This window comes from Streptomyces sp. NBC_01116 (assembly GCF_041435495.1).
In the GTDB taxonomy this organism is placed as follows: domain Bacteria; phylum Actinomycetota; class Actinomycetes; order Streptomycetales; family Streptomycetaceae; genus Streptomyces.
The window spans coordinates 5,774,026-5,887,881 of the sequence record NZ_CP108644.1 but is presented as its reverse complement, the minus strand read 5'-3'; the positions used below and the strand labels follow the sequence as shown (position 1 = coordinate 5,887,881).

Sequence of the window (113,856 nt, the reverse complement as noted above, 5' to 3'; positions counted from 1 at the left end):
GTCCGCTGCTGCGGGATGGAGAGCACACCGGCGAGATGGTTCTGCAGGGGTGCGGCGCGCTCCGCGAGGTTGTACACATCGGCACGGCTGAGGGTGAGGAGCGTGCACGGGGTGACCGCGCGGGCCGTGTACTCCCAGACGGCGTCGCCGTCGATCAGGCTCTGGTCGCCGAAGTACGCGCCGTCGGCGAGCACCCCGAGCTCCGTCTCGTCCCCGTAGGGGCCCGATCCGACCTTCGCCACCCTGCCGTGCGCCAGCAGGAAGACCCGGTCCGCCGCGTCCCCCGAGGCGGCGAGCACCTCCCCCGCGGCCACGTCCCGCTGCTCGCACCTGCGGGCGAGCTCGGCGAGCACCTCCTGGTCCCCGAACTCCCGCAGGGCGGGCAGCTCCCCCAGCTCCGCGGGGATCACGGACACCCGGTCCCCGGTCTGGACGAAGGTCACCCGGCCGTCGCCGACCGCATAGCTGAGCCGACGGTTCACCCGGTACGTACCGCCCTGTACCTGCACCCACGGCATCATCTTCAGCAGCCACCGTGAGGTGATCTCCTGCATCTGCGGCGCGGACTTGGTGGTCGTCGCGAGGTTCCGCGCAGCTGCCGTCCCCAGACTCTGCTGCGGCGGCGCCTGCGTGTCGCGAACCTCTTCACCAACGGACATCTGACGTCCTTTCGATCATGGGCTGACCTGCGTGCAAAAGCCTTTCAGCAGGAGGACCGGGTCGCCATTACACAAAAGAGTGCGACTAATACGCCTTCGGTCGGGGCACGTTGGTCCTCGTCGCCCGGCGGACCTTTTAATTTGCATCCAGCGTGCAACTTATCTACGGTGAGCCCATGCGGTTGACGAGATTCACCGACGTGGCGCTCCGCGTCCTCATGCGACTGGCCGTCGCCGAGGGCCGGGAACCGCCGACCACCCGCGAGGTGGCGGCCACCATGCGGGTCCCGTACACGCACACCGCGAAGGTCGTCGCCAGGCTCCAGCACCTCGGCCTCCTCGACGCCCGTCGCGGCCGGGGCGGCGGGCTCGCCCTGACCTCCGCCGGCCGCTCCGCTTCGATCGGATCGCTGGTGCGGGAGCTGGAGGGCCCGGAGGAGGTCGTCGAGTGCGAGGGCGACACCCCCTGCCCGCTCCGCTCCGCCTGCCGGCTGCGCGGGGCCCTGCGCGGGGCCCAGGAGGCCTTCTACGCCGCACTGGACCCGATCACCGTCACCGATCTCGTCGCCTCCCCCACCGGCCCCCTGCTCCTGGGCATCGGCAGCGGCCCACCGCCCGACTGAACCCCGCCCCGGCAAACGCGAGCGCGTCCACGCGCCGACCGGGCCGTCCTCCGCCCATAAATATGCATCCCACATTCCAATAAGGAGTTCCGCCATGCTCTCCGACCGGTCCACCGCCACCGTCCGCGCCACCCTTCCCGCCGTCGGCGCGGCCATCGGGGACATCGCCGACCTCTTCTACGAAAAGCTCTTCGCCGCCCACCCCGAGCTGCTGCGGGACCTGTTCAACCGGGGCAACCAGGCCTCCGGGGACCAGCGCAGGGCCCTGGCCGGGTCCATCGCCGCGTTCGCGACCGCGCTGGTCGAGCACCCCGGCACCCGGCCCGACGTGATGCTGGACCGCATCGCCCACAAACACGCCTCGCTCGGGGTGACCCCGGAGCAGTACGACGTGGTGCACACCCATCTGTTCGCGGCCATCGCCGACGTCCTGGGCGACGCCGTCACCCCGGAGGTCGCCGCCGCCTGGGACGAGGTCTACTGGCTGATGGCGGGCTCCCTGATCGCCGTCGAGGAGCGCCTCTACGCGCAGCAGGGCGTCCTGGCGGGCGATGTGTGGCACACCTGGGAGGTGGCCGCCCGGGTCGAGGAGACCGAGGACGTCGCCACCTTCCTGCTGCGCCCCGCCGAGGACACGCCGCCGCCCGCCTTCCGGCCCGGCCAGTACGTCTCCGTACAGGTCGAACTCCCGGACGGAGCCCGCCAGATACGCCAGTACAGCCTCTCCAGCGCCCCCGGCTCCCGGCTGCGGTCGATCGCCGTGAAGCGGGTGCGCGGCCAGGACTCGCCCGACGGCGAGGTCTCCCGGCACCTGCACGAGCACACCCGCCCGGGCGACCTGCTGCGCGTCTCCGTCCCCTACGGGGACCTGGTGCTCGACCGGCTGGACACGCCCCTGCTGCTGGCCTCGGCGGGCATCGGCTGCACCCCCATGCTGTCGATGCTCGAACACCTCGCCCAGGAGGGCCACAGCGGCCCGGTCACCGTCGTGCACGGCGACCGCTCACCGGCCGACCACGCCCTGCGCGCCGACCACGTCCGGCTGACGGAGAAGCTCCCGGGCGCAGAGGCGCACTTCTGGTACGAGACCCCGGAGGCCGGGCGGCCGGCGAACCGCACCGGACTCGTCGACCTGGAAGGCATCACCGTACGCCCGGGGACGCACGCCTATCTGTGCGGCCCGCTCCCCTTCATGCGGGCCGTCAGGGCCCAGCTGCTGGAGGCGGGCGTCCGGCCCGCCGACGTCCACTACGAGGTGTTCGGCCCGGACCTCTGGCTGGCCTCCTCCTGACCCGGCGGAGAGGCGACAATGGGCGGGTGAACAGCCCGCCCCGCCTCGACGCCCTCCTGCGGCCCCGGGTGCCCTCCCCGCTGCGGGAGGTCCGCGACGAGCGCTTCGCGCGCCACGGGGTGCGACTGCTCCTCAAGCGGGACGACCTGATCCACCCCGACCTGCCGGGCAACAAGTGGCGCAAACTGGCCCTCAACCTGGAGGCCGCCGCCGGGCGCACCGTGCTGACGTTCGGCGGCGCGTACTCCAACCACCTCCGGGCGACCGCGGCGGCCGGGCGGCTGCTGGGCTTCGCCACCGTCGGCGTCGTCCGCGGCGACGAGCTGGCGCACCGGCCGCTCAACCCGTCGCTCGCCCGGTGCGCGGCCGACGGCATGCGCCTGCACTTCGTGGACCGTACGACGTACCGGGCGAAGGCCTCTTCCGAGGTCCTGGAGGGGCTGCTGAGCCTGTTCGGGGACGTGGAGGTCATCCCGGAGGGCGGCAGCAACGCGCTGGCCGCACAGGGCTGCGGGGCGCTGGGGCGCGAGCTGGCCGGTGCGTGCGAGGTGGCGGCCGTGGCCTGCGGGACCGGCGGCACCCTGGCCGGGCTCGCCGCCGGCCTGGGCGCCGGGCAGCGGGCCCTGGGCGTCCCGGTCCTGCGCGGCGGCTTCCTCGGGCGGGAGGTGGAGCGGCTCCAGCACGAGGCGTTCGGCGGCCCGTCCGGGAACTGGTCGCTGGACGAGCGCTTCGCCTTCGGCGGCTACGCCCGCACCACCCCGGAACTGGAGACCTTCGCCGCGGACTTCGAGGACCGGCACGGGCTGCCCGTGGAACGCGTCTACGTCGCCAAGCTGCTGTTCGCGCTGACCACGCTGGCCGAGGAGGGGGCGTTCGCGCCGGGCGAGCGGGTGGCCGCCGTGATCACCGGCACCCCCGACGCACGGCCCCCTCAGGAGTCGTCCGTCTCCCGGTAGGCCGCCGCCTCCTCCAGATCCAGCCGGCGCAGCAGGGTGCGCATCATCTCGTCGTCGATCCGCCGCTCGTCCCGGAGCCGGACGAAGACCTCGCGCTCGGCCTCGATCATCTCCCTCGACAGCCGCCGGTAGGTGTCGTCCGCCGACTCCCCGGTGACCGGGTCGGCGGCGCCCAGCCGCTCCCACACGGCGTTGCGGCGGCGCTCCAGCACACTGCGCAGCCGGTCCGCCAACGGTGGCGGCAGACTGCTGTGCGGGTCGGCGAGCAGCCGGTCCAGGCGGGCCTCGGCGGCCTCGGACGCCTCGTTCTGGGCCTGCGCCTCGATGAGGGTGACGGTCTGCGGGTCGGGGCCGGGCAGCTTCAGTACGCGGACGAGCACGGGCAGCGTCAGTCCCTGGATCACCAGGGTCCCGATGACGGTGGTGAAGGTCAGGAACAGCACCAGGCTGCGGGCCGGGAAGGGTTCGCCGTCGTGGGTGACCAGCGGCACGGAGAACGCGACGGCGAGCGAGACGACCCCGCGCATCCCGGCCCAGCCCACGATCAGCGGCGCGGTCCAGTCGGTGCCCGGCTCGCGTTCCCGGACGCGGCGCGAGAGCCACCGGGGCACATAGGCGGCCGGGTAGACCCAGACGAAGCGGACCACGACGACGGCCAGGAACACGATGGCCGCGTAACCGAGCGCCTCCGCCACACCGAACGAGCCGAGCCCCTTCAGGACGAACGGCAGCTGGAGCCCGATCAGGGCGAACACCGCGGACTCCAGGACGAACGCCACCATCTTCCAGACGGCCGCCTCCTGAAGACGGGTCGCGAAGTCGACCTGCCAGGAGCGGTGGCCCAGGTAGAGGGCGACGACGACCACGGCGAGCACACCGGAGGCGTGCACCCGTTCGGCCGCCGCGTACGCCACGAAAGGGATCAGGAGGGAGAGCGTGTTCTGGAGGAGGGCTTCCTTCAGGTGGGTGCGCAGCCAGTGGAGCGGCACCATCAGCAGGAGCCCGACGCCGACCCCGCCGACCGCGGCCAGCAGGAACTCGCCGATCCCGGCGCCCCAGCTCATCCCCTCCCCCACCGCCGCGGCCAGCACCACCTTGAACGCGGTGATCGCGGTGGCGTCGTTCACCAGGGACTCGCCCTGGAGGATCGTGGTCACCCGGGAGGGCAGCCCGACCCGGCGGGCGACGGCGGCGGCCGTCACGGCGTCCGGCGGGGCGATGACCGCCCCCAGGACCAGCGCGGCGGTCAGCGGCAGATCCGGGATGATCAGGTGGGCCAGCCAGCCCACGGCGACGGTCGCGAAGAGCGTGTACCCCACGGAGAGCAGGGCGACCGGCCGGACGTTGGCCCGCAGATCCAGGTAGGAGCTGTCCAGGGCCGCGGTGTGGAGCAAGGGCGGAAGCAGCAGCGGGAGCACCACGTGCGCGTCCAGGTGGTACGTCGGAACACCCGGCAGATAGCCGGCCACGAGCCCGACGGCGACCAGGACGAGCGGGGCGGGCACCGGGGTGCGGCGGGCCGCGCCGGCCACCGCCGCGCTCACGGCGACCAGGGCGATCAGCGGCAGCACGTCCATCCCACCGTCCTCGGATCCGTCGTAATCTGCCCATCATGAGCGAGTGTGCGCATGTAGCGGATCTGCCACGCCCCGAGCCCTTGCCGCTCGGCGAGACGTGTCCCGAGTGCCTGGAGGCGGGCAGTCACCCCGTGCAACTGCGGCTCTGCCTGACCTGTGGGCACGTCGGCTGCTGCGATTCGTCGCCGCTGCGGCACGCCACCGGACACTTCCGGGCGACCGGTCACCCGGTGATGCGGAGCTTCGAGACGGGCGAGAGCTGGCGCTGGTGCTTCGAGGACGGTTCGATCGTCTGACGCCTGGGTACGTCAATGCGGCGCTGGTTCTTCGCAATTGGACGCCGCAGACCCCTAGCCACTGTGTGTACGCATGGGCTTACCATGAGTGACCGCCGGGGTACGGGGTCCGTACGACACGGCATCATGGATCCGATAACGTCGCCGAGCCGAAGAACCGTCGACGGACCGCATGGCTCCGGGCCACCCTTCCCGGAACCTCGAAAGAGTTTGTGCCACCTTGGAGGTGAGGGTGTCCCAGATCGCAGGCGAGCCCGGGAATCAGGACTTCGTGGAAGTCCGGCTGCCCGCTGCGGGTGCCTACCTGTCGGTGCTGCGAACGGCCACGGCCGGCCTCGCAGCGCGTTTGGACTTCACTCTCGACGAGATCGAGGATCTTCGTATCGCGGTCGACGAGGCCTGCGCGATCCTGCTTCAGCAGGCCGTGCCGGGCTCCGTCCTCAGCTGCGTCTTCCGTCTCGTCGACGACTCCCTCGAAGTGACGGTGTCGGCGCCCACCACGGACGGCCGGGCGCCCGAGCGCGACACCTTCGCCTGGACGGTGCTCTCCGCACTGGCCGGCAAGGTCGACTCCACGGTCGCCGATGACCGTACGGTCAGCATCAGCCTCTACAAACAGCGCGGCGCGGGCCCCGGGCCGGCGTGAGCGACGGGAACGGGGACGGTCCTGTGCGGGACGAGACGATCCGATCCGGGGTGGTGCGGCCGGCAGGCATCCCGGAGCAGCAGGCCCGGCCGCATCCGGTGGACGGAGCGGACGGGCCCGAGAGCATCGACGTCGCGGTGGAGCAGCAGTCGCAGGCAGGGCGGGCGGGCCAGATGAGCGAGCACGGGCACCACGATCCACACGACCGCAGCGGGGCCCGGGCCCTCTTCTTCGAGCTGCGGGAGCTGCCCGACGGTTCGACGGAGAAGGCCGAGCTGCGCAACCGGCTGGTGCGGATGCACCTGCCGCTCGTGGAGCACCTGGCGCGCCGCTTCCGCAACCGCGGGGAGCCGCTGGACGACCTGACCCAGGTGGCCACGATCGGGCTGATCAAGTCCGTGGACCGGTTCGACCCGGACCGGGGCGTGGAGTTCTCGACGTACGCCACTCCCACGGTGGTCGGCGAGATCAAGCGCCACTTCCGGGACAAGGGCTGGGCGGTGCGGGTGCCGCGCCGCCTCCAGGAGCTGCGGCTGTCGCTGACCACGGCCACCGCGGAGCTCTCCCAGCAGCACGGCCGCTCGCCGACGGTGCACGAGCTGGCCGAGCGGCTGGGCATCTCCGAGGAGGAGGTGCTGGAGGGCCTGGAGTCGGCCAACGCGTACAGCACGCTCTCGCTGGACGTGCCGGACACGGACGACGAGTCGCCGGCGGTCGCGGACACGCTGGGCTCGGAGGACGAGGCGCTGGAGGGCGTGGAGTACCGGGAGTCGCTCAAGCCGCTCCTGGAGGACCTGCCGCCGCGCGAGAAGCGCATCCTGCTGCTGCGCTTCTTCGGGAACATGACCCAGTCGCAGATCGCCCAGGAGGTCGGCATCTCGCAGATGCACGTCTCCCGGCTGCTGGCCCGCACCCTGGCACAGCTGCGCGAGCGGCTGCTCGTCGAGGAGTAGGGCGAGGAGGACGTCCGCCGGTTCAGGCCTCGGGGGTCGCCCCGGCGCCCCGGCGGATGCCCAGGTCCTGCGTGGTCGCCGGCTTGAGGACGAGCACGAGGCCGGTGACGGCGACCACCGCCAGGACGATCCCGGTGGGGATCAGCGCGCCCTGCGAGCGCAGCAGCGTCCAGGCCACCGGCAGCGCCATGATCTGGGTGATCAGCGCGGGACCCCGGCTCCAGCTGCGCAGCAGCAGCAGCCCGCGGGCGGCGATCAGCGGGATCGCGCCGAGCGCGACCAGCGTGATCCCGACCGTCTCCGCCTGCTGTGTGCTCTCCAGCTTCCCGAGCAGCCCCATGACCAGCATGTAGACCCCGCCGACGGCGAGCGCCAGGCCTTCGAGGGCGTTGACCCCGGCGAGGACGGTGATCCTGGTCGGGCGCTCCGCCGCGGAGGGCGACGGCGTGGAGGGGGTCGCTTGTGTACTCACGCCTTTCAGGTTGGCATCCCGGGGGCCCGGAAGTGAAGCCGGGGTGCGGAGGAGCCTCCCCCGTCCGGGCGCACGGCGGGGCGGCCGGTCACTCTGCGTCACCGGTCTGGAGCGCAGCGAACCGGGACTACAGCACCGAACCGCCCGGTAGGTAGGCTGGCCGTCATGCGCGCACTCCTCGTGGTCAACCCAGCTGCTACCACCACCAGTGCCCGCACCCGCGACGTGCTCATCCACGCGCTGGCCAGCGAGATGAAGCTGGAGGCGGTGACCACCGAGTACCGGGGGCACGCACGGGACCTGGGACGACGGGCCGCGGACAGCGACGACATCGACCTGGTGGTCGCCCTCGGCGGCGACGGCACGGTGAACGAGGTCGTGAACGGGCTGCTGCACCGGGGCCCGGACGTGGACAGCCTTCCGAAGCTCGCCGTGGTCCCCGGCGGGTCCACCAACGTCTTCGCGCGCGCCCTGGGGCTGCCGAACGACGCGGTGGAGGCGACCGGCGCGATCCTGGACGCCCTGGAGAACCGGACCGAACGCACGGTCGGGCTCGGACTGGCGGCCGGCACCCCGGGAACCGAGGACGAATCCGTTCCCGAACGCTGGTTCACTTTCTGCGCCGGTCTCGGATTCGACGCCGGAGTCATCGGCCGGGTCGAACAGAAACGCGAGCACGGGAAGCGTTCGACCCACGCGCTGTATGTGCGCCAAGTGGTGCGGCAGTTCCTCAACGAGGCCCACCGCAGACACGGGCAGATCACGCTCGACGTGCCCGGGCAGGACCCGGTCACCGACCTCGCGCTCTCCATAATCTGCAACACCGCCCCCTGGACCTACCTGGGCAATCGCCCGATGTACGCCTCGCCGAAGGCCTCCTTCGACACCGCGCTGGACGTCCTCGGGCTGAAGCGTCTGTCCACCCCTGCGGTGGCCCTCTACGGCACCCAGCTGCTCACTTCGAGCCCCGAGAAGGGGCCGCGCGGCAAGCACGCAGTTTCACGGCATGACCTCACGGACTTCACCTTGCATTCAAAGGTTCCCCTGCCCTTCCAGATGGACGGCGACCACCTGGGACTACGTACGAGCGTGACGTTCACAGGCGTACGCCGTGCACTGCGTGTGATTGTGTGAGTGGAAGGGCCTAAAGTCCTTTAACTCGAACGTTTGGACTGGCCCCCACCCCTAAGAAGTGCGGCTGTGACCTAGTCGACACCGAGGAATCAAAAAAAACTTTCCAGAAGGGGTTGTATCCGTCGCCGAGGTTTGGGAATCTCTTCATGGCGATCGGGACGGCCCGCAACACCGGCCTCCACTGAGAGCCAGAACCCCTCCTCACCATCACAGACCACACCCAGTCCATCTGGGAGTCGGCCCGTCATCTACGGGGGGATTCGTGAAAGCGTTCACATTCACAAGCAACAAGCGTGTAATACCAAGGAGAGGTAGCAGCCATGGACTGGCGTCACAACGCCGTTTGTCGTGAGGAAGACCCTGAGCTTTTCTTCCCCATCGGCAACACCGGTCCTGCGCTGCTGCAGATCGAGGAAGCCAAGGCTGTCTGCCGCCGCTGCCCCGTCATGGAGCAGTGCCTGCAGTGGGCGCTCGAGTCCGGCCAGGACTCCGGCGTCTGGGGTGGCCTCAGCGAGGACGAGCGCCGCGCGATGAAGCGCCGCGCCGCTCGCAACCGGGCGCGCAACGCAAGCGCCTGAGCGAGAACCGCACCAAGCCTCAGCCCGGCGGCGCGTACAGAGCGTACGCACAGCCCCGCCTTCGAGTCGCAGCGCGCAGTACCCCGAAGCGCATCGCAACGTGAGCATCACGGAGCGGGCCCGGACCGTCACCACGGTCCGGGCCCGCTCTGCTGTGTGCTCCCGCTCTTCCTGCCGGTCGGCGCGGATTCCTGCCGGCCGGCAGGGGATGTCCTACTTGTCGGCGCGGACCGGGAGGTCCAGCACCACCTGGGTGCCGCGTCCGGGCGCCGGGACCATGCCGAACGTGCCGCCCAACTCCCCCTCCACCAGCGTCCGTACGATCTGGAGCCCGAGGTTGCCGGCCCGCTTCGGGTCGAACCCCTCGGGCAGCCCGCGCCCGTCGTCGGTGACGGTGATCAGCAGCCGTCCGTCGGTGGGCGATCCGCCGCGCACGGCGGAGACCTCCACCGTCCCGTGGTCGGCCACGGCGAAGGCGTGCTCCAGGGCGTTCTGCAGAACCTCGGTCAGCACCATGGAGAGCGGGGTGGCGACCTCGGCGTCGAGGATGCCGAAGCGTCCGGTGCGCCGGCAGGTCACCTTTCCCGGGGAGATCTCCGAGACCATCGCGATGACCCGGTCGGCGATCTCGTCGAACTCGACCCGCTCGTCCAGATTCTGGGACAGCGTCTCATGGACGATGGCGATCGAACCGACGCGCCGGACCGCCTCGTTGAGCGCCTCGCGGCCCTGCTCGGAGTCCATCCGTCGGGCCTGGAGGCGCAACAGGGCGGCCACCGTCTGGAGGTTGTTCTTCACCCGGTGGTGGATCTCCCGGATGGTCGCGTCCTTGGTGATCAACTCGCGCTCGCGGCGGCGCAGTTCTGTGACGTCCCGGAGCAGGACCAGGGAGCCGATGCGGACGCCCTTGGGCTTGAGCGGGATCGCCCGCAGCTGGATCACGCCGCCCGCGCACTCGACCTCGAACTCACGGGGCGCGTAACCGCTGGCCACCTTGACCAGGGCCTCGTCGACCGGTCCCCGGGACGGGGCCAGTTCGGCGGTGGTGGTGCCGAGGTGGTGGCCGACCAGGTCGGAGGCGAGGCCGAGGCGGTGGTAGGCGGAGAGGCCGTTGGGGCTCGCGTACTGGACGATCCCGTCGGCGTCGAGCCGGATCAGGCCGTCGCCCACGCGCGGGGAGGCGTCCATGTCGACCTGCTGGCCGGGGAAGGGGAACGCCCCGGCGGCGATCATCTGGGCCAGGTCGGAGGCGGACTGGAGGTAGGTGAGCTCCAGCCGGGAGGGGGTGCGCACGGTGAGCAGGTTGGTGTTGCGGGCGATGACGCCGAGCACCCGGCCCTCACGGCGTACCGGGATGGACTCGACCCGTACGGGGACCTCCTCGCGCCACTCCGGGTCGCCCTCGCGCACGATCCGGCCCTCGTCCAGGGCGGCGTCCAGCAGCGGGCGGCGGCCGCGCGGCACCAGGTGGCCGACCATGTCGTCCTGGTAGGAGGTGGGCCCGGTGTTGGGGCGCATCTGGGCGACGGAGACATACCGCGTGCCGTCGCGGGTGGGGACCCACAGCACGAGGTCGGCGAAGGACAGATCGGAGAGCAGCTGCCACTCCGAGACCAGCAGATGGAGCCACTCGAGGTCGGTGTCGCTCAGAGCGGTGTGCTGGTGGACGAGGTCGTTCATGGAGGGCACGTGTGGAGCGTACCTGGGGTTGCCTCGGGCGTTCGAACCGATCGGCCCGCCGGGCCGTGCCATGGAGGTACGACGATGGACAGGCGCGGACTCCCGCCCGAGAATGTCGTGCACATGGATGGACACGGGCAATTGGTCTAGTCCACAATGAACACATCACGACCTCCGCTCTCCCCGCACAGGAGAGCGGACCGAGGCTCCGGCACTCTCTGCCCTGACTGCGCCGGTGCCTCCAGTGGCCGGGGGCACCGCACACCGCCGGCCAGGTAGCTCCGGGCTGCGGTGCCGGGTGGGCTGAGGGTCCCGCTCTGGCGCCGCGGCCCGCGGGTGTTTCCGGGCCGCGTCACCGCCTCCGTGACCTCAGCGGGTCTCGGTGACCTTGGCCAGGGCGCGGGGCGCGTCCGGATCCTGGCCCCGGGCGATCGTCACCTCGTACGCCAGCAGTTGCAGCGGCAGGATCTCCAGGATCGGCTGCAACTCCTCCGGGACGCCCGCCGTGGGCAGCGCGAAGCCGGCCGAGGCCGCCTCCACCTGGGCCTTGGGGCCGACCACGAAGAGGTCCGCACCGCGTCCGCGCAGCCGGTCCAGCACCGGCTGGAGGGCCTCGCCGCCCCGGCCGTCGGTGACCACGGCGATCACCGGGGAGATGTTGTCGACCATCGCCAGCGGTCCGTGCAGGAGATCCGCGCCGGAGTAGGAGAGAGCGGGGATGTAGCTGGTCTCCATCAGCTTCAGGGCCGCTTCCTTGGCCGTCGGGTAGCCGTAGCCGCGCGAGGTGATCACCATGCGCTCGGCGAAGCGGTACCGCGAGGCCAGCGCCTTGACCTCGGCCCGGCGGCCCAGGATCGCGCCCGCGAGGTCGGGCAGCCCCGCGGCGGCCTCCGTTCCGTCGTGGCCGCCCAGCCCCGCCACGAAGAGGTAGAGGGAGAGGAGCGAGGCGGTGTACGTCTTGGTGGCCGGGAGCGCCTTCTCCGGGCCCGCCAGGATGTCGATGTGGTACTCGGAGACCGCCGCCAGCGCTGAGTCCGGGTTGTTGGTGACGGCGAGGGTGACCGCCCCGGCCTCCCTGGCGGCTCTCGTGGAGGCCACCAGGTCCGGCGAGCCGCCCGACTGGCTGACGGTGACCACCAGGACGTCCCGCAGGTCCGGCCGGGCCCCGTAGGCCGTCGTGGTGGACATCGAGGCCAGTCCGCAGGGCAGCCCGAGGCGGATCTCCAGCAGGTACTTCGCGTACAGCGCCGCGTTGTCCGACGTGCCCCGGGCGGTGAGCAGCACGAACCGGGGCTTCCGGGCGGCGATCTCGGCGGCGACCTCGCGGATGCGCGGCGCGCCCTGTTCGAGGATGCGGCGCAGCATCGCGGGCTGCTCGGCCATCTCGCCGGACATGATGCGGCCGGGCTCGTCGCCCTGGCCGCCCGGGTCGGCCGGAGGGGTGGCGGACATGTGGGGGCCTCCCTGCGCTGGCGGCAAACGGCGTACGGGACGGCGCGTGCGCGAGGTGCGCGATCCGCGAGGAGCGCGATCCGCGAGGAGCGCGATCCGCACCGTGCGCGATCCGCGCCGTACCGGTCCAAGTCGACCAGGCAATGCGGTGGCCCGCCAGCGGGCCGGGGCGTGCGGGGGCCCGGCTGCGTACGGGGCGGCCGATGGGCGGACTGTTCACCGTACGGCTGCTCGATTCTGCTAAATTGGGAACTTGATTGGTCTATACCACCGGCTCCCCTAGTCAGATCGGCAGGCACAGCGTGGAAGTTGTCATCGTCCCGGACGCCGCGGCAGGCGGCGAACTGATCGCGGAGGCCATCGCCACGCTGATCGCCCGCAAGCCCGACGCCCTGCTCGGCGTTGCGACCGGCTCGACCCCGCTGCCCATCTACCGCGCGCTCGCGGCGAAGGTCGCCTCCGGGGCGGTCGACGCGTCGCGCGCCCGGATCTGCCAGCTCGACGAGTACGTCGGGCTGCCCGCGGGCCACCCGGAGTCGTACCGCTCCGTGGTGCTGCGCGAGGTCATCGAGCCGCTCGGGCTCTCCGAGTCCTCCTTCATGGGCCCCGACGGGTCGGCCGAGGACGTCCAGGCGGCCTGCGAGGCCTACGACCGGGCGCTGGCCGAGGCCGGCGGGGTCGACCTCCAGCTCCTGGGCATCGGCACGGACGGGCACATCGGCTTCAACGAGCCGTGCTCCTCGCTCGCCTCCCGCACCCGGATCAAGACGCTGACGCAGCAGACCCGGGTCGACAACGCGCGCTTCTTCGACGACGACATCGAGCAGGTGCCCCACCACGTGATCACGCAGGGCATCGGGACGATCCTGGACTCGCGTCACCCGATCCTGCTGGCCACCGGTGAGGGCAAGGCGGAGGCCGTCGCCCAGACGGTGGAGGGACCCATCGCCTCGATCGTGCCGGCCTCCGCGCTCCAGCTGCATCCACACGCGACGGTGGTCGTGGACGAGGCGGCGGCGTCGAAGCTGAAGCTGGCGGACTACTTCCGCGCCACGTATGCGGCGAAGCCGGGGTGGCAGGGGCTGTAGGGCTCGGGCCCTGCCCCTCGTACGGCCGAGGGCCGGGACGCCTTTACGGTGTCCCGGCCCTTTGCCGTGCGGTGTCGTGCTTGGTGCGGCCCGTCCGGCGTGAGGCCTTGTCCTCTCGCCGGACGGGCTCGAAAATCGCCGGACGGGCTCGAAAGCGCGTCAGGCGTTCGTGCCGGTGATCGCTTCCGCCGCTGCCAGGCCGCAGACCCGGGCAGCGCCGTGGGTCGCGATGTGCAGCGAACCGCGCGGGGTCGACTGGGGCAGGCCCATCTCGACCACGATCGTGTCCGGGCGGGCCGCGAGCAGGACGTCGAGCGCGGCGCCCATCCAGGCGTGCCGGTGCTCGTCGCGGACCACGGCGACGATGCGCCGCTCCCCCGCCGCCGCCAGGATCTCGTCCGCCGGAGCGGCGGCCTGGTCGGTGTAGGTGTCCGCGCCGGTGCCGGGCAGGATCCTGCCCAGCTCGGCGGCGATGCCCCACGGGGTCTCGTCGCCGACCGCGATGTTCGCCACCGCGCTGAACGAGGCGACGTACGCCGCACCGGTCAGCCGGTCGCCGGCCCCGGTCACCCGGACCGCGCGGCGGGCGGCGACCAGACCGATGTCGGAGCTGACTCCGGTGCCGGGCGCGGTCCCCTCCTGCACTGCCGCGCCCGGCTCCGGGACATCCCCCCGGGCCCTCTGCGTCCAGGACGCCAGGGCTCGTACACGGGCGGCCGCGTCGGCGAGCCGCTCCTCGGTCAGGTCCCCGCTGCGCACGGCCGCGACGAGGGCGTCGCGCAGCCGCAGCACCGTCTCCTCGTCGGCCAGGCCGCCGCCCACACAGATGGCGTCGGCGCCCGCCGCGAGGGCGAGGACGGACCCGCGCTCGATGCCGTACGTACCGGCGATGGCGTCCATCTCCACGGCGTCGGTGACGATCAGGCCGTCGTAACCCAGCTCCTGGCGCAGCAGACCGGTGAGGATCTGCGGGCTCAGGGTCGCCGGGCGGTCCGGGTCGAGTGCGGGAAGCAGGATATGCGCGCTCATCACCGATTTGGAACCCGCGGCGATGGCCGCCCGGAAGGGCACCAGTTCACGGGCGTGCAGGGTGTCGAGGTCCACGTCGATGCGGGGCAGCGCCAGGTGCGAGTCGACCGCGGTGTCGCCGTGCCCGGGGAAGTGCTTGGTGCAGGCGGCGACGCCGGCGGCCTGGAGCCCCTCGATGTACGCGGCGGTGTGCCGGGCGGCCAGGCGGGTGTCGGCGCCGAAGGAGCGCACGCCGATGACCGGGTTGCCCGGGTTGGAATTGACGTCGGCGGACGGCGCCCAGTTGAGGTTGACGCCGCACTCGGCGAGCCGGCGGCCGAGCTCCTGGGCGACGGCCCGGGTGAGGTGGACGTCGTCCACCGAGCCGAGGGCGAAGTTGCCGGGGAAGGAGGAGCCGTGCGTGACCTCCAGGCGGGTCACGTCGCCGCCCTCCTCGTCGATGGCGACGAGGACGTCGTCCCGCTCGGAGCGGAGCCGCTCGGTGAGGGCGGTCAGCTGTTCGGGCGAGGTGATGTTGCGGCCGAACAGCCCGACGGAGGCGAGGCCTTCACCGACGCGGCGCAGCAGCCAGTCCGGTGCGGTGGTGCCGGTGAACCCGGGCTGGAGCACGGCGAGCGCGTCGCGCGTCACGGTGTCCGTGGTGGAAACGAGGGTGGTCATGGGCCCGCACTATCCCTTCACGGCGCCGGAAGTGAGGCCTGCGGCCATCTTCTTCTGGATGATCATGAAGAACACGACGACGGGGAGGGCGATCATGGTCGACGCCGCCATGAGGGCGCCGTAGTCCGTTCCGCGCTCGGTCGTGAACGTCATCAGCCAAACGTTCAGCGTGTACTTGGAGTTGTCGTTGATCAGGATGTACGCGAAGAGGTATTCGTTCCACGCGTTCACCAGGGCGAAGATCGAAGCGGCGGCGAGCCCGGGGGCCAGCAGCGGGAAGATCACGCGGCGGAAGGCCTGGAAGCGGGTGCACCCGTCCACCATCGCCGACTCCTCCAGCTCCACCGGGATGTTCACGACGAAGCCGCGGATCATGATGGTGGCGAAGGGCAGTGTGGAGACCAGGTAGACGACGATCAGGCCCCAGTACTCGTCGATCCCACCCATCGCGTTGAGCTGGGCGTAGATCGGGATGAGCATCGCCGTCGGCGGCAGCATCTGGACCAGGATCATGATCAGGACCAGGGCCTTGCGGCCGAAGAACCGGAACCGGCCGATGGCCAGGGCCGCCAGGGTCGCGATGATCATGCCGCCGACCACCGCGGTGACCGCGACGATCAGGCTGGACTGGATGGCGGTGGCGAAGTTCTGCTGCTCGGTCGCCCGGACGAAGTTGTCGAAGGTGATCGACGTGGGCCACAGGGTCTGGTCGTAGCTGCGGATCTCGTGGTTGGGCCGCAGGGCGCTGATGATCAGCCAGTAGACCGGGAAGACCATGACCAGGGCGATGCCGAGGCCGATCAGGTCGAAGTGCAGCCGGCTCTTCTTGCGGTCGGGCCGCAGCGCCTGTGTCGTCTGGGTCGAGCTGCTCATTCGACCTCTCCCGTCTTCATGAGCTGGCGCAGGTAGTACACGGCCACGCCGGACAGCAGCAGCACCGTGATCAGGGCGATCGCGGTGCCCTGGCTGAAGGAGGTGGACTCGAACGCCTTGGAGTAGGAGTAGAGGCCGAGGGTCTCGTACTCCGGCTCGGGCTTGTTGCCGCGCAACAGCCAGATCTGGCCGAAGACGTTGAAGTCCCAGATCACCGAGAGGGTGGCGACCATGGTGAAGACCGGCTTGATGACCGGCCAGGTGACGAACTTGTAGATGCCGTACGCGCTGGCGCCGTCGAGGGCGGCGGCCTCCTCCAGCTCCTGGGGGACCTGGGTGAGGGCGGCGTACAGGGTGACGACGACGAACGGGATGGCGCCCCAGACGACCAGCAGGGTGATGATGCCGAAGCCCTGGATCGGGTCGAGGTACCAGTTGTGTCCGAGCCAGTCCTCGCCGACGACCTTGGCGATCAGGGTGTTGATCAGGCCGTAGTCGGAGTCGGCCATGAACCGGAAGATCGAGGCGGCGACCATCAGCGGCATCGACCAGGCGGCGATGAGGCAGGCGGTGAGCACCAGCCGGACCCAGGTGGAGAGCTTGCGCATCAGCAGGGCGACGAGCAGACCGATCCCCATGGTCAGCGTCACGCAGACGACCATGAAGACGACGGTGCGGAAGGTGACCCACCAGAACTCGGAGTCGCCGAGGATGTTGGTGAACTGCTCGAAGCCGACCCAGGGAGCGGGCTCTCCGGACCACAGCTCACGGCGGCCCATGTCCTGGAAGGACATGATGACCGTCTTGCTGAGCGGGTAGAGGTAGACGGCGGCGATCGCCACGATCGCCGGGAGGATCAGGAGATAGGGGAGCAGTTCCCCCTTCTTCCGCTTCCTCTTCTGCACCCGGGGCGCATCGTCGTCGACGGACGACTTCCCGGTCACCTGCGGGTCGGGGGGTACGGGTACCGGCGGCCCGGCGGCCTTGGTATCAGCGGCAGACACGTGGCTGACCTTCCATCGCGGGTCCGGGGCGGGCCCCGGAATTCACGGCGTTCACTTGCGGGGAAAGGAGCGGGGGCCCGGCGCTGGCGCCGGGCCCCCGCCTGGCGATCGGAAGGTCAGGATTCCTTGTTGATCAGCGCGTTGATCTTGTCGTCGGCCTTCTTCGAGGCGTCGGCGACGGAGCCGCCCTTGACGATCTCCAGAAGCATGTTCTGGAGGATCTCTTCCTTCTCGATGGAGGCCCAGCCCGGCGCGATCGGCGTGAACCAGGCGTCCGGCACCGCGTTGGCGATGGCGGCGGTCTCCGGCTTGGCCTTCAGCGGCTCAAGCTGCTTCTCGTTGTTGGGGAGGATGTTCTTCGACGCGAGGACCTCCATGGACTTCGCGTTGGTGAAGAGGGAGATCCACTCCTCGCCGAGGTCCTGGACCTTGGACTTGGAGATCGTCGCGAGGTCCGAGCCGCCGATGAAGGACGGGAGCGCCTTGCCCTCCGGGCCGGGCATACCGGCCGTGGCGATCTTGCCCTCGAGCTTCGGGTTGCCGTTCTCGCCCGTGGTGACGCTGCCGGCCTCCCAGGCCTGGCCGTAGATGACCGCGGCCTTCTCGTTGGCCATCACGTTGGCGTGGTCCTGCTCGTCCTTCGTGATGTCGGCCTTGTTGTACTTCTTGACCAGGTCGATGAAGTGCTGGATGCCCTTCTGGGCCTCCGGGGTGGAGAGCGCGGACTTCCACTCCTTGCTGCCCTCGTCGTACGTGGCGATCTGGCCACCGTAGGCGGCGACGTAGGACATCGCGGCGTACCAGTAACGGCCCGGGAAGTAGAGGGACGAGGCGCGCTTGTCCTTCTTGCCCAGCTCGGCGGAGGTCTTGTCCATCGCGGCGAGGAACTCGTCCTCGGTCTGCGGGAGGGCGTCGCTGCCGGTGCCGGCCTTCAGCATGTCCTTGTTGTACACGGCCAGACGGGCGCTCGCGTAGTAAGGGACGCAGTAGGTCTTGCCCTCGAAGGAACACGTGTCCTTCAGACCCTTGATCCAGGTGTCCGAGTTCTCGTACTTCTTGGGGTCGATTTCTCCGAGCGCACCATTGAGGATGTACTGCATGGTCTCGGTGTTGCCGAGTTCGACAACGTCCGGGAATTTGTCGCCCGCGAGAGAGGTGTCCAGCTTCTTGACCTTATCGGCCCACTGCTGGTACTGAACCTTGACCTTGACGCCCGGGTACTTCTTGTTGAACTCGGCGTTGACGTCCTTGACCAGTTCCGGCCAGGTGGACCGGGCCTCGCCCATGAGCCAGACGGTCAGGTTCTCCTTGCGGTCCTTCGGGTCCGCGGACGACTTCGTGTCGTCCGAACCACACGCCGCGACCGAAACCAACATGCCCGCGACACCGATAGCCGCGATGAGCTTGCGCTTCACGTCAAACCCTCCTCAGGGATGCTGCAACCCCACCCACCGCGAAGTCATTCGACGAGTTCTGCTGGGGCTGGACCTGGTCTTTAATGGTTTAGACCAGTACCGGGAGCTTGGCCTAGACCTTTAGGGGTGTCAAGGGTGTATAAGAAGTGCACTCGCGTCCGTTATAGGACCGACACCTAAGGGAGGGCGACGACCCGTGACCGGACCGTGCCACCATGTGAGCCGCGACAGACGGAGGAGCCGGTGACGGCAGCAACGCAGCAGTCGGGAAGGCGGGCCATGGGCGCCGACGGGGGCAGGACGGGGAGCGAGACCGGTGCCGGTACGCGCACAGCGCGCGTACCGAAGTACTACCGGCTCAAGCGGCATCTCCTCGACATGACGGACACCCTGCCGCCCGGCACCCCGGTGCCGCCGGAACGCACCCTGGCGGCCGAATTCGACACCTCGCGCACCACCGTGCGCCAGGCGCTCCAGGAACTGGTCGTCGAGGGCCGGCTGGAGCGCATCCAGGGCAAGGGGACCTTCGTAGCCAAGCCGAAGGTCTCCCAGGCGCTCCAGCTCACCTCGTACACCGAGGACATGCGGGCCCAGGGACTGGAGCCGACGTCCCAACTGCTGGACATCGGCTATGTGACGGCGGACGACAGGCTCGCCGGTCTGCTGGACATCTCGACGGGCGGCCGGGTGCTGCGCATCGAGCGCCTGCGGCTCGCCAGCGGGGAGCCGATGGCGATCGAGACCACGCACCTTTCGGCCAAACGCTTCCCGGCGCTGCGTCGTTCGCTGGTGAAGTACACCTCGCTCTACACCGCGCTCGCCGAGGTGTACGACGTGCGCCTCGCCGAGGCGGAGGAGACCATCGAGACCTCGCTCGCCACCCCGCGCGAGGCGGGGCTGCTGGGCACGGACGTGGGGCTGCCGATGCTCATGCTGTCCCGCCATTCGGTGGACGGCCAGGGCGAACCGGTGGAGTGGGTGCGTTCGGTGTACCGGGGCGACCGGTACAAGTTCGTGGCCCGCCTCAAGCGCCCGACGGACTGACCGCCGGGAGTTCCGGCGCGGTAAGCACAGGGCGGTGGCCCGGGGACGAGATCCCCGGGCCACCGCCCGTTTTCGGTCACACGGTTCGCGTCAGCGCAGTTCGGGGTCGGTCTCGATGACGCTGTACGGATACGGGAGCGTCTGGTCGCTCGCCGCGGTCAGCAGGGCGGCGTCGGCCGGGTCGAGGTCCAGGTCCGCCGCGCCCAGGTTGGTCTCCAGCTGCTCCAGGGTGCGGGCGCCCACGATGGGGGCGGTGACCCCGGGCCGGCCGAGCAGCCAGGCGAGGGCCAGCACCGGCACCGCGAGGCCCGTGCGTCCGGCGACCTCGTGCAGGGCGTCCAGCACCCGCCAGGTGCGCTCGTCGCCCTCGTACGCGCTCCACGACTCGCCCCAGCCGAGCTTCTCGGCGGTCTCCACCCGGGTCCCCGTGGGCGGCCTCTCCGTGCCGCGCCGGATCGCGCCGCTCAGCCAGCCGCCGCGCAGCGGGCTCCACGGGATGACGCCCAGGCCCTCGTTGCGGCTGACCTCCATCAGCTCCCACTCGGCGGAGCGGTCCAGCAGGTTGTAGAGCGGCTGGAGGGCGGTGAAAGGCTCCCAGCCGTGTCCCCGGCTCAGGTCGATCGCCTTCTGGAGCTGCCAGCCGGAGAAGTTGCTGGCCCCGATGTAGCGGACCTTCCCGGAGGTGACGAGAGCGTCCAGGGTGGCGAGCGTCTCCTCCAGCGGGGTGCCCGGGTCCCAGGCGTGCACCTGGTAGAGGTCGATGTGGTCGGTGCCCAGCCGGCGCAGGCTCGACTCGACCCCGGAGATCAGGTGGTTGCGGCCCAGGCCCCGGTCGTTGGGGCCCTCCCCCGTGCCGTACCGCACCTTGGTGGCGATCACCACGTCGTCGCGGCGCTGTCTCTTCAGCCAGCGGCCGAGGATCTCCTCGGAGGCCCCGGCGGAGTAGATGTCGGCGGTGTCCACGAAGGTGCCGCCCGCCTCGGTGAAGCGGTCCAGCAGGGCGTGGCTGGTGCTCTCGTCGGCCTCGCGGCCGAACGTCATGGCGCCGAGGCAGAGTTCACTGACCCGCAGGCCGGTCTTTCCCAGGTAGCGGTAACGCATGGTGAGTTCCTTCGTCGTGATGGCGGATACGGGGGTCGGTGTCGGCCGGGCGGTCCGGTTCGGTGAGCGACACGGACACCTCCTGGACGCTGTGGTCGGACAGGCCGCGCGGATCGCGGAAGCGGTAGTGGTGGACCCGGGCGCCCGGTGTGGTGAGCACCCAGTCCAGCCGCCACCAGCGCAGGCCGGGTCGGGCCTGCCAGGTGGTGGGGCAGAGCTTTCCGGCGACGGCGACCGCGTCGGCGCCCAGGCGGGCGATGCGGCGGGCGTCCCCGATCGCGGCGGTGGTGTTGAAGTCCCCGGCGATCAGGGCCGGATGGGGGCAGCCGGCGACGTCCCCGAGGAGTCCCCGGTACTCCCGTGCCCGGTCGGCGGCCCGGGTGCGGACCGCGCGGTAGAAGTCTGCGCGCAACGGGCTGATGAGTCGCAGCTGTACCGGGATGTGGACGTTGAAGGTGGCGAGAATCCGACCGTCGCCCGGCATCTCCAGGTCCACCCGCAGGGTCCGGCGGGCGGCCGTCTCGACGGTCGCGGCGACCGGCAGCCGGGACAGGGTGATCAGGCCGCGGGCGATGACGGCCCGGTGGCCGGGGAAGGTCTCGCGCAGCCGCCGCTCGTCGTCGATCAGGCGGTAGGTGCCGTCGAACTCGTCGTGGTGGTATTCCTGGAGGAGGTAGACGTCGGCGTCGAGCCCGCGCAGGAAGGCGTAGAAGGGCTCGGGATCGGTGGACTGGCACCAGTGCTGGGTGTTCCAGGACACGACGCGCACCGCCCCGTCCGGCGGCGGGCGGCGCGCTCCCCGGACGAGCGCGCCGGGCACGAGGCCGGACTGCCGGGCCCCGAGCAGGAGGGCCGCGCCCGCCACGACCGCGGCCGTGAGGTCCCCCGTCGCCCCGGCTGCCACCAGGAGCAGGGCGGGCACGGCGGCGAACACCGGCGGCGGCAGCAGCGAGGGCAGCAGCCAGAACCACCAGCGGCCGTTGAGGACGAGGTGCGCGGCCAGGAACACCGCCCAGACCCCGGCCGCCCACAGCGCCCAACCACCGCCCGGCCAGGCGGCGACCGCCCCGGCCGCCGTCAGGATGCCGGCCGTTCTCACGCGGGGGCTCCCCGTACGGCCCCGGCCTCCTGGAACAGCGCGTCGTAGGCGTCCAGGCAGCTGTCGGTCCCGTACCGGGCGCGGGCGTCACGGCCTCCCTCGGCGCGGCGCTCCGGGGCGTAGGCGGCCACCTCCCGGAGGGCTCCGGCCAGGGCGTGGGCGTCGCCGGGCGGGAAGAGGCGGCCGAAGCCGGTCTCGGACACCGGCACACGCATGCCGGGAGCGTCGCTCGCGACCGAGGGGACGCCGAGCATCATCGCCTCGGCCTGGGAGATGCCGAAGGACTCCTCGGCGACGGACGGCAGGGCGAAGGCGTCCAGCGAGGCGTAGAAGCCCGCCACCCGGTCGTCGGGGAGGAAGCCGGTGAACCGGATGCGGGTGTCGTCGCCGGCCCGTGCCCGCAGGGCCCCGACGACGCTGCCGCCCGCGACCTTGGAGTAGTCGCCCGCGATCAGCAGCCGGGCATCGGGGTCCGGGATCGTCCGGAAAGCGTCGACCAGATGGTGGAGCCCCTTCTCCGGCGCGATCCGGCCGAGGAAGCCGAAGTGCGGGCCCGCCGTCTCGCGGAACGCGGCGGGCGCGGGCTCGCGTTCGCGGCAGGGCGGGGCGATGGCCAGCAGCCGGCGCCCGCGCATCAGGGGCCAGTGGCGCGAATGCTCCGCGTGGTCCACGTTGTTGACGACCACGGCGGCCGAGCGGCGCAGCGCCCCGGCCACCGAGGCGTCGACGACCTTCACCTGGAGCGGGGCGAGAGCGCCCCCGGCCAGCCAGACGTCGTCGTGGTGGGTGGCGACGACCGGGGTGGCCCCGGCGAGGCGGGCGACGAGCCCCGCCTCCAGCATCGGCAGGTGGAGGTTGACGACCCGGGAGGCGCGGGCGATCCGCCCGGCGAGCGGGGCGAACCCGGGGCTGATCACCCCGCGTCCGAGCCGGGCGGCGACCGGGGCGCGGAACACCTCGACGCCGTTCACCCTCTCCCGTGCGGGGCGGTCCGGATCGTGCCGGCAGGCGACGACGGCGACGCGGCGGCCCCGCGCGGCGAGCCCCTCGGCGACCGTGCGGGCCACTTCGGTGAGCCCGCTGGTGTACGGGAGGTAGTAGGTGAGCACGATCGTCACGTCGAAGCGGGGCGAGCGCGCGGAGCGCCGGGTCATGACCGGTCCTTCTCGGTGGCCGGGGCGGACGCCCCGGGGGCGGGCAGGGAGAGGCGGAGATCGATCAGCCGGTGGGTGGAGAGTGCGGCGGGCGGGTCCTGGACGGACTGCCGGTGCAGGTCGATCCGGGGCGAGACGAACGCCCAGTCGAGCCGCCAGAGCGCCGGGCCGCTGACCGGGAAGGTCGCCGGGTACACCGAGTCCCCCGCGTCGGCGGCGTCCCGCAGCCCGTCGAACCACCGCAGGTCCCCGGTGCCCGGCAGCACGTTCAGGTCCCCGGCGAGGACCACCGGGTGGCCGTTGGCGTCGAGGTCCTCGCGCAGCGCCTCGAAGTGCCTCGCGCGGCGTTCGGAGAGCTGCCGAACCGAGCGGTGGTAGGCGGCGGTCAACGGGTTGCGGTCGACGTTCAGCAGATCGGGCAGGTGGGTGTTGTAGAGGGACAGGGTCCGGCCGTCGACGTCGATGTCGGTGCGCAGGACCCGGACGTTCCAGTAGTCGGCCCAGGAGGTGTCGGGCGGGGCGAGCCCGTCGGGGCGCAGCGCCCGCGCCGAGGTGATCGGGAAGCGGGACAGCGTGAGGAACTCGCCCTCGGTGGCGATGTGGAAGCCGGGGAACTCCTTCCGGAGCCGGGCGAGGTCGTCGATCGGCGCGGGTTCGTCGCCCCGGGCGTTCTGGTACTCCTGGAGGAGGTAGACGTCGGCGGAGCGGGACTTCAGGTAGGCGTAGAACGCGTCGCTGTCGCTGTCCTGGTCCCAGAAGAAGGTGTTCCAGCTGACCACCCTGAGGGAGTCCGGGGGCACGGCGGGCGTCCCGCGCAGGAGCGCCCCGGGGTGCAGCCCGGTCTGCCAGGAGCCGAGCAGCAGGGAGAGCAGGACGACGCCCACCGCCGCCCGCCTGCCGTGCCGGATCAGGGCGGCCGGGATCAACAGGGCGAGCGGGAACAGCAGATGGAGTACGGGCGGGGCGAGGCCGAGGCCGTTCCACGCCCACCAGCGGCCGCTGAGGAGCGCGCGGGCGGCGACGAAGAGGGCCCACAGGACGGCGACGGCGAGCAGCAGCCGGCCGGGCCAGCGGCGGGGCGGCCCTTCGGGCTCGGGCGGCGCGGCCGGGTCCGCCACCGCGCCCGGAGCGAGGGTTCCGGTCATGTGGCGGCCCTCAGCGGTGCGAGGTGCTCCCCCGGCTCGTACAGCCGGCGGAAGCGGCGGGAGGTCAGCCACTGGAGGACGCCGACGCCCGCGCCCGCCGCGATGACCGCGTTGACCACGGTGTGCGTGAAGGCGAAGTACGCGGCGAACAGGGGGCCTCGGCGGCGCAGGACGAAGCGGTGGAGGGCGGTGTCCGCGAGGAGGGCGAAGGCCAGCAGGGCCGCGGGGGCGAGCAGCCAGGGCAGGGCGAGCAGGCCGAGCGGCAGGGTCAGCGGGGCGAGCAGGGCCGCGACGCTGGCTCCGGCGCGCGGCCCGGTGGCGATGCCGCCGGGGAGGTCGCCGCGCCGGACGTACAGCGGGATGTGCAGCCGGGTGCGGTGGAAGACCTTGCGCAGCACGACCCGCCAGGTGTCGTCGTGGTCGTGCCGGCCGCGCACGGCGGTGGAGCTGTGGACCTCGTAACTCCGGCAGATCCGGGCGGCGTAGTCGCCGTCCTCGGTGTGCCTCAGCCGCGGGTTGAAGGGGCCGATCTCGGCGAAGACCCGGGCGGGCATGGCGCAGATCGCGGTGTGGAGGGTGCCGATGCGGCCCTCGGTCTCGGCGAGCCAGTAGAACTGGTGGAGGCAGCGGTACTCCTCGATCAGGCTGTCCCGGATGAGGGGTTCGGCGTCGTAGGTGCCGCAGACCGCGCCGATGCGGGGGTCGGAGTCGAGCAGGGCGACGGCGTTGGCGACGGCGTCCTGCTCCATCGCGACGTCGGAGTCGACGAACACGATGATCTCGCCCCGGGCGTGGGCCGCCCCGGTGTTGCGGGTGGTGGCCACTCCGCTGTTGACGCCGGTGCTGATCACCCGGACGCCGCAGGCCTCGGCGACGGCGACCGAGTCGTCGGTGGAGCAGTCGTCGATCAGCAGCACCTCCAGCGGTTCGTAGGTCTGGGCGAGTGCGGCGCGCAGGCAGAGCTCCAGGGCGCGGCCGTAGTTGTAGTTGGGGATGACGACGGAGACGAGCGGTTGCTTCCGGTTCATGGGGCGGCGCCTTCGGGCGGTCGGTGGGTCATGCGGACGCGTGCGGGAGGAGGAGGGCGAGGGCGACGAGCACCGCCCACAGCGCCGCGTTGACGAGCGTGGCGCGGTCCCGGAAGAGGACGTGGACGGGGTTGCCGCCGCCCTCCTCGACGAGGAGGAGCTGGAGGTAGCGGGCGAGGCCGAAGACGGCGCAGGGGGCGGAGAGCAGGGTGACGAGGGAGGCCCCGGCGGCGAGGGCCGCGTCGTCGCGCAGGTAGAGCACGTAACTGACGGCGGTCAGCACGGCGACCAGGACGACGAGGTGGTCGAGGAAGGCGAGCGTGTAGCCGCGCAGGGCGGGGCGGTGGGCGCGGCCCGCCGCCGTCATCTCGTGCCGGCGTTTGCCGAGTGCCAGCATCAGGCAGAGCGAGAAGACGCACAGCGCCAGCCACTCGGACATCCGGGCGCCGACGAGCAGCGACCCCTGGACGAGCCGCAGGACGAAGCCGGTCGCCACGATGAACGCGTCCACCAGCGGTACGTGCTTGAGGCCCTGGGAGTAGGCGAGGCTCAGCGCCAGGTAGAGGGCGGTGGGCCACCACTGCCAGGCGGGCCCGGCCACCGCCCAGCCGGTCAGCGACAGGGCGAGGAGGCCGGTCAGCACTCCGGCGGCGGCGGTGGACACCCGGCCGGAGGCGATCGGGCGGTGGCGTTTGACCGGGTGCAGCCGGTCCCGCTCCCGGTCGGCGAGGTCGTTGACGACGTAGACGAGCGCGGAGGCGAGGGTGAAGCCGAGGACGGCCCAGCCGGTGCGCAGGAAGGCGGCGGCCCCCCACGCCTGGGCGTCGAGCAGGGCCAGCGGGACGACGGCCAGGTTCTTCACCCACTGGCCGGGGCGCAGGAGTGCGAGGAGGTCGCGTGGGCGGGAGCGTCGGCGACGGCCCCGTACGTCGGTGGCGGTCACGCTCGTGGTGGTGGCCGTGACCGCGGTCACGGTCACGGTCGGTAGGGGCTGAAGCGGTTCCGCGGTGGTGGGTTCGGGCAGGGCGGTGAGGTCGGCCGGTTCGGGTTCGGGCGGGACTGCCACCACGCGCACGGGCGCGGGTGAGGACCGGGTGATGTCCACGGCAGGGCTCCAGGGGATCAGAAGAAGACCTTGGCCAGGCCGAGCGCCCCTTGGCGCCACGGGTCCCGGCTGGTCCGGCCGGCTCCGGGAGCGGGTGTGCCGGCCCCCCGCTGGGTGCGCCACCACGCGTACGTGCCGAGGATGGCGTCCTGGTTGGAGAGCGCGGGACGGAAGCCGAGCCGTTCGGTGGCCCGGCCGATGTCCACGTAGCTGTCGTCGAGGAGCTTGAAGAGCAGCCGCCCGTAGACCGGGGAGAGCTTGGTGCGCTCCAGCAGGCGCAGGACCGCGAGTGCCGGTGCTGCCGGCAGCGGGACCACGCGTTTGCCGTGTCCGGCCGCGTCCAGCACGGCCTGGAAGTCCTCGCGCAGGGTGCCGAACTCGGCGGCGCCCAGGTTGTAGACGTCGTCGGCGATCTCGGGCGGTGCGTGGAGGGCGAGCACCACGGCGTCGACCAGGTCGGCCATGCCGAACATCTGGATGCGGACGTCGCCCCGGCCGAGGACCGGGAAGTTGCGGCGCTCCTCGGCCCATTCGAAGAGCATCGAGAACAGGCCCATCCGGCCGGGCCCGAGGAACGTCTTGGGGCGCAGCACCGGCAGGCACATCCCGCGCGCCCGGAACTCCTCGCAGACCTCCTCCGCCTCGGCCTTCGCCCTGCTGTACGGGTCGACGGGCTCGCGGGGGTGCTCCTCCGGGGTGGGGACCCGCTTGGGCAGCCCGTAGACGGCGGTGGAGGAGATGTGCACGACCCGGTCGACCCGGGCCCGGTGCGCGGCGGTCAGGACGGTGCGGGTGCCGTCGACGGTGATGGAGCGGATCTGGTCGACGGGGTAGCTGGGCAGCGCCGCGGCGCAGTGCACCAGCGCGTGGGCCCCGTCGAAGGCGCGGGCGAGCGCCGCCGCGTCGCGGATGTCGGCGACGATGTGCCGGGCGCCGGCGGGCGGGTGGGGGTCGTCGCGCAGGTCGACGCCGACGACGTCGTGGCCGTCTGCGGCGAGCCGGGCGACCAGGTGGGAGCCGAGCATGCCGGCGGCTCCGGTCACGGCGATGGTCAGGCCGCCCATCGCGACACCGCCTTGTCCTTGAGGAAGGCGGTGAGGAGCCGGTTCATGCCCTTGGCCAGGGTCTTGTCGAAGGCGTCGAGGAAGATCTCCACCTCGTCGGGTCCGGCGACCAGGGAGGGCGCGGCCACCAGCGGGCTGCGGCCGTTGAGCGTGTAGTACATGTACACGTCGTGGTCGTGGTACATCGCGCTGACGACCGCGCAGGTGATGACCTTGGTGCGCAGCAGCGGGTCGCGGGCCAGTCCGCCGGGCGCGATCTTCGCGGCGAGGTCGAGGAGGCGGGGGCCGCCGTCGAGGAAGATCCCGTACAGCGCTCCGGCTCCGCGGACGTCCGCGATGATGTCGGGGTACTGCTTGCGCAGCCGCTCCAGGCCCGGGGCGAGGACGCGTTCGATGGCGCGGGCGCGGGCCGGATAGTCGTCCTCGACGGCGATGTTGACGGCTTCCAGCGCGGTGGCGGTCTCCTCGCCGAAGCCGTAGTAGGTGGTGCTGGTGGACTGGAGCATGGCGTCGCCGAGGCTGTCGTAGGCCTTGCGGAAGACGGGTTCGCGGGCGACGAAGGCGGAGATCGAGGACTTGCCGCCGCCGAAGGACTTCGAGGTGGTCACCACGTCCGGGACGAGCCCGGGGTAGCGCATGAAGTGGAAGAGGCTGCCGGTCTTGCCCCAGCCGGTGTAGATCTCGTCGAAGATCAGCACGATCTTCTCCCGGGTGCACAACTCCCGCAGGCCGCGCAGGAATTCCTCGGAGCACTCGGTCATGGTGGAGGCGGAGAAGGGCTCGATGAGGATCGCGTAGACGTCGCAGCGGCCCTTGGCGTCCCGGGCTCCGGCGACCGCTTCCCGTACGGAGTCGAGGTCGCCGTAGCGGAAGGCGGAGACGCCGGGGATGCCGGGGAAGGCGAAGGTGTTCTGGGCGCTGCCGGTGAGGCTGCCGGAGCCGAGCAGCTTGCCGTGGAAGCTGATGTCGGCGTGCAGGATCTGCTGCCGGCGGCCGCCGTGGTACTTGTACGCGAGTTTCACCGCGCCCTCGACGGCCTCGGCCCCCGAGTTGGGGAAGAACGAGAGGTTCAGGTCGTCGGGGAGGAGCTGGGCGAGGTTGTGGCCGAGGGCGGCGATGTAGGGCGAGAAGTAGGTCTTGTGGACCTCCATCCGGCGCTGTTCCTGGAAGCGGCGGCGGGCGGCGAGGATCCGCGGGTGGTTGTGGCCGTGGTTGAGGACGCCGACGCCGCCGGTGAAGTCGAGGATGCGGCGGCCGTCGCGGGTGTGGATCCAGGATCCCTCGGCGTGGTCGACGAGTTCGCGGCCGAAGCCGAAGGAGGTCATCAGGGAGACCTGGCTCTTGTTGACGTGGGACCGGTACAGCTCGTGCACCTGGCTCGTCGACAGTTGTTCGCAGTCGTCCACGGTGAGCAGGGGGGTGGCGGCGGAGGTCATGCGGCTCCTTCCTGGAGCGCGGTTCGGGGGGTGGGCAGGGGTCCGGCGACGCGGGCCCAGGCGAGTGCGCCGCCGGTGGCGGCCACTTCGCTGAGCACGCAGACGAGCCGGCTGGCGATGACGGCCGCGGTGGCGGCGGACAGCGGCATGACCGCGCCGAGGGGCGCGAGGAGGACGAGTTCGCGGGCGCCCCAGCCGTCGGGCAGGACGAAGGCGAGGCTTCCGGCGACGGTGGCCAGGGCGAAACCGCCGACGCAGACCGGCAGGGAGAGCAGCGGCGGGGCGCCCAGGAGGACGACGATCGCCCACAGGTGGAGTCCGGAGACGGCCCAGGAGGCGCAGGCCCAGCCGATGGAGAGCCGCAGGGCGCGGGGCGAGCTGTCGGCGGCCCCGGCGGGGCGGCGGGCCAGCCGCATCGTCCACGCGACGAGGCGGCCCACCCAGCCGGGCCGGGCCACGGCGGCGGCGGCGAGCAGGACGAGCGGGGCGAAGACCCAGGCGCCCGCGCCGAACACGGCCGGTGCGACGAGGAGTCCGGCGGCGGCGCCGGTGGTCATCCCGATGACGAGGCCGAGGCCGAAGGCGGCGATCATCCGCTCGGGGGCGATGCCGACGGCCTTGCCGAGCTGGATGTGGGCGAGGACGCCCCAGATGCGGCCGGGGACGAATTTGCTGATGACGCCGATGAAGAAGATCCGGGCGGTGTCGCTGGTGCGGGCCGTGGAGCCGCCGTCCACGACGAGGACCCGCCAGGACAGCATGGACAGGACGAGCCCGGCCGCGTTGGCGAGGAGGGCGGCGATCAGCAGGAGCACTCCCCCGGGCCGCCCGGCGGCCTCGGCCAGCTCCGTACCGGCCCCGCGCAGCGATCCGCCCACGGCGAAGGCGGTCGCCGCGAGGAGCACGAGGGCGGCGGCCGCGCGCAGCAGCCGGGCGCGTCGGGAGGGACGGGCGGCGGCTTCGGGCGGCCCGGCCGCGGCGGCCCCGCGCGCCTGGTCCACGCCGGCGCTCACGGAGCGGCCACCGGGGCGGGCCGGTCGCGGCGGCCCCGGACGGAGGGGCCGAAGCGGGGGTCGACCAGCCAGCGCAGCCCGCCGGCCACCGCGCCGAGGACGAGCGCCAGGTGCACCGCGAAGTGCAGCGCGGTGAAGCGGAGCAGGAAGAGCCGCCCCTTGCGCCGGACCACGAAGCGCGACAGTCCGACGTCCGCCAGCGCGAAGGCCAGGGCGCAGGCCAGCGGCACGGCGAGCAGCCAGGGGGTGAGCAGCGCGAGCGGGAGGGTGAGCGGGACCAGGCCGGCGGCCAGGACGCCGCCGGTGCGGTTGGCGCGCAGTCCGCCGCCGCGCCGGCGCTCGACGGCGGCGACGGGGACGAGCAGTTGGGAGCGGCGGTACTGCTCGGCGAGCATCGGCAGCAGCCGGTCCACGTCGTCGTGGCGGCCGGTCACCCGCTCGCTGAGGCGGATGCGGTGGGTGGCGGCGAGGCGGTCGCTGTACTCGACGTCCTCGGAGTCGCGGAGGTTCTCGTCGAAGGGCCCGGTCGCCTCGAAGACGCGGCGCTCGATCGCGGCGAGCGCGAAGAAGGCGGTGCCGACGACTCCGGCGCTGCGGTGTCGCCAGAAGTGCGCGTGCAGGCAGTGGTAGACCTCCACCGGGCCGTCGTCGAAGAGCGGTTCGGGGTCCAGGACACCGTGGACGCAGCCGGTCTCGGGGTCGTCCATGAGCAGGTCGACAGCGTTCCGAATCGCGTCGGGGGCCAGCGCGATGTCGGAGTCGAGGAAGAACAGCACCTGCCCGGCGGAGGCGGCGACGCCGAGGTTGCGGGCGGCGGAGACCCCTCCGTTGTCCGGGCGGGCGACGAGGACGCAGGGGAACTCCCGGGCGATGTCGCGCGAGCCGTCGGTGCTGGCGTCGTCCACGACGACCACGTCGTACGGCCGCAGGGTCTGGGCGTAGACGGACTCCAGGCAGGCCCGCAGGGTCTTCTCGTAGTTGTGGTTGGGGATGATCACTGACACGGTGGGGCGCTCCCGTGGCATGGCGGGTCCGGTCCTTTCGGTTCGGGGGGTCGGTGCCGGTCCGGGCGGCCCGAGACACCTCCCAGCGCCGCGGGACGCCAGTCGAGCGAGGCGGGCCGGGCGGCGTTCAGGGTGGCCAGGAGGTAGTCCAGCGCGGCCAGTTCGGCGTGGACGGGGTCGGGGCTCTCCATGTAGAGCGCGGCGCGGACCGAGCCGTCCGGGCTCTCGGCGACGTACACGTGGACCGGGCCCGGAGGGTGCGGGCCGGCGCTCCGGGGGCCCGCGCGGACGTGGCGGGAGCGCAGCGACCGGGCCAGGTCCCGGGCCGTCCACCGGTCGGGGCGCGGGGGTTCGGTGCGCACGAGGAGCGCGGTCACCAGGAACACGGAGGCGTCCCGTCGGCCCGGGTCACCCCCAGGAGAAGCCGCCCCGGCCCGAGGCGGCGACCGCGGTCGCCGTCCCCGCGGCGACGGCGACGGCCGACGGGAGGCGAAGGGCAGGAAAAGGGAACGCCCGCATGGCGGAACTCCTCGGGAAGTAGCGGTGTGTGAATGCCTTGTGACGGCCTGATCCTGTCGTCATCGCCTCCCCGGAAGCCACGGTCTCCGGGTGGCCGGGAGTTGCGGGGCAGCAGAGTGCCAGCCTCGCCGACGGCCGTACGGGGCCCACGGCCTGGGGCGATGCGGTGGTGGCAGGTAACTGCCAGACATCTTGCGGCCGTTGGCACGGCCGCCCGGTGCCCGACCGGACCGCCGCCGGGCCTTGGCCTTTTTGGCCATGCGCGGTCCCTCGGGGCCCATCCATCCCGTGGACCTGGTCTATACCTTCACAACGCGTCGGCCCTACACTCGCGCCCGGTGCTGAAGTGGCGTCCCGTACTGGCGTGCGAGGACGGCGTGACATCTGCGGGGGAGCCAGAGATGTTAGAGGTACTGGGGCTGGACGCGCGGACGGAGCTGGTCTACCGGCTCGTCCTGGAGGAGCCCGAGCTGCGGCTGGACGAGATCGTGGCGCGGCTGGGGCGGAGCGAGCACGATGTGCGCCGCGCTCTGGACCAACTGGCCGAGCTGTGTCTGCTGGACGACGGCCCTCGCGGTACGGAGCAGGGCCCGCCGGTCTTCCGCGCGCTGGACCCGGCCGCCAGTCTGCCGTTCCTCCTGTCCCGCCGGGAGGCCGAACTGGCCAGGCAGCAGCGGGGGCTGGAGGTCGCTCGGGACGCGATGTCGGCCCTGACCACGGAGCGGGGGCAGCGGGCGGGCGGGGGCTTCGACGTCATCAAGCGGCTGGTGGGGCTCGACGCGGTGCGCGAGCGGCTGACCGAACTGGCCGAGCTGGCCAGGACGGAGTGCCTCTCGCTGCTGCCGGGCGGCGCGCAGTCCCCGGACACGCTGGAGGCGAGCGGGCCGCTGGACCGGCGGGCGCTGGAGCGGGGGGTGCGGCTCCGCAGCATCTACCAGGACAGCTTCCGCAACGATCCGTCGACCCTGCGCTATGTGAACCGGCTGGGCCTGCTCGGCGCGGAGAGCCGTACGCTGCCCAGCCTGCCGCTGGTCATGGTCGTGGTCGACGGGGAGGTCGCCCTGGTGCCGTTGGACCCCGACGACGGCCGGGCGGGCGCGCTGGAGTTGCGGAGCAAGGGGGCCGTCGCGGTGGCCCGGCTCCTGTTCGAGCAGCTGTGGGCCGCCGCCACCCCGCTCGGCTCGGCTCCCCGGCGCGACGGCAACGGGCTGACCCCGCAGGAGGACGAGTTGCTGTCCCTGCTGGCGAAGGGGCACACGGACGCGACCGTCGCCCGCCGGCTGGGGGTGTCGCTGCGCACGGTACGCCGGATGAACGCGGAACTGACGGCCCGGATGCAGGCCCGCAGCAGGTTCCAGGCGGGCGCGGAGGCGGCGCGCCGGGGCTGGGTCTGACCGGGCGCGGGACCGTCCCGTACCCACCGACCCGACCGGACCGGGACCGTCCCGTACCCACCGACCCGACCCGACTCGGGGCCGCCGCCCGCCCGGCCGGACCGACCGGGCGTCGCCCTTCCCGCCCCGGTCACGACCGGGGTGAACCGAATCGGCGCCGCACCCGTGCCCCGTTGCGATACATCACCGTTGCCGGACCGCAATGCGGACAGGGGGTGACGCTGGGCGGACGCGTCCCCTAGATTTCCTGCCCATTGCACCGGTGATCAGCGAGGGGACGGAGTCACCACATGGCGGAAACGCCCACACCAGCACCATCGGCACCGCAGGCGACGGGGAAACGGGGCATCTCCCCCAGGTCCATCGTGATCTGGAGCCTGGTCGCCCTCGTCGGCGCCATCGGCTGGGCCACCCTCGCGCTCTCGCGGGGTGAGGAGGTCTCCGCCGCCTGGATGCTGGCAGCGGCCCTCGGCTCGTACGCCATCGCGTACCGCTTCTACTCCCGGTTCATCGCCAACAGGGTCCTGAAGACCGACAAGAACCGCGCGACCCCCGCCGAACGGCTGGACAACGGTGTCGACTTCCATCCCACCGACCGCCGGGTCCTGTTCGGCCACCACTTCGCCGCCATCGCCGGGGCGGGGCCCCTGGTCGGCCCGGTGCTCGCCGCGCAGATGGGCTATCTGCCCGGCACGATCTGGCTCGTCGTCGGCGTCATCTTCGCCGGCGCCGTCCAGGACATGGTGACGCTCTTCTTCTCCACCCGCCGCAACGGCCGTTCGCTCGGCCAGATGGCGCGCGACGAGATAGGCCCGGTCGGCGGGATCGCCGCCCTGGTCGCGGTCTTCATCATCATGATCATCCTGCTCGCGGTCCTCGCGCTGGTCATCGTGAACGCGCTCGCGCACTCGCCGTGGGGCGTCTTCTCCATCGGCATGACGATCCCGATCGCCCTCTTCATGGGCGTCTATCTGCGTACCCTGCGGCCCGGCAAGGTCAGCGAGGTCTCCTTCATCGGTGTCGCGCTGCTGCTCCTCGCGATCGTCGCGGGCGGCTGGGTCGCCGAGTCGTCGTGGGCGGACTTCTTCACGCTGGAGCCGGGCACGCTGGTCATCTGGATGATCGTGTACGGGTTCTTCGCCTCCGTGCTCCCCGTGTGGCTGCTGCTGGCCCCGCGTGACTACCTCTCCACCTTCATGAAGGTCGGCACGATCGGGCTGCTGGCCCTGGGCGTGGTCGTCGCCCTGCCGACCCTGAAGATGCCCGCGGTCACCGACTTCGCCTCCAGCGGCTCGGGCCCGGTCTTCGCCGGCTCGATGTTCCCGTTCGTCTTCATCACCATCGCCTGCGGCGCGCTCTCCGGCTTCCACTCCCTGGTCTCCTCCGGCACCACGCCGAAGATGGTCCAGAAGGAGACGCAGATCCGGATGATCGGCTACGGCGCCATGCTGGTCGAGTCGTTCGTGGCGATCATGGCGATGATCGCCGCCTGCATCATCGACCCCGGCCTCTACTTCGCCATCAACGCACCCGTCGGCGTGATCGGCGACAGCGTCCAGTCCGCCTCCCAGGCCGTGGCGAACTTCGGCTTCACCATCACGCCGGACGCCCTGGCCCAGGCCGCCAAGGACGTCGAGGAGGCGAGCCTGCTCTCCCGGACCGGTGGCGCGCCCACGTTCGCGCTCGGCATGGCGGAGATCTTCTCCGCGGTGGTCGGCGGGACCGCGATGAAGGCGTTCTGGTACCACTTCGCCATCATGTTCGAGGCGCTCTTCATCCTCACCACGGTGGACGCCGGAACCCGGGTCGGGCGCTTCATGCTCCAGGACATGCTGGGCAACGTCTACAAGCCGTTCCGCGAGGTCAGCTGGAAGCCGGGCGTCTGGTTCGCCAGCGCCGTCGTGGTCGGCGGCTGGGGCTACTTCCTCTGGGTCGGCGTGCACGACCCGCTGGGCGGCATCAACCAGCTGTTCCCGCTCTTCGGCATCGCCAACCAGCTGCTGGCGGCCGTCGCGCTGGCCGTCTGCACCACCCTGCTCGTCAAGTCCGGCCGCCTGAAGTGGGCGTGGGTCACCGCGGTCCCGCTCGCCTGGGACGTGGCGGTCACCCTCACCGCGAGCTGGCAGAAGATCTTCTCCGACGACGTCAAGGTCGGCTTCTTCGCCCAGCGCGACAAGTACCAGGCGGGCATCGACGCGGGCGAGGTGCTGGCCCCCGCGAAGAGCATGGACGACATGCGGACCGTCGTCACCAACTCCACCGTCGACGGGGTGCTGAGCGCGCTCTTCGCGCTCCTCATCATCGTGGTGCTCGTGGACGCCGGGCGGGTCTGCTACCGGGCCATCCGCGACCCGGAGAGCGTCAAGCTCCACGAGACGCCGTACGTCGAGTCCAAGCTCGTCGCCCCGGCCTCGATCTTCGCGACCAAGGAGGAGAAGGCCGAACTGGTCGCCGCGGGTGTCGGCCCCGAGGGCGGCATCCGCAAGGAGGAGGCGGAGACGGGGAGCCGGACGTGACGGTCGCGGACGTACGGCGGGTGGCCGGACGGATCCGCTGGTACGTCCGTGAGCTGACCGGCGAGTCCACGTACGACCGCTACGTGGCGCACGCGAGGACCCACGATCCGGACACGCCGGTGATGACCCGTCGCGCCTTCGAACGCGGCCGCATGGACGCCCGCGAGGCGGATCCCCGCGAGGGCTTCCGCTGCTGCTGAGCGCCGCCACCGGCCGATCGGGGCCGCCGCACCCCGCCAGGGGCGCGGCGGCCTCTTTTCGCGCCCCCCGACGAGCCCGGAAGCCGCTCGTTTTCCCGGTGCGCGGAGCCCTCACCGTACGAAAGGATGTGCCCATGACATCGCATCCCCGGCGGGCCCGGCTCCGCCCCGTACTCACGGCCCTGGCGCTGACGCTGACCCTGGCGGCGGCGACGGGCTGCGGCACCGAGGTGGCGCCCGACGCGGAGGCGGCGCGGAGCGGATCGGCGGACCCGGCGCCCGACCGGGCGGAGCTGGAAGCGCGGGCGCTGGCCGTGCAGACCGTCACGGAGCACGTGTGGGTGACCGACGTACCGGGGTACGCCCTGGCCGCCCAGTCGGTCGGGGTGGTCGGCGACGACGGGTTCGGCAGCGTCTACACCACGCCCGACGGCGGGCAGCTCCACCTGCGGGTGGAGCGCCGGGCGCACGCCGGAGCCGACTGTACGAAGGACCCCGCGCCCGCGGGCGGCCAGGAGCCCCTGCTGACCTGTGAGCGGGACGGCGAACAGTGGTACAGGGCCGCGGAGTCGGACCACGCGTACGCCTGGGAACAGGACGGACTGGTGGTCACCGTGAGCGGGGCGCCCGAAGAGGTGGACCGGGCGACACTGCGGGCAGCGGCGCGGGCCGCCCACCGCGCCGACGGCCACGAGCTGGACCAGGTGCTGCCGCCGGCCGACGACGCCCCCGGGCAGCCGCCGGTCGAGCGCGGCGACCTGCCGCCGGTGGGCGACGGCGCCCCGGACAACGACGTGGGTGCGAGTGGCTGACGCACGGGAACGAGTGGCCGGCACGGGAACGAGTAGCTGACACGGGAGCGAGTGGCGACATGGGAGCGAGTGGCTGATGGATCTGACGATCAGGGCGGCGGAGCCCGACGAGTACGCCGTCCTCGGCGAGATCGTCGCCGAGGCGTATCTCTGCGACGGTCTGCTGGACGGCCCGCAGGACCCGTATCTGCTCAAGCTGCGGGCGGTGGAACAACGGGCCGCCGAGGCCGAGGTCCTCGTCGCGCTCGACGCGCACGGGGCGGTGCTCGGCGGTGTGACGTATGCCGCACCCGGCATGCCGTGGCGCGACATCGCGGGACCGGACGAGGCCGAGTTCCGGATGCTGGCGGTAGCCCGCGAGGGGCGCGGACGGGGTGTGGGAGAGGCCCTGGTGCGGGCGTGCGTCGAGCGCGCCCGGTCCACCGAGGGCGTGCGGGCGCTGGCCCTGTCGACGCAGCCGGCCATGCTCGGAGCCCATAGGATCTACCGTCGGCTCGGCTTCGCGCGGACCCCCGAACGGGACTGGGAACCGGTGCCGGGACTACGGCTCATGACCTTCCGGCTGGAGCTGGGAGCGCCCTCCTGAGGGGCATGTTGAATCGTCGCGACACAACATGTGGGGGCCGCTTCATCCGGCGGCCCCCACATGTATGCTCGACCTCGCTGTCGCCGCAGGGGAATCCGGTGCGAATCCGGAACTGTCCCGCAACGGTGTGATCGGTGTGCTTTTGCACACCCGCAAGTCCGAAGACCTGTCGACAGCGCGTCCGGCTCGACCGAACCGGACGCCAGACGTCCGGGCCTCGCGGATAGGCCGGTGGACGCCGTCGCTGTGCTGCCCTGCCCCGGGTCTCGCGCTGCCCGGCTCCCCGCCTTCCGCCGGCCCCTGCCGAGCGAGGGAAAGCCCAGTGACCATCGCGCCCGCCGATCCGGTTTCAGCCACCGAATCCGCTGCCTCCACCACGTCCGGAGCAGGCACGAACGACGGCCCCGGGACCGCTTTGCTGCGGACCCTGACCGACCTCACCGTCGATCTTCCCGACACCGACCCCGGACGGGTCGCCGCCGCCGCGCTGCGCGGACGCAACGCCCGCTCCGACGAGGCCGAGCTGCGCTCGCTGGCCACCGAGGCCGCCGCGGGGCTGATCTCCGAGGACCCGGCGTACTCCAGACTCGCCGCCCGGCTGCTGACCCGGACCATCGCCGACGAGGCCGCGGGCCAGGGCGCGACGCACTTCTCCGCCTCGGTCGCCGTGGGCCACCGCGAGGGCCTGATCGCCGACCGCACCGCCGCCTTCGTGGAACTGCACGCCAAGGCGCTGGACGAGCTGGTCGAGCGGGCGCTGGCCGACGGCGCCGACGACCGCTTCGGCTACTTCGGTCTGCGGACGCTGCACAGCCGCTACCTCCTGCGGCACCCGATCACCCGGCAGGTCATCGAGACCCCGCAGCACTTCATGCTGCGCGTGGCCGCGGGCCTCGCCGAGGACGAGTCGGTGCGGGCGCTGGACGAGGTCGCCGCGCTGTACGGGCTGATGAGCCGGCTGGACTACCTCCCCTCCTCCCCCACCCTCTTCAACTCCGGCACCCGGCACCCGCAGATGTCCTCCTGCTATCTGCTGGACTCGCCGAAGGACGAGCTGGACTCGATCTACGACCGCTACCACCAGGTGGCGCGGCTCTCCAAGCACGCGGGCGGCATCGGTCTGTCGTACTCCCGCATCCGCGCCCGGGGTTCGCTGATCCGGGGCACCAACGGGCATTCCAACGGCATCGTGCCCTTCCTCAAGACGCTGGACGCCTCCGTGGCGGCGGTGAACCAGGGCGGCCGGCGCAAGGGCGCGGCGGCGGTCTACCTGGAGACCTGGCACGCGGACATCGAGGAGTTCCTGGAGCTCCGCGACAACACCGGTGAGGACCAGCGGCGTACGCACAACCTCAACCTGGCGCACTGGATCCCGGACGAGTTCATGCGCCGGGTCGACGCGGACACCGAGTGGTCGCTGTTCTCCCCCTCCGACGTGCCCGAGCTGGTCGACCTGTGGGGCGACGCGTTCGACGCGGCCTACCGGGCGGCCGAGGCCAAGGGCCTGGCGCGCAGGACGATTCCGGCGCGTGAGCTGTACGGCCGGATGATGCGGACCCTCGCGCAGACCGGCCAGGGCTGGATGACGTTCAAGGACGCCTCCAACCGGACCGCGAACCAGACCGCCGAGCCGGGCCGGGTCGTGCACTCCTCCAACCTGTGCACGGAGATCCTCGAAGTCACGGACGACGGCGAGACGGCCGTCTGCAACCTGGGCTCGGTCAACCTGGGCGCGTTCGTGGCGGACGGCTCGATCGACTGGGAGCGCCTGGACGCCACCGTGCGCACCGCCGTGACGTTCCTGGACCGGGTCGTCGACATCAACTTCTACCCGACCGAGCAGGCCGGGCGCTCCAACTCCCGCTGGCGGCCGGTCGGCCTGGGCGCGATGGGCCTCCAGGACGTCTTCTTCCAGCTGCGCCTGCCCTTCGACTCGCCGCAGGCCCGCGCGCTCTCCACGAAGATCTCCGAGCGGATCATGCTCGCCGCGTACGAGGCGTCCTGCGACCTCGCGGAACGCTCGGGCCCGCTGCCTGCCTGGTCCGAGACGCGGTCCGCGCGCGGTGTGCTGCACCCCGACCACTACGCCACCGAGCTGAACTGGCCGGAGCGCTGGGACGCCCTGCGCGCCCGGGTCGCGAAGACCGGCATGCGCAACTCGCTGCTGCTGGCCATCGCCCCGACGGCGACGATCGCCTCGATCGCGGGCGTGTACGAGTGCATCGAGCCGCAGGTCTCCAACCTGTTCAAGCGCGAGACGCTCAGCGGTGAGTTCCTCCAGGTCAACGCCTATCTGGTGGACGAGCTGAAGAAGCTCGGCGTGTGGGACGCCCGCACCCGTGAGGCGCTGCGCGAGGCGAGCGGCTCCGTGCAGGGCTTCGCCTGGATCCCCGAGGACGTGCGGGCGCTGTACCGCACGGCGTGGGAGATCCCGCAGCGCGGCCTGATCGACATGGCGTCGGCCCGTACGCCGTTCCTCGACCAGAGCCAGTCGCTCAACCTGTTCCTGGAGACGCCGACGATCGGCAAGCTCTCCTCGATGTACGCGTACGCCTGGAAGCAGGGGCTGAAGACGACGTACTACCTGCGTTCGCGCCCGGCGACCCGGATCGCCCGCGCCGCGTCCGGCCAGGCGTCGGCCGCCGCCCCCATTCCCGTACAGCAGGCCTCGGCTCCCGACGCGGACGCCATCGCCTGCTCCCTGGAAAACCCCGAGTCCTGCGAGGCCTGCCAGTAATGAGCACCAACGAGACCAAGAACCTGCTCGACCCGGGCTTCGAACTGACCCTGCGTCCCATGCGCTACCCGGACTTCTACGAGCGCTACCGGGACGCGATCAAGAACACCTGGACCGTGGAGGAGGTCGACCTCCACTCGGACGTCTCCGACCTCGCCAAGCTGTCGCCGGGTGAGCAGCACATGATCGGCCGGCTGGTGGCGTTCTTCGCGACCGGTGACTCGATCGTCTCCAACAACCTCGTGCTGACGCTGTACAAGCACATCAACTCCCCCGAGGCGCGGCTGTACCTGTCGCGGCAGCTCTTCGAGGAGGCCGTGCACGTCCAGTTCTATCTGACGCTGCTGGACACCTATCTGCCCGACCCGGACGACCGGGCCGCCGCGTTCGACGCGGTCGAGGAGATCCCCTCGATCCGCGAGAAGGCGCAGTTCTGCTTCAAGTGGATGGACTCGGTCGAGAAGATCGACCGGCTGGAGACGAAGGCCGACCGCCGCCGCTTCCTGCTGAACCTGATCTGCTTCGCGGCCTGCATCGAGGGGCTGTTCTTCTACGGCGCCTTCGCGTACGTGTACTGGTTCCGCTCGCGCGGTCTGCTGCACGGCCTCGCCACGGGCACCAACTGGGTGTTCCGTGACGAGACGATGCACATGAACTTCGCGTTCGAGGTCGTGGACACCGTCCGCAAGGAGGAGCCGGAACTCTTCGACGACGCGCTCCAGCAGCAGGTCACCGACATGCTGAAGGAAGCGGTCGAGGCGGAGCTGCAGTTCGGCCGCGACCTGTGCGGCGAGGGCCTGCCGGGCATGAACACCGAGTCGATGCGCCAGTACCTGGAGTGCGTCGCCGACCAGCGGCTCGCCCGCCTCGGCTTCCCGACGGTGTACGGCTCGGAGAACCCGTTCTCCTTCATGGAGCTCCAGGGCGTCCAGGAGCTGACGAACTTCTTCGAGCGCCGCCCGTCCGCCTACCAGGTGGCCGTGGAGGGCTCGGTCGGGTTCGACGACGACTTCTAGACCTGAGGGGGTCTCCCCGACCCCGGCCCGGGTTCGGGTCTCCCCGACCCCGGCCCGGGTTCCTCAGACCCTGGCCCACCTTCCGAGGTGAGGACGCCGCGCGGCCGCGACCCGTCGCGCGGCGCTTTCCGTTTCCGGGGGTCCGGACGCCCGCCTCCCGCGTTCCGCCTCCCGCAGCTGGCGGTCGATGCGGCGTTCGCGGGCGACGCCGAGGGCCACGGGCGCGAGGACGAGGGCGAAAAGTGCCGCTACGACCAGGTAGTTCAGGAATGTGTTCATGTCTCTACTCTGGACCGCCGGAACGAAAATCATCAGTGGCAGGACTGCCATGGGGCATCAAATAACTGCCACACTCGCCCCATGCTGACCAATGTCGCCGCCCTCCTCCTCGACGAGGTCCACCCCTTCGAACTCGGCGTCCTGTGCGAGGTGTTCGGACTGGACCGCAGTGACGAGGGCCTGCCGGTGCACGATTTCGCGGTGGTCTCCGCCGAGGGCCCCGTCCTGAACACCCACGCGGGCTTCACCATCTCCACGCCGCACGGCCTGGAGCGGCTGGAGGAGGCCGACCTCATCGCCGTGCCGGCGGGCAGCCACTTCATGGAACGGGAGTATCCCGAGGAGGTCCTCGACGCCCTGCGCCGGGCCGTCGCGCGCGGCTCACGCGTGCTGAGCGTCTGTTCGGGGGCTTACGTCCTGGGCGCGGCCGGGCTGCTGGACGGCCGCCGCTGCACCACGCACTGGCGGCACGCGGCGGAGCTGTCGCGGCGCTTCCCGAAGGCGATCGTCGAGCCGGACGTGCTGTACGTGGACGAGGGCGCGGTGATCAGCTCGGCGGGCACGGCCGCCGGGATCGACGCGTGTCTGCACCTGATCCGGCAGGAGTACGGCCAGGAGGCGGCCAACACCCTCGCCCGGCGGATGGTGGTGCCGCCGCACCGGGACGGCGGGCAGGCACAGTACATCAGCCGCCCGCTGCCCCGGAACGCCTGCGACACGGTCGGCTCGACCCTGGCGTGGATGGAGCGGCACCTCGACCAGGAGATGAGCGTGGAGCAGCTGGCGGCGCTGGCGCACATGTCGCCGCGCACCTTCGCCCGGCGGTTCCAGCAGGAGACCGGGACCACGCCGTACCGCTGGCTGCTGCGGCAGCGGGTGCTGCTGGCCCAGCACCTGCTGGAGACCTCCGACCTGACGGTCGACACGATCGCCGGGCGGACGGGCTTCGGCACGGCGGCGACCCTGCGACACCAGTTCGTGCGGTCACTGGGCACCACGCCGAACGCCTACCGCCGCACCTTCCGGGGCCCGTCGGCCACCGCCGTGCCCGATGTCGCCTGAGCGCCGCCGGGCACGGTCACCGGCTGCCCGTGATCCGCTGCGGGTCAGATGCCGCAGCTGGGCGCCGACCAGAAGCGGCTGGGGCCCTGGTTGACGTGCACGTGGTCGTTGTGGCCGACGTAGCCGGGGCCGAGGATTCCGCGGAAGCCGTGGTAGCGGGCCTGCTTGGCGAGCGTGCAGAGCGAGTGCGGGGAGGCGCCGAGGTCGACCGCGTCACCGTACATGTGACGGCTGTTGGAGGCGCCGCCCACGGCCGCGTTGCAGGAGGCGGAGCGGAATCCGCTGGTGACGCGGATGGACTGGTCGCCCAGCGCGTGGCGCAGCGCCTCCAGCTTCCACATGCTGCTCAGCGCGTTGGCCTTGGCCGTGCCGGCGGCGACCTTCCCGCCGGCCCAGGTGCTGTTGCACGTGTTCAGCTCGGGGTAGGTGAAGTGGGCCGGGGTGCAGTCGTTGTCCTGGAGCGCGTAGAGCTTGGACTGGGTGGCGGGGCCGGCGACCCCGTCGGCCGCGAGGCCGTAGGCCGCCTGGAACCGCTTGACGGCGGCGGTGGTGGCGGGGCCGTAGGAGCCGTCGATGGCGAGCACCGTGTTGTAGCCCGGGTAGCCGGCCACCCGGATCTGGAGCTGGGTGACATCGTTGCCGGTGGCGCCGGCCTTCAGGGTGCGGGTCCAGGTGTAGCAGCCGTCGGCCTGCGCGGTGCCGGCGGTCAGCACCGCACCGCCCAGCGCGAACGTAATGGTCATGACAAGTCCGAGCAGAACGCGTGCGGTACGTCTCAGCACAGGGGTCTCCCTCTGAACGTCACGGTCGATGTGCAGGCGAGCCTGGCCCAGTCGGCTACGCGCGTCAACTACCTCTGGGGAAACTGCAGTTGGCTGCCAGGGGCGGAGCGGAGACGGCAGGGGCCCGGCACCGGCGAACCGGTGCCGGGCCCCTGCGGGGGCGTCCGGCCTCAGGCGTTCGGGACGACCTCGTAGCGCGGAGTGCCCTCGTCCATCTGCCGCAGCGCGTCCTTGCGCTCCCGCTTGGAGAGCCGGTCGATGTACAGGTAGCCGTACAGGTGGTCCGTCTCGTGCTGGAGGCACCGGGCGAAGTAGCCACTGCCCCGCACCTTGACCGGATTGCCCTGCGCGTCCTGCCCGCGCACCACCGCGTAGTCGGGGCGGGCGAGCGAGGCGTACGCGGTCGGGACCGAGAGGCAGCCCTCGTTGGAGTCGTCCAGCACCCGCGCCTCGGGGGCCAGCTCCTCCAGGACCGGGTTGCAGATGACGCCGGTGTGGCGGACCCCGTCGTCGTCGGGGCAGTCGTAGACGAAGACCTTCAGGTCCACGCCGATCTGGTTGGCGGCCAGGCCGACGCCCTCGGCCGTCTTCTGGCTGGCGAACATGTCGTCGATCAGCCGCGCCAGCTCGTCGTCGAAGGCGGTGACGTCCTTGCACTCCTTGTGCAGCACCGGGTTGCCCACGACCGTGATCGGACGGGAGGTTCCGCGCTCGCGGTAGGCCGCCTCGCGCTCCTCGCAGTCCTCCGTGTCGACGAGGAACCCCTCGTCGTCCACGCCGATCCGCCCGTCCGTCTCCTGCTGCGACATGTCCGCCGTACGCCTTCCTGCAAACCTGAACTCGGTGACCCCGCCGTGTCCCGTCCCGTCAGTGCCCGGGAACCGCGAGTGGGACTGCACCGTGAACGGTGCGCGTACAGCCTACGGCCACCGGTCAGCAGACTTCTTCGAGATCCCGCCACTCGCGGCTGTCCGGGCTGTCCGCGACCCAGCCGTCCAGCAGCCCGCGCACCAGTCCGGCGGGGGCCGCGAGGCCGCACTCGCGCTCCGGGACCCACAGGTCTCCGGCGCCCGCGGTGCGGTGGCCCAGCGGCCCGGGGTGGCCCGGCTCGCTGTGATCGTGCGGGTCCAGGTGCTCCCCGTCGCCCTCGTCGCTCTCCATCCGGCTCTCCGAGCACGCCCGGCAGAGCAGCCGTACGGAGGAGGACCAGTCCTCGGCGGCGAACCCGGCGTCCGAGGCCAGCTTCTCCAGGGCGTCCCGGTCCTCCTCGGTCGCCGCCTCCAGCAGCACCACCCAGGTCGGCACGGGTGACGGAGCCCACAGCTCGATCTCGTCGAACACCGGATACGAGGGCCCGGCCGCGGTGACCCGCTCGCCGTTGGGCACCCCGTCGTGCAGCACGACCTCGCCCCAGCGCCGTCCGGAGGACGGCAGCGGGATCGAGAGCACCTCGATCCGGGCCGGGTCGAGCCGGCGGCCCCAGACCACCTCGGCCTCGCCCTCCGGCGAGAGCCGCACGGCGGCGCTGCCGAGCTCCATACCGGTCGGCTCGGTGGTGGCCGCGCTGTGCTGGCCGCCGCCGGGGACCTTCAGTCCGTACGCCTGCCAGGCCCGCCGCGCCAGCGGCCAGTCCTGGAGCGCGGTGGCCGCGATCCCGACGTTCCACCAGTCCGGGGCGCCCGACTCCCGGTCGAGCAGCGCGACGGCCCGCAGGCCCGCCGCCCTCGCCTGCTCCCAGTCGTGCCGGAACTTGTGCAGCAGCGCCAGATTGAACCAGGACTCCGAGAGCCAGGGCTCCAGATCCGCCGCGCGCGTCAGCAGCGCTCCCGCGTCCTCGTACCGGCCGTCGCCGATCAGCGTGAACGCGCGGTCCGTGGCCTGCCGCCAAGAGGCGGACGGCCGATGCCGTACCTTCCCGAAGATCCTCACGATTCCCGCCTGTCCCGACTGGACACCCTCGTCATCCGCTCTGCTTTCGCATCCAACCATGCCCGGCCGGACGCCCGCTCATTACCCATGGGTTACCCAGCTCCGGCCGGGGTCAGACCGCCCGTGCGAGGACGTGTCCCAGCGCCCCGGCCACCGGTGGCCGGTGGCCCCGCCCGGAGCCGGGGCCGGGCCGCTCCGGCGCGGCCCCGGACATGCGTGGGCCGCCGTGCCCGGGCGATCGGGGCACAGCGGCCGTCCCACCGGACCTCGGGGATCCGACGGAGCATCTGCGGGTGGCTACTCGGCGGCGGACGCCGACCGGTCGGTGTCCTGCACGGTCAGGTCCTGCTCGGGCACGGCCTCGCCGGCCCGGATCAGGTCGATCCGGCCCATCACCTTGGAGCGCAGGTCGGTCGGGACGTCGTCCTGCCCGCAGCAGCGCTTGACCAGCTTCTTCACGGCCTGTTCGAGACCGTACTTCTCCAGGCACGGGGAGCACTCCTCGAAGTGCACCTCGAACTTCGTGCAGTCGCCCTCGGGCATCTCCCGGTCGAGAAACTCGTAGAGATGGTCGAGGACCTCCGAGCAATCCGTCTCGTGCGGCTCTCCGCAGCTCATGAGGCCGAGCCCTTCCGATCGTCCGAGTCACCGGCGCCGGCCGCGACGAGCCCGCGCTCACGGGCGTAGTCCTCCAGCATGCCGCGCAGCTGGCGGCGGCCGCGGTGCAGCCGGGACATCACCGTACCGATGGGAGTCCCCATGATGTCCGCGATCTCCTTGTAGGCAAAGCCCTCTACATCGGCGAGATACACGGCGATGCGGAACTCCTCGGGAATCGCCTGGAGCGCCGACTTCACGTCGGAGTCCGGGAGATGGTCGAGCGCCTGGGACTCCGCCGAACGCAGACCGGTCGACATGTGCGACTCGGCCCGCGCCAGCTGCCAGTCCTCGATCTCCTCGGCGGCGCTGCGCTGGGGCTCCCGCTGCTTCTTGCGGTACGAGTTGATGAAGGTGTTGGTCAGGATGCGGTACATCCACGCCTTGAGGTTCGTCCCCTCACGGAACTGGTGGAAGGAGCCGTACGCCTTGGCGTAGGTCTCCTGGACCAGGTCCTCGGCATCGGCCGGGTTACGCGTCATGCGCAGCGCGGCCGAGTACATCTGGTCGAGAAAGCCGAGGGCGTCCCGCTCGAAGCGCGCGTTGCGCTCGGCGGACGTCTCCGGTGCACGGCCGTCGTCGGTCCCTGTGTCGGTCCCAGTGACCGGACCCACCTCCTCCAACGATGTGGCGGAGCCGAAACCGGACCCGCTCGCATCGGAGAATAGTCGACCTTGCTTCGAGACGGGCTGTCGATCAGCGCGGCCCGGCGGCCGCTCGTGGCTGGTCCTCGCCGCGGGCAGCACGGTCCACTCCAGATCAGCGGCGTTCGAGCGGCTGGGGCAGATGGTCGAACCCATGCGACGGACTCCCTCTCCACGTTGTTCGGGGTACCACGTGTCTCTACCGACGTCCCGAACAACAGCGCCCCCGGGCGGAGCATTCCCGGGGCCTGTGCCACGTGCGTGAGGCCCGGGTCACCCGGGCCGGTCCGCCCGGCCGAGTGACGCGATCCACCCGGCCACCGCGTCGGTGAGGACGCGCATCGACTGCTCCTCGGTCGCCCCGGACCTCTTCGGCACCGCGAACCCGTGGTCGCCGTGGGGCACTTCGGCCAGTTCGTACGGGCCGGGCGGGAACTCGTCGGGCCGGCCGAACGGATCGTTGCCGCCCTGCACCACCAGCGTGGGCACGCCCGCCCCGAGCAGTTCGTCGGCGCGGGACTTCTCCGGCCTGCCCGGCGGGTGCAGCGGGAAGCTGAGCGCGAGGACGGCGGCCGCGCCCAGCTCCGAGGCCGTACGGCAGGCGACCCGGGCCCCGGCGCTGCGGCCCCCGGAGACGACGGGAACCCCGGGAGCGGCCAGGGCGGGCCACAGACCGCGCCAGCCGGTGTCCAGGGTCTTCGGGGCGGGCGCGACCTTCCGGCCCGCCACCCGCCAGGGCTGCTCCACCAGGGCGACGGTGACCCCGTGTCCGGGCAGGGCCGCGGCCAGGGCCTTCAGGTCGCGGGCCTCGATGCCGCCGCCCGCCCCGTGGCTCACGGCCAGGACGAGGCGGGGCGCGGGCGCGGGGACCCAGGTGATCCGGGCCTCACCGGCGTCGGTGGTGACGTTCTGTGTACGTGGTTGACGGCTCACCGCGCCATCCTCTCCCGCGCGCCCTCCCGCATCCCGTGCGCCGCTCGGAACAGCTCCCGCGCGCCGCTCAGAACAGCGTGGACTCCTCGGGCGCGGCCAGCTCCTCCAGCAGTTCCGGCCCGTTGTTGCGGACGTTGCTGACGGTGGTGGCGACCGGGTAGGCGCGCATCAGCCCGCCGGGCGGCGGCTCCAGCAGCGCGCGCAGCTCGTCGACGCCCGTGTGGGTGGGGTCCAGCCAGGTGTCCCAGCGGTCGGGGGTGAGCATCAGCGGCATCCGGGGGTGGATGTCGGCGAGCGCGCCGGGCCCCTCGGCCGGGGCGACGGCCAGCGGTGTGGTCTCCGCCTCGGTGGTGATCACCGAGCACGTCACCCACCAGGCGTTCTCGTGGTCGCCGGGCAGGGTCGCGTCGCGCCAGAACTCGTACAGTCCGGCCATCGCGAAGACCGACCCGTCGGCGGGGGTCACGAAGTAGGGCTGCTTGCGGGCCCGCTTCTTGCCCTTCTTCTCCTCCAGCTGCCGTTCCTCCGAGCCGGTGACCCACTCGTAGTAGCCGTCGGCGGGCAGGATGCAGCGGCGCTGGGCGAAGGCGCGGCGGAAGGAGGGCTTCTCGTGGACGGTCTCCGCGCGGGCGTTGATCATCCGGGCGGCGCCCTCGGGGGTCTTCGCCCAGGACGGTACGAGCCCCCATTTCAGGGCACGCAGCTGGCGAACCGGACGCTGGTCGTCGGCGTCCTTAACAGGACGCTCCAGAACGGCGTAGACCTCCTTGGTCGGCGCCACGTTCCAGTCCGGCTCCAGGGCCTCGGTGGGCTCCCACTTCTCGACGCCGAAGAGCCCGGTCAGGTCCTCGGGCTTCCGACTCGCTGCAAACCGTCCGCACATAAGTGCCAGACTGCCACGACCGCCCACCCCGACCGCAAGGAGTCGCCCGGCCCATGAACAGCACCGAACTGGGCGATCTGTGGGATCGCGTCACCGGAACCCAGTCCGCTCCCGAGCAGTGGCTGGTGGTGGTGACGGCCACCCTGGCACTCGTCGCCGTCGTGCCCAACCCGATATGGCGGCTCGCGCGCAACACCATCACCATCGCGCACGAGGGCGGCCACGGCCTGGTGGCGCTGCTCACCGGGCGGCAGCTCTCCGGCATCCGGCTGCACTCGGACACCAGCGGCCTGACCGTGAGCCGCGGCAGGCCGACCGGGATCGGCATGATCCTCACGGCGGCGGCGGGCTACACGGCCCCCTCCCTGCTGGGCCTGGGCGGCGCCTGGCTGCTGACCAACGGCAGGATCACCCTCCTGCTGTGGGTGGCGACGGCCCTGCTCGCGGTGATGCTGGTGATGATCCGCAATGTGTACGGGGCCCTCACCGTCATCCTGACCGGCACCGCCTTCCTGCTGGTGTCCTGGCTGGCCTCGTCGGACGTCCAGTCGGCGTTCGCGTACGCGGTGGTGTGGTTCCTGCTGCTGGGCGGGGTGCGGCCGCCGTTCGAGCTCCAGTCCAAGCGGCACCACGGCGGCGCCCCGGACTCCGACGCGGACCAGTTGGCCCGGCTGACCCACGCCCCGGCGGTGCTGTGGCTGTTCCTCTTCCACGCGGTGTCGCTGTGCTCGCTGATCGGCGGCGGGCGGTGGCTGCTGGGCTGGTGAGGCGGTGGGACCGCCGCGGTCCGTACCACTCTCTGGTTACGGGATGGTTTCCGCCCTTTTGGCCAGGATCCGGGTCGGCGTAGAACCACTAAAGTGATGGTCATGACCGAGAGTTCCGTGCACCCCGCCCTCTGGCCCGCCCCCAACGCGAGCGGCGCCGTCGACGCGACCGTCACCGTGCCCGGATCCAAATCGGTCACCAACCGCGCGCTCGTGCTGGCCTCGCTGGCCGCCGAGCCGGGCTGGCTGCGCCGCCCGCTGCGCTCCCGCGACACCCTGCTCATGGCCGACGCGCTGCGCGCCATGGGCGTCGGGATCGAGGAGACCGTCTCCTCCTCGTCCGCCGCCGGCCCGTCCGCCGCGGCCTCCCCGGCCGGCTCGGGCGAGGCCTGGCGGGTCATCCCGGCGAGGCTGCACGGCCCGGCCGCGGTCGACGTCGGCAACGCCGGCACGGTCATGCGCTTCCTGCCGCCCGTCGCCACGCTCTCCGACGGCCCGGTCCGCTTCGACGGCGACCCCCGCTCCTACGAGCGCCCGCTGACCGGTGTGATCGAGGGGCTGCGGGCGCTCGGCGCACGGATCGACGACGACGGGCGCGGGGCGCTGCCGCTGACCGTGCACGGCGGCGGGGCGCTGGAGGGCGGGCCGGTGGCGATCGACGCCTCGTCCTCCTCGCAGTTCGTCTCGGCGCTGCTGCTGTCGGGACCGCGCTTCAACCAGGGCCTGGAGGTCCGGCACACCGGGTCCACGCTCCCCTCGATGCCGCACATCCGGATGACCGTCGACATGCTGCGGGCCGTCGGCGCGCAGGTGGACGAGCCGGAGACGGGCGGCGAGCCGAATGTGTGGCGGGTTGCCCCCTCCGCCCTGCTCGGCCGGGACCTGACGATCGAGCCGGACCTGTCGAACGCCCAGCCGTTCCTGGCCGCGGCCCTGGTGACCGGCGGCCGGGTCACGATCCCCGACTGGCCCGAGCGGACCACCCAGCCGGGTGACGCGCTGCGCGAGATCTTCACCGCGATGGGCGGCGGCTGCGAGCTGACCGAGCACGGGCTGACCTTCACCGGTACGGGCCGCATCCACGGCATCGACGTGGACCTCGGCGAGGTCGGCGAGCTGACCCCGGGCATCGCGGCGGTAGCGGCGCTGGCCGACTCCCCCTCCACGCTGAGCGGCGTCGCCCATCTGCGGCTGCACGAGACGGACCGGCTGGCCGCGCTGACCAAGGAGATCAACGAGCTGGGCGGCGACGTCACCGAGACGGCCGACGGGCTGCACATCCGCCCGCGCCCGCTGCGCGGCGGCGTCTTCCACACGTACGACGACCACCGCATGGCCACCGCCGGGGCGGTCATCGGCCTGGCGGTGAAGGGCGTGGAGATCGAGAACGTGGGCACGACCGCGAAGACGCTGCCGGACTTCCCGGACATGTGGACCGGAATGCTCGGGGCCTAGACGATGCGCCGTTACGGGAAGAACCCCGACGAGGACGACATCCGCGTCCGCCCCAACCGCAAGGGCAACCGGCCGCGCACGCACATCCGGCCCAAGCACGAGGACGCCGAGGACGGCATGGTCCTCACCGTCGACCGGGGCCGGCTCACCTGCCTCGTCGAGGGCCGGACCGTGGTGGCGATGAAGGCCCGCGAACTGGGCCGCAAGGCCGCCGTGGTGGGCGACACCGTCTCCATCGTCGGCGACCTCTCCGGCGAGAAGGACACCCTGGCCCGGATCGTGCGCATCGCCCCGCGCCGCACGGTGCTGCGCCGCACGGCGGACGACGACGACCCGTACGAGCGCGTGGTCGTCGCCAACGCGGACCAGCTGGCGATCGTCACCGCGCTGGCCGACCCGGAGCCCCGCCCGCGCATGATCGACCGCTGTCTGGTGGCGGCGTACGACGGCGGGCTGACCCCGCTCCTGGTGCTGACCAAGTCCGACCTCGCGTCCCCGGACAAGCTGCTGGAGGCGTACACCCCGCTCGGCGTGCCGTACATCGTGACCAGCCGCGAGGAGCTGGAGAGCGGGGACGCCGCCGACCGGGTCCGGGAGTTCCTGAACGACCGCGTCACCGCCTTCGTCGGACACTCCGGGGTCGGCAAGACGACGCTGGTCAACGCCTTGGTACCTCCGGAGCGGCGACGGACCACCGGCATCGTCAACGCGGTGACCGGCCGGGGGCGGCACACCACCACATCGGCCCTCGCGCTGCCGCTGCCCGGCGACCGGGGCTGGGTGGTCGACACCCCGGGCGTGCGCTCCTTCGGGCTGCACCACGTCGACCCGTCGCGGGTCATCCACGCCTTCCCGGACCTGGAGCCGGGCACCGAGAACTGCCCGCGCGGCTGCACCCACGACGAGAACCAGCCGGAGTGCGCGCTGGGCGCCTGGGTGGCGGACGGACACGCCGACCCGGCGCGACTGGACTCCCTGCACCGGCTGCTCGCGACCCGGGAGCGGCGCGAGGGCGACTGACGGCGCCCCGGCCGGAATCGGCCGGTGCGGCGCGGGCATGTTTGCGAGCTTCAACGACTGGTAAAGGCATAATCGCACCGAGTGGGCGGTACGTCGTGCCGTCCCCCGGGTACGTTCCCGAACCGATGACCGGTCACCTATGCGGGAGGCAACTGACGATGGCGTGGCTGCTGGTCGTGGTCGCAGGACTGCTGGAGACCGGCTTCGCCGTGTGTCTGAAGCTCTCGCACGGATTCACCCGGCTCTGGCCGACGGTCGCGTTCGCCGCGTTCGCGCTCGGCAGCTTCGGTCTGCTGACCCTGGCGCTGAAGAAGCTCGACGTCGGTCCCGCGTACGCGGTGTGGACCGGGATCGGGGCGGCCGGGACGGCGATCTACGGCATGATCTTCCTCGGTGACGTGGTCTCCACGCTGAAGCTGGTGTCGATCTCGCTGGTGGTCATCGGCGTGATCGGCCTCCAGCTGTCCGGCTCGGCCCACTGAGACCCGCCCCCTTCTGAACCGCCGGCCGTGACGCCTCCCGGACGAGGCGGAGCGCGCGGCTGTCCGCGGCGTCGTCGCCCGGGACCGGGACCACCACACAGGACAGCGCGAGGCGTAGCGCGATCTCGCAGCTCCCGGCCGCGGCCCCGGGCGACACGGCCGCCATCCGGTCCCGTACCAGCGCGAGCAGATCCTCGGGGGTCGGCGGCGGCCTCCCGCCCGGCCTCCCCCGGGGGCCCGGCCGGTGGTCGGGGCGGGGCAGCCCCTCCGCCCAGTCCCCCGTGAGCAGCGCCCTGACCAGCGCGTCCTCGCGGGCCGCGCGTACGGTCCAGAGCGCGACGGCGGCCGGACGGTCGGGAGCCGGGGCGGTCAGGGCGCGGTCCACTCCGGCGAGATAGCCGTCGGCGGCCCGTCGCAGCAGCGCCGCGGCCAGTCCGCCCTTGGTGCCGAACTCGTTGTAGAGGGTCTGCCGCGAGACGCCGGCCAGGGTCGCGACGTCGACCATGCGCACCGTGCGCCAGGGAGCGTCGCCCAGGGCCCGGAACGCGGCGTCCAGCAGTGCCTGCCGCGCTGTCGGCATCGTCGCCTCCCCACCCCGGGACCCTGCGGTTCAGAGTTGACCCGCTCCCGGGGGCTGTCAAGGTCCCGGGCGGCACGGGGGCGCTGTAGCCCGTGCCCGGCGGCGCTGGATACTGTGACGGCATGCCCGACTACCACGATGATCTGCGCCTGGCCCACGTACTGGCGGACGCCGCCGACGCGGCGACGATGGACCGGTTCAAGGCTCTCGACCTGAAGGTGGAGACCAAGCCGGACATGACGCCGGTGAGCGAGGCCGACAAGGCCGCCGAGGAGCTGATCCGGGGCCACCTGCATCGGGCCCGTCCGAGGGACGCGATCCTGGGCGAGGAGTACGGGATCGAGGGCAGCGGACCGCGGCGCTGGGTGATCGACCCGATCGACGGCACCAAGAACTACGTGCGCGGCGTGCCGGTGTGGGCCACGCTGATCTCGCTGATGGAGGCGGGAGAGGACGGCTTCCAGCCGGTGATGGGCGTGGTCTCCGCGCCCGCGCTGAACCGGCGCTGGTGGGCGGCGAAGGGCGCGGGCGCGTTCACCGGACGCAGCCTCACCTCCGCGACCCGGATGCACGTGTCGAAGGTGGAGCGGATCGCCGACGCCTCGTTCGCGTTCTCCTCGCTGTCGGGCTGGGAGGCGCAGGGCCGCCTCGACGGCCTGCTGGACCTCACCCGGGCCTGCTGGCGGACGCGGGGGTACGGGGATTTCTGGCCGTACATGATGGTCGCCGAGGGTTCCGTGGACATCTGCGCGGAGCCGGAGCTGTCGCTGTGGGACATGGCGGCGACCGCGATCATCGTGCAGGAGGCGGGCGGCCGGTTCACCTCGCTGGACGGGGTGGACGGTCCGGGCGGCGGAAACGCGGCGGCCTCCAACGGGCCGCTCCACGACGAGCTGCTGGGTTATCTGAACCAGCGCTACTGACCGCCCCTTTCGGGTCTGTCGGCAGCCGTACGGTCCGCGAGACGCGCCGGGGCCTGTGGTGTGCTTCTCGCACGCCCTCGGCGCGCTTCGCTCACCCCTTGTCGACCCGCCCCAAGGGTGCAACTCTGAGAGTCCCCCCACTTGTGAACTTGTGAATCGACTCACGGAGTCGGCTCGCCGAGGAGGTGGCTCGTTCCATGCTCGTCCGTGACGCCATGAGCACGGTGGTCCTCACCATCGGCCCCACCCATACGCTCCGCCAGGCGGCCCGGCTGATGTCGGCCCGCCGCATCGGGGCAGCTGTCGTCCATGATCCGGACACCTGCGGGCTCGGCATCATCACCGAGCGCGACATCCTCGACGCGGTCGGATCGGGGCTGGACCCCGACCGGGAGTCCGCGTCCGCCCACACCACCACCGACGTGGTGTTCGCCGCCCCGGCCTGGACCCTGGAGGAGGCCGCGGAAGCCATGACGCACGGCGGGTTCCGGCATCTGATCGTGCTGGACGGCGACGGCCCGGTGGGCATCGTCTCGGTGCGCGACATCATCCGCTGCTGGGCGCCCGTCCGGCGCACGGTCGCAACCGCCGGCTGACGCCCGCCCCGCGTCGGGTCCGCGTGCGGTCGGCGCCGGAACGACCGGTGGGCCGGACCCCGCGAGGGGATCCGGCCCACGGTCGACGGCAGGCGTCCGGTCAGCCGCGAAGGGCCTGGACCGCGGCTTCCAGCCGCTTGCCGAAGTCGCCGTCCGCCTGGCGGAAGTTGTTGATCGCACGCTCGGCGATGTCGTCGCGCGAGACCTTGGCGATGAACCCGGCGAGGTTCTCGATCAGCCGGACCTTCTCGTCCTCGGAGAAGAGCCGGTAGAGGTCGCCCGCCTGCACGAAGTCGCTGTCCTCGGCGTGGGCGGGGGCCTCGTGGTTGCCGGTCGGGCCGGTGACCGGCAGGGGCTGCCACAGCGGGCGGTCCGTCTGGGCCGGGCCGCCGAAGCTGTTCGGCTCGTAGTTCTTGGCGCCCTTGTGGCGGCCGTCGTAGAGGAAGCCGTCCCGGCTGTTGGTCCGCGCCTCGGTGGCGTGCGGGCGGTTCACCGGCAGGTGGTCGGCGTTGATGCCGACGCGGTAGCGGTGGGCGTCGCCGTACGCGAAGAGGCGGCCCTGGAGCATCTTGTCGGGGGACGGGCCGATGCCCGGCACGAAGTGCGCGGGGCTGAAGATCGACTGCTCGACCTCGGCGAAGATGTTCTCCGGGTTGCGGTTGAGCTCCAGCTTGCCGATCTCGATCGGCGGGTAGTCCGCGTGCGGCCACACCTTGGTGAGGTCGAACGGGTTGAAGCGGTAGCCGGCCGCGTCCGCTGCGGGCATGATCTGGACCTGCACCGTCCAGGACGGGAAGTCACCGCGCTCGATCGACTCGCGCAGGTCGCGCTGGTGGCTGTCGGGGTCGACGCCGGAGAGCCGGACGGCTTCCTCGGTGGTGAGGTTCTTGATGCCCTGGTCGGTCTTGAAGTGGTACTTGACCCAGAAGACCTCGCCGGCCTCGTTGTTCCACTGGAAGGTGTGCGAGCCGTAGCCGTTCATGTGGCGCAGCGTGGCCGGGATGCCCCGGTCGCCGAAGAGCCAGGTCACCTGGTGCGTCGACTCGGGCGACAGGCCCCAGAAGTCCCAGACGTTGTCCGCCTCCTGCGAGCCGGTGTACGGGTCGCGCTTCTGGGTGTGGATGAAGTCGGGGAACTTGATGGCGTCCTTGATGAAGAACACCGGGGTGTTGTTGCCGACGAGGTCGTAGTTGCCCTCTTCGGTGTAGAACTTCAGCGCGAAGCCGCGGGGGTCGCGCGCGGCGTCGGCGGAGCCGAGGTTGCCCGCGACGGTGGAGAAGCGCAGGAAGGTCTCGGTCTGCTTGCCGACCTCGGAGAGGAACTTCGCCCGGGTCCACTGCGAGACGTCGCGGGTCAGCGTGAAGGTGCCGTACGCACCGGCGCCGCGGGCGTGCACGATCCGCTCCGGTATGCGCTCGCGGTTGAAGTGGGCGAGCTTCTCCAGCAGCGCCTGGTCCTGGACGAGAACCGGCCCGCCGACGCCGGCGGTCTCGCTGTTCTGGTTGTCGGCGACCGGCGCGCCGGCCTCCGTGGTGAGCGGTCCCTGCGTCACGTGCGCCTCCTGCGTCATGTCCTGCACATCCAAGATCGGCCGACCTCGGTCGTCGGTCCGATGTTCCGCACAGCCTGTCCCTTGGCGTATGCCGATCCCGATCCTACAATGGACAATGTCTAAGTCAAGTGAACATCCAAAGTCACACCCGATCGGGACTCGGTACCTCCACTGTTAGGCTGGGCTGCATGAGCGACCTGCTGGAACGACTTCGTGGACGCGGCTGGCGCATGACGGCGCAGCGGCGTGTCGTGGCCGAGGTCCTCGACGGGGACCACGTACACCTGACGGCGGACGAGGTCCACGCGAGGGCCGTCTCCCGGCTGCCCGAGATCTCGCGCGCCACCGTCTACAACACCCTCGGCGAGATGGTGTCCCTCGGTGAGGTGCTGGAGGTCTCCACCGATCGCCGGGCCAAGCGCTACGACCCGAACGCGCACCACCCGCACCACCACCTGGTGTGCGCCCGGTGCGGCGCCATCAGGGACGTGCACCCCGCGGGCAACCCGCTGGCGGACCTGCCGACGGACGAGCGCTACGGCTTCATGGTCTCCGGCGTCGAGGTGACGTACCGCGGCATCTGCCCGGCCTGCGCCGCCACCGCCTGACCCGGCCTCCGCGGGCCCGCCTCCGGGCGGGCCCGCTCTTCTCGGCCGCCGGACATGACCGGGGTCCGGACATGACGAAGGCCCGGATCTCGATGAGATCCGGGCCTTCGTCTTTCAGTAGCGGGGACAGGATTTGAACCTGCGACCTCTGGGTTATGAGCCCAGCGAGCTACCGAGCTGCTCCACCCCGCGTCGGTGAATGCAACATTACGTCAGCAGGTCGGGCGGCGCAAATCCATTCACCGGGCCCATGGGCCCGGCAGGGTTACGCGGTCAGCTCCTGGTGCAGCGCCTCGCGCAGCCGCGCGGCGCGCTCGGCCACCTCCGCGGGACCCAGCTCCACCGCCCGCGCACACCAGCGCTGCCCCTCGGTCAGCTCGCCCCGACGGGCGGCGAGGAGCGCCAGGCGCAACGCGGCACGACCGTGTCCGGCGGTGGCCGCACGGCTCCACCACAGGGCGGCCTCGCGCTCGCTGCCCTCGCGGGCCAGCAGCAGCCCGAGGTTGAAGGCCCCGTTGCGGCTGCCCGCCTCGGCGGCCTCCCGGTACCAGTGGGCGGCGCTCTCCGTGTCCCCGCGGGCGGCGGCGAGCATGCCGACCCGGACCTGGGCGCGGCGATGCCCCTGCTGGGCGGCCCGCTCGTACCACTCCTCGCACTCGGTCTTCTCCGGCATCGGCTCACCGAGCGCGGGCGGCCCCGGCGGCGGCTGGCGGGAGTCCAGCACCCCGGCCAGCCGGAACGCGGCCTCGGCGCTGCCGCCGCCCGCGGCGCAGCGCAGGTGCCGCTCGGCCTCCCGGTCCTCGCCGTCGCGCAGGAGGGCCATGCCGACCTGGAGCGCGGCGTCGGTGTGCCCGGCCGCCGCGGCGCGCTCGTACCAGCCCAGCGCCGTACGGTCCTCGTCGCGTCCGGCGTGCAGGATGCCGAGGTTGAAGGCCGCGTCGACGCTGCCCGCCTCGGCCGCCTTGGAGAACCAGGGCTCGGCCCCCGTGTGGTCGCCGGCCTGGAGGAGGAGCACGGCGAGCGCGTTGGCGGCCTCGCGGTGTCCGGCGTACGCGGCACGGCGGTACCACTGCTCGGCCTGCGGGGTGCGGTCCTGGGCGGCACAGAGCAGCCCGAGGTTGTACGCCCCGTTGACGTCGCCCGCGTCCATGGCCGCGCGGTACCAGCGCTCGGCGGTCTGCTGCTCACCGCGTGCGGCGTGCAGCGCGCCGAGCGCGTTGGCGGCGTTGCCGTCGCCGTCCTGGGCGGCGCGCAGCCACCACACGGCGGCGCTCTCCTCGTCGCCCGCGTCGCGCAGCAGGAAGCCCAGAGCGCAGGCGGCGCGCGGCTCGCCGTCCTTGGCGGAGGTGAGGTACCAGCGTCCGGCCTCCTTGAGCTCGCCGCGCTGCTCCAGGATCGCGCCGAGGTGCAGGGCGGCACGCCGGTGGCCACGGGCGGCGGCCTGGCGGTACCACTGCTCGGCCTCGCCGACCCGGCCGGCGGCGGGTCCCGCCACGGGACTGTCGCCGTCGGCCGCGCTCCTGGCCCCCGCGGGGCCCGTCGCCCGTCCGTCACGGGCGGGCGCGGGCGGGTCGCCGGGGAGGCCGAGGCCCGTTCCGGTTCGCCCGGAAACGGCGCGCCGGCCCAGGCCGAAGGCGTCGTGCGGGTCCTCGACGGCCTTCCGTTCCAGGGCGCGGGCCAGCCGGTAGGCGGCCTCACGGTGGCCCTGTTCGGCGGCGGCGCGCAGCCAGCGCTCCGCGCCGACGTCACTGCGGTGCTCCAGGAGGTCGGCCAGCGCGTACGCGCCCAGCGCGTGGCCCTGCTCGGCGGACTGGCGCAGCCAGTACTCCGCGCCGGGCTCGTCGCCGCGCTCGCGGAAGTGCCGGCCGAGCGCGTGCGCGGCTGCGGCGGATCCGGCCACGGCGGCGATGCGCCACCAGCCGGCGGCCTCGTCCGGGTAGCCGCGCTGGTGCAGCAGGACGCCCAGGTTGTTCGCGGCGGCCCGGTCCCCGTCGGCGGTGGCGGCGCGCAGATAGCGCTCGGCGCCGTCCAGTTCACCCCGGCGCAGCAGCAGCGCGCCCAGGACGCTCATGGACGTGGTGTCCCCCGCGTCGGCGGCGCGTCGGTGGCGCGCCTCGCTCTCGGCGCTGTCCGCGGCGTCGACCGCGTCCGTGGTGTCCTCGTCGGACGTGCTCGCGGCGGCGCTCGGGTCGATGTCGCCGGTCCGCTGGACCGGCGCGCCCGCCCCGGCGATGGCAGCGGCGAAAGCCGCGTCTACCGCGCTTTCAGCATCTTGGCCGCGCTGCTGCACAAACCGCCCTGTCTCCAACAGAGTTGCCCTGTCCCCCATAAATACCATCGTCGCACCACCTGTAACCCGCGTACACCTGGTATATCGCGGCCAGTGAGGTCACTACAGCGTTTTGTCGACATGCCCACAGAGAGACAAGTGAAACACGCCTGGAAGCAACTGATGCCCAGCGAAACGCACTTCACGCCCACAGCTTGGGACCGACACGGCCCGTATGGACAACAGGCACGACGAAGGCCCGGATCCCTTGGGATCCGGGCCTTCGTGTTTTCAGTAGCGGGGACAGGATTTGAACCTGCGACCTCTGGGTTATGAGCCCAGCGAGCTACCGAGCTGCTCCACCCCGCGTCGTTGTGTTCAAACCGTACCACGACGCGGGGTGGACTCTTCTCAGCTGCCCTGGTCGGAGCCCTTCTCGGCTCCTTCGGCCGCATCCGGCTTCCTCGCCGGATCCGCCGTGTCCGCGTCCGCCGGCTTCTCGGCGCTCGCGGGTTCGGCCGAGCTGTCCGGCTTGGCGTCGCCCGCCGGCTTCTCGGCGCCGCCGGCCTTGTCCCCCTCGCTGCCCGGCTTGGGCTGCGCGGCGGCGGCTCGCTCCAGGGCGTCCTGAAGAGCCTCCTGGGCCTTGCCGTAGGCCGGCCAGTCCTGCTCCTGCAGCGCCTTCTCGCCGTCGGAGTACGCCTTCTGGGCGTCCGCGATGGCCTTCTTGAGCGCCGCGCTGCCGGTGGCCGGAGGCTCATCGGTCTCGCCCGGCGGCTCATCGGGATCGGGCGGCGGCGTCGTTCCGTCGTCCTCGACCCCGAAGACGGCGTTGAGCGCCTCTCCGAGGCTGTTCTCGAAGACGATCTTCGAGCCGTACGAGGCGGCCACCTTGCGCAGCAGCGGGTAGTTCTGGTTGCCACCGCGCGTGTAGACCGGCTCGATGTAGAGGAACCCGCCCTCCAGCGGAACCGTCAGCAGGTTGCCGTACTCGATGTCCGAGTCGGTGCCCTTGAGGTTCCTCACGAACTCGGCGACGTCGTCGTTGCCGTTGAGCTCACTCTGTACCTGGCCCGGGCCCTTCACGGTGGAGGTGACCCGCAGCAGCCGCATCTCGCCGTAGTCCTTGCTGGCCGCGTCCGCGTTCACCGCCATGAAGGCACCCAGGTTGGGGCGCCCTCGGGGAGTGAACGTGGTGGTCAGCGAGAACTGCTGCGCTTCCTGGCCCGGCATCTTCATGCTCAGGTAGTACGGCGGGACGGAGCCGGGCTCCTTGTTGGTCGGGTCGTCCGGCACCTGCCACGCGTCACTGCCGCTGTAGAACTGCGCGGGGTCCTCGACGTGATAGCGGGTGAGCAGCTCGCGCTGGACCTTGAAGAGGTCCTGCGGATACCGCAGGTGGTCCATGAGTTCCTTCGGGATCTCTCCGCGGGACTCGACCGTCCCCGGGAACGCCTTGCGCCAGGTCTTGAGGACCGGGTCCTTGGTGTCCCACTCGTAGAGCTTGACCTTGCCGTCGTAGGCGTCGACGGTGGCCTTCACCGAGTTGCGGATGTAGTTGACCTGGTTCTGCTGGGCGACGACCGCGCGCTGGTTGGTGGTCAGCGAGTCGGCCGTGGTGTCGCCGAGCGTGGTCCGGGACGCGTACGGATAGCCGTTGCTCGTGGTGTACGCGTCGACGATCCACTGGATCCGGCCGTCGACGACCGCCGGATAGGCGTCGCCGTCGATGGTCAGCCACGGGGCGACCGCCTCGACGCGCTCCTTGGGCGTGCGGTTGTACAGGATCCGCGAGCCCTCACCGATGGCTCCCGAGTACATGATCTGCGGCTCGCTGAACGAGACCGCGTACGCGGCACGGTTGAAGGTGTTGGAGAGGCTGACCCCGCTGTCGCCCTTGTAGCTGGTGGTCTTCTCGCCGTCCTCCTCGTAGTCGAGCTCCTTCTGGGGCCCGCCGACGATGGAGTACTGCTCGGTCTTCTCGCCGTAGTAGATCCGCTGCTCGTACGTGCCGAACTCACCGGTGGAGGGCAGCCCCGACTCGGTGAAGTCCGGGGACCCCGTCGGGTTCGTCCCGGTGGTCGTGCCCCGGGCCGCGATGGCGCCGTAACCGTGCGTGTACGTAAAGTGGTCGTTGATCCAGTTCCGCTTGGGCAGGCCCTGGATGTTCAGCTCACGCAGACCGATGACGGTGTCCTGCTCCTTGCCGTCCTTGTCCTTGTAGCGGTCGACGTCCAGCGTCTTGGGGAACTGGTAGTAGTTCCTCCGCTGCTGGAGCTGCTGGAAGGCCGGGGAGACGACGTTGGGGTCCATCACCCGGTAGCTGGCGGCCGTGTTGGCCGCTGCCCGCAGCTTGTTGTCGTCCTCCGTCGTCGCCTGGCCCTCGTAGTCGTCCACCGTGGCGTCATCGATGTCGTACGCGTCGCGCGTGGCATTGATGTTCTTCTGGATGAACTCGGCTTCCTTGGCCTGCTCGTTCGGCTGGACCTGGAACTTCTGCACGATCGCCGGGTAGAGCCCGCCGATCAGGATCGCCGAGAGCACCATCAGGCCGAAGCCGATGACCGGGAGCTGCCAGGTGCGGCGCCACAGCGTCGCGAAGAACAGCACGGCGCAGATGGCCGCGATGCAGAACAGGATGGTCTTCGCCGGGAGGTAGGCGTTGGCGTCGACGTACCGCAGGCCCGTCCAGTTGTCCGCGGCCTTGAAGTCACTGGACTTCACCGCCAGGCCGTACCGGTCGAGCCAGTACGCCACGGCCTTCAGGGAGACGAAGATCCCGAGCAGCACCGAGAGGTGGCCGGTGGCCGCCCCGGTGGCGCGGGCGCCGGGGCTGGTGATGCGCAGCCCGCCGTAGAGGTAGTGGGTCAGCGCGGCGGCGATCAGCGAGAGCACGGTCGCCGCGAAGCCGAAGCCCAGCAGGAAGCGGTACCACGGCAGGTCGAAGGCGAAGAAGGCGACGTCCAGCTGGAACTGGGGGTCCTTCTGGCCGAACGGCACGCCGTTGACGTACAGCAGCCACGTGCGCCACTGGCCGGAGGCGGAAGCTCCGCCGATCAGCGCGACGAGCGCCGTGACGGCGAGCAGCACCCACTTCTTGTAGGGGGCGATGCTCATCCGGTAGCGGTCCAGGCTCTGCTGCTCCAGCGACATCGCGCTCAGCGGCGGCCTGAGCCGGTGCGCGAGCCAGATGTTCACACCGATGGCGACGGCCATCAGCAGTCCGAAGACGAGGAACAGTCCGATCTTGGTCCACAGGGTGGTGGTGAAGACGGATGAATACGCGACCGACCTGTACCAGAGCCAGTCCGTCCAGAACCCGGCGAACATGACGAAGGCCATGGCGAGAACCGCCAGGACGCCCAAAGTCATGAGCATGGTCCGGGCGCGCCGGGACGGGCGGCCGACTCTGATCCGTGGCCCGGTCGGGCCTCCGCCGCGGTCCGGCATCTGGAAAGCCAACGTGCGCACCTCGTAGTTCGCGGTCGTGTGGACAGGCCCAGCGATCCTGGAGCCCACCTATGCAACTTACTGAGGCTTTACCTAGTTCCCGTTCCCGGGGCGGAAGGAGGCAGGATATTGCCCATGCCCAACGTTTCCCCCGCAGGACCCCCGATGGCCGCGAGTCCGCTCACCGTCGCCGTCCTCGAAATCGACGCCTATGCCTCCAACCTCGGCTGGGACCGGCCCGCCCGGCTGTTCGCCCTGGTCGACACCGCGCAGCTGCGGGTCCAGGAGCCCTCTCTCGCCGCTCAGCTGGGCCTTGAGGACCCCAGCTCGTCCGTCGCCGCACTCACCCCGATCGAGCAGGACGAGCTGCCCCCGGGCACCGCGCTCGACGACTTCCTCGGCACGATCGCCTGGCCCGACGCCGTGGTCGGCTGCGCCATGACGGTGGAGCGGCTGATGCTGCCGCCGTCCGCCGAGGCCTCCGTGCCGGACGGTCTGAACGACAAGCAGCTGACCCAGTGGGTCGCCAAGCACCCCGACCGGCAGGAGGTGCGGATGACCGTGGCCGTCCTGCGGGACGGGGCCCGCGAGTCCGCCGTGCGGCTGCGCGAGAAGGACTCCCCCACCGAGGTGCTGACCGGCGCCGGTCTGGTGCCCGGCCTGGCCGAGGCGCTCGCGGCGACGTTCGAGTCCTGATCCGGCCGCTGCCCGGGACCGTCGCACGGTTCCCGGGCGGCGCGGCCGTCAGCCGGTCGAGCAGCTCGGCAGGCCGGCGGTCTTCCCCGAGCGGATCTGCTCCAGCGACTTCGTGGCGTCCTCGATGGTCTTGACCCGCACCAGGGTGAGCCCGTCGGGGATGTCCGACGCGGCCGACGCGCAGTTGTCGTCGGGCGTGAGGAAGTAGCGGGCCCCGGCGTTCCGGGCGCCCACCAGCTTCATGGTGATGCCGCCGATCGGGCCGACCGTGCCCGCGTCGTCGATGGTGCCGGTACCCGCGACGAACTCGCCGCCGGTCAGGTCGCCCGGGGTCAGCTTGTCGATGATGCCGAGGGAGAACATCAGCCCGGCGCTCGGACCGCCGACGTCCGCGAGCTTGATGTCGATCTCGAACGGGAACGTGTGGTCCGTCCCGGCCCTGATCCCGACGATCGCCCGGTCCTTGCCGCCCTTCTCGCCGTCGCCCTCGGCGGCGGGGGCCTTCGCGGTCCTGATGGTGATCTTCTCGCCGCCCTCGGGGGCACGCCCGGCCTTCTCGGCCGCGGCGGCGGTCTTCGCCGGGACGATGGTGAAGGTGACGTCCTCGCCGGGGCGGTGCTCGGTGACGAGCTTCGCCACGTCACCGGGCTCCTTGACCACCGTGCCGTCGACGGCCTTGATCACGTCGCCCGCGTGCAGCTTGCCCTCGGAGGGGCTGCCCTTGACCACCGTGGAGACCACGACCTGTGTGGCGACCGGGATGTCCAGCTCCTTCAGGGCGGCCACCTTGGCGCTCTCCTGGGACTGGCTGAACTCCTCGGCGTTCTCCTGGGTGGACTGCTCCTCGGTCTTGCCGTCCGGGTAGAGCGTGTCGTGCGGCACCACGACGCTGTCGTGGGCCAGCCAGCCGTAGACGGCCTCGAAGATGTTCATCCGGTACTCCGCCCCGGTGACACGGACCGTCGTCATGTTGAGATGCCCGGATGCCGGGTACGTCTTGCGACCGGAGACCTGCAGGACGGGCTCGCCACGCGCGTCGCCCAGCGTGTTCACCGTCGGTCCGGGGGACATCTCCGCATACGGCACTTTGATCAGCACGCCTGCGCAGAGCAGCGCGATGAGGACGAGAGCGGAGGCGAGCATCGTCGCGGTGCGGCGTGGCATGGAACGACAGTACGGGAAGGGCCTGTCAGTGCACCGCCGGGGCCGGTCCGTACGAGGAGACCGGAACGCGGCGGATAGTGGTCACGCGGCGTGCGTCGGTCGTCAGAGAGCGCCGGAACCGGAGTGCGATTTCTCCATCGCGTCACGGAATTTGGCGTAGCCGGCGAGTTCGGTGACATCGCCGGTCGTGCGGTTGCGGGCAGCCCAACTCGCCCATATCGCACCACCGACAGCAGCGAAAAGTGGAATCAACAGCCAAGCGAGTGCCGCCATCACGACCTCCCTACCCCATGAGCGACCGGATGCCCGATCAGCAGATTAACGAGCCGGAAGACCAACGCTCGTGGCGGGGGTGCGGTTACGCAAATCGGGGCTGATGCGCCCCGGTCCGGTTTGCGCTCAGCAGGCTCCGACCCACTCCTCCGTACCGTCCGAGAAACGCTGGTGCTTCCAGATCGGAACCTCGTGCTTGAGGTCGTCGATGAGCTTGCGGCAGGCCTCGAAGGCCTCGGCGCGGTGCGGACAGGCGACGGCGACGACCACGGCCAGATCGCCCACCTCCAGTTCACCCACTCGGTGGACGGCCGCCAGTGCGCGGACCGGGAAGTCGGCGACGACCTTCTCCGCCACGCGGCGCAGCTCGTCCTCGGCCGAGGGGTGACAGGAATAGCCGAGCGCGCCGACGTCCTGCCCCGCGTCGTGGTTGCGCACGGTGCCGACGAAGAGCGCGATTCCGCCCGCCGCGTCGTCACCGACGGCGCGGAAGACCTCGTCGACGGAGAGCGGGGAGTCCCGGATCGCCAGCAGCCGGATGGGGTCGGCCGCCGCGTGCTCGCCGGGGTGGTCGTGGGTGGGTGCCATGCTCCCATCGTGCCGTACGGCTCCGGCATCCCGGAATTGCCTGATCTTCCGGCGGCCGGCGGTCCGGATTGGAGCCTCCTACAGGGCCTCGGGCGCGGCCGGCGGTCAGATGCGGCGGCGGGCCTTGCGGGCGCGGCGCACCACGGCGGCGGCGCCGAGCAGGGCGACCGTCGCTCCGGCGGCTCCGGCGGCGGTGGCGTCCTTGCGGCCGAGGCGGCGTCCGGCGAGCGTGTGGCGGCCCTCGGCCTCTTCGAGGAGGGCTCCGAGCACCTCCTCGTTCGTCCACTTCGGCCGCCAGCCCACGTCGTGCAGCCGGCTGACGCTGACCACCCAGGGGTGCATCGTGTACGCCAGGTCACCGGCCGGGGACGGGGTGAGGCCGATCCGGTGCAGCCGGGCGGCGGCCCCGAGCGCGACGGCGGAGGGCAGCTCCATCCGGCGTACGCCGCTCAGCTCCTCGACCTCCTCCTGCTCCAGCCAGCCGTCGCAGCCGACCGCGAACTCGCCGTCGATCTTCTCCAGGGCGGCGTACTCCAGCGCCGTCACCAGGTCCTCGACGTGGCAGAACTGCCAGGTGGGGCGCGATCCGGCGACGACCAGGAGGCGCGGGGACTCGAAGTAGCGGGTCAGGGCGGTGTCGGTGCCGCCGACCAGGACGGTGGGGCGCACGACGGTGACGTTGAGCCCGGGGTGGGCGCGCGGGGCCCGGCGGCCGAGCCGCTCGATCTCCAGGAGGTCGCCCACGCCGGTGGCCTCGGCGGTGGCGCGCAGCTCGGCGTCCTCGGAGAGCGGCACATCGTTGTCGGCGAGCGCCCCGTAGACCATCGCCGAGGTGCACAGCACGACCCGGTGGACCCCGACGGCGGCTGCGGCGGTGAGCACGGTCTGGGTGCCGCGTACGTTGTACGCGGTGCGTGCGGCGGGGTCGGTCTCCAGGTCGAGGTCGAGGGCCAGGTGGACGACGACGTCCGCGCCGCGCAGCTTCTCGGCGATCGCCGGATCCCGTACGTCCAGGATGTGCCAGGTCGCCTCGGCCACCTCTCCCCGGCGCTCGTCGATCGCGATGACCTGCTTGATCGCGTCGGATGCGGCAAGGTGGGCGGTGAGCAGTTCGCCGATGCCGGTGGCGGCGCCGGTGACCGCGACGACGGGGCCCCGGTTTCTCGGGGTCCTGGGGCGTTTCGTTTCGGGCGTGCTCTCGGGCGGGGGGTCGGTCGGGTTTCGCGCTGCGCGAACCTGCGGATCTGGGGAACTCACCGGGCGTCTCCAGCGGTTGTCTTCAGTACGTACCCGAATGACGCGTACGTACCAGGTGGCGTCCATCCTGCCGCAGGCCGGGAGTCGGCGGAGCACTGAGGCCCGAAGCGGGCGTGGTGTCTACGCTGGATGGTGATGTCGGGCAGTCGCCGTCGGTTCGAGCCGGCGGCCCTACGAGCCGAGGAAACCCGTGAGTGACACCCCATTCGGATTCGGCCTTCCGCCGGAGGAGCCGGAGAACGGCGACGAGGGCAAGAAGAAGGACCCCACCGAAGGTGGGCAGGGCGCGGGCGGGCCCGGAGGCCCGTTCGGATTCGGGCCGGGAGCCGGCGGCGACAATCCGTTCGCCGCGATGTTCGGCTCGATGAATCCGAACGATCTCGGTGCGGCCTTCCAGCAGCTCGGTCAGATGCTGAGCTACGAGGGCGGTCCCGTGAACTGGGACATGGCCAAGCAGATCGCCCGCCAGACGGTCTCGCAGGGCGCCCCGGACGGCTCCAAGGACGCCAGTGTCGGGCAGTCCGAGCGCACGGCGGTCGACGAGGCGCTGCGGCTGGCGGACCTCTGGCTGGACGGTGTGACGTCGATGCCGTCCGGTTCGGTCTCCACCGTGGCGTGGAGCCGCGCGGAGTGGGTCGAGGCCTCGCTGCCGGCCTGGCAGCAGCTGGTCGACCCGGTGGCCGAGCGGGTGGGCCTGGCGATGGGCGATGTGCTGCCCGAGGAGATGCAGGCCATGGCGGGCCCGCTGATCGGCATGATGCGGTCGATGGGCGGCGCCATGTTCGGCCAGCAGATCGGGCAGGCCGTGGGCGTGCTGGCCGGTGAGGTGGTCGGTTCCACCGACATCGGGCTGCCGCTGGGACCGGCGGGCAAGGCCGCGCTGCTCCCGCTGAACGTGGAGAAGTTCGGCAAGGACCTCAGCGTCCCGCAGGACGAGGTCCGGCTCTATCTGGCCCTGCGCGAGGCCGCTCACCAGCGGCTCTTCGCCCATGTGCCGTGGCTGCGGTCGCATCTGTTCGGCGCCGTCGAGGCGTACGCCCGCGGTATCAAGGTCGACACCAGCAAGCTGGAGGACGTCGTCGGCCAGTTCGACCCCTCACAGCCGGAGCAGCTGCAGGACGCCCTTCAGCAGGGCATGTTCCAGCCGGAGGACACGCCCGAGCAGAAGGCGTCCCTGGCCCGTCTGGAGACGGCTCTCGCGCTGGTGGAGGGCTGGGTGGACGCGGTGGTCCACGAGGCCGCGAAGTCCCGGCTGACCTCGTCCGACGCGCTGCGCGAGACGATGCGCAGGCGCCGTGCCTCCGGTGGGCCGGCCGAGCAGACGTTCGCCACGCTCATCGGCCTCCAGCTGCGCCCGCGCCGGCTCCGGGACGCCTCGCGCCTGTGGGCCTCGCTCACGGACGCCCGGGGTCTGGAGGGCCGGGACGCGCTCTGGGCCCACCCGGACATGCTGCCGACGGCCCACGACCTGGACGACCCGGACGGCTTCGTCCACCACGAGCAGGCCGACTTCTCCGAGCTGGACAAGATGCTCGGCGAGGCGGCGCGGGGGCGCTCCGGCAAGCCGAAGGCCCCGGACGCCCCGGAGGCCGAGGCCCCGAAGTCCCCCGAGGCCGACGACCAGGGTGAGGGCGAGCGCGACGAGGACGGCAAGGACGGCCGCGACCGGTGACCCTGCACGACGACGCCACCCTCGTACTGAAGGAGTATGTCCCCGAGGACGAGGCAGCTGGCCAGGCGGAGCTGCGCCGAGGCTATCTGGATCACCTGGCACAGCACGACGACGGCATGTGGAAGGCGTGCGGGGCCGGGCATCTGACGGCCAGCGCCCTGGTGATCGATCCGGAGCGGGGGAAGGTCCTGCTGACCCTGCACCGGAAGCTCCGGATGTGGCTCCAGATGGGCGGCCACTGCGAGGAGCAGGACGCCACCCTGGAGGCGGCGGCGCTCCGTGAGGCGACGGAGGAGTCCGGCATCACGGGGCTCACCCTGCTGCCCGGCGGCCCGGTCCGGCTGGACCGGCACCCGATTCCGTCTCCCTGCACCTGGCACCTCGATGTGCAGTACGCCGCGCTGGCCCCGCCCGGAGCGGCGGAGCGGATCAGCGAGGAGTCCCTGGAGCTGCGCTGGTTCGGCTACGCGGACGTGCCCGGTGTCGCCGACGCCTCCGTCGTGCGGCTGCTGGAGGCGACGCGGTCCCGGCTGTAGCGGCCGGCCGGTACGGATGTGCGTAAGGGGCGGCCTCTCGGAGGCCGCCCCTTACCGCTGTGCCCTGGCGCCGGTGTCAGTTCCAGGCGTTGTTCTGGTTCTGGCCGTGGGAGCCCTGCTGGCCCACGCCGAACTGGGCGCGGGCGCCCTGGCCGATCTGGGCGTTCTGCGGAGGCATGACCTCGCTCGGCTGGACCAGGGCGAAGCCCTGGCCGAGGAAGCTCAGCTCCCAGCCCTCCCCGGTGTTGCCGCGACGCCTGAAGACGCCCGAGGAGTGCGTCTGGGCCTGCATCTGCACACGGAGGGAGCTGGACCAGGCCACGATCGCGTCCGCGTCGACGTTGACGTACTTCTCGGGCGTGACCTGCATCATCAGGGGCTGGCCCGAGGTCATGAGGGCGACCTTGCCCGAGCCGGAGATGTTGAGCTGGTACTTGCCGCTGCCGGAGATCCCGTACTGGCTGTCCACCGCGATGACCTCGGTGTGCAGCGAGGAGTCGAGCGCGAGGACGTAGGAGCTGTCCACGGTCATCCCCTCGCGGTCGACGTCCACGACGTGGATGTACTGCGCGAGGTTGGCGAGGTAGACGGTGCCCTGGCCGGACACGCGCATCAGGTCGAGGCCCTCACCGGTGTTCGCGCGGGCGCGGCGCTGGCCCTGGGACTGGTATTCCCCGTCGAAGTCCATGAGGCCCTGGTAGGCGACCATGGCGCCCTTGCGGGCGAGGACGTCGTCGTGACCGGTCAGCGAGACCCGCAGGAGCTGCGGGTTCTGGATCGCGTAGCGGTCCTGGGTCTGCTGCTCGGTGTGGCTGAAAAGCGGACTCTGCATGATGTGTTCTCCCTCCCCGTCAGTTCCGGATCCGCAGCCGGTCCGTGCTGTCCTCGCTCGGCTGGACGACGACGATGCCCTGGCCGGAGAAGGCCATCTGGTACGCCTCGCCGCTGCCGCGGCCGATCAGCGAGCCCGCCTTGAAGCTCCGCTTGCCCTTCACCTTGAGGTTCGGGGACCAGGCGACGAGCGCGTCCGGGTCGACGTACGTCTCGTCCTCGCCGCGTCCGCAGTCGACGACGATCGGAGTGCCGCGCGAGGTGATGGCGACCCATCCGGTGCCCTGGACGACGACGTTCCACAGGCCCTGTCCGGCGAACTTGGCGAGCCCCTTGACCTTCTCGACGCCCCAGGTGAGGTGGGCGTCGAAGGCGAGGAGGTTGGAGCCGTTGACGGAGATGGAGTCGTCGTCGAGGTTGATGACGACCACGTCGGCGCCGTAGTCGGCGAGGTAGAGCAGTCCGTCGCCGGAGCACTTCATGACGGGTGCGCCCTCGCCGGTGATCCACTGGGAGGCGATCTGCCGGGCGGCGGGCGGGTTGGGCTCGTACTGGATGAAGCCCTCGTACGCCACCATCGAGCCGGTACGTGCGAAGAGGTCCTGCCCGGAGGCCATGGCGACCTTGAGCATGGTCTTGCCGTGGTTCTCCATACGGGCCGTGACAGGGGTCGGGGCGAAGCCCGCGAGTTGCTGATTCATGACGGGCTCCCTCAGACCTCGTAGGGCTGGACGACGATGAAGTTGCCGGGGGCTCCCCGGAACTGGAGGTTCACGGTCTCCCCGCTGTGTCCGGGATACGCGTTGCGGCGCAGCCGGACCTGGCTGGAGACGATCACCTGGGAGGCGGCCGACCAGGCGACGACGGCATTGCAGTCGGCGAACGTGGTGGGCGTGACCGGCAGGACGACCGGGGTGCCGTGGGTCTTCACGATCACGGTGCCGGTGCCCTGGAACTGCATGGTGAACAGCGCCCCGCCGGGGATGCCGTGCCCCTCGACCCTGCGGACCTCGTACTGGAGGGACTCGTCGAAGGCGAGGACGCTCTCGGCCGAGACGCAGATGGCGTCGCCCTGCAGCTCGATCGGGTGCAGGTGCGAGCCCTCCTCGGCGAGGAAGACCTGACCGCGGCCGGTACAGCGCATCAGCTGCATCTCCTGGCCGGTGGCGTTGCCCACGGCGCGGCCGACGAACCCGGCGCTCTTGTAGCCGAAGTCCACCTTGCCCTGGTACATCACCATGCTGCCCTGGCGGGCCAGGACGCCGGCTCCGCCCATGGTCAGGTCGACCCGCATGAGCTGCTGGTTCTGCGGGGTCCAGCGCTGCCCGGTCGCGGTCTCCTTGTACGGCTGCAGGGCCGCCTGGAGACCCGCGCCCGTGGCCGGCACTCCCTGGGGCACGCCCTGCGGGGCACCCGACGGCATGCCGACGGGGGGCTGCTGGCCGTACGGGGCCGGGGCGGGCTGACCGAAGGGAGCGGGGGCCTGCTGGCCGAAAGGAGCGACGGGCGGCGCGCCCTGGCCGGGGACCTGGCCGAACTGGGGCTGCTGCGGCTGCTGGGGTTGGCCGTACGGGGACGGGGCCTGCGGCGCCTGAGGAGCAAGCGGGGCCGCGATCGTCGGCGCCGCGTGCATCGGCTGCTGCGGCGCGGGCGCGGGCGGGGCTCCGAAGGACGGCGCGGGCTGCGGGGCCGGGGCCGCGGGCGGCGCGCCGAAGGCCGGAGGGGCAACGGCCTGGGCCGGCGGGGCGAATCCCGGAGCGGCGGCCGGGGCGGCGGCGGGCGGTGCCTCTTCCTCGGCGACCTCACCGCCGAAGTTCTTCAGGAGCGCGTCGAGACCACCGTCGAAGCCCTGGCCGACGGCGGCGAAGCGCCAGACGTCCTTCAGGTAGAAGTCGCCGAGCATCACGGCGCGCTCGGTGGTGAACTCCGACCCGGTGAAGGCGTACCGCACCACCTCCTCGCCGCCCGCGACGATCCGGATGTACCCCGGACCGATCTGGGACATCTGCCCGGAACCGTCGAGCGTCGCGGTGAAGGAGAGCTTCTGGATGGCTGCCGGAATGCGGTCGAGCGTGACGCGGAAGGACTCGGTGTCACCGGACTGCGCGCCGAGGAGCTGAATGGACTCCTCGGGCGATTTCGGCTGGTTGAAGAAGATGAAGTACCGGTCGTCGGAAAGCTGCTCATGGGCGTCGAGGCCGAAGCAGCTGATGTCGAAGGTCAGCCCCGGGGCCGCGATCTGCACGCCTACGTACAGATCCGTCCCTGCCGTGAGGTCACTGATCCTGGCCTTGTGGCCGCGTTGGAATTCCCTGGCCATGCGTAACGACCGTCCCCCATCCTGAAGGTAAATGCGTCGCGTCAGGCTAACCGCAAACGACGACATCCGACCAAGCCGGTACACACCCGGTACAGAACCGGCGAACGCCGACCGGCTCCGGTCACTCCTCGCGGGCGGCGGGCAGGTGGGGCAGCCGCTCGGCCGCCACGACGCCCTCCAGATACCCGCGGGCGCGCTCGGTGCGCGGATACGCCTCCAGCAGCCGCCAGAACCCGGGACCGTGTCCGGGAACGAGCAGATGGGCCAGCTCGTGGAGGAGTACGTAGTCGATCACGTACTCCGGCATGCCCTGCAACCGGTGCGAGAGCCTGATGCTGCCCTCGACCGGGGTGCACGAGCCCCAGCGGGTGTTCTGGTTGGTCACCCACCGCACCGAGCCGGGTCTGGCGCGACCGTCGAAGTACTGGGCGGACAGCCGCCCGGCGCGCTCGACGAGTCCGGTGTCGCCCAGGACCCGCTTGTTCTCCTGGGCGGCGAGCTTGTCGAGCATCACGCCCACCCAGCGCCGCTCCTCCGCCTCCGACATCCGGGCCGGGATGAGCACGATCGTGCGGTCGCCCTCGCGGTAGGCGGAGACCGACTTCCTGCGCCGGGTGCTCCGGCGGACCTCGACCGCGCTCGTCGCCGAAGCGCGGGCCGGATGGGCTGCCGCGCTGCGCTGATGGCTACCGGCGCTGGGCGCGGGGGTCTCCCCGGCGAAGCCGGACGAAGGGTCGGCGGACACGCCATGACGTTACCCGCTGTCCGTGCGGGAAGTCCCGCCCCGGGAGCTGTTCCGGGGCGATCCGTGCCACACCACGCACTCCATGCGAACGATCGAAGGCTCGAATCACCAGAGGATCGAATCACCAGAGTATTGAACGACTGATGCACCGCACCTGTGGACAACTCCCGTCACGGTTCGGCGCGGCCCCGCATTCTGGCGGAGGTCCTGCGGAAAGACCCGCGGATCAACCGGTCTGCGAGCACACCTGTGCCCGCGACACCGCTCGGGGGGAGAAAACATGTATCCGATGCTGAAGCCCGCACTGCGTCGTGCCTGGCGCGGACGGAACACCGTGCAATTCGGCGTGACACCCGCACATGCCGTGACGCTCGGACCGGTGGACCTCGCCACGGGAAGCTTCCTGGAACTGCTCGACGGGACGCGCGGCCTGCCGCTCCTGCGCGAGGAGGCCCGCGCCCTGGACCTGTCGGAACGTCATGTGGACACGCTGCTGGCGCGGTTGGCGGAGGCCGGGCTCCTGGACGACCCGAGGCAGGCGGGCCCGGGAGTCGATGTCCTGCGCCGTCGCGCCGAGGTGATGGACCGCCAGCGTCCCGACGTCGCCTCCCTGTCGGTCGTCCGCCCCGAGCCGGGTGCCGGCACGCGTCGGATGGCGGCGCGGCGGGCGATGCGGGTCCAGGTGCGGGGAGCGGGCCGGGTCGGGGCGTCCATCGCCTCGGTGCTGTCGGGAGCGGGGGTGGGCCAGGTGGAAGTGCTCGACGGAGGCCGGGCCGAGCCCTGGGATGTGGCGCCCGCGGGACTTCCCCCGGCGTCCGTGGGGGAACGGCGTGACGTGGCGGCCCGTCGCCTCGTCCACCGGTCAGCGCCCGGGCCCGCTCCCCGGCGGGCGAGGACGGACGGAGCGGGGGCCGACGGGCCGGGAAGCGCCGGAGCGCCCGTCCTGTCCCTGATCGTCGTCGCACCCCGGGACGGCCTCGCGGTGTACGCACCGGTCGCGGACACGGCCGGCCCCTGGATCGCGTCGGGCACTCCTCATCTCTATGCGGGAGTGATCGAGGCCACCGGGGTGGTCGGGCCCCTCGTCCTGCCCGGGGGCACGGGCTGCGCCGGGTGCCTGGAGCTGCACCGTGCGGACCGGGACCCCCAGTGGCCACGGATGCTGGCGCAGTGGCGATCCGGGCGGCGGGGAGCGGTGCCCGCCTGCGATCTGGGGCTCGCGACGGCGGTCGCCGGTCTCGCGGCGGCACATGCCCTCGCGTTTCTGGACGGGGACCTCCCTGCCAGTACCGGAGCCCGCTGGGAGGCGGCTCTGCCCCTGCTGGACTGGCGTTCCGAGCCGATCGGCCCCCATGCGGACTGCTCCTGCGGGGCGGCCGGGAGCGCTATGAGGGAACGGGCCTCCGGTGGTCTTCCGGCGCAGGACACAATGGCGGGGTGACCGCCGTTCGCCGGAGAGATCCCGGAGGCACGAGCGGCACGGCAGTCTGGGAACTGGAGGGGCACATGTCTGATCTTCCCCGGAAGGCGGTTACGCGTACGGCCAAGCTGGCCGCGCTTCCGCTCGGCTTCGCCGGCCGTGCCACCTGGGGTCTGGGCAAGCGGATCGGCGGAAAGTCGGCCGAGCTGGTCGCCCGTGAGGTGCAGCAGCGCACGGCGGACCAGCTGTTCAAGACCCTGGGCGAGCTGAAGGGCGGGGCCATGAAGCTGGGCCAGGCCCTCTCCGTGTTCGAGTCGGCTCTGCCCGAGGAGGTCGCCGGCCCCTATCGGGCCGCGCTGACCAAGCTCCAGGAGGCCGCGCCACCGCTGCCCGCGCGCACGGTCCACGAGGTTCTCGCGACCCGGATCGGGGAGGACTGGCGGGAGTGTTTCCTGGAGTTCGAGGACACCCCGGCGGCTGCCGCCTCGATCGGGCAGGTGCACCGGGCGGTGTGGCACGACGGCCGGGAGGTCGCCGTGAAGGTGCAGTATCCCGGCGCGGGCGAGGCCCTGCTCTCCGACCTCTCCCAGCTCAGCCGCTTCGCCCGGCTGCTCGGCCCGCTGGTTCCGGGGATGGACATCAAGCCGCTGATCAAGGAGCTGCGGGACCGGGTGTCGGAGGAGCTGGACTACGAGCTGGAGGCGCGCGCGCAGCAGGAGCACGCGGCGGAGTTCGAGGGCGACCCGGATGTGGTGATCCCTCAGGTGGTGCACCAGTCCGACCAGGTGCTGGTGACGGAGTGGATCGACGGGATCCCGCTCTCCGAGGTCATCGCGGAGGGTACGGAGGAGCAGCGGGACCGTGCGGGGCAGTTGCTGGCCCGCTTCCTCTTCTCCGGTCCGGCGCGCACGGGCCTGCTGCACGCCGACCCGCATCCGGGAAACTTCCGGCTGCTGCCCCCTGCTGCGGAGGACGCGGAACTCACGGAGGACGCGGAGCTCACGGAGGAGGACGGCGGTCCGATCCGGTCGTGGCGGCTGGGGGTGCTGGACTTCGGCACGGTCGACCGGCTGCCGGGCGGGCTGCCGCGGAACATCGGCGACTCCCTGCGGCTGACGCTGGAGGGCGACGCGGCGGGGGTGTACGGCCTGCTGCGCGAAGAGGGCTTCGTGAAGGAGTCGATCGATCTGGACCCGGACGCCGTGCTCGACTACCTGCTCCCGATCATCGAGCCCACGCAGGTGGAGGAGTTCACCTTCAGCCGGGGCTGGATCCGCGAACAGGCGGCCCGGATAGCCGATCCGCGCTCCCCCGCCCATCAGCTGGGCCGGCAGCTGAATCTCCCGCCGTCCTACGTCCTCATACACCGGGTCACGCTCAGCACGATCGGAGTGCTGTGCCAGTTGGGCGCGACGGTCCGGCTGCGCGACGAGCTCGACGCGTGGCTGCCGGGGTTCCTCGCGGAGGACGCCGAGGACGCCGAGGCGGAGGGGACGGAGTACGTCGAGGAGGAGGGCGAGCAGGAAGGGGAGCCCGTCCAGGCGTGAGGGAGGCCGAGGGGTGGCGCTCACCACCAGAGTGAGTCGAGGCGGCTCTCGATCGCGCGGATGTGGAGGCGGGCGCAGCCCTCGCAGAAGAGGAGGCGGCGCCCGTCCTCCACGGAACAGAGCCAGGTAGCAGGGGCGGTGTCGCCTTCGGCGGCGGTGCCGCACCGGGCGCACACCACGCCGTGCTCGGCGGGTTGTCCGGGGGGATGGGTCTCCTCGTCCACCTTCTGACGATATCCCCGTGTCCGGACGGCCGACGGTACAACGCACCGCGGGGCCGCCCGTGTCCGGACAGCCCCGCGGTGAGGTGGTGTGTGCACGGTCAGTGCATGACCGCCATGGCCAGCGCGCGGCGGGCGCGCAGCGAGGCGCGCTCCGCTCGGCGCTGCATCCGGCGGGCGGAGATCAGGCGGGCCGACTGGCGGTCCTCCTGGGCCTCCCGCAGGCGGTCGTGCATATGCGCACGAGCCAGGGCTTCTGGGATGAGTTGCATTTCGCGGGTCCTGTTCTGACGCGAGTCGTTCGCGCCGATGATGGTGACGTCGGGGGTGGCGGAGCCGACGGGCTCCTTCGTGGGGGTGATCATCGGTGCCTGATTCCGGGGGTCATGGGTCTGGGGACGGTCGATCGTTCCGAGGCGGAGCCTGCGTGTGGGGGCGGGGACCCCACAGGTCGCGGTCACGCTGCGACCGGGTTCTTGCGCGGACGGCCACGCGGACGCTTGCGGGCCACGACGACACCCTGGACGAAGAGCTCGCCGCCCCAGACACCCCACGGCTCGCGGCGGTCCTTCGCCCCGGCGAGGCAGGCCTCGACGAGCGGGCAGGTGCGACAGAGGGACTTGGCGTACTCGACGTCGGCGGGCGACTCGGCGAAGAAGACCTCCGGGTCGTAGGAACGGCACGGGACGGGTACGCCGAGGTTCTCGATGGCGTCGTCGAGCGCGGTGAGCGTGGTGAGCGGGGTCAAGGCGGAGTCCTCCGTGGAGCCGGGCGGCGAGATCGGGGTGGAAAGCGGTACTGACGGGGCGTGCGTTTCGATGTGCACGGTGGGTGGTGTCCTCGTCTGGTCGTGCCGGCCTGTTGGCCGGTTGGCGGCTGCTGGTACCAGGTCCTGCTAGTCCCGAGGCTCCTTCGTTCCATCCCGTCCGTTCGGGCAAAACAAAAGGGCCGCGGATCCCGAGTGGGGTTCCGCGGCCCTGAAGGCGCCGGCCTGATGCTGGATCAGGCTGGATCACTCCAGGGTTCAGGCCCACGGAAGGCCCACATCATGTGGTGCTGCTGCGTCTGCTTCTCGGCTCCGGCACCGGCTGCCGCAAAGGCATAGGCGTGAGCCTGTGCTGCCTTCGCTACTGCTGCTGCCGGTGCCTCGATCGGTCGCTCATTACGCTCCCGCGTCACGGGGAGGCTCACCAGGGACAGCGGACGGACGGCAGAGATGCCGGACAGACCGGTGGCGCGAAGCGAGGCAACCGAGGAGCGGGTGAGGCCGAGCGAGCAGGCGGAGACGACCGAGAGATCGGTCATTTTCTGGGTTTCGATGATGCTGATCACTTCAATCGCCTCCTCTCGGCGTCTCAGGGGGACCGGCCGGAGCCGGTCCTGCGTATTCGGATAAGTACAGCACGGAATCAGGGCTTCAGAGAAGTCGCTGTTCCCGTGGTTAAGAACCTATGGTGACGACTGGGGCGGGCGCAAACTATTTTCTGGACGAGTTTTCCTCAGGTCCCGTCGGCGCTCTCCTCGGTCTCGCCATCAACCGTCTCACCTGCGCAGATGGCCAGAACGTCGGTGCCGAAGCGGCTCAACTTCCGGTTGCCGACGCCGGCGATGACGACCAGCTCGCCCTCCGTGGACGGCACCGCCTCGGCGATCGCCATGAGGGTCTTCTCGGTGAACACGCAGAAGTCGGGCTGCCCCAGCAGGGCCGCCTGGGCGGCGCGCCAGTCGTACAGCCGCCCGTACAGCGCCTCGTCCATGTCCGAGGGGCACTCCTCGCAGCGCATCAGCTTCATCTCGCCCGCGTCGGTGAGCGTGCGCCCGCAGACCCGGCACCGCACCGGGCTCCTGGGCCTGCGCTCGGCCGCCGAGGTGCGGCTCGCCGCCGCGGCCCGGCCGGTGCCCCGGTCGATGCCACCTCCTCCGCCGGCCCCGCTCCGCGCGCCCGGAGCCGCCGAGCCGGGCCGCAGACCGTTCAGGAACCGGGTGGGCCGCCGGCTCGCCCTGCCGCCCGGCGACCGCGACAGCGCCCAGGAGAGGGAGAGGTGGACGCGGGCGCGGGTGATCCCGACGTACATCAGGCGCCGCTCCTCCTCGACCTGCTCGTCGGTCCTGGCGTAGGCGATCGGCATCATGCCCTCGGTCAGGCCGACCAGGAACACGGCGTCCCACTCCAGGCCCTTCGCCGAGTGCAGCGACGCCAGCGTCACCCCCTGGACCGTCGGCGCGTGCTGGGCGGCCGCCCGCTCGTCCAGCTCACGGACCAGGTCGGTCAGGGTCGCCCCCGGTTTCGCCGTCTCGAAGTCCTCCGCGAGGCGCACCAGCGCGGCCAGCGACTCCCAGCGGTCGCGCACGGCCCCCGATCCGGCGGGCGGCCGGCTGGTCCAGCCCTTGGTGGAGAGGACCGCGCGCACCTGGGACGGCAGCCCCTCCGCCTCGTCGAGGAGGGAGTCGTTGCGCCCGGCGCGGGCCGCGCCGCGCAGGGCGGTGCCCGCCTCACGGACCTCGGCCCGCTCGAAGAACCGCTCGGCGCCGCGCAGCTGGTAGGGCACCCCGGCGTCCGCGAGGGCCTGCTCGTAGACCTCGGACTGGGAGTTGACGCGGTAGAGCACGGCGATCTCGCCGGCCGGCACGCCCGCGGCGATGAGATCGCGGATGCGCCGGGCGGTGCCCTCGGCCTCGGTGGGCTCGTCGGAATACTCCGCGTAGACGGGCTCGGGGCCCTTGTCGCGCTGTGAGACCAGCTCCAGCCGGTGGTCGGCGGCCCTGCCGCGGGCCTGGCTCAGCAGGCCGTTGGCGAGGTGGACGACCTGGGGGGTGGAGCGGTAGTCCCGCACCAGCTTGACCACGGTCGCCCCTGGGTGGCGGGTGCGGAAGTTCAGCAGGTGGTCGGGGGTGGCCCCGGTGAAGGAGTAGATCGTCTGGCTGGCGTCGCCGACGACGCAGAGATCGTCCCGGTCGCCGACCCAGAGGTCGAGCAGCCGCTGCTGGAGCGGGCTCACGTCCTGGTACTCGTCGACGACGAAGTGCTGGTACTGGCCGCGGACGTGCTCGGCGATGTCGCTCCGGTCCTGGAGGATGCCGACGGTGAGCAGCAGCACGTCCTCGAAGTCGATCACCGAGCGGTCGCGCTTGAGCTGCTCGTACATCGAGTAGATCTGGGAGAGCTCCGCCGGGTCGCGGGGGGCGTCGCGTCGGGTCTTGGCGACCGCCGCCGGATAGTCGGCGGGGACGGTCTGGGTGACCTTGGCCCACTCGATCTCGCTGGTGACGTCCCGCAGCTCGTTGCGGTCGAGCCGGAGCTGGCAGCGGGCGGCGGCCTCGGCGACCAGCTGGACCTTCCGCTCCAGCAGCCGGGGCAGCTCGCCACCGACTGCTTTCGGCCAGAAGTACTGAAGTTGTCGGAGGGCGGCGGAGTGGAAGGTCCGTGCCTGGACGCCGGTCGCGCCGAGCTGTCGCAGGCGGCCGCGCATCTCTCCGGCGGCCCGGTTGGTGAAGGTGACGGCGAGCACGGTGGCCGGCTGGACGATGCCCGCCCGCACCCCGTACGCGATGCGGTGGGTGATCGCGCGGGTCTTGCCCGTACCGGCTCCGGCCAGCACGCACACCGGTCCGTGCAGGGCCAGGGCCACCTCGCGCTGCTCGGGGTCGAGCCCGTCGAGCACGGCGTCCGGGGTCTCGGGAACCTGCGGGAAGAGGGTGGAGTGCGTTGCTGCTGTCACCCCGCCATGCTGCCAGGTCCCACGGGGCGGATGCGGCGGTTGTCCACAGGGGTGATGTGTTCGTCGTACCGGCTGCCTGGGCACCGGGGACCGTGACAGGGACGGTAACGGGCCGGTACGGGGGCGGTGCGGGGACGCGGTGGGAATGGTGGCCGCGTCCCGTGCGTTCGTTATCCATGCGGAGCGGCCCCGGACAGTGGCCGGGCCGCGAGTGACGCTGCCGGGCCGCGCAGCGTACGGACGAGACGAAGGAGCACCGGCGAGATGGCGGGCACTGTGACGATGTACAGCACCACCTGGTGCGGCTACTGCCGTCGGCTGAAGAGCCAGATGGACCGCGAGGGCATCGCGTACAACGAGGTCAACATCGAGCACGACCCGGAGTCGGCCGCGTTCGTCGAGAAGGCGAATGGCGGAAACCAGACGGTCCCGACGCTGCTGATCGTGGCCCCCTCGGGCACCGAGTCGGTCATGACGAACCCGTCCCTCGCCCAGGTGAAGCAGGCGCTCGCCGCCTGATCCGGCCGATGGATCGACCGCCCGGTCGCGCACGGCACTGCCCCCGGCACCCGCCGGGGGCAGTCGTGTGTCCGGGGTGCTCAGGCGGTCCGCTTCACGCTGCCGGGCCTCGGGAGCGGCTTGCCGTACCAGAGCTCGATCAGGCGGGCCGCGATGGAGATGCCGAACGGGGGCATGACCTCACCGGACTCGAACGCGGCGGTGAGGTCCTCGCGGGAGAACCAGCGGGCCTCCTCGATCTCCTCACCGTCGACGGTGATGTCGAAGGACGTCGCCCGCGCCATGAAGCCGAGCATCAGGCTGGAGGGGAACGGCCAGGGCTGGCTGGCGATGTACTCGACCTCGCCGACGGTGATCCCGGCCTCCTCGTACACCTCGCGGGCCACGGACTGCTCGATCGACTCCCCCGGCTCGACGAACCCGGCGAGTGTGGAGAAGCGGCCCTCCGGCCAGTGCACCTGGCGGCCCAGCAGGGCCCGGTCCCGGTCGTCGGTGACCAGCATGATGACCGCCGGGTCGGTGCGCGGGTAGTGCTCGGCGCCGCAGGCCTGGCAGCGGCGGATGTGGCCGGCCGCCGCGATGACAGTGCGCTCGCCGCATCGGGAGCAGAAGCGGTGCAGCCGCTGCCAGTTCTCCAGGGCCACCGCGTGCACCATCAGGCCCGCGTCCCGGGGGCCGAGGAGGAGACCCGCCTCGCGGAGTCCCGCGGGCCGGGCCGACTGGTCCATGCGGCCGGGCAGCGAGTCCTTCTGGAGCGCGAAGTAGCTGACGCCGTCCTCGTCGGTGCCGAGGAAATACCGGTGGGTCTCGGTGACCGGGGCCTCGAAGGCCGGGGTCATGACGATCTCGGTGCCCCCCTCGGGGGTGTCGTCGATCAGCACCTGCCCGCCGGAGACGACGAAGACGCGGGTCGTCGGGTGGCTCCACGCCACGGCCAGCCACGCCTCGTCGAGGCGGTGGTGTGCCGCGCGGTCGATGCCGCTCGGCGCGGTGAGGCCGATCGGGCGGTCTGCGGTGGCGTTGTCGAAGGTGCTCACAGGTGCTTCCTACTCCCCCTGGGTGGATCGGGTGTGCACAGATACGTGGAGGGTGTGCAGAGGATTCAGCGGAGTTCCGGTTCCGGGCGTCGAGGAGTCCCGGGCGCCCGGCGGTGTGCTGGGCATTCAGCGCAGCGCCGTGGCCAGCTCGCCCCACAGGTGGGCGGTCGTCTCCACACCCTTGAGCAGAAGGTCCAGCTCGACCTTCTCGTCGGGGGCGTGCCAGCCGTCGGAGGGTACGGAGATGCCGAGGAAGAGGACGGGGGCGCCGAGCACGTCCCTGAGGTCGGCGGCGGGGCCCGAGCCTCCTTCGCGGGTGAAGAGGATCTTCCTGCCGAAGGCCCGGCCCATCGCGCGGGCCACCGCCTGGAGGGCGGGATGGTCCAGCGGGGTCAGGCAGGGGCGGGTGGCGGGCTGGAAGGCGATCCGGTGGCGTACGCCCGCCGGGACACGGGACTCGGCCCAGGCCTGGACGGCCCGCTGTACGTGGTCGGGGTCCTGGCCGTCGACCAGCCGGAAGCTGATCTTCACCAGGGCCGAGGAGGGGATGATCGTCTTGCTGCCGGCGCCCTGGTAGCCGCCGCCGATGCCGTTGACCTCGGCGGTGGGGCGGGCCCAGACGCGCTCCAGCGTGGAGTACCCGGCCTCGCCGGCCGCGGCCCCCGACTTCGCGGTGCGCAGCCAGGTGGCCTCGTCGAAGGGCAGCTCGGCGAAGAGGGCCCGCTCGGTGTCGGTGAGGTCGGTGACCCCGTCGTAGAAGCCGGGGATCGCGACCCGGCCGTCCGCGTCGTGGAGGGCGGCGACGAGGCGGGCGATCTCGGTGGCCGGGTTGGGGACGGCTCCGCCGAACGATCCGGAGTGGATGTCCTGGGCGGGGCCGTACAGCTCGATCTCGCACTCCGCGAGGCCGCGCATGCCGGTGCAGACGGTCGGGGTGTCCTCGTCCCACATGCCGGTGTCCGAGACGATCACCGCGTCGGCGGCGAGCCGGTCCGCCCGCCGCTCGGCCAGGGCGCGGAAGTTCGGGGAGCCCGACTCCTCCTCGCCCTCGATCAGCAGCTTGAGGTGGACGGCGGGGGTGGTGCGGCCGGTCGCGGCGAGGTGGGCGCGGACCCCGAGCGTGTGGAAGAACACCTGGCCCTTGTCGTCGGCCGCGCCGCGTCCGTACATCCGGCCGTCCCGTATCACCGGCTCGAACGGGTCGGTCGCCCAGCCGTCCTCGCGGGCGGCGGGCTGTACGTCGTGGTGGCCGTAGACCAGGACCGTCGGGGCGTCCGGGTCCTCGCTGGGCCACTCGGCGAAGACCGCCGGGGCTCCGGGGGTCTCCCAGATCTCGGTGACCGGGAAGCCGGTCTCCTCGAGCTTGGCGCTCAGCCACTCCGCGCTGCGCCGCACGTCCCCGTCGTGCTCCGGCTGCGCGGACACGGAAGGGATGCGCAGCCACTCCGCGAGGTCGTCGAGGAAGGCTGCGCGGTGCTGTTCGGTGTACGTACGGACGGCGCTGTCCGGGGTCTCGCTCATGCTCTTGAGCCTATCCGTCCTCGGGGGCCGGCTCGTCCAGCAGGATCCGCTCCAGCTCTGCCCGGCCGGGCAGCCCCTGCGGGTGGACGGTCTCCCCGCTGCGTACGTAGAGGAAGGTGGCGGTGACCTCGTCGAGCGGCAGATCGTGCAGTTCGGCCCAGGCCAGCCGGTAGACGGCGAGCTGGAGCGGGTCGGCGGTGCGGTGGCGGGTGGTCTTCCAGTCGACGATCTCGTACCGGTCGCCCGTGCGGTAGACGGCGTCGATCCGGCCCCGGATCACGCGGCCCGCCAGGGTGATCTGGAACGGGGTCTCCACCCGGTACGGCGTGCGCCGGGCGTACGCGGTGCGCTCGAACGCCTCCTTCAGCTCGGCGAGGTCCCGCTCGTCGGCGATCTCCGCGTCGCTCCCGTCGCCCCCGGGCAGTTCGTCGGGGCCGAGCATGGGCAGCGGCAGGTCCTCGTACCGCGACTCCACCCAGGCGTGGAACCGGGTGCCCCGGCGGGCCGCGGGCTGCGGCGGGCGGGGCATGGGCCGGGCCAGCTCCCGGGCGAAGGCGTCGGGGTCCTCGGCCAGGCGCAGCAGCTGGGTGGCGGAGAGCGCGGCGGGCACGAGGACCTCGCGCACGGTGGCGCGGGCGCGGCGCAGCTCCCCGGCCAGGGAGTCCAGGTCCCGGTCCCAGGAGGCGAGGGTGCGGGCCTCCTCGGGGGTGAGCCGTTCCGTGGAACCGGCCTCCTGGGGGTGACGGGCGGCCGGGATGTGCGGGGGCGGGGGCGGGGCGGTCGCCTGTGCGGTCTCCGGTGGGGTGACCTGTGTCGTGTCGGGTGAGGTGTCGGGTGCCGTGTCCGGTGTGCCCGGGGGGCGTTCGGTGGGGAGCGCGTCCCAGTCCCAGTCCGCGTCGGACAGCTCGTCGTCGAACGGCTCCGCGTCGAACGGCTCCTCGTCGGCCGGCTCCTCGTCGGCCGGTACCTCAGCGGGCGCGGGCTCGTACGAAGGCTCACCGGTGGCCAGGCGCTCCAGGTGGGCCAGGACCGTGTCCCGGGCGGCGCGGCGGCGGGCCAGGGCGGCGGCGTCCAGCGGGAGCGGCCAGGCCAGGTCGGCGTCCCGTTCCGCGAGGGCCGGGTTCTCCTCGCCCTCCGCGGGCTCCTCGGCCCAGGCCTCGATCTCGCCGTGGCCCGCCGCGCAGTGCTCGTACAGCGCGTCGAGGAAGGCGGACGGGCCGCGCGTCTTCTTCTGCGACGGACCCCACCAGTGGCCGGAGCCGAGGAGCAGGGAGCGGGGGCGGGTGAAGGTGACGTAACCGAGGCGCAGTTCCTCCGTGTGCTGGTGCTCCTTCATCTCCGCCTTGAACGCCTTGATCCCCTTGGCGTCGAGCCCGTCGTGCGTGTCCAGGGCCGGGAGCGTCGCCGCGTCGCCGCGCAGGGCGTGCGGGAGCACCTGGGCCTGGGCGGTCCACGCGTCCCGGGCCCGGTCGCTGGGGAACTGGCCCGTGACCAGTCCGGGCACGGCGACGACGTCCCACTCCAGGCCCTTGGACTTGTGGGCGGTGAGGACCTTGACGGTGTTCTCGCCGCCGGGCAGCGCGTTGTCGAGGCCCTTCTCGTACTGCGCGGCGGTCCGCAGGAAGCCGAGGAAGGCGAGCAGGGTCGCCTCGCCGTCCAGGGAGGCGAAGCGGGCCGCGGTGTCCAGGAAGTTGGCGAGGGTCTCCCGGCGGCGGGCGGCCAGCGCCTGCGGGGACGCGGACAGCTCGACCTCCAGTCCGGTGGTGGCCAGGACCCGGTGCAGGACGTCCATCAGGGGGTCCGCGAGCGAGCGGCGCAGGTCGCGCAGCTCCCGGGCGAGGCGGGCGAAGCGGACGCGGGCCTCGGCGGAGAACGGCAGCCCGTCGTCGGCCGCGTCCCCCACCACCAGGAAGGTGTCCAGCGCGTCGGCGAGCGATATCACCTCCGCCGGGTCCGTGCCCTCGACCGCGTCCGCGAGCCGCTGGTCCGCGTCGGCGTCCTCCGCGTGGGCGGCCCGGTGCACGAGGAGGCGGGCGCGGCGGCCCAGGAGCGCGAGGTCGCGGGGGCCGATGCGCCAGCGCGGTCCGGTGAGGAGGCGGACCAGGGAGGCGTTGGCCCCCGGGTCCTGGAGGACCTCGCAGACGGCGACCAGGTCCGCGACCTCGGGCAGGTGCAGCAGCCCGGCGAGGCCGACGACCTCGACCGGGATGTCCCGGGCGACCAGCGCCGCCTGGATCTCGGGGAAGTCCCCGGCGGTGCGGCACAGGACGGCGATCTCGCCCGGCGGGGTGCCGGTGCGCACGAGGTGGGCGAGGGAGTCGGCGAGCCAGTCGATCTCCTCGGTGTGCGTGGCCAGCAGGGCGCAGCGGACCATGCCGTCCCGCTCGGCCCCCGGGGCGGGGCGCAGCGCCTCGACGCCCTCGTGCATCGCCCGCAGAGGTTCGGCGAGTCCGTTGGCGAGCTGGAGGAGACGGCCGCCGCTGCGCCGGTTCTCGCTGAGGCTGTAGCGGGTGGCGGGGGCGCCGTCGGCGCCCGGGAAGTGCTCGGGGAAGTCGTCGAGGTTGGCGACGGACGCGCCGCGCCAGCCGTAGATCGCCTGGCAGGGGTCGCCCACGGCGGTCACCGCGTGGCCGGTGGGCGTGGAGCCTCCCTCCTCGGACTCCGTACCGGCTCCGAACAGCGCGGAGAGCAGCAGGCGCTGGGCCACCGACGTGTCCTGGTACTCGTCGAGGAGGACCACCCGGAACTCCTCGCGCAGGATCCTCCCGACCTCGGGCCGGGTCAGGGCCAGCTCGGCGGAGAGGGCGATCTGGTCGCCGAAGTCCAGCAGGTCCCGGCTGCGCTTGGCGGCCCGGTAGCGCTCGGTGAGGCCGAGGAGGGAGCGGCGGGCCTCGGCGGTCTCGGGGATCTTGCGGAGGTCGGCGTTGCTGAGCTTCGTGTGCTCCAGGGCGCTCAGCAGCTCGGTGTCGTGACGGTCCAGTGCGCCGGGGCGTACGAGGTGTTCGGACAGCTCCCCGTCGAGCGCCAGGAGGTCGCTGACCAGGGTGGGGAAGGACCGGGTGAGCGCCGGGTAGGGGCCCGGGGCCTCGCGCAGCACCTTCGCGGCGAGCTGGTAGCGGGTGGCGTCGGCGAGGAGGCGGGTGGTCGGCTCCAGGCCGATGCGCAGGCCGTGCTCGGTGAGGAGGCGGCCGGCGAAGGCGTGGTACGTGGAGATGGTGGGCTCGCCCGGGGGATGGTCCGGGTCGATGACGTCGGGGTCGGTGACCCCTGCGGCGATCAGCGCCCTGCGGACGCGCTCGGCCAGTTCGCCCGCCGCCTTGTTGGTGAAGGTGAGGCCGAGGACCTGCTCCGGCGCGACCTGTCCGGTGCCCACCAGCCAGACCACGCGGGCGGCCATCACCGTGGTCTTGCCCGACCCGGCTCCGGCCACGATCACCTGCGGGGCGGGCGGCGCGGTGATGCAGGCCGTCTGCTCCGGGGTGAACGGGATCCCGAGGAGCTCCTTGAGCTGCTCGGGATCGGTGATGCGTGGGGACACGTGAGAAACGGTAACCGGAGCCGCTGACATCCCGGGCCGATGCCCACGAAAGGCCCTGCCCTGTTCCCGTGCCTGATGCCTGACGCCTGACGCCTGACGCCTGACGCCTTCAGTCGACGACCTGACGGCCCTCCGGCTGCGCGCTGCACGAGGCGCGGAAGGTGCAGTGGGCGCAGTGGGTGCCGGTGGTGGGGGTGAAGCGTTCGTCCAGGACCTTTCCGGCGGCGGTGGCGAGCAGGCCGGAGACCCACTCCCCCGCCAGCGGCTCCTGGGCCTGAACCTTGGGGAAGGCGTCGCCGCCCTCCTTCCTGGGTGCGGGCTGGCGGAGCTGGACCAGCTCGGCTCCGCCCGGCTCGGGGCGGCGGCCGTCGAAGACCTCGTCGACCGCGCCCTCGCGGACGGCGAGCTGGTAGACGGCGAGCTGGGGGTGGGCGGCGACCTCGTCCTTCGTGGGCGCGCCCTTGCCGGTCTTGAAGTCGACGACGTACGCCCGGCCCTCGGCGTCCTGTTCGACCCGGTCCATCGAGCCCCGGATGCGGACGGCGTACTCGCCCGCCTCCAGGGTGACGTCGAAGTCGTGCTCGCTCGCGGTGGGTGTGCGGCCGCCGCGGTCCAGGACGTGCCAGTGCAGGAAGCGTTCCAGGGCGGCGCGGGCGTGGTCCTTCTCCTGTTCGGACTTCCAGGGGGCGTCGAAGGCGAGGCCGTTCCACACGGAGTCCAGGCGCTCCATGAGGACGTCGAGGTCGGCGGGGGTCCGGCTGGAGGCGACCTCGTCGGCGAGTACGTGGACGACGTTGCCGAATCCCTGCGCGGCGGTGGCCGGGGCGTCGGCCTTCACCTCGCGGCCCAGGAACCACTGGAGGGCGCAGGTGTTGGCGAGCTGGTCCAGCGCGCTGCCGGAGAGGGTGACGGGCTGGTCGCGGTCGCGCAGCGGTACGGCGGAGCGGGTCGGCTCCTCCAGGCCCCACCAGCGGTACGGGTGGGCCGCGGGCACCAGCGGCTGCCCCTCGTCGTCGGTGAGCGCGGCGAGCCGGGCCAGGCGGTGGGCGGCGGCCTCGCGCAGCGCGTCGGACGCGGCCGGGTCGACCGTGGTGGCGCGCAGCTCGGCGACGAGCGCGGCGACGGCGAGGGGGCGGCGCGGGCGGCCGGTGACGTCGCGGGGCTCGACGCCCAGCTCGGTCAGGAAGCGGGAGGGCTGGTCGCCGTCGTCGGCGGGGGCCTTCACGGCGGTGACGACGAGGCGGTCGCGGGCGCGGGTGGCGGCGACGTAGAAGAGCCGGCGTTCCTCGGCGAGCAGGGCGCCGGGCGTGAGGGGTTCGGCGAGTCCGTCGCGGCCGATCCGGTCGGCCTCCAGCAGGGAGCCCCGGCGGCGCAGGTCGGGCCAGACGCCCTCCTGGACCCCGGCGACGACGACGAGCCGCCACTCCAGGCCCTTGGAGCGGTGGGCGGTCATCAGGCGTACGGCGTCGGGGCGGGCGGTCCGCCGCGAGAGGGTGTCCGCGGCGATGTCCTGGGCGTCGACCTCTTCGAGGAAGTTGAGGGCCCCGCGCCCGCCGGTGCGCTCCTCGGCGCGGGCGGCCGTCTCGAACAGGGCGCACACCGCGTCGAGATCGCGGTCGGCGTTGCGCCCGCCCGCCCCGCCGCGCAGCGCGGCCCGCTCCAGCCTGCCGGGCCACGGCGTGCCGTTCCACAGGGTCCACAGGGCCTCCTCGGCGGTGCCGCCGCCTTCGAGGAGTTCGCGGGCCTTGCGCAGGAGCGCGCCGAGGCGCTGTGCTCCGTGGGCGTACGCCGGATCGTGGGTGACGAGCCGCTCGGGCTCCGCGAGCGCGCGGGCCAGGAGTACGTCGGAGGGTGCGGGGACCCGGATCCCGGCGGCGCGCTCCTCGTCACGCAGGGCCCGGCCGAGGCGGCGCAGGTCGGCGGCGTCCATGGAGCCGAGCGGGGAGGTGAGGAGGGTGAGGGCGGTCTCGGTGTCGAGCCAGAGGGCGGGGCTCGCCTCGGCCTCCTCCTCCGCATTGGCTTCCACCGCCGCCTTGGCCGCCTTGGCTTCCGCCTCCGCCTGGGCCTCCTCCTCGGCCTCCGGCTGATGCTCCGGTTCCTCCTCCGGCTGGTTCTCCGGCTGGCTCGCCGGCCGATCCTGCGCTTCCGCTTCGGCGGGGCCGTGGTGCAGCGCCGCCGCGGCGACCGTCCGCAGCGCCGTCAGCAGGGGGGCGACGGCCGGTTCGTGGCGCAGCGGCAGGTCGTCGCCGTCGACCTCCAGGGGGACGCCTGCGGAGGTGAGGGCGCGGCGGACGGCGGGCAGCGAGCGGCCTCCGGCCCGTACCAGCACGGCCATCTCCTGCCACGGCACCCCGTCCTCCAGATGGGCACGGCGCAGCAGGTCCGCGATGTTCTCCAGCTCCGTGGACGCGGTCGGGTAGGTGTACGTCTCGACCTGGCCGCCGTCCCGGACGGCGGCCGGATCGCGGTGGGCGCGGACCGTGTCGGCGGGGAGCCGGGTCAGGGGCATCCGGCGGGTGAGCAGCCGGGTCGCCGCGAGCAGTCCGGCCCCGGAGCGGCGGGAGGTGCTGAGGACGCCCACGGGCGCGGGGCCCCCGTCCGCCCGGCGGAAGGTGTCCGGGAAGTCGAGGATGCCGTTCACGTCGGCGCCCCGGAAGGTGTAGATCGACTGGTCGGGGTCGCCGAAGGCGATCAGCGTCCGCCCGCCGCGCGCGGCAGCCCCGCGCTCTCCGGCGTACCCCGGCGCGCGTCCCCGGTTGCCCGCCAACGCGTGCAGCAGGCGCACCTGGGCCGGGTCGGTGTCCTGGTACTCGTCGACGTACACCGCGTCGTAGCTCCCGGCCAGCCGCTCCGCCACCTCGGGGCGTTCGGCGAGCAGGACCGCGCGGTGCACCAGCTCGGCGTAGTCCAGGACGCCCTGGGCGTCGAGGATGTCCAGGTACTCGGCGAGGAACTGGGCCGCCGCGCTCCAGTCGGGGCGGCCGGTGCGGCGGGCGAAGGCGGCCAGCGCGTCCGGGCCGAGGCCCAGTTCACGGCTGCGGGCCAGCACGGCGCGCACCTCGTCGGCGAAGCCGCGGGTGGTCAGGCAGGACCGCAGCTCGTCCGGCCAGCGGACGTGGGCCAGTCCCTCCTTCTCCAGGTCGAGCTGGCCCGCGAGCAGCTCGCGGACGGTGACGTCCTGTTCGGGTCCGGACAGCAGGCGCAGCGGATCGGCGAACAGGTCGGCGTCCTGGTGGGCCCGGACCAGGGCGTAGCAGTACGAGTGGAACGTGGTGGCCTGCGGGCCCCGGGCCGCCCCGAGGCGCGCGGCCATCCGGTCGCGCAGCTCGACGGCGGCCTTGCGGCTGAAGGTGAGGACGAGGATGCGGGCGGGGTCGGCGCCCCGGTTCACCCGTGCGGCGACCGATTCGACGAGGGTGGTGGTCTTCCCGGTGCCGGGCCCGGCGAGGACCAGCAGCGGGCCGCCCGGGTGGTCAACCACAGCGCGCTGGCCTGCGTCCAGGAGGGGGGACTCCACGGACCCCGGCGGGGTGCGGACCAGGCGGTACGCGCCCGTGGTCCGCGGCCGTGACTCACGGTGCGGACTGTGCCGGGTGGAGGAGGAACTCACGTGGATCGCCGGTCCTGGTGGGTGTACGCGGGTGTACTGGTGATGGGTGACGGGTGACGGGGTCGGTGCAGACGGGGAAGAGGGAGGGGCGGAGCGTGCCGCGCGATGACGACGCTACGCCAGCGGCGGCGCGGAAGGCGGCGGCCGTGCTGCGTCACACGTCACGTGCGCTGTCGCTGTCACGTGCGCTGCCGCCGTCACGTGCGCTGTCGCGTCGGGCCACGGCCGCCGGAGGCCGATGGCGGAAGCTGTCAGGTGTGAGCTTTCTCGCCCGAACCGCCCGAACCGTCCGGGCCACCCGAGCCGTGCGGACCACCCGGACCGTCCGTGTCCGCGTCCCTGCCCGGACCGCGCCGCCCCTTCCCAGGTGCGGCCTCCGCCGGCGCGCCGCCGTCCCAGCGGGCGCGCCGCATGTCGATGCGCGGGATGTGCCCCTCCGCCTGCCGCGACGCCTCGCGCAGCGGGGTGCCCTCGGCGCGGTAGTGGTCCAGCGCCCGCAGCTCGTGCGCGGGGAGCAGCGTCCCGTCGGAGCGGACGACGCGCCACCACGGCACGGCCGATCCGTACAGCGCCATGACCCTGCCGACCTGGCGGGGCCCGCCCTCGCCCAGCCACTCCGCGATGTCGCCGTACGTCATCACCCGGCCGGGCGGAATCAGGTCGGTCACGTCGAGGACGCGCTCCACGTACTCCGGCAGTGCGGCACCCGTCGGTTCCGGCGGTCCGGCGCCGGTCGGGGCGGTGTCGGCCCCGCCCCCGGCCGTCTGGTCCTGGCTCATCCGCCCCATCCTGCCGTACGTGACCGACAGCCCGGCCGCAACGGTGTCCGCCCGGGCACACCGCGTGCACACGGGTGGAAAGGAGCGTATGTTGCGCTTCCCGCGCCCGTGCGATGCACCCTGATGCCCTCCTCCGTCTACGGGCCGTGCCACCATCATGCGGGCGGTGACCGGTGATACCAGAACACGAAGACGAACCAGAGGCGACGAAGGAGCAGGGCGTGCAGCCACCGAAGGCGGCGGACGCCTCCGATGCCGGGGAGCGCCCGCAGGGTGATCCCGAACCCTCCCGAGCAGCCCGCTCCGCCACCGGAGCCCCCCTGGCCGACGGCCCCACGACGTCCACCACCGGACATCTGGCCGGCTCGACGCCGGCCTCGGCCGAAGCCGCCCTGACCGACCGCGTCTCCGGCGACGAGCCGCTGCTCCCCGCCCGGGTGCACCGGCCCTCCGACCTGATGCGGCTGCTCATCGGGGTGCTCGCGATCGCGGTGCTGTTCTCGATCGCCGCGTTCGCCCAGGGCACCACCACCGGCCTGGAGGACGACATCTCCAAGGGCACCGAGCAGGCGCCCGATCTGTTGATCAAGATCGCCGGTCTGGTGTCCAGCATCGCCGTGCTGCTGGTGCCGGTCGCCTTCGCCATCGAACGCCTCATCAAACGCGACGGACTGCGCATCGCGGACGGCGTGCTCGCCGCCGTGCTCGCCCACGGAGTGACGCTCGCCACCGACCTCTGGGTCTCTCGGTCCGCGCCCGGCACCATCCAGGACGCGCTGACCCAGCCGCAGACGGCCGGCGGGCTGACCGACCCGGTGCACGGCTATCTCGCACCGGTCATCGCGTACATGACGGCGGTCGGGATGGCACGGCGGCCGCGCTGGCGCGTGGTGCTGTGGGTGGTGCTGCTGCTCGACGCGTTCGCGATGCTCGTCGGCGGGTACACCACCCCGTTCTCGATCATCCTCACCGTGCTGATCGGCTGGTCCGTGGCGTACGGGACGCTGTACGCGGTCGGCTCGCCGAACGTCCGCCCCACCGGCCAGCACCTGATGGCCGGTCTGCGGCACGTGGGCTTCCACCCGGTCGCGGCGATGCGCACCGAGGACGCACCGGACCACGCCGACCAGAACGACCGGGGGCGGCGCTATCTGGTCACCCTGGAGGACGGTCCCCCGCTGGACGTCACCGTCGTCGACCGGGAACAGCAGGCCCAGGGGTTCTTCTACCGGGCCTGGCGGCGGCTCACGCTGCGCGGGATCACCCAGCGGCGCTCGATCCAGTCGCTGCGCCAGGCGCTGGAGCAGGAGGCGCTGCTCGCGTACGCGGCCATCGCCGCCGGGGCGAACGCGCCCAAGCTGATCGCCACCTCGGAGCTGGGCCCCGACGCGGTGATGCTCGTCTACGAGCACATCGGCGGCCGGACGCTGGACTCGATGGAGGACGAGGAGATCACCGACGATCTGGTGCGCGGCACCTGGCGTCAGGTGAAGGCCCTCCAGTCACGGCGGATCGCGCACCGCAGGCTGACCGGCGACGCGCTCCTGGTGGACCGTTCCGGCCGGGCGTTCGTGACGGATCTGCGCGGCGGCGAGATCGCCGCCGGTGATCTGGTGCTGCGGATGGACGTGGCCCAGCTGCTGACCACGCTGGGGCTGCGGGTGGGGGCCGAGCGGTCGGTCGCCGGGGCGCTGGCCGTGCTCGGCCCGGACGCGGTGGCGGACTGCCTGCCGCTGCTCCAGCCGATCGCGCTGAGCCGCTCCACCCGGGCGACGCTGCGCCGGATCGCCCGCGAGCGTTCGCAGCGTGAGCGGGAGGCGGTGGTGGAGGCCTCGCAGGCGGCCAAGCAGGCGAAGGCGCAGGCCGCCGCGGAATCCGCCGGGGGTGCTCTCCCGGATCACGGCGCGGACCCGAAGGCCGAGCAGAAGGCGGAGCGCAAGTCGCTGCGGACCGAGAAGCAGGCCGAGAAGCGCGCCATCGACGACGCGCTGGAGGAGGCCCGCGAGGAGGATCTGCTCGCCCAGATCCGCCGTCAGGTGCTGCTGATCCGCCCGCAGGCCCCGGTCGAACCGGTCCGCCTGGAGCGCATCAAACCGCGCACCCTGTTCAGCTTCATCGCCGGGGCCATCGCCGCGTACTTCCTGATCTCGCAGGTCACCCAGGCCAACTTCGGGGTGGTCGTGGAGCAGGCGGAGTGGGGCTGGGTGGCGGCCGCCCTCGGATTCTCGGCGCTGAGCTACGTGGCGGCGGCGATGAGCCTGCTGGGCTTCGTGCCGGAGCGGGTGCCGTTCCGCAAGACGGTGCAGGCGCAGGTGGCCGGCTCCTTCGTGAAGATCGTCGCGCCGGCCGCCATCGGGGGCGTGGCGCTGAACACCCGCTTCCTCCAGCGCGCCGGGGTGCGCCCCGGGCTCGCGGTGGCGAGCGTCGGGGCCTCGCAGCTCTTCGGGCTCGGCGCCCACATCATGCTGCTGGCGCTGTTCGGCTATCTCACCGGCACGGAGCGGACCCCGGACTCGCTGACCCCGTCCCGGACGGTGATCGCCGGTCTGCTGACGGTCGCGGTGCTGGTGCTGGTGGTGACGGCGATCCCGTTCCTGCGGAAGTTCGTGGTGACCCGGGTGCGCTCGCTGTTCGCGGGGGTCGTGCCGCGCATGCTGGACGTGGTGCAGCGGCCGCAGAAGCTGCTCACCGGCATCAGCGGCATGCTGCTGCTGACCGGTCTGTTCGTGCTCTGCCTGGACGCCTCGATCCGGGCGTTCAGCGGCCCGGGCGTCCCCCAGCTGAGCTACGCGAGCATCGCGGTGGTCTTCCTGGCGGGGAACGCGATCGGCTCGGCGGCCCCGACGCCGGGCGGGATGGGCGCGGTCGAGGGTGCGCTGACGCTGGGCCTGATCGCGGTCGGCCTGCCGGCGGAGGTCGCGGCGCCCGCGGTCCTGCTGTACCGCGTGATGACGCTGTGGCTGCCGGTGCTGCCGGGGTGGATCTGCTTCAACCAGCTCACCCGCAAGGGCGAGCTGTAGCCGAGCCGGGGCGCGGCGGCGGCTGCGGGCCTTCCGCCACCCGCATGGACCGCGCCCGGCCGCGCTCCCCGGCGCCCCGCCGCACGATGGGGGCATGAGGACTTCCCCCGCTCTGCGTGCCGCCGCCCTCGCCGCCACCGCCACCGTGCTGCTGCCGCTGGCCGCCTGTTCGGACGACGGTGACGGGGAGGGAGGCTCGACCCCCACCGGGGCCTCGACCGCCTCGCCGTCCTCCACCCCCGAGGACCTGGCGTCGCAGCAGCTCGACTGGTCCCCGTGTCCGCCTCCGAACTCGGCCCAGGGCGGGGGCGAGTCACCGTCCCCGCTGCCCGGCGGCGTGGTGTGGGAGTGCTCCTTCATGGACGTGCCCCTCGACTACGCGGAGCCGGACGGCCGCACGATCGAGCTGGCGCTGGTGCGGGGCAGGGCCAAGGAGCAGAAGCGGCGGATCGGCTCGCTGGTGTTCAACTTCGGCGGGCCCGGCGCGTCCGGCGTCGCGACGCTGCCCGCGTTCGGCACCGAGTACGACAAGCTCCGCACCCGGTACGACCTGGTGAGCTTCGACCCGCGCGGGGTCGGTCGCAGCGAGGGCGTCGAGTGCGCGGACGACGCCCAGCTCGACGCCTTCTACCAGGAGGACTCCACCCCGGACGACGCGGCCGAGGAGAAGCAGTTCGTCCAGGGGCAGAAGGACTTCATCGCGGACTGCGAGGAGAACTCCGGCTCCGAACTCCCCTTCGTGGGCACGACGAACGCCGCCCGCGACATGGACCTGATGCGCACGGTGCTGGGCGACGACAAGCTGCACTACTTCGGCATCTCGTACGGCACGGAGCTGGGCGGCGTCTACGCCCACCTCTTCCCGGACAAGGTCGGCCGGGCGGTGTTCGACGCGGTCGTCGACCCCACGAAGGACGCCGAGCAGTCCTCCATCGGCCAGGCCCAGGGCTTCCAGCTGGCCCTGGACAACTTCACGAAGGACTGCGCGGAACGCGACGAATGCGCGCTGCCCGGAGCCACCCAGCAGGAGGTCGAGCAGGGCATCGCCGATCTGCTGGCCGAGCTGGAGGAGGAGCCGATCGACGGGCTCGGCGACCGGGCGCTGACGCAGACGCTCGCCACCACCGGCATCGCGTCCGCGCTCTACTCCAAGGAGACGTGGCCGCTGCTGGAACAGGGACTGGACGAGGCGGGCGGCGGAAACGGCGGGCTGCTCCTCGCGCTGGCCGATTCGCTGAACGGCCGCGCGGAGGACGGGCGGTACGACAACTCCAACGCCGCCAACATCTCCATCAACTGCGCGGACAACGAGCAGCGGTTCTCCCTGGAGCAGACGAAGGCTGCGCTGCCCGCGTTCCGCAAGGCGTCCCCGCTGTTCGGGGACTATCTGGGCTGGGGCCTGATGAGCTGCACCGGCTGGCCGGTGGCGGGCGCCTGGAAGACCCCGGACGTCGCTGCCCCCGGCTCCGACCCGATCCTGGTCATCGGCAACACCGGTGACCCGGCGACCCCGTACGCGGGCGCGAAGGCGATGGTGGAGAAGCTGGGCGAGGGCGTCGGCGTCGAGCTGACCTACGAGGGCGAGGGACACGGGGCGTACAACAGCAAGGACGCGTGTGTGCAACGAGCGGTCGACGGCTATCTGTTGAACGGTACGGTGCCGAAGTCCGGCGCCGTCTGCGGGTGACAGCGGCCCCCGACTCCCTTGTCATGTACGGCGGTTAGCATGGCCGCACATCACTGCCGCCCGAGGTGTCACCACCGGCTTCGGGCCAGAGGGCGTCGCGGACCCGACCCTGACCGACCTGACGCCCCGCCCAGGGGAAGGAAGCCGGATCATGTGTGCGCACCGTCGTGCCCAGCGGGCCGCCGTCAGGACAGGAGCGGCTCTCCTCGCGGCCGGACTGCTCGCCGGCTGCGGCCTGTCGAGCTCGGAGCCGGAGGCGAGCGAGCCCGCCGACGGCCGCCCCGGCGACGCCTCCGCCGCGCCCGCGCCCACGCCGACCGGCCTCCAGGACTCCCCCGGGGTGCCGGAGCCGCCCTCCTCCCTCACCTCGCAGCGCCTCGACTGGAAGCGCTGTCCGGCCCCGCGGGGCGGCGAGGCCCCCGGTTCCGCCTGGCGTTGCGCGCGTGTGGACGTACCGCTGGACTACGCGGAGCCGTCGGGCGAGACGCTCTCCGTCGCGCTGGTCCGCAAGCAGGCCCGCGACAAGGGGCGTCGGCTCGGTTCGCTGCTGTTCAACTTCGGCGGGCCCGGCGGATCCGGCGTCGGGGCGCTGCCTCGCTCGGCCGACGCGTACGCGAAGCTCAACTCCCGCTACGACCTGGTGAGTTTCGATCCGCGTGGGGTCTGGGCCAGCTCCGGGGTGCGCTGCCGCACCGACAAGGAGCAGGAGCAGGCCCACCGGAGCGTCGACGCGACTCCGGACACGGCGGCGGAGGAGGCCGCGTTCATCGAGGACGCCGCCGACTTCGGCGCCGGCTGCGAGCGCCGCTCGGGCGCGGTCCTGCCACACGTCGGCACGGTCGCCGCCGCCCGCGACCTGGACCTGATCCGCGAGGTCCTGGGCGACGAGAAGCTGTCCTACTTCGGCTTCTCCTACGGTACGGAGCTGGGCGGTACCTACGCGCACCTCTTCCCGCACCGGGTGGGACGCACCGTGCTGGACGCGGTCGTCGACCCGACGGCCGACGGGACCGGGCACGCCCGGAACCAGACCACGGGCTTCCAGCGCGCCCTGGAGAACTACCTCAAGGACCGCGGCCAGGACCCGGAGGCGGGCTCCGAGCGCATCGCCCGGCTGCTGGCCCGCATCGACCGGAGCCCGCTGCCGACCGACTCGGGCCGCGAGCTGAGCGAGTCGCTCGCCATCACCGGCATCGTCGCCCCGCTCTACTCCGAGTCGAGCTGGCCCGCCCTGACGGCCGCGCTCGACGAGGCGGAGAACAACGGCACGGGCACCGGCCTGCTCCGGCTCGCCGACTCGTACAACGGCCGCGACGGGCAGGGGCGTTACGACACCCAGAGCCACTCCCAGCGGGCGATCTCCTGCGCCGACTCCACGTCCCGTCCCACCGTGGACGAGGCCCGTGCGCTGCTGCCGGAGTTCCGGAAGCTGTCACCGGTCTTCGGCCCGTTCCTGGCCTGGGACACCGCGGGCTGGTGCGCCCAGTGGCCGGTCGAGGGGGAGAACGAGACGCCGGAGACCAGCGCGCCGGGTGCGGGCCCGATCCTGGTCGTCGGGACGACCGGCGACCCGGCGACCCCGTACGAGGGGGCGCGGCGGATGGCGGACGAGCTGGGCGAGGGCGTCGGCATCCTGCTGACCAACAAGGGCGAGGGGCACGGGGCCTACGGCGGCAACGACTGCGTGACCTCGACGACCGACGCCTATTTCCTGGACGGGAAGGTCCCGGAGGACGGCACGACCTGTTCGTAGGAGGGCCCGGGAGTCCGGGCACGCGGAAGGGACCGGCCCGCGCGTGCGCGGACCGGCCCCTTCCGTACGTACGGCTGCGGTACGGAACGCTCTAGTAGACCGGCTTCTCCGGCTCGATCTGGTTGACCCAGCCGATCACGCCGCCGCCGACGTGCACCGCGTCGGCGAAGCCCGCGGACTTGAGGACCGCGAGGACCTCGGCGCTGCGGACGCCCGTCTTGCAGTGCAGGACGATGCGCCGGTCCTGCGGGAGGTCCTGGAGGGCGGTGCCCATGAGGAACTCGTTCTTCGGGATCAGCTTCGCGCCGGGGATCGAGACGATCTCGTACTCGTTCTTCTCGCGGACGTCGATGATCTCGATCTTCTCGTCGCCGTCGATCCACTCCTTGAGCTGCTTGGGAGTGATCGTCGCGCCGAGCGCCGCCTCCTGCGCCTCCTCGGACACGACGCCGCAGAAGGCCTCGTAGTCGATGAGCTCGGTGACGGTGGGGTTCTCGCCGCAGACCGCGCAGTCGGGGTCCTTGCGGACCTTGACCTGGCGGTACTGCATCTCCAGGGCGTCGTAGATCATCAGGCGGCCGACCAGCGGGTCGCCGACCCCGGCGAGCAGCTTGATGGCCTCGGTGACCTGGATGGAGCCGACGGACGCGCAGAGCACGCCCAGCACGCCGCCCTCGGCGCAGGAGGGGACCATGCCCGGCGGCGGGGGCTCGGGGTAGAGGCAGCGGTAGCAGGGCCCGTGCTCGGACCAGAACACGGAGGCCTGGCCGTCGAAGCGGTAGATCGAGCCCCAGACGTACGGCTTGTTCAGCAGCACCGCGGCGTCGTTGACGAGATAGCGGGTGGCGAAGTTGTCCGTGCCGTCCACGATCAGGTCGTACTGCGCGAAGATCTCCATCACGTTCTCGGCTTCGAGCCGCTCTTCGTGAAGGACCACGTTGACGTACGGATTGATGCCCAGCACCGAGTCCTTGGCGGACTCCGCCTTGGACCGGCCGATGTCGGCCTGGCTGTGGATGATCTGGCGCTGCAGGTTCGACTCGTCGACCTCGTCGAACTCCACGATGCCGAGCGTGCCGACACCGGCCGCGGCCAGGTACATCAGGGCCGGCGAGCCGAGGCCGCCGGCGCCGACACACAGCACCTTGGCGTTCTTCAGGCGCTTCTGTCCGTCCATCCCGACATCCGGGATGATCAGGTGGCGGGAGTACCTGCGGACCTCGTCGACGGTGAGCTCAGCAGCTGGCTCGACCAGGGGTGGCAGCGACACAGGAACCTCAACAATGCAGGTGGTCGGATTCTACGTAGACCGGCTTCTTACGGTCGACTACGTACGGTTGTTCTCCCCGTAACACTGCCACGCCCCTTCTCATTCCGAGATACCCGGTCCGATCCGCGAGACGATTTCGTCCCAGTACCTGGGCAGCGCGGCGAATGGGTCGCTTTGTCCGCTTCGCTCGTCCAGGTCGGTCCGGTCGGTCCGGTCGGTCCGGTCGGTCCGGTCGGTCCGGTCGGTCCGGTCGGTCCGGTCGGTGAAGAAGATCGTCCCGGCGCCCTGCCAGCGGGCGATGCGCATGGCCTCCTCCAGATGGGTGCGCGGCACCCCGTGGACGAAGTGGGCGAACCGCTCCGGCGGATAGTCGGCGGTCCACTCGGCCACCTGTGACCAGCGGTAGTCGGTCCAGGGGCCCTGGAAGGTGACCAGCTGGTCCGCCGCCTCCGCGTACCCCGGATACGGGTGAGTGCCGTGGCCCAGCACCAGGCGGCCCCCGTCGTCGGCGCTGTCGCTCTCCGCCAGCAGGGCGTGGAGCGTACCGGTGAGCCGGCGCACGGCCGGCAGCCCGGCCCGCTCGGTGGGACACCGGGCGAGGTAGAAGCCGCTGATCCGGTACCAGTCGATGAAGGACCGGGCGTCCGCGATCAGCTCCTCGAACGGCCGCTCGCCCCGGGCCAGGTCGAGATGGCCGAGCAGCCTGCCGCCGGAGGCCCGGACGGCGTCGTCCGGGGAGCAGCCGTGCAGGGCCCGTTCGCGGGCGTTGCGCAGCCTGCCCGCCGCCTCCAGGCAGTGCGGGTCGGGCCGGGAGCCGGGGCCGTCCGCGATGTTGAGGACGGCCCAGTGCAGCGGCGTGCCGGGGCGGACCAGCTCGGCCCATTCGGCGGGGGCGAGCAGGGGGTGGGCGTAGCCGGGGACGCCGAAGCCGAGCTGTTCGCCGCCCGCGGTGCGGCGGGCGGCGGCAAAAGCAGTCAAATGCGGCACGCGGCCTCCATCCAGATGTCCGCGAGGGATTCCTCCAGATTGATCCGGGGCCGCCAGCCGAGCCGGTCCCGCGCGGTGCGGACGTCGGCCTGCTGCCAGGCTCCGCAGCCGTCGGGATAGGGCGACGGGGTGGCGGAGAGGTGCTCCATGACGGATTCGGCGGAGGTGCGCGGGGCACCGATGGGCAGGCGCGCGGGGGGCGTGTCCAACTCGTGGAGCGCGCCCGCGTACCCGGCGACTCTCGCCAGGACGGAGGCGGCGTCACGCAGGCGGACGGCCCGCCCGGTGCCGATGTTGACGACGCCCTGGGCGGCGGAGAGCGAGGCGGCGTGGACGGCCCGCGCCACGTCCCGTACGTCGACGAAGTCCCGCTGCACGCCGAGGCCGCTGAGCTTCAGCTCGCCGTCGCCGGACTGCATGGCCCGGCGCATCGCCTCGGCGAGCCGGCCGAGCGGGGAGCCGGCCGGGGTGCCGGGCCCGACGGGCGAGAAGACCCGCAGGACGACGGCGTCGAGGCCGGAGCCGAGGACCAGTTCGGTCGCGGCGAGCTTGCTGACGCCGTACGGGCCGCCGGGGCGCGGGACCGCGTCCTCGGCGGTGGAGGACCCGGGCTGCGAGGGCCCGTACTCCGAGGCACAGCCGACCTGGACGAGCCGCGCCCCGCAGCCGCTGCGGCGCAGCGCCTCGCAGACGGTGGCGACGGCGACGGTGTTGTGCCGGGTGAGATCGCGGGCCCCGCCGCGCGTGGCGCCCGCGCAGTTGACGACGACTCCGGGGTGGACGGCGTCCAGGAAGCGGGTGAGCGCCCCGGGGCTGCCGCCCGCGAGGTCGAACCGGACGTCGGCGTCGTCGCCGCGGCCGAGCGCCGTGAGGTGGACGGCCGGGTCGGCCAGCAGACGGTCGGCGACGAAGCGGCCGAGGAATCCGTTGGCTCCGAGCAGCAGCACCCTCATCGCGCACCGCCTCGGTGCCGACGGCTGACTGCCGGTGCGGGGGATTGGGGGGTCATGGCGGGTTTCTCCTCGTTCTGTTCGTACGGTGCCTGGCGGCCCGCGGCGTCGGCCCCGCGGGAGTGGTGCGGTGGAGCGGGTGGAGCGCTTTCAGCGGTGGTCGGAAGTGGTGCGGAGGTGGGACGTGCGGTGGGTCGTGCGGTGGTACGTCGGTGGGGCCCGCCTCAGGTCCGGGTGTGGGCGGAGGCCCGGGAGAGCGCGAAGGCCGCGTACAGCAGCAGGCCTGCCGCGGCCCCGCCGCAGGCGAGGGCGGGCACGGCTCCGGTCCCGCCCGCCGAGACGAGGGCGTTCACGGGCCGGGCGAGGGGTTCGAGTCCGGGGAGCCGGGCGGCGAGGACGAGGGCCGGGGCGCCGGCCTCGACGGCGCAGGCGGCGGCGAGCGCGACGGTGCCCGGCTCGGGCTGTCCGTGCGCGGCGAGCAGCCGGGCCACGAAGAACAGCACCCCGAGGGCGGCGGCCGCGACGGGCGTGCCGCCTCCGCCGAGGCCGAGGCCGGCCAGGTGCAGCAGGGGCAGCAACGCGCCGAGGAAGAGGGTGACGGCCGCCAGGAGCAGGGGGCGTACGCCCGCGCCGAACTCCTCCAGGGCGCGGCTGCCGGTCAGCTTGCGGTGGGCGTGGACGGTGAAGAGGTGGGCGCACCACGCGGCCGGGGCGACGGCGGCGGCGAGGCCGAGCAGCGGGGCGGGGGTGCCGTCCCACGGACCGTCGGGGCCACCGGTCATGACCTGGGCGAGCAGTTCCTCGCCGTACACCGCGTAGCTCAGCAGCCAGCAGCCGTACATCCCGGCGGGGCCCGCCCCTTCGGGGGCCCGCAGGGGGCCGCGGCCCAGGCACGCCCGGAGCGCCAGGCAGGCCAGGACGGCGCCGACGACGGTGACGAGGGCCCGCGTCCCGTCACCGAGGACGTCCTCGGTGACCCGGAGCACCCCGGCGGTCGCCAGGCACGCGGCTCCGGGGAGCAGGGCGAGGAGCGTCCAGGCGGCCCGTGCGTCGGTGTCGGGTCCGGGGCCCGGGGGCGGGCCCGCGCCGGGGTCCGGCGCACGGGGCGGCATACGGGCGTACAGCTCCTCGGCGAGGGCGAAGACGTCCCGGTGGCGGTAGCGGGTGGCGGTGCGGTCGGTGAGGCCGTGCGCTTCCAGCCCGGCGGCGATCTCCAGCGGGTCCACAGCCCGTGCGCACAGGTCGCGGTGGGCGTGGAGGAGGGACTTCACCGGGTCGGCCGGGCCCCGGCGGGCGGTGGCCCCCGGCGCCCGGCGCGCCGTGGCGCGGGGCCGGATCTCCGCGGGGCGCGGCGGGCCGGACACGGGGCGTTCCGGGGCGGCGGCGGGGGGCGCCGGATCGTCCGGACGGGTCATCGGGTGGTCTCCGTGGTCGGGGCGGCCTCCGGGGCCGGGGTGGTCTCCGTGCGCGGGGAGGCCCGGTTCGTGGAAGCTCGGCCGAGGGAGGACCGGTCCATGGAGGACCGGTCCATGCAGAGGTGGTCCGTGCGGAGCCGGTCCGCGCGGGGTCGGGTGGTCACGCATCGCCGTCTCCCGCCGGTCCGGCCGCGACCGCGCAGACGCCCTCGGGCTCCGGCCGCCGCGTGTGCTGCGGCTCGGGCCCGCCGGGCCGGTCCGGCAGCCGGGCCCCGGGCTCGGCTGCCCGGCACGGCACGGCGGCTGCCCGGTCCGGGTCCGGCTGCGGCCGCAGGTGCGGCCCGGGCCGGGTCCAGTGGCCGAGGAGGCGTGCTTCGGGCGGGGTGGCGAAGGGCAGCGGGGCACCGTGGGCGTCCACCGTGTCGGCCTCGCGGCGCACCGGTGTGTGCGAGATCAGCTCCAGGTAAATGCCGCGAAATGCCGCGAGGTTCTGTTCGACGGTGAAGAGTTCGAGGGCGCGGGCCCTTGCGGCGGCCCCCAGTCGTGCTCGACGCTCGGGGTCGCGCAGCAGCGCGACGCAGGCGTCGGCGAGCGCCTTGGGATTGCGCGGGGGCACCACCAGGCCGGTGCCGCCGATGACTTCGACGACCGCGCCCACGTCGGTGGAGACGGTGGCCCGGCCGCAGAACATGGCTTCGACGAGGCTGACCGGGAAGCCCTCGACGACGCTGGACAGCACGATGACGCCGCCCGCCGCGTAGGCCTCGGCGAGGCCGGGGATCTCGGGGCCGCCGATCTCCTCGAAGGTGACCGGGCCGACGCCCTCGGTGTGCGCGCCGGTGGCCTCGTCGGGGAAGAGCTGGGCGGCCAGGGCCTCGCAGTGGGCGAGGTAGGTGGCGGCCTCCTCGCCGTCCGCCGGGGCGCCGAAGACGCGCAGCCGGGCGCCGGGCTCGGCGCGGCGGACCTCGGCGAAGGCGTGGAGGAGGGCGATCAGGTCCTTGGAGGGCTCGATCCGGCCGACCCAGACCAGGGTGCCGGGGCCGCCCGCGCCGTCGTCCTCGCCGGCCGCGCCGAGGCGTTCGGCGTCCTCGCCGACCCGGCCGAAGCGCTCGGCCGCCATGCCCGGGTAGACCGTGCGCTGCTGGGCGGGGTCCGCTCCGCAGCGCCGCTGCCAGCGGCGGACGTGGGTGTTGCCGGGGGTGACGATCGCGGCCTGCCGGTAGACCTCGGTGGCGAGGCGGCCGTGGAATCCGGCGAGGAGGGCGCGCACCGGGGTGCCGTACGGGGAGTCGGCGGCGGACAGGTAGTGCGCGCGCAGCGGGACGCCGTGCTCGGTGACCAGCAGCGGCACCCCGAAGAAGCGTTTGGCCAGGAGCCCCGGGAGGGCGGCCGCCCCGCCGGACGCCGCATGGCAGAGGTCGACCGCGCCGAGGCTCTCCTGGTCGTACCAGTCCAGCGAGAGCGGGCGCAGCGCGCGTTCCAGCTCGGCGGCGAAGGCCAGGAGGTCGGGGACGGTGGCGTTCTGCACGGTGCGACCGGTGCCGCGGGCGCGGGAGACCGCCTCCAGGATCCGCACGGTGCCCTCGGAGCGCAGGGCGAGATGGAGTCCGCCGCGTTCGCGGGCCAGCTCGGCGAGGCCGTAGAGCCCTTCGGCGAACAGCTGCGCGCCGGGTCCCTCGCCCGCTTCCGTACCGGCCTCGTCGGGGGTGCAGATCGCGGTGGCGAGGGCGGTGAGGCGGTCGGTGAAGCGCCTGCGGTCGCGCCGCCCGTAGGACTGTTCGCCCCCGGTCACCAGCCGGGCCAGCAGGCCGCGTTCGCCGCTGCCGCGCAGGGTGCCGTCCTCGGGGGTCCACAGCGGCGCGGTGCGCACCCGGCTGACCTGGGGCGGCAGCCGTACCCAGCCCTGGTCCTCCTGGTGGGCGGAGCGGCTCAGGGCGAACAGGTCGAACTCGTGTTGCGGCAGCCCGCGCACCAGCCGGTCGCACCAGAGTCTGGATTCACCGGTCGCATACGGATAGCCACCGTCGGTGAGCAGTCCGATCCGCACGAATACACCCCCGATCTCCCTTGTGGGCGGCCGCCGTTGAAACGGCCACTCGCAGCGGGACGACCGTAAGCGGATACGCCGGTGGCGCGACGGACGGTTGTCCATCGCGCCACCGAAAGGGGTGAACCGTCGTAACTTTCCCGCCCCGGTCGCGTTCCGTCGCGATACAGCGGTCGGTTGTCACGGAGGGTCAGGCCCGGGCCAGCTCCTTGCGGGCGGTCCGGCGGGCCGCCGCGAGCCCGGGATCGAGGGCGGGCACGGCGGCCAGCAGTTGGCGGGTGTACGGGTCCCGGGGGTCTCCGTAGACCGCGTCGGCGCTGCCCTGCTCGACGATCACGCCCCGGCGCATCACCGCGACCTCGTCGCTGACCTGCCGGACCACGGCGAGGTCGTGGGCGATGAAGACCAGGCCGATGCCCAGCTCCCGCTGGAGCTCCGAGAGCAGGCCGACGACCTGGGCCTGGGTGGTGACGTCCAGCGCGGAGACCGGTTCGTCGCAGACGATCAGCTTCGGTTCCGCGGCCAGCGCGCGGGCGATCCCGACGCGCTGGCGCTGTCCGCCGCTGAACTCGTGCGGGTAGCGCCCGTAGTGGCCCGGGTCGAGCCCGACGCGCTCCAGCAGTTCGCCGACCCGGTCCCGGATCCGGCCCTCGTCGCCCTCCCCGGCGGCCCGCAGCGGGTCGGCGACGGACTCCCCGACCGAGCGGCGGGGGTTGAGGGAGGCGACCGGGTCCTGGAAGACCATCTGGAGGTCGCGGCGGAAGGACCGCAGCTCTTTCTCCGGCAGCGAGCCGATCTCCCTGCCCCCGTACCGGAGGCGGCCCGCCGTCGGGTCGAGCAGGCGGACCAGCATCCGGCCCAGGGTGGTCTTGCCGCTGCCGCTCTCGCCGACGATGCCGAGCGTGCGCCCGGCGTGCACGGTGAGCGAGACCCCGTCCACGGCGGCTACCCGCCCGCTCCCCCGGCCGAACTCGCGCCGCAGGCCGACGGCTTCGAGCAGGGGTGCGACCTCCTCCGCGGCGGGCGGCGCCGGTGCCGGGAGCACCCTGCGGGTCTCCACGCGCGGTACGGCGGCCAGCAGCTCCTGGGTGTACGGCTCGCGCGGCGCGCCGAGGACCCGGGCGACCGGGCCGCGTTCCACCTCCTTGCCGTGCCGCATCACCAGCACCTCGTCCACGCTCTCCGCCGCCACGCCCACGTCATGGGTGACCAGCAGGAGCCCCATGCCCGTCTCGTGGCGCAGATCGTGCAGCAGGTCCAGGATCTGGGCCTGCACGGTGACGTCGAGGGCGGTGGTCGGCTCGTCCGCGATCAGCAGGCCCGGTTCGCAGGCGAGCGCCATCGCGATGAGGGCCCGTTGCCGCATGCCGCCGGAGAACTCGTGCGGGCGCAGCCGGGAGCGGCGGGCCGCGTCCGGGATGCCGACCCGGTCGAGCACCTCGACGGCGCGGGCGCGGGCGGCCCTGCGGGAGACGGGGCGGTGGACCCGGTACACCTCGGCGATCTGGTCGCCGACCGGGTAGTACGGGTCGAGCGAGGACAGCGGGTCCTGGAAGACCATGGCGGCCCCCGCGCCCCGCAGCGCCCGCAGTTCACGGTCGTCGGCCGTGTTCACGTCCCGGCCGGCGACGCGGACGCTCCCGCCGACCCGGGCGCCGGTTCCCCGGTGGAGGCCGAGCAGGGCGTAGGCGGAGGCGCTCTTGCCGGAGCCCGACTCCCCCACCACGCCGAGCGCGCCGCCCGCCGCCAGGGTGAAGGAGAGCCCGTCGACGGCCCGGACGGGGCCGAAGTCGACCGTGAGGCCACGGACCTCGACCAGGGGCTCGCGCGTTGTCATGACAGGACCACCCGTCGGTCGGCCAGCGCGTACAGCAGGTCCGCGACGGCGTTGGCGAGGACGACGAAGAACCCGGTCACCAGCACCATGCCGACCACGACGGGCAGGTCGACGACCTTGACCGCGTGGACCAGCTCGCGCCCGATGCCGGGGATGCCGAAGAGGGACTCGGTGAGCACAGCACCGCCGAACATCGAGCCGAAGTCCAGCGCGCTCAGGGCGATGACGGGGGCGACCGCGCCCCGGAGCGCGTGCCGTCGGATGATGGCCCGCTCGCCGACCCCGTACGCGCGAAAGGTGCGCACGTGGTCCTCGGCGAGGGTCTCCAGCATGGCGCTGCGGGTGAGGCGGGCGTACTTGGCGGACTCGATGAGCGCCAGCGACGTCCAGGGCAGCAGCAGCCCCCAGGCCCACTGTTCGGGGTTCTCGGTGAACGGGACGTACGAGGGTGCGGGCAGCCATTGGAGGGTGGAGCAGAACACGATGATGAGCAGCAGCCCGATGACGAAGACGGGGGTGGCGGAGCCGGCCAGGGTCAGCCAGGTCAGCACCCGTTCGGTGAGCCGGCCGCGCCGCCAGGCGGAGAGCACGCCGGTGCCGACGCCGAGGAGCAGCCAGCCGGCGAACGCGCCGACCACCAGGGAGCCGGTGACCGGGAGCTTCGCCAGGATCAGCTGGGTGACCTGCTGGTCGGACTGGTACGAGACGCCGAGGCAGGGCATCGCGCAGTGCTCGGTACCGGTCCCGGTGGAGAAGTCGCGCCCGGCGACGATGCCCTGGAGGAAGTGCGCGTACTGCACGTACACCGGGTCGTCCAGGCGCAGTTGCTCGGTGACCTGGGCGACCTGGGCGGGCGAGCAGCGGGGGCCGCAGGCGATCTGGGCGACGTCGCCGGGGGCCACGTAGAAGATCGCGTAGAGGATCGCGGTGAGGGCGAGCAGCACGAGGGCCGCCCCGCCGAGCCGCCGGAGCAGGAAGCCGGTCATGCCGCGCCCTCCTTGGCCGTACCGGTGCCGACGCCCAGGCGGGAGGCGGCGCGCGGGTCGAGTGCGGTGCGCACGCCCTCGCCGAGGACGGTGAGCGCGAGGACGGTGACGAAGAGGAGTCCGGCGGGGATCAGGAGGTACGTCGGGGCCGCCTGGTACCAGGTGTCGGCCTCGGTGAGCATCTGCCCCCAGGACGGGGTGGGCGGCTTGATGCCGACGCCGAGGAAGGACAGGGCCGCCTCGACGACGATGTTGGTGGGAAAGGCCAGGGCCGCGTAGGTGATGACCGGCGCGGCGAGCGAGGGCAGTAGTTCACGGCGGGCGATGGACCACTTCCCGCGCCCGGTGAGCCGGGCCGCCGCGACGAAGTCGAGGGACTTCAGGGCGAGCGCCTGCGCCCGCACGATCTTCGACGTACCGGACCAGCCGATGCCGCCGATGACCAGGGCGATCAGGACCGGGCGGGGGAAGGACTCGGGCACGATCGCCAGGAGTGCCAGGGCGATCACCATGACCGGCAGGGCCACGTTGATGTCGGTGATCCGGCCGAGGAGCTGGTCGACCCGGCGGCTGCCGAGCGCGGCGGCGAGCCCGATGACCAGGCCGAGGGCGATCTGCAGGACGGTGGCGACGAGGGCGACGCCGAGCGAGACCCGGGCCCCGTACACGATCCGGGCGAACAGGTCGCGGCCGGTGCCCGGTTCGACGCCGAGCCAGTGCTCGCCGCTGATGCCGCCGAAGGAGCCGATGGGGACGCCGCCGGCCGCCGAGTCGACGAGGTCGGGGTGGTAGGTGTTGGGGTCCTGGCCCGCCAGTGCGGTGAGCAGCGGTGCGGCGAGCGCGACCAGGACGAGCAGGAGGACGACGAGGGCCGCGGCGGAGGCGGCGCGCTGGGCGCGCAGCCTCTGCCGGAACAGCCGGGCCCCGGAGGCGGGGGCGACGGCCCGCGCCGCCCCCGCCTCCCGGACCGGAAGTGCTTCGGACATGGCTACTTGACCGCGACCTGGGAGACGTCGAGGACGCCGGTCCAGTCGCTGATGACGATGTTCTTGACGTCCTCGCCGTACAGCCGCTTGTAGACCGGGTGGAAGAGCGGCACGGTCAGGGCCTCCTCGCCGATCTTCGCGTCGAGCGCGCCCCAGCGGGCGGCGGCGGCCTTCAGGTCGGTGATCTTGTTGATCTCGTCGATCTCCTTGTTGACCGCGGGGTCGTTCAGGAAGCCGGTGTTGAAGTTGGCGCCGTCCTCCACGATCTGGCGGCCGTCGAAGATCGGGGCGAGGAAGGGGCCGCCGGAGGGCCAGTCGGCTCCCCAGTGGGCGAGGAAGAAGCCGGGCTCCTTCTTCGCGCTGTGGATGGTCTCGGAGTAGTCGTTGCTCTCCAGGCCCTGGAGCTTCACGGTGATCCCGGCCTTCTTGAGCGCGGCCTGGATCGCGGTGGCGATCTCGGGGCTGGTCTCGAAGTCCTTGTCGTTGGAGTGGGTGAGAGTGACGGTCAGGCCCTTGTCGTGCCCGGCTTCTTTCAGCAGTTCCTTCGCCTTCTCGGCGTCGCCCGTCCTCCCGGCCGGGAAGTGGTCGTAGGGGGTGTGGCCGAAGGAGTCCCGCTCGGGCAGGAAGGTGGTCGCGGGTTCGGCGAGCGAGGAGCCGCCCGCCGCGTTGACGATCGAGGTGCGGTCGACGGCGTACGAGATCGCCTGGCGCACCTTCGGGTCGTCGAAGGGCTTCACCTTCGGGTTGAAGGCGATGTAGTTGGTGTAGCCGAAGTGGCCGGTGCCGACGCGGGCGGCGAGCTTCTTGTCGCTGCCGACCTTGGCGAGTTCGGCCGGGCCGAGGTTGGTGTCGGTGGTGACGGCGGTGGCGTCCGGGCCCTGGGAGGCGGAGAGCCGCTGGTTGATGACGGCGGAGTCGAGTCCGGAGCGGACGTCGATCCGGTCGGGGTAGGCCTTGCGCTCCGCGTCGGTCTTCGCCGACCAGTGCGGGTTGCGCTCCAGGACGATCCGCTCACCGTCGTTCTCGTTGGTGACGACCTTGTACGGGCCCGAGGAGACGGGGTGCTCCTCGTACGTGGTGCCGGTGTCCTTGGCCTGCGGCACCGGGGTGGTCTGGGTCTGGGTGGCGAGGAAGGGGAACTCGCCCTCGGGCTTGTTGAGGCGGAAGACGATCGTCTTCTCGTCGGGCACCTCGATGGAGTCGAGGCCCTTCTTGTCCTTGTACGGGCCCTGGTAGTCGGCCCCGCCGATCAGCCAGTCCCGCAGGTAGGGGGCGCCGCCGGAGAGTTCGGCGGCGAAGGAGCGCTCGATGCCGTACTTGATGTCGGCGGAGGTGATCGCGGTGCCGTCCTCGTACTTCAGGCCGTCCTTGAGGGTGTACGTCCACACCGTGGCGTCCTTGCTGGGCGTGCCCAGGTCGGTGGCCAGGTCGGGGACGACCTTCGCGCCCTCGGCCCCGTCCTCGCGGTTGCGGGTGGTGAGGGTGCGGAAGACGAGGGAGGGGACGTTGCCGCCGCCGGAGGTGTAGAGCCGGGCGGGGTCGAAGTCCTGCTGCGGGTTGCTGTTCAGGACGGTGAGGGTGCCGCCCTGCCGCGGCTTGCCATCGGCACCGGAGGCGCCGGCGGCGCTCTTGGTGTCCTCGGGACCGCAGGCCGCGACTCCCGCGGCCAGGACGAGAACCGCGGTGGAGGCTGCCACGCGGCGGGATATGACGGACGGTTGACGCATCGGAAAGAGACCTCTCGGAGCACTGCGGGCGGAGGAAGCGGAGGAAAGCGAAAAGGCGAATCCGCGCAGGCAGCGGCGAGAAGGACGAACGCGAACGGACCCCGTCATCGGGGAACGGGAAAAGGAGAAGCCGCGCCTGCGGACGGAATGCGTCCGGGCGCGGCGGTCAATGGGGCCCACCGGAACCGAAAAGGCTCACGGGAAAATAGAAAAAGGGCCGACGCGCGCTCGGACAGCGTCAGCGACAGAGAACGTCGGCTACGCAGTGCCCGGTCACGCCGAGAAGCGCCAGCTCAAGGGCGGCGATCTCGGAAGGTGCGGGGCTGCGCGACATGCCGAGAAATATGAACGACCGCCTCGACCGCTGTCAAAGCGGAACAAGACGGCCGTCTCACCATACGGACGCGCGGAGATCAACTCTCGGGGTGCACCCAGGGGTTGGCCCTGCACTTGATGCCTTCGAGTTCCAGGGTCTTGGTCTGCTGCTGCATGACCGGAGCCAGGGCCCCGGGAGTGCGGCAGCTCACATGGTTGTGGCCCAGCCGGTGACCGACCTCGTGATTGATGAGCATCTGACGGTAGGCCAGCAGTTCCTTCGGGCCGAAGGTGGCGGCGCCCTGCGCCCAGCGATAGGCGTTGATCATCACGCGGTCCGTCGCGGCGGAATCGCAGGAGACGTTGTCGATCGTGGTGTCCAGACCGGATTTGGCGCACCAGTCGCCGGTCGTCCCGGGGCTGGCGAGCGTGATCACGAAGTCCGGGGTCCCCGAGGAGATGCGCTCGAAGGTCATCGCTCCGTTGTGCGCCCAGCTCCGGTCGTCGTTGAGCGTCTTCTGCACGGCTTCGGCGAACAGGCCGGCGTCCAGGCCGAGACCCTTCTCCACGTCGATGCGGTAGCGGTGCTTCTGCCCCTTCCCGGGGGCCTTCGCCAGACCGGGCACCGCCTCGAACGTGCCGCTCGCCTTCAGGTCCGCGGCGAGCGGAAACGGCTGCGCCATCTTGGCCGCGTACGAGAGGGGCTTGACCTCGGGCTCGACCGAGGGCCGGTTCGGGGTCGGACGGGCGTCGGAGCGGGAGGCCTCCTCGCCCGGGCCCTGCCGCTCCACGTCGGCGGCGCGCGCGGCGGCCGTACGGCCGCCGGAGTCCTCGGCGACCTGTCCGGCCACCACGACCGCGAGCACGGTGGTCACCGCGGCTGCGGCGATGCCGGTGAACGTCCGCCCCTTGGAGCCCCGGGCCGCGGCGCGTTCGTCCGGCTCCCCGGCCTCGGGGTCGGTCTCTGCGCCGTCCACGCCGTCCGGGGTCCCGGCCGGCGGGGCGTCGGTGTCGAAGGCGTCCACGAACTCCCGGCGCGGGCCCGGCACCGGGGCGCCGGGGGGCGCCGCCTGCCGGGTCGCCCGGCCGTCCGCGGCGCGCTGGGCCGCACGCTGGGCGGACACCTGGCGGGCCACGGCCCGCTGCCGGGCGGCGTCCTGGGGTCCGGCGGCGCCGGCGGAATCCGGCCGGGCGTCGGCGGAGCGGTGGTCCGGACCGGCGTGCGGGCCCGGGTGCTGGTGGGGCGGATGCGGACGGGGAGCGCCGGGCCCCTGGCCGAGGCGGGATACGGGGCCCGCGCCCCAGCCGCCGCCCTGCTCACGCTGTTCGGGGTGGCCGCCGCGGACCTGCGGGGCGTCGGAGGAGAACGGGCCCGGCCCGTCACCGGTCGGCGCGGGAGCGGTCCGCCTGCGTCGGCCGCCGCCGGGCGCGGGCCTCGCCGCGGCGCGCTCGCCGCCCGGTTCCGCCGCCGCCGCGTCCGGGCGGATCGCCCCGGAGCCCTTTCGACTGTGTCGTCCCACGCCCTGGATCAGCTCCCGCCGCAATCGTCCAGCAGTTCCCGGAACGCCTGGGCGACCGCCTCCGGGTACTCCATCATCGCCACGTGCCCCGCGTCGGGCAGCGTCAGCAGCCGGGCGTCGCGGAAGGCCGCGGACGCCCTGCGTGCCATCCGGTACGAGACGAGCTGGTCCCGTCCGCCGTACACGAGCTGGGTCGGTGCGAGCACCCGCTCGGCCTGGCGCCACAGTCCGTGCTGGCCGCCCAGGGTGTACGCATCGACGATGCCCCGGGCCGAACGCGTCATCGCGTCCCAGAAGTACGGCAGCTCCAGCCGTCGCTCCATCTCGGCCACCGCGTTGCGGAAGGCTTCGTCGGAGACCCGTGCCGGATCGCCATAACAGAGTGCCATGACTCCGCGCGTCCGCTGCTCCGCCGTCCAGCCCTTCGTGAGCCGGGCGAACAGGGACGCGACGCCCGGCACCGCCAGGAGTCCGGTCGGGAGGGCGGGGCGCTGCACCCGCCACTCCGGCAGGGCGGGCGAGATCAGGGTGAGGGTGCGCACCAGGTCGGGGCGGACGGCGGCGACCCGGGTGGCGACGGCGCCGCCCAGCGAATTGCCGAACAGGTGCACAGGCCCCCGCTCCTCCGCGTCCAGCAGCCGGATCACCGCACGGGCGTGTCCGGTCACCGAGTAGTTGCCGTCGTCCGGCGGCGGCGAGTCCCCGAATCCGGGCAGGTCGACCGCCTCGCCGTCGACCAGGCCGGACAGCAGCGGCATCAGCGCGGACCAGTTCTGCGACGAGCCGCCGAGCCCGTGCACGTACAGCGCGGGGGGCAGTCCCGTCCGGTCGCCCGGCCGGCAGCGGATGTTCAGGCCGATCCCCGGCAGTGACACGGAGCGCAGTCGTTCGCCCTCGGCGACCCGGACGGCGCTGACCGTGGGGGCCACCGCGGCGGCGGCGGCCTGGACACCCGGCAGCTCGGTCGAAGACATGCGGCAATGTTACGAGACGATCACGCCCTCATTCATGTGTTCGCCGTCACAGGCCGCATCGCGGGGTGGACGGGTAGCTCCTACGCTTCAGGGGAAGGAAGGGAGCTGCACATGACGGTCGACCCGAGCGACCCGGACACCTTCGAGAACGCCGGACCGGAACAGCCGGGGCCCGAGGCCCCGGAGGCGGACGCCGCCGAGCAGCGGGCGGACGTCCGGCCCGAGGACGACGAACGGGCGGAGAGCGTCGATCCGGACACCGCCAATGAGGCCGATGTGGCGGAACAGCGCAGGGTGATTCCCTTGGATGAGGACGATTACCGGTAATACGCCCCGTTTTGCTCGCGACCAGGGAGAACTGTGGCTTCCACAGCCGTCCGGTCCATGAAATTCTGCGTCCGCGCCGCGCACAGCCGGGTTACCCAAAAGTACGATGGCTGTACGGCGCAGTGCGCACGGACCGGCTGTGCTGGAACACATATTTGGGAGGCGGCGTGACAGCCATCGAGCAGACAGAGGCGGCGCGCCCGCGGGGTACACGCCTTCCCCGCCGCGCCCGACGCAATCAGCTGCTGGGCGCCGCACAGGAGGTCTTCGTCGCGCAGGGCTACCACTCCGCCGCGATGGACGACATCGCCGAGCGGGCGGGAGTCAGCAAGCCGGTGCTCTACCAGCACTTCCCCGGAAAGCTGGAGCTCTACCTGGCCCTTCTCGACCAGCACTGCGAGTCGCTGCTCCAGGCCGTGCGCACGGCGCTGGCCTCGACGACGGACAACAAGCTGCGCGTCGAGGCGACGATGGACGCCTATTTCGCGTACGTGGAGGACGAGGGCGGCGCGTTCCGACTGGTCTTCGAGTCCGACCTGACCAACGAGCCCGCCGTGCGCGAGCGGGTCGACCGGGTGTCCCTCCAGTGCGCCGAGGCCATCTCCGACGTGATCGCCGGGGACACCGGCCTGTCCAAGGACGAGTCCATGCTGCTGGCCGTGGGCCTCGGCGGCGTCTCCCAGGTGGTGGCGCGCTACTGGCTCTCCAGCCGGTCCACCATCCCCCGCGACACGGCCGTCCAACTCCTCACCTCGCTGGCCTGGCGGGGCATCGCGGGCTTCCCGCTGCACGGCGCCGAGCAGACCTGAGGCCTCCGGCGGGGACGCCTGACGCCGTGTTCGCTGCGGGCGTTGCCGGTCGGGCCCTGACCTCCGCTCCCGCCGGGCTAATGTGGCTGCGTACGGCGCGGTTCGCCGCGCAGGGACTGACCGTCGGAGGGACATAGCCGTGGAGGTCAAGATCGGGGTGCAGCACACGCCCCGCGAGATCGTTCTGGAGAGCGGGCTTTCCGCCGAGGACGTCGAGAGCGCGGTCGCCGCGGCACTGGGCGGCAAGGCGGAGCTGCTCAGCCTCACGGACGACAAGGGCCGCAAGGTCCTGGTGCCGGCCGACCGGATCGCGTATGTGGAGATCGGTGAGCCGACCACCCGGCGGGTGGGGTTCGGGACGCTGTAGTCCACCGGACGCGTTGATCACAGGAGCGGCCCGGCGGGGACATCCCCGCCGGGCCGCTCCTGTGTCGTGTGCGGCTCTCCGCCCGCGCCGGATCCCGTACGGGTCGGAAGGGGCCGCTGGAGGGTTGCTCCCCACAGGCAGGGGGTAGTACCGCCTACGACCGATTTGCCCGCCCCGCACACCCCCGCGAGGTGATCCTCTGTGATCTGGGAATCCTTCGGCGCCGCCGTCCTCGGACTCGCCCTGTCCTGGGCGGCGCTCCGATCACTGGCCGACCGACTGCCGTCCGGCCGTGCGGTGTATGCCACCGGCGCGCTGGGCGCCCTGTTCGGCGCGTATCTGACGCATGCCGCGCTGGGTACCGGCCATGTCCTGGCGACCCTGATCGGCGCCGTGTCCGTCGGGGCGGTGACGCTGTCGCTCCTGATCCGGCCACGCGGCCGCCGCCTCACCCGGTCGGCGGCGGCGGCCCGGTAGCGGGGTGTTACGCGGCCAGTCCCAGCGCGGCCATCCGCTTGGTGTGGGCCTCGGTGATCCGGGAGAACATCCGGCCCACCTCGGCCAGGTCGAAGCCGTCCGCGACGCCGCCCACCAGCATCGTCGAGAGGGCGTCGCGGTCGGCGACCACCCGCTGGGCCTGCGACAGCGCCTCGCCCATCAGCCGGCGCGCCCACAGCGCGAGCCGTCCGCCGAGGCGCGGGTCCGCCTCGATCGCGGCGCGCACCTTCTCCACGGCGAAGTTCCCGTGGCCCGTGTCGTCGAGCACGGACAGGACCAGGGACCGGGTGTCGGTGTCCAGCCGGGCCGCGACCTCGCGGTAGAAGTCGCTCGCGATCGAGTCGCCGACGTACGCCTTGACCAGGCCCTCCAGCCAGTCGGACGGCGCCGTCTGGCGGTGGAAGTCGTCGAGCGCCTTGGCGAACGGCTCCATCGCGGCGGTGGGGTCCTCGTCCACGGCGGTGAGCCGCCGGCTCAACTGCTCGAAGTGGTGGAACTCGGCGGTGGCCATCTTCGCCAGCTCCGCCTTGTCGCCGAGGGTCGGCGCGAGCTTCGCGTCCTCGGCCAGCCGCTCGAAGGCCGCCAGCTCTCCGTAGGCGAGGGCGCCGAGCAGGTCCACGACCGCGGCGCGGTACTGCGGGTCGGCTGCCGCGGTGGCCCAGTCCTGGGCGGCGATCCCGGTGGCTGCGGCAGCTTCGGCGGGGGTCTCAGTGGCGTGGTCAGGCGTCTCCATGAACGGAACGATAGCCCGCTCCGCGCAGGGCGGAAGGGCCTGGTCAGCCGGGGGCCTCATACCGTTCCGATGAATTCGTCCAACACACATGCGCGAATCCGGGGTACAGTGGTATTGCGCTTACTGAGCACTGTGCTGTGCCAGGGGCGCGCCCTTGAATGAGGATGCCCGGTCGGTGGCCCGATCGGCTCCGACCCGACAGCCCTCCACGCGGTGCGTACGACACGTACGACTGCAGATGAGGGGCCCCCTCAGCGGCACGAGCGCTCGAGCGACGGCAGTGGTCCCGCGCCACCCGGCCCATCCACGGCCGGATGACCAACCCCGGCACGGTACGACCCCCAGCGTTCGCCTCGGACCGCGTCTCACAGAAGAGGCAGCACCCTGACTACGTTCCGCGACCTCGGTATTCTTTCCGAGACGGCCGA

General features: G+C 72.2%; 102 protein-coding genes, 2 tRNA genes and 1 riboswitch (1 of these 105 only partly in view). Of the genes, 38 read left to right on the top strand and 66 right to left on the bottom strand.

Annotation, left to right across the window (positions count from 1 at the left end; genetic code table 11):
• Positions 1 to 659 carry the 5' portion of a family 2B encapsulin nanocompartment shell protein gene (locus OG245_RS26065; protein WP_371625862.1) on the bottom strand. The gene continues 748 nt to the left of window position 1, outside the view, so 659 of the gene's 1,407 nt are visible here — the first part of the coding sequence; the start codon lies at positions 657 to 659; its stop codon lies off the left edge, out of view.
• Positions 660 to 835: 176 nt separating this feature from the next.
• On the opposite strand from OG245_RS26065, the gene OG245_RS26060 reads away from it, so the two are divergent.
• The 3 genes from OG245_RS26060 (at position 836) to OG245_RS26050 (ending at position 3,529) form a co-directional block, all read left to right on the top strand.
• On the top strand, positions 836 to 1,282 hold the full coding sequence (locus tag OG245_RS26060; RefSeq protein WP_371625861.1) for an Rrf2 family transcriptional regulator: 447 nt from the start codon (positions 836 to 838) through the stop codon (positions 1,280 to 1,282).
• A gap of 94 nt (positions 1,283 to 1,376) precedes the next feature.
• Positions 1,377 to 2,573, top strand: a complete 1,197-nt coding sequence (locus OG245_RS26055) for a globin domain-containing protein (RefSeq protein ID WP_371625860.1) — start codon at positions 1,377 to 1,379, stop codon at positions 2,571 to 2,573.
• Between the two features lie 26 nt (positions 2,574 to 2,599).
• On the top strand, positions 2,600 to 3,529 hold the full coding sequence (locus tag OG245_RS26050) for a 1-aminocyclopropane-1-carboxylate deaminase/D-cysteine desulfhydrase (RefSeq protein ID WP_371625859.1): 930 nt from the start codon (positions 2,600 to 2,602) through the stop codon (positions 3,527 to 3,529).
• On the opposite strand, the gene OG245_RS26045 is transcribed toward OG245_RS26050, so the two are convergent.
• Positions 3,505 to 5,106, bottom strand: a complete 1,602-nt coding sequence (locus OG245_RS26045) for a Na+/H+ antiporter (RefSeq protein ID WP_371625858.1) — start codon at positions 5,104 to 5,106, stop codon at positions 3,505 to 3,507. The genes OG245_RS26050 and OG245_RS26045 overlap by 25 nt on opposite strands.
• Before the next feature lie 35 nt (positions 5,107 to 5,141).
• Here OG245_RS26045 and OG245_RS26040 point away from each other — a divergent pair, with 35 nt between their 5' ends.
• From OG245_RS26040 to OG245_RS26030, 3 genes are all read left to right on the top strand, one after another.
• Positions 5,142 to 5,402, top strand: a complete 261-nt coding sequence (locus OG245_RS26040) for a UBP-type zinc finger domain-containing protein (protein ID WP_371625857.1) — start codon at positions 5,142 to 5,144, stop codon at positions 5,400 to 5,402.
• Positions 5,403 to 5,634: 232 nt separating this feature from the next.
• Positions 5,635 to 6,048 carry an anti-sigma regulatory factor gene (locus OG245_RS26035; protein ID WP_003966375.1) on the top strand — a complete coding sequence of 138 codons (414 nt, stop codon included), beginning with the start codon at positions 5,635 to 5,637 and terminating at the stop codon, positions 6,046 to 6,048.
• 23 nt (positions 6,049 to 6,071) lie between these two features.
• A complete protein-coding gene (locus tag OG245_RS26030; RefSeq protein ID WP_364879403.1) occupies positions 6,072 to 7,001 on the top strand; it encodes an RNA polymerase sigma factor SigF in 930 nt (309 codons plus the stop codon).
• A 22-nt stretch (positions 7,002 to 7,023) separates the two neighbouring features.
• On the opposite strand, the gene OG245_RS26025 is transcribed toward OG245_RS26030, so the two are convergent.
• Positions 7,024 to 7,473, bottom strand: a complete 450-nt coding sequence (locus OG245_RS26025; RefSeq protein WP_371625856.1) for a hypothetical protein — start codon at positions 7,471 to 7,473, stop codon at positions 7,024 to 7,026.
• Positions 7,474 to 7,638: 165 nt separating this feature from the next.
• Here OG245_RS26025 and OG245_RS26020 point away from each other — a divergent pair, with 165 nt between their 5' ends.
• Together OG245_RS26020 and OG245_RS26015 are read left to right on the top strand one after the other, a co-directional pair.
• Positions 7,639 to 8,607 carry a diacylglycerol kinase family protein gene (locus tag OG245_RS26020; RefSeq protein WP_351049965.1) on the top strand — a complete coding sequence of 323 codons (969 nt, stop codon included), beginning with the start codon at positions 7,639 to 7,641 and terminating at the stop codon, positions 8,605 to 8,607.
• A gap of 320 nt (positions 8,608 to 8,927) precedes the next feature.
• Positions 8,928 to 9,185, top strand: a complete 258-nt coding sequence (locus OG245_RS26015) for a WhiB family transcriptional regulator (RefSeq protein WP_003953983.1) — start codon at positions 8,928 to 8,930, stop codon at positions 9,183 to 9,185.
• Between the two features lie 213 nt (positions 9,186 to 9,398).
• Here the strand turns inward: OG245_RS26015 and OG245_RS26010 are convergent, their stop codons facing one another.
• Entirely contained in the window at positions 9,399 to 10,865 is a 1,467-nt protein-coding gene (locus OG245_RS26010) for a sensor histidine kinase (RefSeq protein WP_371627990.1), read from the bottom strand.
• A gap of 369 nt (positions 10,866 to 11,234) precedes the next feature.
• The gene (locus OG245_RS26005; protein ID WP_371625855.1) at positions 11,235 to 12,317 is read right to left on the bottom strand and encodes an SIS domain-containing protein; all 1,083 of its coding nucleotides are present in this window, start codon (positions 12,315 to 12,317) and stop codon (positions 11,235 to 11,237) included.
• Between the two features lie 302 nt (positions 12,318 to 12,619).
• Here OG245_RS26005 and nagB point away from each other — a divergent pair, with 302 nt between their 5' ends.
• Positions 12,620 to 13,405 (top strand): glucosamine-6-phosphate deaminase, encoded by a 786-nt coding sequence (gene nagB, locus OG245_RS26000; protein ID WP_371625854.1) that lies wholly within the window; start codon positions 12,620 to 12,622, stop codon positions 13,403 to 13,405.
• 159 nt (positions 13,406 to 13,564) lie between these two features.
• Here nagB and OG245_RS25995 read toward each other — a convergent pair whose 3' ends face one another.
• The 4 genes from OG245_RS25995 to OG245_RS25980 all read right to left on the bottom strand — a co-directional run bounded on the left by OG245_RS25995 (position 13,565) and on the right by OG245_RS25980 (position 18,386).
• Complete coding sequence (locus OG245_RS25995; protein ID WP_371625853.1) at positions 13,565 to 15,094, bottom strand: glycoside hydrolase family 3 protein; 1,530 nt, start codon at positions 15,092 to 15,094, stop codon at positions 13,565 to 13,567.
• A gap of 9 nt (positions 15,095 to 15,103) precedes the next feature.
• Positions 15,104 to 15,967: a carbohydrate ABC transporter permease gene (locus tag OG245_RS25990; protein ID WP_371625852.1), complete on the bottom strand. Its 864-nt coding sequence runs from the start codon at positions 15,965 to 15,967 to the stop codon at positions 15,104 to 15,106.
• Positions 15,964 to 16,971, bottom strand: coding sequence for a carbohydrate ABC transporter permease (locus OG245_RS25985; RefSeq protein WP_371625851.1), 1,008 nt, complete (start codon positions 16,969 to 16,971; stop codon positions 15,964 to 15,966). Before OG245_RS25985 ends, OG245_RS25990 begins: the two co-directional genes overlap by 4 nt.
• A gap of 116 nt (positions 16,972 to 17,087) precedes the next feature.
• Positions 17,088 to 18,386, bottom strand: a complete 1,299-nt coding sequence (locus tag OG245_RS25980; RefSeq protein ID WP_371625850.1) for a sugar ABC transporter substrate-binding protein — start codon at positions 18,384 to 18,386, stop codon at positions 17,088 to 17,090.
• Positions 18,387 to 18,665: 279 nt separating this feature from the next.
• Between OG245_RS25980 and OG245_RS25975 the strand changes: the two genes are divergently transcribed.
• Complete coding sequence (locus OG245_RS25975) at positions 18,666 to 19,430, top strand: GntR family transcriptional regulator (protein ID WP_371627989.1); 765 nt, start codon at positions 18,666 to 18,668, stop codon at positions 19,428 to 19,430.
• A 90-nt stretch (positions 19,431 to 19,520) separates the two neighbouring features.
• Here OG245_RS25975 and OG245_RS25970 read toward each other — a convergent pair whose 3' ends face one another.
• From OG245_RS25970 to OG245_RS25920, 11 genes are read right to left on the bottom strand one after another with little or no spacing between them, the layout of a single operon-like run.
• Complete coding sequence (locus tag OG245_RS25970; protein ID WP_371625849.1) at positions 19,521 to 20,531, bottom strand: aldo/keto reductase; 1,011 nt, start codon at positions 20,529 to 20,531, stop codon at positions 19,521 to 19,523.
• Positions 20,488 to 21,630 carry an endonuclease/exonuclease/phosphatase family protein gene (locus OG245_RS25965; protein ID WP_371625848.1) on the bottom strand — a complete coding sequence of 381 codons (1,143 nt, stop codon included), beginning with the start codon at positions 21,628 to 21,630 and terminating at the stop codon, positions 20,488 to 20,490. Before OG245_RS25965 ends, OG245_RS25970 begins: the two co-directional genes overlap by 44 nt.
• Positions 21,627 to 22,784 carry a glycosyltransferase family 4 protein gene (locus tag OG245_RS25960; protein ID WP_371625847.1) on the bottom strand — a complete coding sequence of 386 codons (1,158 nt, stop codon included), beginning with the start codon at positions 22,782 to 22,784 and terminating at the stop codon, positions 21,627 to 21,629. Before OG245_RS25960 ends, OG245_RS25965 begins: the two co-directional genes overlap by 4 nt.
• The gene (locus tag OG245_RS25955; RefSeq protein WP_371625846.1) at positions 22,781 to 23,929 is read right to left on the bottom strand and encodes an endonuclease/exonuclease/phosphatase family protein; all 1,149 of its coding nucleotides are present in this window, start codon (positions 23,927 to 23,929) and stop codon (positions 22,781 to 22,783) included. The genes OG245_RS25960 and OG245_RS25955 overlap by 4 nt, the downstream gene beginning before the upstream one ends.
• Positions 23,926 to 24,957: a glycosyltransferase family 2 protein gene (locus tag OG245_RS25950; protein WP_371625845.1), complete on the bottom strand. Its 1,032-nt coding sequence runs from the start codon at positions 24,955 to 24,957 to the stop codon at positions 23,926 to 23,928. Before OG245_RS25950 ends, OG245_RS25955 begins: the two co-directional genes overlap by 4 nt.
• Positions 24,958 to 24,985: 28 nt before the next feature.
• Positions 24,986 to 26,062: a UbiA prenyltransferase family protein gene (locus tag OG245_RS25945; protein ID WP_371625844.1), complete on the bottom strand. Its 1,077-nt coding sequence runs from the start codon at positions 26,060 to 26,062 to the stop codon at positions 24,986 to 24,988.
• Between the two features lie 17 nt (positions 26,063 to 26,079).
• The gene (locus OG245_RS25940; protein ID WP_371625843.1) at positions 26,080 to 27,126 is read right to left on the bottom strand and encodes an NAD-dependent epimerase/dehydratase family protein; all 1,047 of its coding nucleotides are present in this window, start codon (positions 27,124 to 27,126) and stop codon (positions 26,080 to 26,082) included.
• A complete protein-coding gene (locus OG245_RS25935; protein WP_371625842.1) occupies positions 27,114 to 28,562 on the bottom strand; it encodes an aspartate aminotransferase family protein in 1,449 nt (482 codons plus the stop codon). The genes OG245_RS25940 and OG245_RS25935 overlap by 13 nt, the downstream gene beginning before the upstream one ends.
• Positions 28,559 to 29,575 (bottom strand): lysylphosphatidylglycerol synthase domain-containing protein, encoded by a 1,017-nt coding sequence (locus tag OG245_RS25930; RefSeq protein WP_371625841.1) that lies wholly within the window; start codon positions 29,573 to 29,575, stop codon positions 28,559 to 28,561. Before OG245_RS25930 ends, OG245_RS25935 begins: the two co-directional genes overlap by 4 nt.
• A complete protein-coding gene (locus OG245_RS25925) occupies positions 29,572 to 30,573 on the bottom strand; it encodes a glycosyltransferase (protein WP_371627988.1) in 1,002 nt (333 codons plus the stop codon). The genes OG245_RS25930 and OG245_RS25925 overlap by 4 nt, the downstream gene beginning before the upstream one ends.
• Positions 30,570 to 30,965 (bottom strand): hypothetical protein, encoded by a 396-nt coding sequence (locus OG245_RS25920; RefSeq protein WP_371625840.1) that lies wholly within the window; start codon positions 30,963 to 30,965, stop codon positions 30,570 to 30,572. Before OG245_RS25920 ends, OG245_RS25925 begins: the two co-directional genes overlap by 4 nt.
• Positions 30,966 to 31,499: 534 nt before the next feature.
• Between OG245_RS25920 and OG245_RS25915 the strand changes: the two genes are divergently transcribed.
• From OG245_RS25915 to OG245_RS25885, 7 genes are all read left to right on the top strand, one after another.
• Positions 31,500 to 32,492, top strand: coding sequence for a LuxR C-terminal-related transcriptional regulator (locus tag OG245_RS25915; RefSeq protein ID WP_371625839.1), 993 nt, complete (start codon positions 31,500 to 31,502; stop codon positions 32,490 to 32,492).
• A gap of 290 nt (positions 32,493 to 32,782) precedes the next feature.
• Positions 32,783 to 35,008 (top strand): carbon starvation CstA family protein, encoded by a 2,226-nt coding sequence (locus OG245_RS25910; RefSeq protein ID WP_371625838.1) that lies wholly within the window; start codon positions 32,783 to 32,785, stop codon positions 35,006 to 35,008.
• Positions 35,005 to 35,208, top strand: coding sequence for a YbdD/YjiX family protein (locus OG245_RS25905; protein WP_371625837.1), 204 nt, complete (start codon positions 35,005 to 35,007; stop codon positions 35,206 to 35,208). The genes OG245_RS25910 and OG245_RS25905 overlap by 4 nt, the downstream gene beginning before the upstream one ends.
• A 134-nt stretch (positions 35,209 to 35,342) precedes the next feature.
• Entirely contained in the window at positions 35,343 to 36,020 is a 678-nt protein-coding gene (locus tag OG245_RS25900) for a hypothetical protein (RefSeq protein WP_371625836.1), read from the top strand.
• A 76-nt stretch (positions 36,021 to 36,096) separates the two neighbouring features.
• Positions 36,097 to 36,606, top strand: a complete 510-nt coding sequence (locus OG245_RS25895; protein WP_371625835.1) for a GNAT family N-acetyltransferase — start codon at positions 36,097 to 36,099, stop codon at positions 36,604 to 36,606.
• A 52-nt stretch (positions 36,607 to 36,658) separates the two neighbouring features.
• Positions 36,659 to 36,795: riboswitch (cobalamin riboswitch) on the top strand.
• A 133-nt stretch (positions 36,796 to 36,928) separates the two neighbouring features.
• Positions 36,929 to 39,343, top strand: coding sequence for a ribonucleoside-diphosphate reductase subunit alpha (locus tag OG245_RS25890; RefSeq protein WP_371625834.1), 2,415 nt, complete (start codon positions 36,929 to 36,931; stop codon positions 39,341 to 39,343).
• Positions 39,343 to 40,359: a ribonucleotide-diphosphate reductase subunit beta gene (locus OG245_RS25885; RefSeq protein ID WP_371625833.1), complete on the top strand. Its 1,017-nt coding sequence runs from the start codon at positions 39,343 to 39,345 to the stop codon at positions 40,357 to 40,359. The genes OG245_RS25890 and OG245_RS25885 overlap by 1 nt, the downstream gene beginning before the upstream one ends.
• A gap of 63 nt (positions 40,360 to 40,422) precedes the next feature.
• Here the strand turns inward: OG245_RS25885 and OG245_RS25880 are convergent, their stop codons facing one another.
• The gene (locus OG245_RS25880) at positions 40,423 to 40,638 is read right to left on the bottom strand and encodes a hypothetical protein (protein WP_371625832.1); all 216 of its coding nucleotides are present in this window, start codon (positions 40,636 to 40,638) and stop codon (positions 40,423 to 40,425) included.
• Positions 40,639 to 40,719: 81 nt separating this feature from the next.
• On the opposite strand from OG245_RS25880, the gene OG245_RS25875 reads away from it, so the two are divergent.
• A complete protein-coding gene (locus OG245_RS25875) occupies positions 40,720 to 41,700 on the top strand; it encodes a GlxA family transcriptional regulator (RefSeq protein ID WP_371625831.1) in 981 nt (326 codons plus the stop codon).
• A gap of 44 nt (positions 41,701 to 41,744) precedes the next feature.
• Here OG245_RS25875 and OG245_RS25870 read toward each other — a convergent pair whose 3' ends face one another.
• The 7 genes from OG245_RS25870 to OG245_RS25840 all read right to left on the bottom strand — a co-directional run bounded on the left by OG245_RS25870 (position 41,745) and on the right by OG245_RS25840 (position 47,528).
• Complete coding sequence (locus OG245_RS25870; RefSeq protein WP_371625830.1) at positions 41,745 to 42,482, bottom strand: D-Ala-D-Ala carboxypeptidase family metallohydrolase; 738 nt, start codon at positions 42,480 to 42,482, stop codon at positions 41,745 to 41,747.
• Between the two features lie 170 nt (positions 42,483 to 42,652).
• Positions 42,653 to 43,291: a peptide deformylase gene (gene def, locus OG245_RS25865; protein WP_018959148.1), complete on the bottom strand. Its 639-nt coding sequence runs from the start codon at positions 43,289 to 43,291 to the stop codon at positions 42,653 to 42,655.
• Positions 43,292 to 43,415: 124 nt separating this feature from the next.
• Entirely contained in the window at positions 43,416 to 44,411 is a 996-nt protein-coding gene (locus OG245_RS25860) for a tetratricopeptide repeat protein (protein ID WP_371625829.1), read from the bottom strand.
• 297 nt (positions 44,412 to 44,708) lie between these two features.
• Positions 44,709 to 45,029, bottom strand: a complete 321-nt coding sequence (rsrA, locus tag OG245_RS25855; protein WP_018959150.1) for a mycothiol system anti-sigma-R factor — start codon at positions 45,027 to 45,029, stop codon at positions 44,709 to 44,711.
• Positions 45,026 to 45,682: a sigma-70 family RNA polymerase sigma factor gene (locus OG245_RS25850; protein WP_007458152.1), complete on the bottom strand. Its 657-nt coding sequence runs from the start codon at positions 45,680 to 45,682 to the stop codon at positions 45,026 to 45,028. Before OG245_RS25850 ends, rsrA begins: the two co-directional genes overlap by 4 nt.
• A 303-nt stretch (positions 45,683 to 45,985) precedes the next feature.
• Positions 45,986 to 46,645, bottom strand: a complete 660-nt coding sequence (locus OG245_RS25845) for an alpha/beta family hydrolase (RefSeq protein ID WP_371625828.1) — start codon at positions 46,643 to 46,645, stop codon at positions 45,986 to 45,988.
• A 67-nt stretch (positions 46,646 to 46,712) separates the two neighbouring features.
• Positions 46,713 to 47,528 (bottom strand): SOS response-associated peptidase, encoded by an 816-nt coding sequence (locus tag OG245_RS25840; protein WP_371625827.1) that lies wholly within the window; start codon positions 47,526 to 47,528, stop codon positions 46,713 to 46,715.
• A 53-nt stretch (positions 47,529 to 47,581) separates the two neighbouring features.
• Here OG245_RS25840 and OG245_RS25835 point away from each other — a divergent pair, with 53 nt between their 5' ends.
• The 4 genes from OG245_RS25835 to OG245_RS25820 all read left to right on the top strand — a co-directional run bounded on the left by OG245_RS25835 (position 47,582) and on the right by OG245_RS25820 (position 51,252).
• Positions 47,582 to 48,295, top strand: coding sequence for a M50 family metallopeptidase (locus OG245_RS25835; protein WP_371625826.1), 714 nt, complete (start codon positions 47,582 to 47,584; stop codon positions 48,293 to 48,295).
• Positions 48,296 to 48,397: 102 nt separating this feature from the next.
• A complete protein-coding gene (gene aroA, locus OG245_RS25830) occupies positions 48,398 to 49,750 on the top strand; it encodes a 3-phosphoshikimate 1-carboxyvinyltransferase (RefSeq protein ID WP_371625825.1) in 1,353 nt (450 codons plus the stop codon).
• Positions 49,751 to 49,753: 3 nt separating this feature from the next.
• Positions 49,754 to 50,770, top strand: coding sequence for a ribosome small subunit-dependent GTPase A (gene rsgA, locus OG245_RS25825; RefSeq protein WP_371625824.1), 1,017 nt, complete (start codon positions 49,754 to 49,756; stop codon positions 50,768 to 50,770).
• A gap of 158 nt (positions 50,771 to 50,928) precedes the next feature.
• On the top strand, positions 50,929 to 51,252 hold the full coding sequence (locus OG245_RS25820) for a multidrug efflux SMR transporter (RefSeq protein ID WP_371627987.1): 324 nt from the start codon (positions 50,929 to 50,931) through the stop codon (positions 51,250 to 51,252).
• Here OG245_RS25820 and OG245_RS25815 read toward each other — a convergent pair.
• Complete coding sequence (locus OG245_RS25815; RefSeq protein ID WP_371625823.1) at positions 51,209 to 51,832, bottom strand: TetR/AcrR family transcriptional regulator; 624 nt, start codon at positions 51,830 to 51,832, stop codon at positions 51,209 to 51,211. The two genes, OG245_RS25820 and OG245_RS25815, sit on opposite strands and share 44 nt — an antisense overlap.
• Before the next feature lie 122 nt (positions 51,833 to 51,954).
• Here OG245_RS25815 and hisN point away from each other — a divergent pair, with 122 nt between their 5' ends.
• Together hisN and OG245_RS25805 are read left to right on the top strand one after the other, a co-directional pair.
• Positions 51,955 to 52,755: a histidinol-phosphatase gene (hisN, locus tag OG245_RS25810; RefSeq protein ID WP_371625822.1), complete on the top strand. Its 801-nt coding sequence runs from the start codon at positions 51,955 to 51,957 to the stop codon at positions 52,753 to 52,755.
• 197 nt (positions 52,756 to 52,952) lie between these two features.
• Positions 52,953 to 53,351, top strand: a complete 399-nt coding sequence (locus tag OG245_RS25805; RefSeq protein WP_371625821.1) for a cyclic nucleotide-binding/CBS domain-containing protein — start codon at positions 52,953 to 52,955, stop codon at positions 53,349 to 53,351.
• 100 nt (positions 53,352 to 53,451) lie between these two features.
• Here OG245_RS25805 and OG245_RS25800 read toward each other — a convergent pair whose 3' ends face one another.
• Entirely contained in the window at positions 53,452 to 54,921 is a 1,470-nt protein-coding gene (locus tag OG245_RS25800; protein WP_371625820.1) for a catalase, read from the bottom strand.
• Between the two features lie 170 nt (positions 54,922 to 55,091).
• Here OG245_RS25800 and OG245_RS25795 point away from each other — a divergent pair, with 170 nt between their 5' ends.
• Positions 55,092 to 55,511, top strand: a complete 420-nt coding sequence (locus OG245_RS25795) for a Fur family transcriptional regulator (protein ID WP_371625819.1) — start codon at positions 55,092 to 55,094, stop codon at positions 55,509 to 55,511.
• 118 nt (positions 55,512 to 55,629) lie between these two features.
• Here the strand turns inward: OG245_RS25795 and OG245_RS25790 are convergent.
• From OG245_RS25790 to OG245_RS25775, 4 genes are all read right to left on the bottom strand, one after another.
• Positions 55,630 to 55,703, bottom strand: a tRNA-Met gene (locus tag OG245_RS25790).
• 73 nt (positions 55,704 to 55,776) lie between these two features.
• The gene (locus OG245_RS25785) at positions 55,777 to 57,849 is read right to left on the bottom strand and encodes a tetratricopeptide repeat protein (RefSeq protein WP_371625818.1); all 2,073 of its coding nucleotides are present in this window, start codon (positions 57,847 to 57,849) and stop codon (positions 55,777 to 55,779) included.
• A gap of 226 nt (positions 57,850 to 58,075) precedes the next feature.
• A tRNA-Met gene (locus OG245_RS25780) sits at positions 58,076 to 58,149 on the bottom strand.
• Between the two features lie 42 nt (positions 58,150 to 58,191).
• A complete protein-coding gene (locus OG245_RS25775) occupies positions 58,192 to 61,227 on the bottom strand; it encodes a UPF0182 family protein (RefSeq protein WP_371627986.1) in 3,036 nt (1,011 codons plus the stop codon).
• A 135-nt stretch (positions 61,228 to 61,362) separates the two neighbouring features.
• Here OG245_RS25775 and OG245_RS25770 point away from each other — a divergent pair, with 135 nt between their 5' ends.
• Positions 61,363 to 61,923, top strand: a complete 561-nt coding sequence (locus OG245_RS25770) for a PPA1309 family protein (RefSeq protein ID WP_371625817.1) — start codon at positions 61,363 to 61,365, stop codon at positions 61,921 to 61,923.
• A gap of 48 nt (positions 61,924 to 61,971) precedes the next feature.
• On the opposite strand, the gene OG245_RS25765 is transcribed toward OG245_RS25770, so the two are convergent.
• The 4 genes from OG245_RS25765 to OG245_RS25750 all read right to left on the bottom strand — a co-directional run bounded on the left by OG245_RS25765 (position 61,972) and on the right by OG245_RS25750 (position 65,205).
• Positions 61,972 to 63,087, bottom strand: coding sequence for a PDZ domain-containing protein (locus tag OG245_RS25765; protein WP_371625816.1), 1,116 nt, complete (start codon positions 63,085 to 63,087; stop codon positions 61,972 to 61,974).
• Between the two features lie 102 nt (positions 63,088 to 63,189).
• Positions 63,190 to 63,360 (bottom strand): hypothetical protein, encoded by a 171-nt coding sequence (locus OG245_RS25760; protein ID WP_178798244.1) that lies wholly within the window; start codon positions 63,358 to 63,360, stop codon positions 63,190 to 63,192.
• A gap of 126 nt (positions 63,361 to 63,486) precedes the next feature.
• A complete protein-coding gene (locus OG245_RS25755; protein WP_047178695.1) occupies positions 63,487 to 63,948 on the bottom strand; it encodes a molybdenum cofactor biosynthesis protein MoaE in 462 nt (153 codons plus the stop codon).
• 105 nt (positions 63,949 to 64,053) lie between these two features.
• Positions 64,054 to 65,205 carry an SDR family oxidoreductase gene (locus OG245_RS25750; RefSeq protein ID WP_371625815.1) on the bottom strand — a complete coding sequence of 384 codons (1,152 nt, stop codon included), beginning with the start codon at positions 65,203 to 65,205 and terminating at the stop codon, positions 64,054 to 64,056.
• 190 nt (positions 65,206 to 65,395) lie between these two features.
• Between OG245_RS25750 and OG245_RS25745 the strand changes: the two genes are divergently transcribed.
• Complete coding sequence (locus OG245_RS25745; RefSeq protein WP_371625814.1) at positions 65,396 to 66,877, top strand: zinc-dependent metalloprotease; 1,482 nt, start codon at positions 65,396 to 65,398, stop codon at positions 66,875 to 66,877.
• A complete protein-coding gene (locus OG245_RS25740; RefSeq protein WP_371625813.1) occupies positions 66,874 to 67,413 on the top strand; it encodes an NUDIX hydrolase in 540 nt (179 codons plus the stop codon). The genes OG245_RS25745 and OG245_RS25740 overlap by 4 nt, the downstream gene beginning before the upstream one ends.
• Positions 67,414 to 67,489: 76 nt before the next feature.
• On the opposite strand, the gene OG245_RS25735 is transcribed toward OG245_RS25740, so the two are convergent.
• From OG245_RS25735 to OG245_RS25720, 4 genes are all read right to left on the bottom strand, one after another.
• The gene (locus OG245_RS25735; protein ID WP_371625812.1) at positions 67,490 to 68,245 is read right to left on the bottom strand and encodes an AIM24 family protein; all 756 of its coding nucleotides are present in this window, start codon (positions 68,243 to 68,245) and stop codon (positions 67,490 to 67,492) included.
• Between the two features lie 19 nt (positions 68,246 to 68,264).
• Entirely contained in the window at positions 68,265 to 68,945 is a 681-nt protein-coding gene (locus tag OG245_RS25730) for an AIM24 family protein (protein ID WP_371625811.1), read from the bottom strand.
• Positions 68,946 to 68,956: 11 nt separating this feature from the next.
• Complete coding sequence (locus tag OG245_RS25725; RefSeq protein ID WP_371625810.1) at positions 68,957 to 70,564, bottom strand: TerD family protein; 1,608 nt, start codon at positions 70,562 to 70,564, stop codon at positions 68,957 to 68,959.
• Positions 70,565 to 70,685: 121 nt separating this feature from the next.
• Complete coding sequence (locus OG245_RS25720) at positions 70,686 to 71,309, bottom strand: M48 family metallopeptidase (protein WP_371625809.1); 624 nt, start codon at positions 71,307 to 71,309, stop codon at positions 70,686 to 70,688.
• 280 nt (positions 71,310 to 71,589) lie between these two features.
• On the opposite strand from OG245_RS25720, the gene OG245_RS25715 reads away from it, so the two are divergent.
• Positions 71,590 to 72,750 (top strand): ThiF family adenylyltransferase, encoded by a 1,161-nt coding sequence (locus tag OG245_RS25715; protein WP_371625808.1) that lies wholly within the window; start codon positions 71,590 to 71,592, stop codon positions 72,748 to 72,750.
• A gap of 65 nt (positions 72,751 to 72,815) precedes the next feature.
• Positions 72,816 to 74,276 (top strand): ABC1 kinase family protein, encoded by a 1,461-nt coding sequence (locus OG245_RS25710; protein ID WP_371625807.1) that lies wholly within the window; start codon positions 72,816 to 72,818, stop codon positions 74,274 to 74,276.
• Positions 74,277 to 74,296: 20 nt separating this feature from the next.
• On the opposite strand, the gene OG245_RS25705 is transcribed toward OG245_RS25710, so the two are convergent.
• The 5 genes from OG245_RS25705 to OG245_RS25685 form a co-directional block, all read right to left on the bottom strand.
• Entirely contained in the window at positions 74,297 to 74,500 is a 204-nt protein-coding gene (locus tag OG245_RS25705; RefSeq protein WP_371625806.1) for a hypothetical protein, read from the bottom strand.
• A 98-nt stretch (positions 74,501 to 74,598) separates the two neighbouring features.
• Entirely contained in the window at positions 74,599 to 74,958 is a 360-nt protein-coding gene (locus OG245_RS25700) for a hypothetical protein (RefSeq protein WP_073740063.1), read from the bottom strand.
• Positions 74,955 to 75,323 (bottom strand): WhiB family transcriptional regulator, encoded by a 369-nt coding sequence (locus OG245_RS25695; protein WP_007460056.1) that lies wholly within the window; start codon positions 75,321 to 75,323, stop codon positions 74,955 to 74,957. The genes OG245_RS25700 and OG245_RS25695 overlap by 4 nt, the downstream gene beginning before the upstream one ends.
• 176 nt (positions 75,324 to 75,499) lie before the next feature.
• Positions 75,500 to 75,829, bottom strand: a complete 330-nt coding sequence (locus OG245_RS25690) for a hypothetical protein (protein ID WP_371625805.1) — start codon at positions 75,827 to 75,829, stop codon at positions 75,500 to 75,502.
• 167 nt (positions 75,830 to 75,996) lie between these two features.
• Positions 75,997 to 78,216: an ATP-dependent DNA helicase UvrD2 gene (locus OG245_RS25685; RefSeq protein WP_371625804.1), complete on the bottom strand. Its 2,220-nt coding sequence runs from the start codon at positions 78,214 to 78,216 to the stop codon at positions 75,997 to 75,999.
• A gap of 264 nt (positions 78,217 to 78,480) precedes the next feature.
• On the opposite strand from OG245_RS25685, the gene OG245_RS25680 reads away from it, so the two are divergent.
• Positions 78,481 to 78,735, top strand: a complete 255-nt coding sequence (locus OG245_RS25680; RefSeq protein WP_006127421.1) for a glutaredoxin domain-containing protein — start codon at positions 78,481 to 78,483, stop codon at positions 78,733 to 78,735.
• An 80-nt stretch (positions 78,736 to 78,815) separates the two neighbouring features.
• Here OG245_RS25680 and nudC read toward each other — a convergent pair whose 3' ends face one another.
• The 5 genes from nudC to OG245_RS25655 all read right to left on the bottom strand — a co-directional run bounded on the left by nudC (position 78,816) and on the right by OG245_RS25655 (position 89,220).
• Complete coding sequence (nudC, locus tag OG245_RS25675; RefSeq protein WP_371625803.1) at positions 78,816 to 79,772, bottom strand: NAD(+) diphosphatase; 957 nt, start codon at positions 79,770 to 79,772, stop codon at positions 78,816 to 78,818.
• Positions 79,773 to 79,898: 126 nt separating this feature from the next.
• Positions 79,899 to 81,293, bottom strand: a complete 1,395-nt coding sequence (locus OG245_RS25670; RefSeq protein WP_371625802.1) for a dipeptidase — start codon at positions 81,291 to 81,293, stop codon at positions 79,899 to 79,901.
• Between the two features lie 10 nt (positions 81,294 to 81,303).
• Positions 81,304 to 84,831, bottom strand: a complete 3,528-nt coding sequence (locus tag OG245_RS25665; RefSeq protein WP_371625801.1) for a UvrD-helicase domain-containing protein — start codon at positions 84,829 to 84,831, stop codon at positions 81,304 to 81,306.
• Positions 84,832 to 84,940: 109 nt separating this feature from the next.
• Entirely contained in the window at positions 84,941 to 88,441 is a 3,501-nt protein-coding gene (locus tag OG245_RS25660) for an ATP-dependent helicase (RefSeq protein WP_371625800.1), read from the bottom strand.
• 251 nt (positions 88,442 to 88,692) lie between these two features.
• Entirely contained in the window at positions 88,693 to 89,220 is a 528-nt protein-coding gene (locus OG245_RS25655) for an MGMT family protein (RefSeq protein ID WP_371625799.1), read from the bottom strand.
• Between the two features lie 221 nt (positions 89,221 to 89,441).
• Between OG245_RS25655 and OG245_RS25650 the strand changes: the two genes are divergently transcribed.
• From OG245_RS25650 to OG245_RS25640, 3 genes are all read left to right on the top strand, one after another.
• Positions 89,442 to 92,240 carry a lysylphosphatidylglycerol synthase domain-containing protein gene (locus tag OG245_RS25650; protein WP_371625798.1) on the top strand — a complete coding sequence of 933 codons (2,799 nt, stop codon included), beginning with the start codon at positions 89,442 to 89,444 and terminating at the stop codon, positions 92,238 to 92,240.
• A gap of 94 nt (positions 92,241 to 92,334) precedes the next feature.
• Entirely contained in the window at positions 92,335 to 93,927 is a 1,593-nt protein-coding gene (locus OG245_RS25645) for an alpha/beta hydrolase (RefSeq protein WP_371625797.1), read from the top strand.
• A 151-nt stretch (positions 93,928 to 94,078) separates the two neighbouring features.
• Positions 94,079 to 95,680, top strand: coding sequence for an alpha/beta hydrolase (locus tag OG245_RS25640; protein ID WP_371625796.1), 1,602 nt, complete (start codon positions 94,079 to 94,081; stop codon positions 95,678 to 95,680).
• Between the two features lie 91 nt (positions 95,681 to 95,771).
• On the opposite strand, the gene moeZ is transcribed toward OG245_RS25640, so the two are convergent.
• The 13 genes from moeZ to OG245_RS25575 form a co-directional block, all read right to left on the bottom strand.
• Positions 95,772 to 96,950 carry an adenylyltransferase/sulfurtransferase MoeZ gene (moeZ, locus tag OG245_RS25635; protein ID WP_103507873.1) on the bottom strand — a complete coding sequence of 393 codons (1,179 nt, stop codon included), beginning with the start codon at positions 96,948 to 96,950 and terminating at the stop codon, positions 95,772 to 95,774.
• A gap of 99 nt (positions 96,951 to 97,049) precedes the next feature.
• On the bottom strand, positions 97,050 to 97,937 hold the full coding sequence (locus OG245_RS25630; RefSeq protein WP_371625795.1) for a spherulation-specific family 4 protein: 888 nt from the start codon (positions 97,935 to 97,937) through the stop codon (positions 97,050 to 97,052).
• Positions 97,925 to 98,890 carry an NAD-dependent epimerase/dehydratase family protein gene (locus OG245_RS25625; protein ID WP_371625794.1) on the bottom strand — a complete coding sequence of 322 codons (966 nt, stop codon included), beginning with the start codon at positions 98,888 to 98,890 and terminating at the stop codon, positions 97,925 to 97,927. The genes OG245_RS25630 and OG245_RS25625 overlap by 13 nt, the downstream gene beginning before the upstream one ends.
• Before the next feature lie 221 nt (positions 98,891 to 99,111).
• On the bottom strand, positions 99,112 to 100,302 hold the full coding sequence (locus OG245_RS25620) for a hypothetical protein (protein ID WP_371625793.1): 1,191 nt from the start codon (positions 100,300 to 100,302) through the stop codon (positions 99,112 to 99,114).
• Positions 100,299 to 100,466, bottom strand: a complete 168-nt coding sequence (locus OG245_RS25615; protein WP_371625792.1) for a hypothetical protein — start codon at positions 100,464 to 100,466, stop codon at positions 100,299 to 100,301. The genes OG245_RS25620 and OG245_RS25615 overlap by 4 nt, the downstream gene beginning before the upstream one ends.
• The gene (locus tag OG245_RS25610) at positions 100,463 to 102,349 is read right to left on the bottom strand and encodes a DUF3492 domain-containing protein (RefSeq protein WP_371625791.1); all 1,887 of its coding nucleotides are present in this window, start codon (positions 102,347 to 102,349) and stop codon (positions 100,463 to 100,465) included. The genes OG245_RS25615 and OG245_RS25610 overlap by 4 nt, the downstream gene beginning before the upstream one ends.
• Positions 102,350 to 102,539: 190 nt before the next feature.
• Positions 102,540 to 104,186, bottom strand: a complete 1,647-nt coding sequence (locus tag OG245_RS25605) for a dipeptide ABC transporter ATP-binding protein (RefSeq protein WP_371625790.1) — start codon at positions 104,184 to 104,186, stop codon at positions 102,540 to 102,542.
• Positions 104,183 to 105,172 (bottom strand): ABC transporter permease, encoded by a 990-nt coding sequence (locus tag OG245_RS25600; RefSeq protein WP_371625789.1) that lies wholly within the window; start codon positions 105,170 to 105,172, stop codon positions 104,183 to 104,185. The genes OG245_RS25605 and OG245_RS25600 overlap by 4 nt, the downstream gene beginning before the upstream one ends.
• Positions 105,169 to 106,158 (bottom strand): ABC transporter permease, encoded by a 990-nt coding sequence (locus OG245_RS25595; protein WP_371625788.1) that lies wholly within the window; start codon positions 106,156 to 106,158, stop codon positions 105,169 to 105,171. Before OG245_RS25595 ends, OG245_RS25600 begins: the two co-directional genes overlap by 4 nt.
• Before the next feature lie 2 nt (positions 106,159 to 106,160).
• Entirely contained in the window at positions 106,161 to 107,885 is a 1,725-nt protein-coding gene (locus OG245_RS25590; RefSeq protein WP_371625787.1) for an ABC transporter substrate-binding protein, read from the bottom strand.
• 238 nt (positions 107,886 to 108,123) lie between these two features.
• Entirely contained in the window at positions 108,124 to 108,219 is a 96-nt protein-coding gene (locus OG245_RS25585; protein ID WP_316943073.1) for an Ms4533A family Cys-rich leader peptide, read from the bottom strand.
• A gap of 79 nt (positions 108,220 to 108,298) precedes the next feature.
• Positions 108,299 to 109,720 (bottom strand): DUF3152 domain-containing protein, encoded by a 1,422-nt coding sequence (locus tag OG245_RS25580; protein ID WP_371625786.1) that lies wholly within the window; start codon positions 109,718 to 109,720, stop codon positions 108,299 to 108,301.
• Between the two features lie 8 nt (positions 109,721 to 109,728).
• Positions 109,729 to 110,694, bottom strand: a complete 966-nt coding sequence (locus OG245_RS25575) for an alpha/beta fold hydrolase (RefSeq protein ID WP_371625785.1) — start codon at positions 110,692 to 110,694, stop codon at positions 109,729 to 109,731.
• A gap of 111 nt (positions 110,695 to 110,805) precedes the next feature.
• Here OG245_RS25575 and OG245_RS25570 point away from each other — a divergent pair, with 111 nt between their 5' ends.
• From OG245_RS25570 to OG245_RS25555, 4 genes are all read left to right on the top strand, one after another.
• Positions 110,806 to 111,021, top strand: coding sequence for a hypothetical protein (locus tag OG245_RS25570; RefSeq protein ID WP_371625784.1), 216 nt, complete (start codon positions 110,806 to 110,808; stop codon positions 111,019 to 111,021).
• Between the two features lie 167 nt (positions 111,022 to 111,188).
• Positions 111,189 to 111,830, top strand: a complete 642-nt coding sequence (locus OG245_RS25565) for a TetR/AcrR family transcriptional regulator (protein WP_018956316.1) — start codon at positions 111,189 to 111,191, stop codon at positions 111,828 to 111,830.
• A 139-nt stretch (positions 111,831 to 111,969) separates the two neighbouring features.
• On the top strand, positions 111,970 to 112,197 hold the full coding sequence (locus OG245_RS25560) for a DUF3107 domain-containing protein (protein WP_003966467.1): 228 nt from the start codon (positions 111,970 to 111,972) through the stop codon (positions 112,195 to 112,197).
• A gap of 201 nt (positions 112,198 to 112,398) precedes the next feature.
• Positions 112,399 to 112,674 (top strand): hypothetical protein, encoded by a 276-nt coding sequence (locus OG245_RS25555; RefSeq protein ID WP_371625783.1) that lies wholly within the window; start codon positions 112,399 to 112,401, stop codon positions 112,672 to 112,674.
• A 7-nt stretch (positions 112,675 to 112,681) separates the two neighbouring features.
• Here the strand turns inward: OG245_RS25555 and OG245_RS25550 are convergent, their stop codons facing one another.
• Complete coding sequence (locus tag OG245_RS25550; protein WP_371625782.1) at positions 112,682 to 113,428, bottom strand: ferritin-like fold-containing protein; 747 nt, start codon at positions 113,426 to 113,428, stop codon at positions 112,682 to 112,684.
• Positions 113,429 to 113,856: the final 428 nt, after the last annotated feature.

Excerpts from the sequence above, each read along its gene's own strand:
- OG245_RS26060 (WP_371625861.1), top strand. The coding sequence starts at position 836 with ATGCGGTTGACGAGATTCACCGACGTGGCGCTCCGCGTCCTCATGCGA.
- OG245_RS26055 (WP_371625860.1), top strand. The coding sequence starts at position 1,377 with ATGCTCTCCGACCGGTCCACCGCCACCGTCCGCGCCACCCTTCCCGCC.
- OG245_RS26045 (WP_371625858.1), bottom strand. The coding sequence starts at position 5,106 with ATGGACGTGCTGCCGCTGATCGCCCTGGTCGCCGTGAGCGCGGCGGTG.
- OG245_RS26040 (WP_371625857.1), top strand. The coding sequence starts at position 5,142 with ATGAGCGAGTGTGCGCATGTAGCGGATCTGCCACGCCCCGAGCCCTTG.
- OG245_RS26020 (WP_351049965.1), top strand. The coding sequence starts at position 7,639 with ATGCGCGCACTCCTCGTGGTCAACCCAGCTGCTACCACCACCAGTGCC.
- OG245_RS26015 (WP_003953983.1), top strand. The coding sequence starts at position 8,928 with ATGGACTGGCGTCACAACGCCGTTTGTCGTGAGGAAGACCCTGAGCTT.
- OG245_RS26010 (WP_371627990.1), bottom strand. The coding sequence starts at position 10,865 with ATGAACGACCTCGTCCACCAGCACACCGCTCTGAGCGACACCGACCTC.
- OG245_RS26005 (WP_371625855.1), bottom strand. The coding sequence starts at position 12,317 with ATGTCCGCCACCCCTCCGGCCGACCCGGGCGGCCAGGGCGACGAGCCC.
- OG245_RS25995 (WP_371625853.1), bottom strand. The coding sequence starts at position 15,094 with ATGACCACCCTCGTTTCCACCACGGACACCGTGACGCGCGACGCGCTC.
- OG245_RS25990 (WP_371625852.1), bottom strand. The coding sequence starts at position 15,967 with ATGAGCAGCTCGACCCAGACGACACAGGCGCTGCGGCCCGACCGCAAG.
- OG245_RS25975 (WP_371627989.1), top strand. The coding sequence starts at position 18,666 with ATGGGCGCCGACGGGGGCAGGACGGGGAGCGAGACCGGTGCCGGTACG.
- OG245_RS25970 (WP_371625849.1), bottom strand. The coding sequence starts at position 20,531 with ATGCGTTACCGCTACCTGGGAAAGACCGGCCTGCGGGTCAGTGAACTC.
- OG245_RS25960 (WP_371625847.1), bottom strand. The coding sequence starts at position 22,784 with ATGACCCGGCGCTCCGCGCGCTCGCCCCGCTTCGACGTGACGATCGTG.
- OG245_RS25955 (WP_371625846.1), bottom strand. The coding sequence starts at position 23,929 with ATGACCGGAACCCTCGCTCCGGGCGCGGTGGCGGACCCGGCCGCGCCG.
- OG245_RS25950 (WP_371625845.1), bottom strand. The coding sequence starts at position 24,957 with ATGAACCGGAAGCAACCGCTCGTCTCCGTCGTCATCCCCAACTACAAC.
- OG245_RS25940 (WP_371625843.1), bottom strand. The coding sequence starts at position 27,126 with ATGGGCGGCCTGACCATCGCCGTGACCGGAGCCGCCGGCATGCTCGGC.
- OG245_RS25935 (WP_371625842.1), bottom strand. The coding sequence starts at position 28,562 with ATGACCTCCGCCGCCACCCCCCTGCTCACCGTGGACGACTGCGAACAA.
- OG245_RS25915 (WP_371625839.1), top strand. The coding sequence starts at position 31,500 with ATGTTAGAGGTACTGGGGCTGGACGCGCGGACGGAGCTGGTCTACCGG.
- OG245_RS25910 (WP_371625838.1), top strand. The coding sequence starts at position 32,783 with ATGGCGGAAACGCCCACACCAGCACCATCGGCACCGCAGGCGACGGGG.
- OG245_RS25900 (WP_371625836.1), top strand. The coding sequence starts at position 35,343 with ATGACATCGCATCCCCGGCGGGCCCGGCTCCGCCCCGTACTCACGGCC.
- OG245_RS25895 (WP_371625835.1), top strand. The coding sequence starts at position 36,097 with ATGGATCTGACGATCAGGGCGGCGGAGCCCGACGAGTACGCCGTCCTC.
- OG245_RS25885 (WP_371625833.1), top strand. The coding sequence starts at position 39,343 with ATGAGCACCAACGAGACCAAGAACCTGCTCGACCCGGGCTTCGAACTG.
- OG245_RS25880 (WP_371625832.1), bottom strand. The coding sequence starts at position 40,638 with ATGAACACATTCCTGAACTACCTGGTCGTAGCGGCACTTTTCGCCCTC.
- OG245_RS25875 (WP_371625831.1), top strand. The coding sequence starts at position 40,720 with ATGCTGACCAATGTCGCCGCCCTCCTCCTCGACGAGGTCCACCCCTTC.
- def (WP_018959148.1), bottom strand. The coding sequence starts at position 43,291 with ATGTCGCAGCAGGAGACGGACGGGCGGATCGGCGTGGACGACGAGGGG.
- rsrA (WP_018959150.1), bottom strand. The coding sequence starts at position 45,029 with ATGAGCTGCGGAGAGCCGCACGAGACGGATTGCTCGGAGGTCCTCGAC.
- OG245_RS25840 (WP_371625827.1), bottom strand. The coding sequence starts at position 47,528 with ATGTGCGGACGGTTTGCAGCGAGTCGGAAGCCCGAGGACCTGACCGGG.
- OG245_RS25835 (WP_371625826.1), top strand. The coding sequence starts at position 47,582 with ATGAACAGCACCGAACTGGGCGATCTGTGGGATCGCGTCACCGGAACC.
- aroA (WP_371625825.1), top strand. The coding sequence starts at position 48,398 with ATGACCGAGAGTTCCGTGCACCCCGCCCTCTGGCCCGCCCCCAACGCG.
- rsgA (WP_371625824.1), top strand. The coding sequence starts at position 49,754 with ATGCGCCGTTACGGGAAGAACCCCGACGAGGACGACATCCGCGTCCGC.
- OG245_RS25820 (WP_371627987.1), top strand. The coding sequence starts at position 50,929 with ATGGCGTGGCTGCTGGTCGTGGTCGCAGGACTGCTGGAGACCGGCTTC.
- OG245_RS25815 (WP_371625823.1), bottom strand. The coding sequence starts at position 51,832 with ATGCCGACAGCGCGGCAGGCACTGCTGGACGCCGCGTTCCGGGCCCTG.
- hisN (WP_371625822.1), top strand. The coding sequence starts at position 51,955 with ATGCCCGACTACCACGATGATCTGCGCCTGGCCCACGTACTGGCGGAC.
- OG245_RS25805 (WP_371625821.1), top strand. The coding sequence starts at position 52,953 with ATGCTCGTCCGTGACGCCATGAGCACGGTGGTCCTCACCATCGGCCCC.
- OG245_RS25800 (WP_371625820.1), bottom strand. The coding sequence starts at position 54,921 with ATGACGCAGGAGGCGCACGTGACGCAGGGACCGCTCACCACGGAGGCC.
- OG245_RS25795 (WP_371625819.1), top strand. The coding sequence starts at position 55,092 with ATGAGCGACCTGCTGGAACGACTTCGTGGACGCGGCTGGCGCATGACG.
- OG245_RS25785 (WP_371625818.1), bottom strand. The coding sequence starts at position 57,849 with ATGGTATTTATGGGGGACAGGGCAACTCTGTTGGAGACAGGGCGGTTT.
- OG245_RS25775 (WP_371627986.1), bottom strand. The coding sequence starts at position 61,227 with ATGCCGGACCGCGGCGGAGGCCCGACCGGGCCACGGATCAGAGTCGGC.
- OG245_RS25770 (WP_371625817.1), top strand. The coding sequence starts at position 61,363 with ATGCCCAACGTTTCCCCCGCAGGACCCCCGATGGCCGCGAGTCCGCTC.
- OG245_RS25765 (WP_371625816.1), bottom strand. The coding sequence starts at position 63,087 with ATGCCACGCCGCACCGCGACGATGCTCGCCTCCGCTCTCGTCCTCATC.
- OG245_RS25760 (WP_178798244.1), bottom strand. The coding sequence starts at position 63,360 with ATGGCGGCACTCGCTTGGCTGTTGATTCCACTTTTCGCTGCTGTCGGT.
- OG245_RS25755 (WP_047178695.1), bottom strand. The coding sequence starts at position 63,948 with ATGGCACCCACCCACGACCACCCCGGCGAGCACGCGGCGGCCGACCCC.
- OG245_RS25735 (WP_371625812.1), bottom strand. The coding sequence starts at position 68,245 with ATGCAGAGTCCGCTTTTCAGCCACACCGAGCAGCAGACCCAGGACCGC.
- OG245_RS25730 (WP_371625811.1), bottom strand. The coding sequence starts at position 68,945 with ATGAATCAGCAACTCGCGGGCTTCGCCCCGACCCCTGTCACGGCCCGT.
- OG245_RS25725 (WP_371625810.1), bottom strand. The coding sequence starts at position 70,564 with ATGGCCAGGGAATTCCAACGCGGCCACAAGGCCAGGATCAGTGACCTC.
- OG245_RS25715 (WP_371625808.1), top strand. The coding sequence starts at position 71,590 with ATGTATCCGATGCTGAAGCCCGCACTGCGTCGTGCCTGGCGCGGACGG.
- OG245_RS25710 (WP_371625807.1), top strand. The coding sequence starts at position 72,816 with ATGTCTGATCTTCCCCGGAAGGCGGTTACGCGTACGGCCAAGCTGGCC.
- OG245_RS25680 (WP_006127421.1), top strand. The coding sequence starts at position 78,481 with ATGGCGGGCACTGTGACGATGTACAGCACCACCTGGTGCGGCTACTGC.
- OG245_RS25670 (WP_371625802.1), bottom strand. The coding sequence starts at position 81,293 with ATGAGCGAGACCCCGGACAGCGCCGTCCGTACGTACACCGAACAGCAC.
- OG245_RS25655 (WP_371625799.1), bottom strand. The coding sequence starts at position 89,220 with ATGAGCCAGGACCAGACGGCCGGGGGCGGGGCCGACACCGCCCCGACC.
- OG245_RS25645 (WP_371625797.1), top strand. The coding sequence starts at position 92,335 with ATGAGGACTTCCCCCGCTCTGCGTGCCGCCGCCCTCGCCGCCACCGCC.
- OG245_RS25640 (WP_371625796.1), top strand. The coding sequence starts at position 94,079 with ATGTGTGCGCACCGTCGTGCCCAGCGGGCCGCCGTCAGGACAGGAGCG.
- OG245_RS25625 (WP_371625794.1), bottom strand. The coding sequence starts at position 98,890 with ATGAGGGTGCTGCTGCTCGGAGCCAACGGATTCCTCGGCCGCTTCGTC.
- OG245_RS25620 (WP_371625793.1), bottom strand. The coding sequence starts at position 100,302 with ATGACCCGTCCGGACGATCCGGCGCCCCCCGCCGCCGCCCCGGAACGC.
- OG245_RS25605 (WP_371625790.1), bottom strand. The coding sequence starts at position 104,186 with ATGACAACGCGCGAGCCCCTGGTCGAGGTCCGTGGCCTCACGGTCGAC.
- OG245_RS25600 (WP_371625789.1), bottom strand. The coding sequence starts at position 105,172 with ATGACCGGCTTCCTGCTCCGGCGGCTCGGCGGGGCGGCCCTCGTGCTG.
- OG245_RS25595 (WP_371625788.1), bottom strand. The coding sequence starts at position 106,158 with ATGTCCGAAGCACTTCCGGTCCGGGAGGCGGGGGCGGCGCGGGCCGTC.
- OG245_RS25590 (WP_371625787.1), bottom strand. The coding sequence starts at position 107,885 with ATGCGTCAACCGTCCGTCATATCCCGCCGCGTGGCAGCCTCCACCGCG.
- OG245_RS25585 (WP_316943073.1), bottom strand. The coding sequence starts at position 108,219 with ATGTCGCGCAGCCCCGCACCTTCCGAGATCGCCGCCCTTGAGCTGGCG.
- OG245_RS25575 (WP_371625785.1), bottom strand. The coding sequence starts at position 110,694 with ATGTCTTCGACCGAGCTGCCGGGTGTCCAGGCCGCCGCCGCCGCGGTG.
- OG245_RS25570 (WP_371625784.1), top strand. The coding sequence starts at position 110,806 with ATGACGGTCGACCCGAGCGACCCGGACACCTTCGAGAACGCCGGACCG.
- OG245_RS25550 (WP_371625782.1), bottom strand. The coding sequence starts at position 113,428 with ATGGAGACGCCTGACCACGCCACTGAGACCCCCGCCGAAGCTGCCGCA.